This window comes from Massilia sp., from assembly GCF_031995545.1.
Taxonomy (GTDB): Bacteria; Pseudomonadota; Gammaproteobacteria; order Burkholderiales; family Burkholderiaceae_D; genus Telluria.
The window spans coordinates 279608-394950 of record NZ_DAMAGA010000001.1 but is presented as its reverse complement, the minus strand read 5'-3'; the positions used below and the strand labels follow the sequence as shown (position 1 = coordinate 394950).

General features: G+C 66.0%; 95 protein-coding genes and 1 pseudogene (2 of these 96 running past the window's edge). 61 read left to right on the top strand and 35 right to left on the bottom strand.

Annotated features, from left to right (window positions below):
- The 5 genes from prpB to RTQ83_RS01775 form a co-directional block, all read left to right on the top strand.
- Window positions 1–844, top strand: partial view of a methylisocitrate lyase gene (gene prpB / locus RTQ83_RS01795; RefSeq protein ID WP_312510848.1) — the 3' portion only. Its footprint begins 47 nt before the window's first position; the window shows 844 of its 891 coding nt (coding positions 48–891); the start codon falls outside the window, past its left edge; it ends in the stop codon at window positions 842–844.
- A 12-nt stretch (window positions 845–856) separates the two neighbouring features.
- Entirely contained in the window at window positions 857–2017 is a 1161-nt protein-coding gene (prpC, locus tag RTQ83_RS01790) for a 2-methylcitrate synthase (RefSeq protein WP_312510846.1), read from the top strand.
- Between the two features lie 4 nt (window positions 2018–2021).
- Window positions 2022–4640: a Fe/S-dependent 2-methylisocitrate dehydratase AcnD gene (acnD, locus tag RTQ83_RS01785; RefSeq protein ID WP_312510845.1), complete on the top strand. Its 2619-nt coding sequence runs from the start codon at window positions 2022–2024 to the stop codon at window positions 4638–4640.
- A 20-nt stretch (window positions 4641–4660) separates the two neighbouring features.
- A complete protein-coding gene (prpF, locus tag RTQ83_RS01780; protein ID WP_312510844.1) occupies window positions 4661–5863 on the top strand; it encodes a 2-methylaconitate cis-trans isomerase PrpF in 1203 nt (400 codons plus the stop codon).
- Window positions 5864–5993: 130 nt separating this feature from the next.
- Window positions 5994–8258, top strand: a complete 2265-nt coding sequence (locus tag RTQ83_RS01775; protein ID WP_312510843.1) for an EAL domain-containing protein — start codon at window positions 5994–5996, stop codon at window positions 8256–8258.
- A gap of 53 nt (window positions 8259–8311) precedes the next feature.
- Here the strand turns inward: RTQ83_RS01775 and xth are convergent, their stop codons facing one another.
- A complete protein-coding gene (gene xth / locus RTQ83_RS01770; protein ID WP_312510842.1) occupies window positions 8312–9079 on the bottom strand; it encodes an exodeoxyribonuclease III in 768 nt (255 codons plus the stop codon).
- Window positions 9080–9601: 522 nt separating this feature from the next.
- Here xth and RTQ83_RS01765 point away from each other — a divergent pair.
- The 3 genes and pseudogenes from RTQ83_RS01765 to RTQ83_RS01755 all read left to right on the top strand — a co-directional run bounded on the left by RTQ83_RS01765 (window position 9602) and on the right by RTQ83_RS01755 (window position 10772).
- Window positions 9602–9949: a hypothetical protein gene (locus tag RTQ83_RS01765; RefSeq protein ID WP_312510841.1), complete on the top strand. Its 348-nt coding sequence runs from the start codon at window positions 9602–9604 to the stop codon at window positions 9947–9949.
- Window positions 9950–9963: 14 nt separating this feature from the next.
- Window positions 9964–10146, top strand: a pseudogene (locus RTQ83_RS01760) (DUF1653 domain-containing protein); the annotation flags it as partial.
- 155 nt (window positions 10147–10301) lie between these two features.
- Complete coding sequence (locus RTQ83_RS01755) at window positions 10302–10772, top strand: hypothetical protein (protein ID WP_312510840.1); 471 nt, start codon at window positions 10302–10304, stop codon at window positions 10770–10772.
- A gap of 124 nt (window positions 10773–10896) precedes the next feature.
- Here RTQ83_RS01755 and RTQ83_RS01750 read toward each other — a convergent pair whose 3' ends face one another.
- Window positions 10897–12399 (bottom strand): leucyl aminopeptidase, encoded by a 1503-nt coding sequence (locus RTQ83_RS01750; RefSeq protein WP_312510839.1) that lies wholly within the window; start codon window positions 12397–12399, stop codon window positions 10897–10899.
- Between the two features lie 63 nt (window positions 12400–12462).
- Here RTQ83_RS01750 and lptF point away from each other — a divergent pair, with 63 nt between their 5' ends.
- The 4 genes from lptF (at window position 12463) to RTQ83_RS01730 (ending at window position 17562) form a co-directional block, all read left to right on the top strand.
- Window positions 12463–13620: an LPS export ABC transporter permease LptF gene (gene lptF, locus RTQ83_RS01745; RefSeq protein WP_312510838.1), complete on the top strand. Its 1158-nt coding sequence runs from the start codon at window positions 12463–12465 to the stop codon at window positions 13618–13620.
- Window positions 13617–14801, top strand: a complete 1185-nt coding sequence (lptG, locus tag RTQ83_RS01740; protein ID WP_312510837.1) for an LPS export ABC transporter permease LptG — start codon at window positions 13617–13619, stop codon at window positions 14799–14801. Before lptF ends, lptG begins: the two co-directional genes overlap by 4 nt.
- Window positions 14801–15169: a CbiX/SirB N-terminal domain-containing protein gene (locus tag RTQ83_RS01735; protein ID WP_312510836.1), complete on the top strand. Its 369-nt coding sequence runs from the start codon at window positions 14801–14803 to the stop codon at window positions 15167–15169. Before lptG ends, RTQ83_RS01735 begins: the two co-directional genes overlap by 1 nt.
- A 188-nt stretch (window positions 15170–15357) precedes the next feature.
- On the top strand, window positions 15358–17562 hold the full coding sequence (locus RTQ83_RS01730; protein WP_312510835.1) for a DUF4214 domain-containing protein: 2205 nt from the start codon (window positions 15358–15360) through the stop codon (window positions 17560–17562).
- Between the two features lie 55 nt (window positions 17563–17617).
- On the opposite strand, the gene RTQ83_RS01725 is transcribed toward RTQ83_RS01730, so the two are convergent.
- Entirely contained in the window at window positions 17618–18748 is a 1131-nt protein-coding gene (locus tag RTQ83_RS01725; protein WP_312510834.1) for a porin, read from the bottom strand.
- 203 nt (window positions 18749–18951) lie between these two features.
- Here RTQ83_RS01725 and RTQ83_RS01720 point away from each other — a divergent pair, with 203 nt between their 5' ends.
- Window positions 18952–20775, top strand: coding sequence for an amidohydrolase (locus tag RTQ83_RS01720; RefSeq protein WP_312510832.1), 1824 nt, complete (start codon window positions 18952–18954; stop codon window positions 20773–20775).
- On the opposite strand, the gene RTQ83_RS01715 is transcribed toward RTQ83_RS01720, so the two are convergent.
- Window positions 20772–21698 (bottom strand): AraC family transcriptional regulator, encoded by a 927-nt coding sequence (locus RTQ83_RS01715; RefSeq protein ID WP_312510831.1) that lies wholly within the window; start codon window positions 21696–21698, stop codon window positions 20772–20774. The genes RTQ83_RS01720 and RTQ83_RS01715 overlap by 4 nt on opposite strands.
- A gap of 137 nt (window positions 21699–21835) precedes the next feature.
- On the opposite strand from RTQ83_RS01715, the gene RTQ83_RS01710 reads away from it, so the two are divergent.
- A complete protein-coding gene (locus RTQ83_RS01710; protein WP_312510830.1) occupies window positions 21836–24889 on the top strand; it encodes a triple tyrosine motif-containing protein in 3054 nt (1017 codons plus the stop codon).
- Here RTQ83_RS01710 and cobA read toward each other — a convergent pair.
- The 6 genes from cobA to RTQ83_RS01680 are packed head-to-tail and all read right to left on the bottom strand — an operon-like array spanning window position 24880 to window position 30885.
- Window positions 24880–25596, bottom strand: a complete 717-nt coding sequence (gene cobA, locus RTQ83_RS01705; protein ID WP_312510829.1) for a uroporphyrinogen-III C-methyltransferase — start codon at window positions 25594–25596, stop codon at window positions 24880–24882. The two genes, RTQ83_RS01710 and cobA, sit on opposite strands and share 10 nt — an antisense overlap.
- Window positions 25597–25605: 9 nt before the next feature.
- Window positions 25606–26958, bottom strand: a complete 1353-nt coding sequence (locus RTQ83_RS01700; protein WP_312510828.1) for a sulfate adenylyltransferase subunit 1 — start codon at window positions 26956–26958, stop codon at window positions 25606–25608.
- Window positions 26958–27893 carry a sulfate adenylyltransferase subunit CysD gene (gene cysD, locus RTQ83_RS01695; RefSeq protein WP_312510827.1) on the bottom strand — a complete coding sequence of 312 codons (936 nt, stop codon included), beginning with the start codon at window positions 27891–27893 and terminating at the stop codon, window positions 26958–26960. The genes RTQ83_RS01700 and cysD overlap by 1 nt, the downstream gene beginning before the upstream one ends.
- 24 nt (window positions 27894–27917) lie before the next feature.
- Entirely contained in the window at window positions 27918–28634 is a 717-nt protein-coding gene (locus RTQ83_RS01690; protein ID WP_312510826.1) for a phosphoadenylyl-sulfate reductase, read from the bottom strand.
- A 12-nt stretch (window positions 28635–28646) separates the two neighbouring features.
- Window positions 28647–29204 carry a DUF934 domain-containing protein gene (locus RTQ83_RS01685; protein WP_312510824.1) on the bottom strand — a complete coding sequence of 186 codons (558 nt, stop codon included), beginning with the start codon at window positions 29202–29204 and terminating at the stop codon, window positions 28647–28649.
- Window positions 29197–30885, bottom strand: coding sequence for a nitrite/sulfite reductase (locus RTQ83_RS01680; RefSeq protein WP_312510823.1), 1689 nt, complete (start codon window positions 30883–30885; stop codon window positions 29197–29199). Before RTQ83_RS01680 ends, RTQ83_RS01685 begins: the two co-directional genes overlap by 8 nt.
- A 168-nt stretch (window positions 30886–31053) precedes the next feature.
- Between RTQ83_RS01680 and RTQ83_RS01675 the strand changes: the two genes are divergently transcribed.
- The 4 genes from RTQ83_RS01675 (at window position 31054) to RTQ83_RS01660 (ending at window position 33754) form a co-directional block, all read left to right on the top strand.
- Entirely contained in the window at window positions 31054–31992 is a 939-nt protein-coding gene (locus RTQ83_RS01675) for a CysB family HTH-type transcriptional regulator (RefSeq protein WP_312510822.1), read from the top strand.
- The gene (locus RTQ83_RS01670; protein WP_312510820.1) at window positions 31992–32690 is read left to right on the top strand and encodes a methyltransferase domain-containing protein; all 699 of its coding nucleotides are present in this window, start codon (window positions 31992–31994) and stop codon (window positions 32688–32690) included. Before RTQ83_RS01675 ends, RTQ83_RS01670 begins: the two co-directional genes overlap by 1 nt.
- 136 nt (window positions 32691–32826) lie before the next feature.
- Window positions 32827–33351: a hypothetical protein gene (locus RTQ83_RS01665; protein WP_312510818.1), complete on the top strand. Its 525-nt coding sequence runs from the start codon at window positions 32827–32829 to the stop codon at window positions 33349–33351.
- A gap of 46 nt (window positions 33352–33397) precedes the next feature.
- On the top strand, window positions 33398–33754 hold the full coding sequence (locus RTQ83_RS01660; protein WP_312510816.1) for a translation initiation factor Sui1: 357 nt from the start codon (window positions 33398–33400) through the stop codon (window positions 33752–33754).
- Window positions 33755–33760: 6 nt separating this feature from the next.
- Here RTQ83_RS01660 and RTQ83_RS01655 read toward each other — a convergent pair whose 3' ends face one another.
- Window positions 33761–34195 carry a lysozyme inhibitor LprI family protein gene (locus RTQ83_RS01655; RefSeq protein ID WP_312510814.1) on the bottom strand — a complete coding sequence of 145 codons (435 nt, stop codon included), beginning with the start codon at window positions 34193–34195 and terminating at the stop codon, window positions 33761–33763.
- Window positions 34196–34325: 130 nt separating this feature from the next.
- On the opposite strand from RTQ83_RS01655, the gene RTQ83_RS01650 reads away from it, so the two are divergent.
- From RTQ83_RS01650 to RTQ83_RS01600, 11 genes are all read left to right on the top strand, one after another.
- Entirely contained in the window at window positions 34326–34757 is a 432-nt protein-coding gene (locus RTQ83_RS01650) for a GNAT family N-acetyltransferase (RefSeq protein ID WP_312510812.1), read from the top strand.
- 99 nt (window positions 34758–34856) lie between these two features.
- The gene (locus RTQ83_RS01645) at window positions 34857–35081 is read left to right on the top strand and encodes a sulfurtransferase TusA family protein (protein ID WP_312510811.1); all 225 of its coding nucleotides are present in this window, start codon (window positions 34857–34859) and stop codon (window positions 35079–35081) included.
- 21 nt (window positions 35082–35102) lie between these two features.
- Entirely contained in the window at window positions 35103–35465 is a 363-nt protein-coding gene (locus tag RTQ83_RS01640; RefSeq protein ID WP_312510810.1) for a DsrE family protein, read from the top strand.
- 38 nt (window positions 35466–35503) lie between these two features.
- On the top strand, window positions 35504–36391 hold the full coding sequence (locus RTQ83_RS01635; RefSeq protein WP_312510809.1) for a phosphate/phosphite/phosphonate ABC transporter substrate-binding protein: 888 nt from the start codon (window positions 35504–35506) through the stop codon (window positions 36389–36391).
- Window positions 36391–37146: a phosphonate ABC transporter, permease protein PhnE gene (gene phnE, locus RTQ83_RS01630; RefSeq protein ID WP_312510807.1), complete on the top strand. Its 756-nt coding sequence runs from the start codon at window positions 36391–36393 to the stop codon at window positions 37144–37146. The genes RTQ83_RS01635 and phnE overlap by 1 nt, the downstream gene beginning before the upstream one ends.
- Complete coding sequence (gene phnC / locus RTQ83_RS01625; RefSeq protein ID WP_312510806.1) at window positions 37143–37892, top strand: phosphonate ABC transporter ATP-binding protein; 750 nt, start codon at window positions 37143–37145, stop codon at window positions 37890–37892. Before phnE ends, phnC begins: the two co-directional genes overlap by 4 nt.
- A gap of 3 nt (window positions 37893–37895) precedes the next feature.
- Entirely contained in the window at window positions 37896–39422 is a 1527-nt protein-coding gene (locus RTQ83_RS01620; protein ID WP_312510805.1) for a 5-methyltetrahydropteroyltriglutamate--homocysteine methyltransferase, read from the top strand.
- Entirely contained in the window at window positions 39422–39760 is a 339-nt protein-coding gene (locus RTQ83_RS01615; RefSeq protein WP_312510804.1) for a DsrE family protein, read from the top strand. Before RTQ83_RS01620 ends, RTQ83_RS01615 begins: the two co-directional genes overlap by 1 nt.
- Before the next feature lie 114 nt (window positions 39761–39874).
- Entirely contained in the window at window positions 39875–41038 is a 1164-nt protein-coding gene (locus RTQ83_RS01610) for a GGDEF domain-containing protein (protein ID WP_312510803.1), read from the top strand.
- Between the two features lie 1225 nt (window positions 41039–42263).
- Window positions 42264–43355 (top strand): serine hydrolase domain-containing protein, encoded by a 1092-nt coding sequence (locus tag RTQ83_RS01605; protein WP_312510802.1) that lies wholly within the window; start codon window positions 42264–42266, stop codon window positions 43353–43355.
- A 41-nt stretch (window positions 43356–43396) separates the two neighbouring features.
- The gene (locus RTQ83_RS01600) at window positions 43397–43894 is read left to right on the top strand and encodes a nuclear transport factor 2 family protein (RefSeq protein WP_312510801.1); all 498 of its coding nucleotides are present in this window, start codon (window positions 43397–43399) and stop codon (window positions 43892–43894) included.
- A 563-nt stretch (window positions 43895–44457) separates the two neighbouring features.
- On the opposite strand, the gene RTQ83_RS01595 is transcribed toward RTQ83_RS01600, so the two are convergent.
- A complete protein-coding gene (locus tag RTQ83_RS01595) occupies window positions 44458–45420 on the bottom strand; it encodes a tripartite tricarboxylate transporter substrate-binding protein (RefSeq protein WP_312510799.1) in 963 nt (320 codons plus the stop codon).
- Between the two features lie 35 nt (window positions 45421–45455).
- On the bottom strand, window positions 45456–46520 hold the full coding sequence (locus tag RTQ83_RS01590; RefSeq protein ID WP_312510798.1) for a porin: 1065 nt from the start codon (window positions 46518–46520) through the stop codon (window positions 45456–45458).
- Window positions 46521–46655: 135 nt separating this feature from the next.
- Between RTQ83_RS01590 and RTQ83_RS01585 the strand changes: the two genes are divergently transcribed.
- The 4 genes from RTQ83_RS01585 (at window position 46656) to RTQ83_RS01570 (ending at window position 50859) form a co-directional block, all read left to right on the top strand.
- Window positions 46656–47345, top strand: a complete 690-nt coding sequence (locus tag RTQ83_RS01585; protein WP_312510797.1) for a response regulator — start codon at window positions 46656–46658, stop codon at window positions 47343–47345.
- Between the two features lie 63 nt (window positions 47346–47408).
- A complete protein-coding gene (locus RTQ83_RS01580) occupies window positions 47409–48833 on the top strand; it encodes a sensor histidine kinase N-terminal domain-containing protein (protein WP_312510875.1) in 1425 nt (474 codons plus the stop codon).
- Between the two features lie 160 nt (window positions 48834–48993).
- On the top strand, window positions 48994–50430 hold the full coding sequence (locus RTQ83_RS01575) for a CitMHS family transporter (protein WP_312510874.1): 1437 nt from the start codon (window positions 48994–48996) through the stop codon (window positions 50428–50430).
- A 93-nt stretch (window positions 50431–50523) separates the two neighbouring features.
- Window positions 50524–50859, top strand: coding sequence for a hypothetical protein (locus tag RTQ83_RS01570; protein WP_312510796.1), 336 nt, complete (start codon window positions 50524–50526; stop codon window positions 50857–50859).
- A 38-nt stretch (window positions 50860–50897) separates the two neighbouring features.
- Here the strand turns inward: RTQ83_RS01570 and RTQ83_RS01565 are convergent, their stop codons facing one another.
- Both RTQ83_RS01565 and RTQ83_RS01560 read right to left on the bottom strand, forming a co-directional pair.
- Window positions 50898–52097: an ATP-binding protein gene (locus tag RTQ83_RS01565; RefSeq protein ID WP_312510795.1), complete on the bottom strand. Its 1200-nt coding sequence runs from the start codon at window positions 52095–52097 to the stop codon at window positions 50898–50900.
- A complete protein-coding gene (locus RTQ83_RS01560; protein ID WP_312510794.1) occupies window positions 52087–53439 on the bottom strand; it encodes a sigma-54 dependent transcriptional regulator in 1353 nt (450 codons plus the stop codon). The genes RTQ83_RS01565 and RTQ83_RS01560 overlap by 11 nt, the downstream gene beginning before the upstream one ends.
- Before the next feature lie 200 nt (window positions 53440–53639).
- On the opposite strand from RTQ83_RS01560, the gene RTQ83_RS01555 reads away from it, so the two are divergent.
- Genes RTQ83_RS01555 through RTQ83_RS01540 form a run of 4 tightly spaced genes read left to right on the top strand, consistent with a single transcriptional unit; the run spans window position 53640 to window position 60623 of the window.
- Window positions 53640–54938: an HlyD family efflux transporter periplasmic adaptor subunit gene (locus RTQ83_RS01555; RefSeq protein WP_312510793.1), complete on the top strand. Its 1299-nt coding sequence runs from the start codon at window positions 53640–53642 to the stop codon at window positions 54936–54938.
- A gap of 54 nt (window positions 54939–54992) precedes the next feature.
- Window positions 54993–55673, top strand: coding sequence for an ABC transporter ATP-binding protein (locus RTQ83_RS01550; protein WP_312510791.1), 681 nt, complete (start codon window positions 54993–54995; stop codon window positions 55671–55673).
- Complete coding sequence (locus RTQ83_RS01545) at window positions 55670–58117, top strand: ABC transporter permease (RefSeq protein ID WP_312510790.1); 2448 nt, start codon at window positions 55670–55672, stop codon at window positions 58115–58117. The genes RTQ83_RS01550 and RTQ83_RS01545 overlap by 4 nt, the downstream gene beginning before the upstream one ends.
- A 19-nt stretch (window positions 58118–58136) precedes the next feature.
- Entirely contained in the window at window positions 58137–60623 is a 2487-nt protein-coding gene (locus RTQ83_RS01540) for an ABC transporter permease (protein WP_312510789.1), read from the top strand.
- Window positions 60624–60640: 17 nt separating this feature from the next.
- On the opposite strand, the gene RTQ83_RS01535 is transcribed toward RTQ83_RS01540, so the two are convergent.
- Together RTQ83_RS01535 and RTQ83_RS01530 are read right to left on the bottom strand one after the other, a co-directional pair.
- A complete protein-coding gene (locus RTQ83_RS01535) occupies window positions 60641–61345 on the bottom strand; it encodes an anti-sigma factor domain-containing protein (RefSeq protein ID WP_312510788.1) in 705 nt (234 codons plus the stop codon).
- Window positions 61342–61929: a sigma-70 family RNA polymerase sigma factor gene (locus RTQ83_RS01530; protein WP_312510787.1), complete on the bottom strand. Its 588-nt coding sequence runs from the start codon at window positions 61927–61929 to the stop codon at window positions 61342–61344. The genes RTQ83_RS01535 and RTQ83_RS01530 overlap by 4 nt, the downstream gene beginning before the upstream one ends.
- A gap of 259 nt (window positions 61930–62188) precedes the next feature.
- Here RTQ83_RS01530 and RTQ83_RS01525 point away from each other — a divergent pair, with 259 nt between their 5' ends.
- Window positions 62189–63166, top strand: a complete 978-nt coding sequence (locus RTQ83_RS01525; RefSeq protein WP_312510786.1) for a ferritin-like domain-containing protein — start codon at window positions 62189–62191, stop codon at window positions 63164–63166.
- A gap of 102 nt (window positions 63167–63268) precedes the next feature.
- Here RTQ83_RS01525 and RTQ83_RS01520 read toward each other — a convergent pair whose 3' ends face one another.
- Complete coding sequence (locus tag RTQ83_RS01520; protein WP_312510785.1) at window positions 63269–64288, bottom strand: porin; 1020 nt, start codon at window positions 64286–64288, stop codon at window positions 63269–63271.
- 247 nt (window positions 64289–64535) lie between these two features.
- On the opposite strand from RTQ83_RS01520, the gene RTQ83_RS01515 reads away from it, so the two are divergent.
- From RTQ83_RS01515 to arsH, 5 genes are read left to right on the top strand one after another with little or no spacing between them, the layout of a single operon-like run.
- Entirely contained in the window at window positions 64536–64862 is a 327-nt protein-coding gene (locus tag RTQ83_RS01515; protein WP_312510784.1) for a helix-turn-helix transcriptional regulator, read from the top strand.
- Window positions 64863–64894: 32 nt separating this feature from the next.
- A complete protein-coding gene (locus tag RTQ83_RS01510) occupies window positions 64895–65401 on the top strand; it encodes an arsinothricin resistance N-acetyltransferase ArsN1 family B (RefSeq protein WP_312510783.1) in 507 nt (168 codons plus the stop codon).
- Window positions 65398–65880: an arsenate reductase ArsC gene (locus RTQ83_RS01505; RefSeq protein ID WP_312510782.1), complete on the top strand. Its 483-nt coding sequence runs from the start codon at window positions 65398–65400 to the stop codon at window positions 65878–65880. Before RTQ83_RS01510 ends, RTQ83_RS01505 begins: the two co-directional genes overlap by 4 nt.
- Window positions 65881–65908: 28 nt before the next feature.
- Window positions 65909–67189 carry an arsenic transporter gene (locus RTQ83_RS01500; RefSeq protein ID WP_312510780.1) on the top strand — a complete coding sequence of 427 codons (1281 nt, stop codon included), beginning with the start codon at window positions 65909–65911 and terminating at the stop codon, window positions 67187–67189.
- Window positions 67190–67220: 31 nt separating this feature from the next.
- Window positions 67221–67937, top strand: coding sequence for an arsenical resistance protein ArsH (arsH, locus tag RTQ83_RS01495; protein WP_312510778.1), 717 nt, complete (start codon window positions 67221–67223; stop codon window positions 67935–67937).
- Between the two features lie 22 nt (window positions 67938–67959).
- Here the strand turns inward: arsH and RTQ83_RS01490 are convergent, their stop codons facing one another.
- From RTQ83_RS01490 to RTQ83_RS01480, 3 genes are all read right to left on the bottom strand, one after another.
- Complete coding sequence (locus tag RTQ83_RS01490) at window positions 67960–69162, bottom strand: ATP-binding protein (RefSeq protein WP_312510777.1); 1203 nt, start codon at window positions 69160–69162, stop codon at window positions 67960–67962.
- 112 nt (window positions 69163–69274) lie between these two features.
- The gene (locus RTQ83_RS01485; protein ID WP_312510776.1) at window positions 69275–70069 is read right to left on the bottom strand and encodes a LytTR family DNA-binding domain-containing protein; all 795 of its coding nucleotides are present in this window, start codon (window positions 70067–70069) and stop codon (window positions 69275–69277) included.
- A gap of 81 nt (window positions 70070–70150) precedes the next feature.
- Window positions 70151–71461 carry a histidine kinase gene (locus RTQ83_RS01480; RefSeq protein ID WP_312510775.1) on the bottom strand — a complete coding sequence of 437 codons (1311 nt, stop codon included), beginning with the start codon at window positions 71459–71461 and terminating at the stop codon, window positions 70151–70153.
- 313 nt (window positions 71462–71774) lie between these two features.
- On the opposite strand from RTQ83_RS01480, the gene RTQ83_RS01475 reads away from it, so the two are divergent.
- Complete coding sequence (locus RTQ83_RS01475; protein WP_312510774.1) at window positions 71775–72725, top strand: exopolyphosphatase; 951 nt, start codon at window positions 71775–71777, stop codon at window positions 72723–72725.
- Window positions 72726–72740: 15 nt separating this feature from the next.
- Here the strand turns inward: RTQ83_RS01475 and RTQ83_RS01470 are convergent, their stop codons facing one another.
- From RTQ83_RS01470 to RTQ83_RS01460, 3 genes are all read right to left on the bottom strand, one after another.
- Window positions 72741–75104, bottom strand: a complete 2364-nt coding sequence (locus RTQ83_RS01470) for a putative bifunctional diguanylate cyclase/phosphodiesterase (RefSeq protein WP_312510773.1) — start codon at window positions 75102–75104, stop codon at window positions 72741–72743.
- A gap of 125 nt (window positions 75105–75229) precedes the next feature.
- The gene (gene fdhD / locus RTQ83_RS01465; RefSeq protein WP_312510772.1) at window positions 75230–76087 is read right to left on the bottom strand and encodes a formate dehydrogenase accessory sulfurtransferase FdhD; all 858 of its coding nucleotides are present in this window, start codon (window positions 76085–76087) and stop codon (window positions 75230–75232) included.
- Window positions 76088–76092: 5 nt separating this feature from the next.
- Window positions 76093–78426: an FdhF/YdeP family oxidoreductase gene (locus RTQ83_RS01460; RefSeq protein ID WP_312510771.1), complete on the bottom strand. Its 2334-nt coding sequence runs from the start codon at window positions 78424–78426 to the stop codon at window positions 76093–76095.
- A 251-nt stretch (window positions 78427–78677) separates the two neighbouring features.
- Here RTQ83_RS01460 and RTQ83_RS01455 point away from each other — a divergent pair, with 251 nt between their 5' ends.
- Together RTQ83_RS01455 and RTQ83_RS01450 are read left to right on the top strand one after the other, a co-directional pair.
- Window positions 78678–80234, top strand: coding sequence for a catalase (locus RTQ83_RS01455; RefSeq protein ID WP_409456066.1), 1557 nt, complete (start codon window positions 78678–78680; stop codon window positions 80232–80234).
- A gap of 106 nt (window positions 80235–80340) precedes the next feature.
- On the top strand, window positions 80341–81357 hold the full coding sequence (locus tag RTQ83_RS01450; protein WP_312510769.1) for an alpha/beta fold hydrolase: 1017 nt from the start codon (window positions 80341–80343) through the stop codon (window positions 81355–81357).
- Window positions 81358–81430: 73 nt separating this feature from the next.
- Here the strand turns inward: RTQ83_RS01450 and RTQ83_RS01445 are convergent, their stop codons facing one another.
- The gene (locus RTQ83_RS01445) at window positions 81431–82699 is read right to left on the bottom strand and encodes a nitronate monooxygenase (protein WP_312510768.1); all 1269 of its coding nucleotides are present in this window, start codon (window positions 82697–82699) and stop codon (window positions 81431–81433) included.
- Window positions 82700–82855: 156 nt separating this feature from the next.
- Window positions 82856–83341, bottom strand: coding sequence for a YajQ family cyclic di-GMP-binding protein (locus RTQ83_RS01440; protein WP_312510767.1), 486 nt, complete (start codon window positions 83339–83341; stop codon window positions 82856–82858).
- A 143-nt stretch (window positions 83342–83484) separates the two neighbouring features.
- Here RTQ83_RS01440 and murB point away from each other — a divergent pair, with 143 nt between their 5' ends.
- From murB to blaOXA (RTQ83_RS01410), 6 genes are all read left to right on the top strand, one after another.
- A complete protein-coding gene (gene murB, locus RTQ83_RS01435) occupies window positions 83485–84513 on the top strand; it encodes a UDP-N-acetylmuramate dehydrogenase (protein ID WP_312510766.1) in 1029 nt (342 codons plus the stop codon).
- Window positions 84514–84529: 16 nt separating this feature from the next.
- Window positions 84530–85237, top strand: coding sequence for an SDR family oxidoreductase (locus RTQ83_RS01430; RefSeq protein ID WP_312510764.1), 708 nt, complete (start codon window positions 84530–84532; stop codon window positions 85235–85237).
- 89 nt (window positions 85238–85326) lie between these two features.
- A complete protein-coding gene (locus RTQ83_RS01425; protein ID WP_312510763.1) occupies window positions 85327–85710 on the top strand; it encodes a BlaI/MecI/CopY family transcriptional regulator in 384 nt (127 codons plus the stop codon).
- Window positions 85707–87440, top strand: a complete 1734-nt coding sequence (gene blaOXA / locus RTQ83_RS01420; protein WP_312510762.1) for a class D beta-lactamase — start codon at window positions 85707–85709, stop codon at window positions 87438–87440. Before RTQ83_RS01425 ends, blaOXA (RTQ83_RS01420) begins: the two co-directional genes overlap by 4 nt.
- 31 nt (window positions 87441–87471) lie before the next feature.
- The gene (gene bla / locus RTQ83_RS01415; RefSeq protein ID WP_312510761.1) at window positions 87472–88332 is read left to right on the top strand and encodes a subclass B3 metallo-beta-lactamase; all 861 of its coding nucleotides are present in this window, start codon (window positions 87472–87474) and stop codon (window positions 88330–88332) included.
- A 26-nt stretch (window positions 88333–88358) separates the two neighbouring features.
- Window positions 88359–89138 (top strand): class D beta-lactamase, encoded by a 780-nt coding sequence (gene blaOXA, locus RTQ83_RS01410; protein WP_312510759.1) that lies wholly within the window; start codon window positions 88359–88361, stop codon window positions 89136–89138.
- A 105-nt stretch (window positions 89139–89243) separates the two neighbouring features.
- Here blaOXA (RTQ83_RS01410) and RTQ83_RS01405 read toward each other — a convergent pair whose 3' ends face one another.
- From RTQ83_RS01405 to RTQ83_RS01385, 5 genes are all read right to left on the bottom strand, one after another.
- Window positions 89244–90476, bottom strand: coding sequence for an argininosuccinate synthase (locus tag RTQ83_RS01405; RefSeq protein ID WP_312510757.1), 1233 nt, complete (start codon window positions 90474–90476; stop codon window positions 89244–89246).
- A gap of 141 nt (window positions 90477–90617) precedes the next feature.
- Complete coding sequence (gene argF / locus RTQ83_RS01400) at window positions 90618–91544, bottom strand: ornithine carbamoyltransferase (protein ID WP_312510756.1); 927 nt, start codon at window positions 91542–91544, stop codon at window positions 90618–90620.
- A gap of 85 nt (window positions 91545–91629) precedes the next feature.
- Complete coding sequence (gene rsgA, locus RTQ83_RS01395) at window positions 91630–92547, bottom strand: ribosome small subunit-dependent GTPase A (RefSeq protein ID WP_312510755.1); 918 nt, start codon at window positions 92545–92547, stop codon at window positions 91630–91632.
- Window positions 92544–92876, bottom strand: a complete 333-nt coding sequence (locus tag RTQ83_RS01390; protein WP_312510754.1) for a 4a-hydroxytetrahydrobiopterin dehydratase — start codon at window positions 92874–92876, stop codon at window positions 92544–92546. The genes rsgA and RTQ83_RS01390 overlap by 4 nt, the downstream gene beginning before the upstream one ends.
- Window positions 92873–94135: a M48 family metallopeptidase gene (locus RTQ83_RS01385; RefSeq protein ID WP_312510753.1), complete on the bottom strand. Its 1263-nt coding sequence runs from the start codon at window positions 94133–94135 to the stop codon at window positions 92873–92875. The genes RTQ83_RS01390 and RTQ83_RS01385 overlap by 4 nt, the downstream gene beginning before the upstream one ends.
- A 59-nt stretch (window positions 94136–94194) precedes the next feature.
- Here RTQ83_RS01385 and orn point away from each other — a divergent pair, with 59 nt between their 5' ends.
- The 3 genes from orn to RTQ83_RS01370 all read left to right on the top strand — a co-directional run bounded on the left by orn (window position 94195) and on the right by RTQ83_RS01370 (window position 98628).
- Window positions 94195–94773 carry an oligoribonuclease gene (orn, locus tag RTQ83_RS01380; RefSeq protein ID WP_312510752.1) on the top strand — a complete coding sequence of 193 codons (579 nt, stop codon included), beginning with the start codon at window positions 94195–94197 and terminating at the stop codon, window positions 94771–94773.
- Window positions 94774–94886: 113 nt separating this feature from the next.
- Window positions 94887–97376 carry an ATP-binding protein gene (locus RTQ83_RS01375; RefSeq protein ID WP_312510751.1) on the top strand — a complete coding sequence of 830 codons (2490 nt, stop codon included), beginning with the start codon at window positions 94887–94889 and terminating at the stop codon, window positions 97374–97376.
- Window positions 97377–97554: 178 nt separating this feature from the next.
- Window positions 97555–98628 (top strand): HPP family protein, encoded by a 1074-nt coding sequence (locus RTQ83_RS01370; RefSeq protein ID WP_312510750.1) that lies wholly within the window; start codon window positions 97555–97557, stop codon window positions 98626–98628.
- Between the two features lie 86 nt (window positions 98629–98714).
- On the opposite strand, the gene RTQ83_RS01365 is transcribed toward RTQ83_RS01370, so the two are convergent.
- Together RTQ83_RS01365 and RTQ83_RS01360 are read right to left on the bottom strand one after the other, a co-directional pair.
- Window positions 98715–99407: a UPF0149 family protein gene (locus tag RTQ83_RS01365; protein ID WP_312510749.1), complete on the bottom strand. Its 693-nt coding sequence runs from the start codon at window positions 99405–99407 to the stop codon at window positions 98715–98717.
- Window positions 99408–99553: 146 nt separating this feature from the next.
- Window positions 99554–100594: an alpha/beta hydrolase gene (locus tag RTQ83_RS01360; RefSeq protein WP_312510748.1), complete on the bottom strand. Its 1041-nt coding sequence runs from the start codon at window positions 100592–100594 to the stop codon at window positions 99554–99556.
- A gap of 157 nt (window positions 100595–100751) precedes the next feature.
- Between RTQ83_RS01360 and RTQ83_RS01355 the strand changes: the two genes are divergently transcribed.
- Together RTQ83_RS01355 and RTQ83_RS01350 are read left to right on the top strand one after the other, a co-directional pair.
- Window positions 100752–101750, top strand: a complete 999-nt coding sequence (locus RTQ83_RS01355; protein WP_312510747.1) for a serine/threonine protein kinase — start codon at window positions 100752–100754, stop codon at window positions 101748–101750.
- 138 nt (window positions 101751–101888) lie between these two features.
- Window positions 101889–104294 (top strand): hypothetical protein, encoded by a 2406-nt coding sequence (locus tag RTQ83_RS01350; RefSeq protein ID WP_312510746.1) that lies wholly within the window; start codon window positions 101889–101891, stop codon window positions 104292–104294.
- A gap of 15 nt (window positions 104295–104309) precedes the next feature.
- Here the strand turns inward: RTQ83_RS01350 and RTQ83_RS01345 are convergent, their stop codons facing one another.
- Both RTQ83_RS01345 and RTQ83_RS01340 read right to left on the bottom strand, forming a co-directional pair.
- Window positions 104310–104723 (bottom strand): hypothetical protein, encoded by a 414-nt coding sequence (locus RTQ83_RS01345; RefSeq protein WP_312510745.1) that lies wholly within the window; start codon window positions 104721–104723, stop codon window positions 104310–104312.
- 139 nt (window positions 104724–104862) lie between these two features.
- Window positions 104863–105924, bottom strand: coding sequence for a DUF475 domain-containing protein (locus tag RTQ83_RS01340; RefSeq protein WP_312510744.1), 1062 nt, complete (start codon window positions 105922–105924; stop codon window positions 104863–104865).
- 148 nt (window positions 105925–106072) lie between these two features.
- Here RTQ83_RS01340 and RTQ83_RS01335 point away from each other — a divergent pair, with 148 nt between their 5' ends.
- The 4 genes from RTQ83_RS01335 to RTQ83_RS01320 all read left to right on the top strand — a co-directional run.
- The gene (locus tag RTQ83_RS01335) at window positions 106073–106495 is read left to right on the top strand and encodes a divergent PAP2 family protein (protein WP_312510742.1); all 423 of its coding nucleotides are present in this window, start codon (window positions 106073–106075) and stop codon (window positions 106493–106495) included.
- 311 nt (window positions 106496–106806) lie between these two features.
- Window positions 106807–107973, top strand: coding sequence for an efflux RND transporter periplasmic adaptor subunit (locus RTQ83_RS01330; protein ID WP_312510741.1), 1167 nt, complete (start codon window positions 106807–106809; stop codon window positions 107971–107973).
- A gap of 63 nt (window positions 107974–108036) precedes the next feature.
- Window positions 108037–111243: an efflux RND transporter permease subunit gene (locus tag RTQ83_RS01325; RefSeq protein ID WP_312510739.1), complete on the top strand. Its 3207-nt coding sequence runs from the start codon at window positions 108037–108039 to the stop codon at window positions 111241–111243.
- Window positions 111244–111524: 281 nt separating this feature from the next.
- Window positions 111525–115343 carry the 5' portion of an ATP-binding protein gene (locus tag RTQ83_RS01320; protein WP_312510737.1) on the top strand. The gene runs 387 nt beyond the window's last position, so 3819 of the gene's 4206 nt are visible here — the first part of the coding sequence; its start codon is at window positions 111525–111527; its stop codon lies beyond the right edge, outside the window.

Genomic DNA, 115343 nt, shown 5'->3' with positions numbered 1-115343 from the left:
AGAATCCCCGTTGCAGGTGGTCGGCGCGATCAACGCCAACCACGCGCTGCTGGCCAAGCGCGCCGGCTTCAAGGCGATCTACCTGTCCGGCGGCGGCGTGGCGGCCGGCTCGCTGGGCCTGCCCGACCTGGGCATCTCGAACCTGGACGACGTGCTGACCGACGTGCGCCGCATCACCGACGTGTGCGAGCTGCCGCTACTGGTCGACATCGACACCGGCTTCGGCGCCTCTGCCTTCAACGTGGCGCGCACCGTGCGCTCGCTGGGCAAGGCCGGCGCCGCCGCCTGCCACCTCGAAGACCAGGTCGGCGCCAAGCGCTGCGGCCACCGTCCGGGCAAGGAAATCGTCAGCAAGGGCGAAATGATCGACCGCGTCAAGGCTGCCGCCGACGCCCGTATCGACGACGATTTCGTGATCATGGCGCGTACCGACGCGCTGGCCGTGGAGGGACTCGACGCCGCCATCGAGCGTGCGGTCGCCTGCGTCGAAGCCGGCGCCGACATGATCTTCCCGGAAGCGATGACCAGCCTGGACATGTATAAACAGTTTGCCGACGCGGTCAAGGTGCCGGTGCTGGCCAACATCACCGAATTCGGTTCCACCCCCCTGTTCACGGTCGACGAGCTGGCAAGCGCCAACGTCGGCCTGGTGCTGTATCCGCTGTCGGCATTTCGCGCCATGAACAAGGCGGCCGAGAACGTGTACAACGCGATCCGCCGCGACGGCACCCAGCAGAACGTGCTCGATACCATGCAGACGCGCGCCGAACTGTACGATCGCATCGACTACCACAGCTACGAGCAGAAGCTCGACGCGCTGTTCGCACAAAACAAAGCCAAGTAAGAGGAGACATCCATGAGCACCCAGAATAACGACACGCCAACCTTCAAGCCGAAGAAATCGGTCGCCCTGTCCGGCGTCGCCGCCGGCAACACCGCGCTGTGCTCGGTGGGCAAGTCGGGCAACGACCTGCACTACCGCGGCTACGACATCCTGGACGTGGCCAACGCCTGCGAATTCGAAGAGATCGCCTACCTGCTGGTGCATGGCAAGCTGCCGACCGAGCCTGAGCTGCGCGGCTACAAGGCCAAGCTGCGTTCGCTGCGCGGCCTGCCGCAGGCGGTCAAGAGCGCGCTGGAAGCGCTGCCGGCCGGCGCCCACCCGATGGACGTGATGCGCACCGGCGTCTCGACGCTCGGCTGCGTGCTGCCCGAAAAGGACGACCACAACGTCGCCGGCGCACGCGACATCGCCGACCGCCTGATGGCCTCGTTCGGCTCGATGCTGCTGTACTGGTACCACTTCAGCCATAACGGCAAACGCATCGACGTCGAGACCGACGACGATTCGATCGGCGGCCACTTCCTGCACCTGCTGCACGGCTTCAAGCCGCGCGACGAGTGGGTGAGGGCGATGCACACCTCGCTGATCCTGTACGCCGAGCACGAGTTCAATGCCTCGACCTTCACGGCGCGCGTGATCGCCGGCACAGGTTCCGACATCCATTCGGCCATCACCGGCGCCATCGGCGCGCTGCGCGGTCCGAAGCACGGCGGCGCGAATGAGGTGGCGCTGGATATCCAGAAGCGCTACGAAAATCCGGACGAAGCCGAAGCGGACATCCGCAACCGCGTGGCCAACAAGGAAGTCGTGATCGGCTTCGGGCATCCGGTGTACACCATCAGCGACCCGCGCAATGTGGTGATCAAGGAAGTGGCGCGTTCGCTGTCGGCGGAAGTGGGCTCGATGAAGATGTTCGACATCGCCGAGCGGCTGGAATCGGTGATGTGGGAAGTGAAGAAGATGTTCCCGAACCTGGACTGGTTCTCGGCGGTGTCGTATCACATGATGGGCGTGCCGACCGCGATGTTCACGCCGCTGTTCGTGATCTCGCGTACTTCCGGCTGGGCGGCCCATGTCATCGAGCAGCGCATCGACAACAAGATCATCCGGCCGAGCGCGAATTATGTGGGGCCGGAGGATCTGGACTTCGTGCCGATCGGAGAGCGGAAATAGCATCATGAACAGCAATCACCGCAAACCCTTGCCCGGCACCAGCCTGGATTATTTCGACACGCGCTTCGCCGTCGATACCATTCAACCCGGCGCGTGGGACACCTTACCTTACACTTCGCGCGTGCTGGCTGAAAACCTGGTCCGCCGCTGCGACCCGGCCACGATGACCGACGCCCTGAAGCAAATCATCGAACGCAAGCGCGACCTCGACTTCCCCTGGTTCCCCGCGCGCGTAGTCTGCCACGACATCCTCGGCCAGACCGCGCTGGTCGACCTGGCTGGCCTGCGCGACGCCATCGCGGCCCAGGGCGGCGACCCGGCGCTGGTCAATCCGGTGGTGCCGACCCAACTGGTGGTCGACCACTCGCTGGCGGTCGAATGCGGCGGCTTCGATCCCGACGCCTTCACCAAGAACCGCGCCATCGAAGACCGCCGCAACGAAGACCGGTTCCACTTCATCGACTGGACCAAGAAGGCGTTCCGCAACGTCGACGTGATCCCGCCCGGGAACGGCATCCTGCACCAGATTAACCTCGAGCGCATGTCGCCCGTGATCCAGGTCGAGAATGGGGTGGCCTATCCGGACACCCTGGTTGGCACCGACTCGCACACCCCGATGGTCGACGCGCTGGGCGTGATCGCGATCGGCGTCGGCGGGCTGGAAGCCGAAAGCGTGATGCTGGGCCGCGCCTCCTGGATGCGCCTGCCCGACATCATCGGCGTCGAACTCACCGGCAAACCGCAGCCCGGCATCACCGCCACCGACATCGTGCTGGCGCTGACCGAATTCCTGCGCGCATCGAAGGTCGTGTCGAGCTACCTGGAGTTCTACGGCGAAGGCGCCGCCAGTCTCACGCTGGGCGACCGCGCCACGATCTCGAACATGGCGCCCGAATTCGGCGCCACCGCCGCCATGTTCTACATCGACGAGCAGACCATCAAGTATCTGCGCCTGACCGGCCGCGAGGACGAGACCGTGCACCTGGTCGAGACCTATGCGAAAGAAGCCGGCCTGTGGGCCGACAGCCTGGCGAATGCCGAGTACGAACGCACGCTGTCGTTCGACTTATCCAGCGTGGTGCGCAACATCGCCGGCCCGTCGAACCCGCACAAGCGTGTGCCGACTTCGGAACTGGCCGCGCGCGGCATTGCCTACTCGGCCGAAAACCGGGTGGAAAACGAGCCGGGCCTGATGCCGGACGGAGCGGTGATCATCGCCGCCATCACCAGCTGCACCAACACGAATAATCCCCGCAATATGGTCGCCGCCGGCCTGCTGGCGCGTAACGCCAACCGCCTCGGCCTGGCCCGCAAGCCGTGGGTGAAAAGCTCGCTGGCGCCGGGCTCGAAGGCCGTCGCCCTGTACCTGGACGAAGCCGGCCTGACGCCGGAACTGGAGCAACTCGGCTTCGGCGTGGTCGCTTTCGCCTGCACCACCTGCAACGGCATGAGCGGCGCGCTCGACCCAAGCATCCAGCAAGAGATCGTCGAACGCGACCTGTACGCGACCGCCGTCCTGTCGGGCAACCGCAATTTCGACGGCCGCATCCACCCCTACGCCAAGCAGGCCTTCCTGGCTTCGCCGGCGCTGGTCGTGGCGTATGCGATCGCCGGCACCATCCGGTTCGACATCGAGAAGGACGTGCTGGGCGTGGGCGCCGACGGCAGGGAGATCCGCCTGGCCGACCTGTGGCCATCGGACGAAGAGATCGACGCCGTGGTGGCGGCCAGCGTCAAGCCGGAGCAGTTCCGCAAGGTGTACACGCCGATGTTCGCACGTGTGGTGGACGATGGCGCGTCGGTCAGCCCGCTGTACGACTGGCGTCCACAGAGCACCTACATCCGCCGCCCGCCGTACTGGGAAGGCGCGCTGGCCGGCGAGCGTACCCTGGCCAACATGCGTCCGCTGGCGGTCCTGGGCGACAACATCACCACCGACCACCTGTCGCCGTCGAACGCGATCCTGCTCGACTCGGCCGCTGGCGAATATTTGGCCAAGATGGGCCTGCCGGAAGAAGACTTCAACTCCTACGCCACTCACCGCGGCGACCACCTGACCGCGCAGCGCGCCACCTTCGCCAATCCGACCTTGAAGAACGAGATGGTGCGCGACGCGGCCGGCAACGTCATCGCCGGTTCGCTGGCGCGCATCGAGCCGTCGGGCCAGGTCACGCGTATGTGGGAAGCGATCGAGCACTACATGGAACGTAAACAGCCGCTGATCGTCATCGCCGGCGCCGACTACGGCCAGGGTTCCTCGCGTGACTGGGCGGCCAAGGGCGTGCGCCTGGCGGGTGTGGAAGCGATCGTGGCCGAAGGCTTCGAGCGCATCCACCGCACCAACCTGGTCGGCATGGGCGTGCTGCCGCTCGAGTTCAAGCCGGGTGTGAACCGCCTGAGCCTGGGCATCGACGGCAGCGAGACCTTCGACGTGCTCGGCGCGCGTACCCCGCGCGCCGAGCTGACGCTGGTGATCCGGCGCCGCAGCGGCGAGACGCTCGAGGTGCCGGTGACCTGCCGCCTGGACACCGCCGAAGAAGTCGCGATCTATGAGGCGGGCGGCGTGCTGCAGCGCTTCGCGCAGGACTTCCTCGAATCGTCGGCATCCAGGGCCGCGGCGTGACAGCAAGGGATACCACCACCATGCCCCAACCACCCCAAATCAGGATCCCCGCCACCTACATGCGCGGCGGCACCAGCAAAGGCGTCTTCTTCCGCCTCGACGACCTGCCCGAATCCGCGCGCGTCCCTGGCCCCGCGCGCGACGCGCTGCTGCTGCGTGTAATCGGCTCCCCCGACCCCTACGGCAAGCAGATCGACGGCATGGGCGGCGCCACATCGAGCACCAGCAAGGCCGTGATCGTCGCGCCCAGCACGCGCCCCGATCACGACGTCGACTACCTGTTCGGCCAGGTCTCGATCGACAAGCCGTTCGTCGACTGGAGCGGTAACTGCGGGAATCTAGCGTCGGCGGTCGGCCCGTTCGCGATCGCCTCCGGCCTGATCGACGCGGCGAAGGTGCCGCAGGACGGCGTGGCCGTGGTACGCATTTGGCAGGCCAATATCGGCAAGACCATCGTCGCTCACGTACCGATGACGAATGGCGAGGTGCAGGAAACCGGAGACTTCGAACTCGACGGCGTGACTTTCGCGGCAGCCGAGGTGCAGCTCGAATTCATGGACCCGGCGGCCGAGGAAGAAGGCGAGGGCGGCGGCGCCATGTTCCCGACCGGGAACCTGGTCGACGAACTGGAAGTGCCGGGCGTGGGCACGCTGCGCGCCACCATGATCAATGCCGGCATCCCGACCATCTTCGTGGAGGCCGGCGCCATCGGCTACGACGGCACCGAGCTGCAGGACGCGGTCAACGGCGACCCGCGCGCGCTGGCCATGTTCGAGACCATCCGCGCCCATGGTGCCTTGCGCATGGGCCTGATTGACAGCGTGCAGGATGCGGCCAAGCGCCAGCACACGCCGAAGGTGGCGTTCGTCGCCAAGGCCGCCAATTACGTCACCTCGAGCGGGCGCCAGGTCGCCGCCGGCGAGATCGACCTGCTGGTGCGCGCGCTGTCGATGGGCAAGCTGCACCATGCGATGATGGGCACCGCGGCAGTGGCGATCGGCACCGCGGCGGCGATCCCCGGCACCCTGGTCAACCTGGCAGCTGGTAGTGGAAGCGATGCAAAGCGTGATGCAGTGCGCTTCGGCCACCCGTCCGGCACCTTGCGCGTCGGCGCCGAGGCACGCGAGGAAGGCGGTGTCTGGGTCGTCAACAAGGCGGTGATGAGCCGCAGCGCGCGCGTGCTGATGGAAGGCTGGGTGCGGGTGCCGGGCGACGCTTTCTAGCGTTATCGGGTGCGGCCGCCACACCTTGTCGGGTTTCTGCCGGGTTTCAACCGTGCCAGGCTGGAGCGGTTGCGGTTTTTCGGGTTATGATTGCCGTCCAGAAACTTCTACTCACCAGCAGCGGGCACCGATGGACGACCTCACCCAAGCAAGGCCTGCGCGCGCGGCGGACAGCCCCGTGCGCGCACCCGCCGACGGCGCGTCCGCTCCATCGCGCACGGCGCTCGAGCAGCGCGCGATCTTCCAGAACGCCCCGGTCGGGATCGTGGTCACCCAGCCCGACCAGATCAATACCTTCAACCCGCGCCTGGGCGAGATGTTCGGCTACGCCCAGGAAGAACTGGACAGCCTGACGCCGATGCAGGTGTTTTCCTCGCTCGAAGCCTACCAGCAGCTGATCGCCGAGGCGATGCCGGTGCTGCTCGGCGGCGGCCTGTTTGAAAAAGAAGAGCAGCAGTTCCGGCGCCGCGACGGCAGCACCTTCTGGGCGCGCCTGCGCGGCTGCGCGGTGGAACCGGGCAACCGCGCCGCCGGCACCATCTGGATCGTCGAGGACGTGACCGATGCGCGCCGCGCAACCGATGAAATGCAGGCGATCATGACCAACGCCACGATCGGCATCATGTTCACCCGCGAGCGCACGATCCGGCGCGCCAACCCGGCGTTCTGCGCCATGTTCGGCTATGGGCTGGATGCTGCGCTGGGTGCCTCGACCCGCATCCTGTATCCGGACCAGCAAGCGTACGACGACCTGGGCGCCGAGGCTTATCCGCAGCTGGCGCACGGCCTGCCGTTTCGCACCGAGACCACGCTCGTGCGCAAGGACGGCGCGCGCGCCTGGGTTCAGATGATCGGCTACCAGGTCAATCCGCAGGACCCTGGCAAGGGCACCATCTGGATGCTGGAAGACCGTACCCGCGAACAGGCCGACCAGCGTTCGCTGCTGGAAGCGGCCGACGCGATCCGGCGCGCGCGCGACGAACTCGAAGTGCGGGTCGCCGAGCGCACCGCGGAACTGGCCGGCGCCAACGCGCTGCTGCAGGAGGAGATCAACGAGCGGCGCCAGGCCGAGGCGCGCGTGCACCACATGGCCTACCACGACAGCCTGACCGGGCTGCCCAACCGCGCGCTGCTGTCCGAGCGGCTGGACGCGGCGATGCGCGCCGCCAGGCAGGGCAATGGTGGCAGCGGCTGCAAGCTGGCGCTGATGTTCCTCGACCTGGACCGCTTCAAGAACATCAACGATTCGCTCGGCCACATGGTGGGCGACCGCCTGCTGCGCGACGTCGCCACGCGCCTGGTGGCGGCGGTCGGGCCCACCGACACCGTGGCGCGCCTGGGTGGCGACGAATTCGTGGTACTGCTGCCCGAAGTGAACGGCAGCGCCGAATGCCGCCGCGTGGGCGAGCGCATCATCGACGCGCTGGCGTCTCCGTGCCAGATCGAGGGCCACAGCCTGCACATCTCGCCCTCGATCGGGATCTGCGTGTATCCGGACGACGGCCTCGATGTGGAGACCCTGATGCGCCACGCCGACGCCGCCATGTATCAGGCCAAGGCGGCCGGCCGCAACAACTACCAGTTCTTCACCGAGCGCATGAACCAGGCCGCGGCGCGCCACTTCGAACTCGAGACCAGCCTGCGCGGCGCGCTGGCGCGCGACGAATTCGAGCTGCACTACCAGCCGATCATGTGCACCGTCACGCGTCGCCCGCGCGCGCTGGAAGTGCTGCTGCGCTGGCGGCGCGGCAAGGACAACGAGGGTGGCGGCGAACTGGTGGGGCCGGACGAATTCATCCCGATCCTGGAAGAAAACGGCACCATCGTGGCGGTCGGCGAGTGGGTGATCCGCAGCGCCTGCGCCCAGAACGTGGCGTGGCAGAGCGAGGGGCTGGACGTGGTACCGCTGGCGATCAACCTGTCGGCGCGCCAGTTCATGCACCAGGGCCTGGTCGATTCGATCCGCGCCAGCATCGAGGACAGCGGCATCGATCCGGCGCTGGTGGAATTCGAGATCACCGAGACTGCGCTGATGCAGCACGGCGGCCAGACGCTCGACATTCTCCGCCAGATCAAGGCGATGGGGATGTGCCTGTCGATCGACGACTTCGGCACCGGCTATTCGAGCCTGGCTTACCTGAAGCGCTTCCCGGTCAGGAAGATCAAGATCGACCGCGCCTTCGTGCGTGAGCTCGAAGGCAGCGCCGAGGACCGCGCCATCGTGGCGGCGGTGATGGCGCTGGCCAACAGCCTGCAACTGTCGGTGGTGGCCGAGGGTGTCGAGACTGAGGGGCAGTATGCCTTGCTGCGGTCGTTCGGCTGCCAGTTCGCGCAGGGGTATCTGTTTGCGCGGCCGTTGCCGGCAGCGCAGGTGGGGCGTTTGCTGGCGGGGTAGGGAGCGTTGGTGGCTCTGCCGCCAACGCGTTCAAACAGTGCGTGCGTCGCCGCTCAATCCTCGAGGATCGCCACCACCGGCGCATGATCCGACGGCTGCTCCCACTTGCGCGTATCGCGGTCGATGACGCAGGCGGTGCAACGCTTCGCTAGCGCGCTGGAGAGCAGAATGTGATCGATGCGCAGCCCCCGGTTGCGGCGGAACGCCATCTGCCGGTAATCCCACCAGCTGTACTGCTTCTCTGGCTGCTCGAACAGGCGGAACGCATCGGCCAGCCCCAGCCCCATCAGCGACTGCAGCGCCGCGCGTTCAGGTACCGAGCAGTGAATGCGGCCTTCCCATTCTGCCGGATCGTGCACGTCGCGGTCTTCCGGCGCGATGTTGTAGTCGCCCAGGATCGCGAACTGCGGATGCGCCGCCATCTCGGCCGCCACCCAGGTCTGCAGCGCCTCCAGCCAGCCCAGCTTGTAGCCATACTTGTCGGAACCGACTTCCTGTCCGTTCGGCACGTAGGCGCAGATGAAGCGCACGCCGCCAATGGTCGCCGCCAGCAGGCGCTGCTGCTCGTCGGCATAGTGCGGATTGTTCTTCACCACATCCTCGATCGGCAGCTTCGAAAGGATAGCGACGCCGTTATAGGTCTTCTGGCCCGAGAACGCGACCTGGTAGCCGGCCGCGTTCAGCTCGGCCACCGGGAACTTGTCGTCGGTGAGCTTGGTTTCCTGGATGCAGAGCACGTCGACAGGATTGGCTTCGAGCCACTGCAGCAGGTGGGAGAGGCGGACTTTGAGGGAATTCACATTCCAGCTTGCGATTTTCATGGTGTTCTTCTACGTTGACGGACGAGTGATGCTAGTAGCGGCCTGCGCGTAAAGCGATATATTGCTAATTGCCAACTCGACAGTATAGGGGGTAGCAGGTGTTTCGTGGTTCAGTTGACGCCGGTTGGAGCGCTTGGCGGCACGCCGTCAGTGCAGCCCGAGCAAGCGGAAGCAGCATGGAGTATTGTGTTCCTCTGGTAATATTTCGAATGGGTTGGTAGAATCGCAACGATTGGCAATCGATTTTGTTAGCAGACTGCCAAAAAACTTTGCTCTGGATCGCTATCGGGACTATAACGTGAGTTAGGCGGTCGCCTTCTTTACCTTGTGGTAGATTTGTTGCTTACTGGTAATAATAAAATTGCGTAGGTGCAACTTTCGATGTACCATGTGCGTGTCGTGAGGGAAGAGCCCGATACGCACACAGTTGTCGAGGCCAGTCGACGTGCGGTAGTGGTACTATTGTGAAATATTCGGTTTCACGAGTTAATAATCCGAACGCAAGATTTGAAAAGGACAGAAATGCGCAGTGCATTCGAAGCATGGGCCCAGCGTGAAGGCCACATCGTTCGCCGTCGCGAAGACAAGCCCGAGGAATACCTCGTTTTTGAAACCCAACGCCGCTGGGTAATCTGGCAGGCCGCGTTGGCGCATGGCGCGAAAGCGGCGGCCGATGCGCCGTCCAAGTTCGCCAAGGACGCCGACCAGAAACCGGCCATCGCGCCGGACGAAGCAGCCGTGCGCAACCGCGTGCTGAACGAAGTGCTGGACGCATTCAGCGAACTGGACGAGACCGCCGGCATGGAAGGCGTGCTGAAGGTCATCCAGGGCCTGAAGAAAAAGCAGAAGGCCGAGGCCGAAAAGGTCTGAGCCACGCCGGCCGTATGCATTACCGCCACTACAAGGGCGGCATCTACGAGCTGGTCTGCGAGGCAGTGCTGGAGGCGGACCACACCCCGGTGATGGTCTATCGCGGCCGCGACGGCGCCGTGTGGGTACGCCCCCGCGCCGCCTTTTTCGAGACCGTCGACATCGATGGCACGGCAGTGGCGCGCTTTGCGCCGGTCGCCGCGCCGGCGGACTGGCCGTTCGCGGCGCCGGCTGCCACGCAGCCGGCTTCCCAGTCGACCTCGCAGCTTACGTAATTCGCGTACTTCACGCGGACGCCTTCAGCAATCGCCCGATGCTGCCGTTAAAGGAGCATCAGCATTCAGGTGTCCTCATGCCGTTTCTCTTTCGCTCATACGTCGCCGCCGCAGCCGTTTCCCTGTCCACCTTGCTGGGCGGGTGCGCGACCATTTCCGATTCTCCCGTCCAGCAGCTCGAACTGCATGCCGTGCTCGACCATCGCGAGATCGGCGGGGTGGGGTGCATTCTCAGCAACGACAGCGGCCGCTGGTACGTAATCGCGCCGGGTCGCGTGACCGTTACCCGCAGCGCGCAGCCACTGTCGGTCAGTTGCAAGAAAGAGGGTACGGCGGTTGCCGCCGAACTGGTGCAGGCGCGGCTCGATACCGCCAACCTGATCGGCAATGTGGTGATCAGCGCCGGGCTCGGCTATTTCGTCGACCGCCAGTCCGGCGCGGGCTACGGCTATCCGGCGGTGCTGACGGTGTTGATGCAGCCGGGGCAGAAGGCGCAGGACGGGCAGGCGCCGTCAGGCGAAAATGCGGTGGCGACGCGGATGTTCTGAACGCCGCCGGCGTTGCAGTCGGTCCCATATCGCCATCCGAAAGAAAAGCCACCAGCGCGCGAGCGGTGATGGCTTTTTTGTACTGATAAATCGACCGGGCAGCAAATGCCGCCCGATCAATCAATCACACACGGTTCATCAGGAACGTCGTCAGCAGCGGCACCGGACGGCCGGTCGCGCCCTTGTTCGCGCCCGATTTCCAGGCAGTGCCGGCGATGTCCAGGTGGGCCCAGGTGTACTTGCGGGTGAAGTTCTCCAGGAAGCAGGCCGCGGTGATCGAGGCCGCGCCCGGGGTGCCGATGTTGGCCAGGTCGGCGAAGTTCGACTTCAGCTGGTCGTTGTAGATCTCGCCCAGCGGGAAGCGCCATGCCACGTCGCCGGCTTGCTTGCCGGCCTGCAGCAGCTCGTCGGCCAGCGCGTCGTGCGCGGCGTCGTCGCGGGTGAACAGGCCGCTGGTGTGGTGGCCCAGGGCCACAATGCAGGCGCCGGTCAGGGTCGCGATGTCGACCACCGCCGCCGGCTTGAAGCGCTCGGCGTAGCTCAGGGCGTCGCACAGGATCAGGCGGCCTTCGGCATCGGTATTCAGGATCTCGATGGTGGTGCCGTTCATCGCGGTGACGATGTCGCCCGGCTTCGAGGCGCGGCCCGACGGCATGTTTTCGCAGGCGGCCACGATGCCGATCACGTTCAGCTTCAGACCCATCTCGCCGATGGCGCGGAAGGTGCCCAGCACCGAACCGGCGCCGCACATATCGTATTTCATCTCGTCCATGCCAGGACCGGGCTTCAGCGAAATGCCGCCGGTGTCGAAGGTGATGCCCTTACCGACCAGCACCACCGGCGCGTCTTTCGACTTGCCGCCGTTGTGCTTGAGGACGATGAACTTCGGCGCTTCGTCGCTGCCCTTGGCCACCGACAGGAAGCTGCCCATCTTCAGCGCTTCGAGCTGCTTACGTTCGAGCACTTCGATGTCGAAGCCGTAGTCGTCGGCCAGCTTGCGCGCGGTATTGGCCAGGAAAGTCGGGGTGCAGACGTTCGGCGACAGGTTGCCCAGTTCGCGCGTCAGGTTCATGCCATTGGCGATCGCCGCGGCCTGGGCCAGGGCGTTCTTGCCGATGTTGCCGACCGAACCGCTAGGGGCGGCGACCACGATCTTGCGCACGCCGGTGAGGGCCGGATCTTTCTTGCTCTTCTGGCCGTCGGTACGGAATTCGGCTTCGCTGGCGCCCAGCACCAGTGCGCGCAGCGCCCAGTTTGCGTCGCGCTCTTTCACGCTCTCGAGCGGGAATGCGATAATGGCGTCGTTCGAACCGAGGGTGGCGAACACCTTCAGCGTGGCGCTGACGGCGCTGCTGAAGCTTTTCTCGGTGACGGTGTCGTCAGCGCCCATGCCGACCAGCAGTACGCGCGCCGCGGTGATGCCGGCCACGCCGCGCAGCAGCAGGGTCGAACCGGGCTTGCCGCTGATGTCGCCCGACTTGATCGCCGCGCTGATCGCACCGTTTGCGTCCAGCGCTTGTGCAGCAGCCGACAGTTTCTTGTTCTCGAACACCGCCACTGCCAGGCAGCCGGTTTTCGCAGCGGCCAGGGTGTTTTTTGTGTCGAATGCTTTTATGCTAAAGTCCATTTGGTTCTCCGTTTCGTTTTTCGCGGCGGACTGCCTAATCTGCAATTATAACGACTCTATTGAATGATTTTCCGACGTTCCCTGCAACGTGAACTGGCGAGCGCCGCGGGCGCTACTTTCACGGTGCTGTTTTCCATCCTCGTCACCTGGACCCTGATCGCCATCCTGGGCCGGGCCGCGGGCGGCAAGGTGGCATCCGGCGACGTGCTGGCGCTGATCGTATTCCGCAGCGCCGAGCTCCTGCCCATCATCCTGATCCTCACCAGCTTCATCGCCGTGGTGGCCACCGTCACGCGCAGCTACCGCGATTCCGAAATGGTGGTGTGGTTCGCCTCGGGCCAGTCGCTGGTGGCGTGGATCCGTCCGGTCTTGATGCTCGGCCTGCCGATGGTGGCGCTGGTGGCGACACTGTCGCTGGTGGTCACGCCATGGGCCAAGATGAAGAGCGCCGAATTCGTCGAACGTTTCCAGAAACGCGAAGACCTGCAGCGCGTGGCGCCGGGCCAGTTCCGCGAATCGAGCTCGAACGACCGCGTGTTCTTCGTCGAACGCAGCACCGAGGGCGCGACCGTGGTGCAGAACGTGTTCGTCAACAGCGCCGACGGCAACAAGCATTCGGTGGTGGTGGCCAAGCAGGGCGTGATCGAATCGGACGGCAAGGGCGGCCAGTTCCTGGTCCTGAGCAACGGCCGCCGCTACGAGGGCGTGCCGGGCCAGGCCGACTTCCAGACCATGGAGTTCGAGCGCTACAGCATGCGCGTCGCGACCCAGGTGCCGGTGCTGGGCGCCGACGTGCCGGTCGCCGCGCTCTCGACGCCGGTGCTGCTGGCGGCGCCGAACCGGTTCTCGGAAGCCGAACTGCTGCAGCGGATCGCCGCGCCGATCACCTGCCTGGTGTTGATGCTCCTGGCCATCCCGCTCGGCTTCGTCAATCCGCGTGCCGGCTCCTCGGCCAACATGATCCTGGCATTGCTGATCTTCTTCACCTATAACAACCTGGTGCGCCTGTCCGAGGCCAGCGTCAAGCAGGGCAAGATCAGCTTCGCGATGGGCTGGTGGCCGTTGCACCTGGCCGCGATCCTGGTCGTCGTCGGCCTGTTCGCCTGGCGCCTGAACGTGAACCATCGCTATCACCCGCTGGTCATGTTCAATGCCTTCAAGCGCCGCCGCCTGTTGAACAAGGCGCCGCTCGCCGCACGCGAGGAGGCCAAGGCAGAATGAAGATCCTCGATCGCTACTTCACCATCAACATCTGCCAGGCAGTGGCTTTTGTATTGGTCGCCTTCCTGGCGCTGGTCGCCTTCATGGACCTGACCAGCATCCTGCCGTCGGTGGGTAAGAACGACTTCGGCATCCAGCACGCTTTCCTGTACGTGCTGCTGCTGGTGCCCGGCAACGTGTACCAGGTGATGCCGGTGGCGGCCCTGATCGGCACCATCTACACGATGGCGCAGTTCGCAGCCAGCTCCGAGTTCACCATCATGCGCGCCTCGTCGATGTCGACCCGGCAGGCGGCCTGGATACTGTTCAAGATCGGCGCGCTGTTCGTCATCGTCGCCTTCATCTTCGGCGAGCTGATTACACCGCGCACGGCGCCGGTAGCCGAGCGCATGCGCGTGACGGCCAAGGGCAGCTCGGTGTCGACCGAATTCAGGTCCGGCATGTGGACCAAGGACAGCGTGCACGAAAACGGCGTGCAGGGCCGCATCACCGGCTCGCGCTTCTTCAATGTGCGCCGCATCGCGGCCGACGGCCAGCTGGAAGACGTGCGCCTCTACGAGTTCGACAACAATATGCGCATTCGCTCGCTGGTGACGGCGGCGCGCGGCAGCTACGGCGGCAACAACACCTGGCGCCTGTCGGATGTCAGCGAAACCCTGTTCACCAACAGCCGCGAACTGCCGGCGCCCGGTTCCGCGGTACCGGCCGGCCAGACCATCCAGAGCACCTACGGACAAGAGACGGCGGCGGTCAGCACACGCAAGCTCGCCACCTACGAACTGGCTTCCGAGATCACGCCGCGCATCCTGTCGGTGTCGCGCTCGGACCCGGAACGCATGTCGGCGGTGGAGCTGGCGGTGTACACGCGCCACCTGGCCGAAAACCGCCAGGAGACCGAACGCTTCAAGGTCGCGTTCTGGAAGAAGCTGATCGATCCGCTGTCGATCTTCGTGCTGATGGCGCTGGCGCTGCCGTTCGCCTACCTGCATACCCGCAGCGGCGGCGTCAGCCTGAAGATCTTCATCGGCATCATGATCGGCGTGAGCTTCCTGTTGATTAACTCGCTGTTCTCGCACCTGGGCGTGCTGACGATCTTGCCGGCCTTCCTGACCGCGGTGGCGCCGAGCATGCTGTTCCTGCTGATGGCGCTCGCTGCGCTGTGGTGGGTGGAGAGGCGCTGATGAAACGTGGACTGATTCTGTTTGCGCACGGCGCGCGCGCCGCTAGTTGGGCCGCGCCGTTCGAGCGTCTGCGCGAGCAGACGGCGGCGCGCCTGCCGGATGCCGAAGTGGCGCTGGCCTTCCTCGAACTGATGACGCCCGGACTGCCGGAAGTCGCGGCCGCGATGGTCGCGCGCGGCATCGGCGAGATCACCGTCGTCCCGGTGTTCCTGGGGCAGGGCGGCCACCTGCTGCGCGACCTGCCGGCGCTGGCCGACGAATTGCGCGCGGCGCACCCGGGCTTGCGCCTGGATGTGGTCGGCGCCATCGGCGAAGACGCGGGCGTGCAGCGCGCCATGGCCGACTACTGCGTCGCCTCCCTGGCATAGGCTATTTGCCATTCCAGCATCGCGTGCAAACGATCATTTGCTGATCGTGATTTTGTATTAATTTAACACTCGTTCCGTATCATTTTGCCGCATAAAATTCACCTCATGCTTCAAGCATGAGGTGAGCTCGTGCATGATTGATCCTGACCCTCTTGCGCCACTGGCGCGATTTTCCCAGGACTCATCCCATGTACACCGAACCTGATCTGGCCCCGGTCGGCATCGTCGACGACCGCGACACCCTGTTCTCGACCCTGCGCAGCGGCGACCTCGCCGCCACCCTCAGTCCCATCGACAGCGGCCTTGCCACCGGCGGGCGCTGGGTGATCGACGCCCAGTCGCGTCCGGGCCTGTTCAAGATCGACTACGATCCCGCGGTCGACACCAGCGCGCGCCTGCTGATCGCGGACGCCTCCAGGCTGCAGACCGACATGCCGGTAACGGTCACGGTGCATTACTACGACCACTTCCAGCTCGACGCCAACGGCAAGCCACTGGCGGGACGCGGCATCGCCGAGACCCTGGTGTACACGGTGGAGGCGGGGGCCACCAAAGAGCTGGATCGCTTCGGCAGCGAGTTCGCGCTCGGCGCGGCCGGCCACGCCGCCAGTCCGACCGCCAGTCCGGCGATGGCGACGCTGAAGGACGGCGGCTTCGTCACCGTGTGGCAGTCGTCCGGTACCGACGGCGGCCAGCTGTGGGGTCAGGTGCGCGACGCCGCAGGCAACGCGCGCGGCGCCGCCTTCGCCGTCACGTCCGGCCAGGACGCCGCAGCCGAAGGCGAACCCACGGTCGCCGCGCTGCACGACGGCCGCTTCGTGGTCGCCTACACCGTACGCAGCGGCGACGCCGCCCACATCGCCTATCGCATCGTCGGTCTCGATGGCAGCGCCGGCGCCCAGCAATTCGCCGATGCCGGCGTGGCCGGCGACAGCGCCACGCCCGACATCGCGGTGCTGGCCGACGGCTCGTTCGCGCTGGCCTGGCGCGCCGACGGCCAGGTGCAGGTGCGCCAGTTCGGTCCCGATGGCGCGCCGTTGGGCACCAAGCAAACCTTCGGCGCCCTCGGCAGCGCCTACGACCCGAGCATCGTCGCCCATGGCGCGGGCTTCGTCGTGGCCTGGGGCGAGATCGGCGACGGCAACGTCTATACCGCGCAACCGGGGCAGGCGGCGACCATGGTCAGCGGCGACGGCTACGCCGCCAGCATCACCACCACCGCGCCGCTGGCGCACGTCGCCGCGCTGGCCGATGGCGGCTACGTGGTGGCCTGGGACAGCTACCTGAATTCGCCGTATGGCTTCGCCCAGAGCGACATCTTCTTCCAGCGCTACGACGCCGCCGGCCACGCGCTGGGCGCCATGACCCAGGCCAACGTCGACGGCGGCGCCGGGCGCTACGACGCCACCGTGGCGGCGCTGGACGATGGCGGCTTCGTGATCGGCTGGCAGTCGCAGGCCGGCGACTTCGACGGCAACGGCATCTTCGCGCGCCGCTTCGATGCGGCGGGCGAGGCGCTCGATGTGCGCGAGTTCGCGGTCAACGAATATCGCCAGGGCGACCAGGCCAGTCCGGTACTGACGGCGCTGGCCGGGGGCGGCTTCGCGTTATCCTGGCTCGATATCCAGGCCGATGGATCGGTGCAGGTCGAAGCCAGAGTGCTGGCCGGCGATACGCATTTGAGCACGACACCCATGCCGGATAATCCGTCGTCCCCTCCCGATGATGCGCCGCGGCCCGGCGCCGGTTCGGGTGTGATTGGCGGTGGGGGCGGTTTCGTTGCGCCAGCGCTGTCGGGGAGCGCCGGTACCGATGTCTTCACCGCCGGCCCCGGTAGCCAGGTGATCGATGGACGGGGCGGCATGGACAAGGTGGTCTACAGCGGCGCCAGGGACGGCTTCCTCGTGAATCCCGTCGGGTGCGGCTTCACGGTAACCGACCTGGCGGCAAATGGTGGCGTCGATACGCTGCTCGGTGTCGAGCGTCTCGCTTTCGACGATGGCGCGGTGGCGCTTGACATCCATGGTGTCGCGGGCCAGGCCTATCGCCTGTACCAGGCGGCCTTCGACCGTGCGCCGGACTTGAGCGGGCTGGGTTTCTGGATCAATGCGCTTGATCACGGAGTAGGCCTGGAGCACGTCGCAGCCAGGTTCGTCGACAGCCCCGAGTTCATCGGGCGCCACGGCCATACCACTGACGCCCAGTTTCTCGATCTGCTGTACCAGCATGCCTTGCATCGCGACCCGGACGCACAGGGCTTCCAGTTCTGGCTGCATGCGCTGGAGCGGGAACATGTCCCGCGCGAACACGTGCTGGCGGAGTTCAGCGAGAGCCCGGAAAATCAGGCGCAGGTGATTGGCCTGATTCAGCACGGGATCGATTTTATCGGCTAGAGCAATCGGCGCCGCGGCGCTTGCGGGAAGGTACCTTCCATCTGCAGAAGCAGTGTCAGAAGGCGTGGCGGATGCCAAGCGAGGTGCCGCGCAGCCGTGCGCCCGTCAGCGAATCTCCATCCATGCCCGCACCCGCGCCGAGGCCGTTGATGGCGAAATCGACGTTTGCACGGGCGTCGTTGTGGATGCGCGTGTGGAAGGCGAACAGCGAGGTGCGCTTCGACAGCGCCACGTCGTAGCCGACCGTGGCATGCACCGCCCCGGTGTCGGGACCGGCGGTCGCGAAGCCGAACCTGGTCCCGGCGTCGCCCTTGCCGTCGAATGCCTTGGCCACGCCCAGTCGCAGTGCATGCGCGCCCATCTGGTGGCTGGCGGACAGGTACCAGGCATCGCGCCGCAGCGCGCCGCCGGGTGACCGGTACTGCAGCCGTTCGCCGATCACCGCCACGCGCGTGGCGCCGAAGCGGTAGGCCAGCGCCAGCCGGGTGCCGCGGTCGGTGCCGCCCGGCCCCTGATAGTCGCGGTGGCGCTCGTGCGCCACGGCCGCGAACAGCGCACCGTTTTCGTAGAGCAGCGCGCCCGAGTCGAGCGCCGGCCGCGCGCCGTTGGCCGGGCGCTCTTCGTTGAAGCCATGCGCCAGGCGCAGCGACACGCCGCGCCACGCCGGCGTCCAGTAATGCAGGCTGTTGCGCTGGCGGCGGTCGAACGAGGCAGTGTCGGTGAGGTTGTCGGCGTTCGAGGCCGAGCCGTTGCCCATGATGCTCATGTAGCCGGCGGTGGTCGGATAGAACGGGTCCAGGCTGGACGTGGCCGAGTTGTACGGCGTGGTCCAGTTGCCGGCAAAGAGCGTGCCCCACGGTCCTTCGAGACCGATGCGGGTGTCGCGCGCGGCGATGGCGCCGGCCCCGGTGTCGGCCGACAGCGTGCCTTCGACCTGGTACAGCACGCGCGTCCCGGCGCCGAGCGCTTCGCCGCCGCGCACGCCCAGCACCGAGCGGTAGTTGGACAGGCGCGTGACGTCGTGGCGGCCCGCACCGCTTTGCTCAATCGCTTCCAGGCCCAGGTTCAGGCGCGCATAGATCTGCAGCGCGTCGGTCTGGGCCAGGGCGCCGGCAGGGAGGCAGGCAGGGAGGAGCGCCAGCAGTCTGGCGAGGCGTGGGGTCATGGTGTAGGGGCGTTCGGACATCGGCGCATTATCGCCGCCGCTGCATCGCAAAACCCCACCCTAAAGTGTGGGTGAGCCTGTCCATTCGGGTGTTCGGGCTGGCTTTGGCGCGTGCGACCATCGATGTTTTCGATGAAAGCCGGTGAAATTATTCGTTTTTCATTTCGCCGGCAGCGCAGCATCATGTGCGCATCGAATTGCTTTCAAACGACAGGGATCCCACGATGAATACCACCGCGCTACCGCTTCGCTCCACCATCCTCGCCGCACTGCTTGCCGGCGCCATCTTCGGCGGGACCGCGCAGGCGCAGGCCAACGCCAAGGTGGTCGCCAAGGCGGACGCCAAGGCGGAACTGATCCTCACCAACGGCAAGATCGCCACCATGGCGCGCGAAGGCGAATTCGTGCAGGCGCTCGCGGTCAAGGATGGCAAGGTGCTGGCCACCGGCAGCAACGCCGCGGTGCTCAAGCTCAAGAGCGCGGATACGCGCGTGATCGACGCCGGCGGGCGCACCGTGATCCCGGGCCTGAACGACTCGCACGTGCACGTGATCCGCCAGGGCCTGAACTACAATATGGAGCTGCGCTGGGACGGCGTCACCTCGCTCAAGCGCGCGCTCGAGATGCTCAGGGAGCAGGCCGCGCGCACCCCGGAAGGCGAATGGGTGAAGGTGGTCGGCGGCTGGAACGAGCACCAGTTCGAGGAAAAGCGCCTGCCCACGCTGGCCGAGATCAACGCCGCGGTGCCCGACCGTCCGGTGTTCATCCTCTACCTGTACGGCCTCGGTTTCCTGAACCAGAAGGGCATCGACACCCTCGGCTACGACAAGAACACCAAGTTCAAGGACGGCGTGGTGGAACTCGACGCCGCCGGCCGCCCCACCGGCAAGCTGATTGCCAAGCCGAACGCGCTGATCCTGTATTCGACGCTGGCCAAAACCAATACACTGAAGCGCGACGACCAGCTCAACTCGACGCTGCACTTCTACCGTGAACTGAACCGCCTGGGCGTGACCAGCGCGATCGATGCCGGCGGCGGCTTCCAGAACTATCCGGACGACTACGGCGTGACGCTCGAACTGGCGCGCGCCGGCAAGCTCACGGTGCGCACCTCGTACTACCTGTTCGCCCAGCGCGCCGGCAAGGAACTGGAAGACTTCACGCGCTGGATGACGCTCACCCATCCGGACAAGAACGACCACATGTTTTACCCCAACGGCTTTTCGGCCGAAGGAGGCGGCGAGAACCTGGTCGCCAGCGCCGCCGACTTCGAGAACTTCCTCGAGCCGCGCCCTGACCTGCCGGCATCGATGGAGAGCGAACTGGAACCGGTGGTGGAACTGCTGGTCAAGAACCGCTGGCCGTTCCGGCTGCACGCCACCTACGGCGAGAGCATCGACCGCGACCTGGCGGTGATCGAGAAGGTCAACGCCAAGACGCCGCTGAACGGCCTGCGCTTCATCGTCGACCACGCCGAGACCATCACCGACGCCCAGCTGGCGCGCATCAGTAAGCTCGGCGGCGGCGTCGCGGTGCAGGACCGGATGCACTTCCAGGGTGAGGCCTACTGGAAGCGCTACGGCGAGCAGGTACGCCAGATGCCGCCGATCCGGCGCATGCTCGAGATGAAGCTGCCGGTCGGCCTGGGTACCGACGGCACCCGCGTGTCGAGCTACAACCCGTGGCCGTCGCTGTACTGGGCCGTCACCGGCAAGACCGCCGGCGGCATGAAGACCTGGCGCGACCAGGATGTGTTGAGCCGCCATGCCGCGCTCAAGCTGATGACCACCGGCTCGGCCTGGATGAGCGGCGAAGAAAAGGTGAAGGGTACGATCCAGCCGGGCCAGTACGCCGACTTCATCGTCCTGCCGCAGGATTACTTCACCGTCGATGCCGAGCGCATCAAGCGCCTGGAAAGCCTGCTCACCGTCGTCAACGGCAAGGTGGTGTACGGCGCCGGGCCGTATGCGCCGCTGGCGCCGCAGCTGCCGCCGGTGTCGCCCGGCTGGAGCCCGGTTGCCACCTACGGCGGCTACCAGAACCGCTAGCGCACGGCCGACCCGGGGGCGCCCCCTTGCGCGCGGCGCCATGCGGCCGGGCCCAGGCCCTGGGCACGCCGGAACTCGCGCGCCAGGTGGCTCTGGTCGGCGAAGCCGCAGGCCGGTGCGATGTCGGCCAGCGTGCGGCGGGTATGCAGCATCAGTTCGCGCGCCCGCGCCAGGCGGCGCGCGACCAGCCAGCGGTGCGGCGTCATTCCGGTGCTGGCCTTGAAGGCGCGTCCGAAGCGGCTCAGCGACAGGTTGCACAGTGCGGCCAGTTCCTGCAGCCCGAGCGCGTCGCCGAGGTGCGCCTCGATGTAGTCCTTGACGCGCGCTTCCTGCCACGCAGCCAGGCCGCCATGAGCAGCGGCGCTTGTCGCCGGCTCCCGCCGCCCGTCGTAGCTGGCGCGCAGGTGCCGGTGCAGCGACAGCAGCATCGATTCCAGGAACAGCGGCGTGGCCGGCCCGACCGGATCCACCGCCATGCGCGCGATCTGCGCCAGGTGCGCCAGCACCGGATCCTCGGCGCCGTTCAGGACCGGCAGTTCGCCCAGGCGCGCCGCGTCGTCGGCATCGGACAACGCATCCAGCGCCGCGCGCGGCAGGTAGAACTGGACGCATTCGTAGCTGGACGCCAGGTTGGCGCTGGGGCGGGTGCGCAGGTCGAGCATGGTCAGCGCGCCGGGCGCGTACGGCTTGACGTCGACGCTGCGTCCGTCCAGCCATAGTCCGTGTTCGGCCAGCGGGCGCAGTTGCACCGCCAGCAGCAGGGCTGCTTCGGGCGGAATGGCGTCGGTCATGCCGGTACCTGGGCCGTCGCAGCGCAGGTGGGTGATGGCGATACGGCTGTCCAGCACCGCGCCTTGCACTGCCAGCGGCGTGTTGCAGCCATTGAAATACTCACCCATCGTGCTGCCGTATGCCTTGCCCATTGGTTCTCCTGGTGGTGCCCGCTCTGGTGCCGCCGTTTTCCTGCCGGTTGCGCCGGTTTCATTCAAGCCACATTGGCAACGTTCATTATAATGAACGGTTCGATGGCAACAAACAAGCTGGCTTCCGGCCCACCTGCATGATGATGAACCGCGGCTGCGCACTGGTGCTCACGCTCTTCCTGCTGTTCTATGGCAGCCCGGCGCGCGCGCTCGATCCGAATACGCCGGCCGGCGCCTACCGCCACGACATGTTCGACGCGCGCGCCGGGGCGCCGCCGAGCGCGATGGCGATCGCACAGACCGCCGATGGCTGGCTGTGGTTCGGCGCCCCGTCCGGACTGTATCGCCACGATGGCGTCCGGTTCGAGGTCTTCCACGGTGCCGGCGACGAGCGCCTGCTGGGCCGCTACGTGACGATGCTGGCGCCGCGCGAGAATGGCGAATTGTGGATCGGCTACCTGTATGGCGGCTTGAGCGTGCTGCACCACGGCCATCTGCGCCATGTGGCCGTGATGCCGGCCCAGCCGCTCGGCCAGACCTATGCGATGGCCTTCGACGGCGACGACGCCTGGGCCGCGACCAGCACCGGCTTCTGGCGCTACCGCGCCGGCGCCTGGACCCGGGGCGATGCGCGCATGGGTCTCCCTGGGCGCAAGGCGCGCTACGTCCACCGCGACACCTACGGACGCCTGTGGGCCAGCGACGAGCGCCAACTGTATCTGTTCGACCGCGCCGCCGCGCGCTTCGCGCCGGTGCTGGACGTCGCGCACTCGTCGAACATCAAGGAAAGCCTCGACGGCCGGGTCTGGATCGCGGACGACGACCGGGTGCGCCTGTTGCCCGAACCCGAGGGCGGATGGCGCGCGCGTGCGGCGCCGGCGATGCGCGCGAATACCTACCAGAGCCTGTTCGACCGCGACGGTAATTATTGGTCCACCGATTGTCCTTTCGGCCTGTGCGTGCGCAGACCGGGACAGGTGTCGGCTAGCTTTACCATGCAGGGCGCCGAACACCTCCCCGTAGCCGGTGGCAAGGCGGGGGTCACGATCACGTCCCTGTTCGAAGACCGCGAGGGCAATCTGTGGGCCGCTTCCACGCTCGGCGTCGGGCGCCTGCGTGACAGCCGCATGACGCCGCTGGCGATGCCGGCGGGCGCGGACTGGCCGACGCTGGCGCTCGACGGCGACGACAATGCCTGGATCGCGAGCGACAATATGGGCGCCACCAGCGGCAGCCTGTGGCGCCTGGATGGCAACGATCTGGTGTCCCAGGCGCAGCACAGCCGGATGGTGGTCGCCGCACGCGACGGCGCGGTACTGGCCGCGGGCGAGCACACGATCGAACGCCGGCGCGGGTCGCGCGTACTGGAGCGCCTGCCGCTGCCGGCGCCGGCGCCGGGCCAGGATGCGCGCGCGATCGTGCTGCTGCTGGCCGAGGACCGCGAGGGCATCTGGGCCCACCTGGCCGGGCGCGGCTTGTTCCGCCATCGCGCGGGCGCATGGGAGCCGCCCGCGCGCCACCCGTCGCTGGCGCTGGCCGTGTACGCGTTCGTCGACGCCGCCGGGCGCACCTGGTTCGGTACCCGCGACGGCCGCGTGGTGCTGGCCGATGGCGATGCCTACCGCAGCTGGGGTAAAGCCGAAGGCGTCGATGTCGGCGCAATCACCTTCATCGACGCCAGCCGCGAGCTGCTGGTCGCGGGCGACGGCGGCATGGCCGTGTGGCAGGCCGGGCGCTTCCGCGCGCTGCATGCCGACGGCGTCGACCTGGCCAACGTCTCGGGCATCGTGGTGTCCGCCGACGGCGACCGCTGGCTCAATACCGTGAACGCAGTGCTGCACGTGCGCGCCGCCGACTGGCAGCGCAGCATGGACGATCCGGCGCAGCCCCTGCGTGGCGAAGTATGGGACGAGCTGCAAGGCCACCCCGGCATCAGCGACGGCGTGTCGCCGGCGCCAACGTTGCGCCAGGCGGGCGACGGCACCATCTGGGTGGTCGGCGTCAACGGCATCTCGCGCCTGGACCGGGCACGGGTGCGGCGCAACGAGGTGGCGCCGCTGGCCGAAGTGAGCGCGCTGCTGGCCAACGGCCGGCGCTATCCCGGCGGCGACGCCGGCCTGCTGGCGCCGGGCACAGAGCGGCTGCAATTCGAATTCACCGCGCCCAGCTTGAGCATGCCCGAGCGCGTGCGCTTCCAGTACCGCCTGGAGGGGAGCGACCGTGACTGGCAGGATGCCGGTACGCGGCGCTCGGCCTGGTACACCAACCTGGGGCCGGGCGAGTACCGCTTCGAGGTGCGCGCGGTCAACGAGGATGGCGTCATTGGCCCGGTGGTGTCGAGCCCGGCCTTCAGCATCGGCCCGCATTTCACGCAAACGGGGTGGTTCCTGTTCGCCTGCACCGGCCTGGCCGGGGCTGCGATCTACTGTCTGTACCTGCTGCGCCTGGCGCAGGTGAAGCGGCGCTGGAAGACGCGCATGCACGAGCGCATGGCCGAGCGCGAACGCATCGCGCGCACGCTGCACGACACCTTCCTGCAAACCGTCCAGGCGATGATGCTGCACCTGGACGTGCTGGCCGCGCGCCTGCGGCCCGGATCGGGCGAGCGCCAGCAGCTCGAACGCCTGCTGGACGGCGCCCAGAAGGCGGTGGAAGAGGGCCGCAGCCAGATGCTGGAATTGCGCGGCGACGCGCCGCCGGCGCCGCTGGCGGCTGCCTTGCGCGGCTGGGCCGAAATGCTGCGTACCGGCGACGAAGCGCACGTGCTGCTGAGCGAACAGGGCGCGCCGCATGATCTGGCGCCGCAGGTGCGGGCCGAAGTCGAGTCGATCGGCTGCGAAGCGATCGCCAATGCGCTGCGCCACGCACGCGCCAGCTGCATCGACGTGCAGCTCGACTGGACCGGCAAGGGGCCGCTGCTGCGCGTGTGCGACGACGGCGTCGGCATGCCGGCGGGGCTGATCGCGGCCGGCCGCGCAGGGCACTGGGGCTTGCCCGGCATGCGCGAGCGTGCGGCGAATATCGGCGCGACGCTGGTCGTGCGCAATCGCGCAGCGGGAGGTCTGGAAGTGGTGCTGACGCTGGCAGGGAACGACGTGCAGGCGCCGCTCAAGGGCGGCGCGCAGGCGGGTGGGGTACGCGTGGAAGCACGCGCGGAAGCGGCGGTTGCCGCGCAGACGATCTACAGCTGATGCTCGCGCTTGGCCAGCGCCTCGCCCATCATCACCAGCACCGGGCCATGGCCCGGCTCCAGGCCGCGCGCCAGGTCGGTCAGGGTCAGGCGCAGGATGCGTTCATCCGGACGGCTGCAGTTCTCGACCACCACCACCGGCAGGTCGGCACGGCGGCCTTCGGCCAGCAGGCGTTCGGCGGTGGCGGCGGCTTCGCGGCCGCCCATGTACTGGACCAGGGTGTCGGTCTCAGGAAGGGCTGGATGATCCGGCTCGTCGGGGGCGGTACTGGAAGTGAAGAAGGCGACGCTGCGCGCCACGCCGCGCTTGGTCAGCGGCTGGCGCGTTGCCGCAGCGGCGGCGACGGCGGTGGTGATACCGGGGACGACTTCGACGTCGATACCTTCGGCTTCGAGCGCGCGCAACTCTTCGTCGGCGCGACCGAACAGCATCGGGTCGCCGCCTTTCAGGCGCACCACCAGCGCGTACTTGTGTGCGCACTCGACCAGCTGCTGGTTGATCAGGGTCTGGGCCGTGGAGCGCTGGCCGGAACGCTTGCCGACCGAGATCTTGTCGGCGCGCGCACACAGTTCCAGCATCTCGGGCGTGACCAGGGCGTCGTACAGTACCACGTCGGCTTGCGCCAGCAGGCGCGCGCCGCGCACCGTGATCAGGTCAGCCGCGCCGGGACCGGCTCCTACCAGAAATACCTTGCCCAACGCCGCCATGCTCGACCCTTAACCAGTTGATGAATTTTGCTCGATGCGGATCATACCCGCTGCGACGGTCTGGTGGGTAACTTCATCGATCAAAATGAAGGCGCCGGTGGCGCGGATATCGGCGTAGGCATCGGCCGCCAGCGGCTGCTGCACGGTCAGCTGCACGCGCGCGATGTCGTTGAGTTTCAGGCCCGCAGCCGCATCGGCGGCGTGGCGTTCCTGGGTGTTGACGTCGAGGATGGTGTCGACCCTGGTCACCTTGGCCGCGGTCTGGCGCGTACCGTGCTTGATCCAGTACTTGCGGCGCAGGTCGAGCGCTTCGTCCGACATCCAGCACACGTCGGCGGTCACCTGCTTGAGCGCCGTCGCCGGCTGTTCCGCTCCAGCGAGCATGTCGCCGCGCGAGACATCCACGTATTCGTTCAGCACCAGCGTCACCGACTGGCCGGCCACGGCCGACTGCAGCGAACCGTCGAAGGTAACGATCTCTTTGACGGTCGCGCTCTGGTTCGACGGCTGCACCACCAGCTTGTCGCCGACCGCCACGCGGCCCGACTCGATGCGCCCCATGTAGCCGCGGAAGTCGTTGGCCGCATGGCCGTTGTGGCGCGCCACCAGCTGCACCGGGAAGCGGAACGGCGCGGCGTGCGCTTCGTCGTACACCGACAGCGATTCGAGCAGCTCGATCAGGGTCGGGCCCTGGTACCACGGCATCTTGCTTGATGCCGTGACCACGTTGTCGCCGGCCAGCGCCGACAGCGGAATCGCGGTGATGTCTTTTAATCCAAGCGACGCGGCGAATTCGCCATACGCCTTGACGATGCGTTCATAGACGCTGCGGTCGTAGTCGACCAGGTCCATCTTGTTGACGGCCACCACCACGTGCTCGATCTGCAGCAGCTTGGCGATGGTCGAGTGGCGCTTCGTTTGCGTAAGCAGATCGACGCCGCCGTCTTCGCGCAATTTGACCTTTGACACGTCGACCAGGATGATCACGGCGTCGGCAGTCGAGGCGCCGGTGACCATATTGCGGGTGTACTGCTCGTGGCCCGGAGTGTCGGCGATGATGAACTTGCGCTTCGGCGTCGCGAAGTAGCGGTAGGCGACGTCGATGGTGATGCCCTGTTCGCGCTCGGCTTCCAGGCCGTCGGTCAGCAGCGACAGGTCGATGGTGTCGCCCACGGTGCGCTTGTGCTTGGCGCGCGAGACGGCGGCCAGTTGGTCGGCGAAGATGCCTTTGCTGTCGAATAGCAGGCGGCCGATCAGGGTGCTCTTGCCGTCGTCGACCGAGCCGGCGGTGATGAAGCGCAGCAGCGACCGGTCGCCGGTCGAGCTCAGTTTTTGGTCGAAGTTGTCGGTGCGGGCGTTCATCAGAAGTATCCTGCTTTCTTGCGTTTTTCCATCGAGGCTTCGGAGGTCTGGTCGTCCATCCGGGTGGCGCCGCGTTCGGTGATGTCGGTGATCGCGGTTTCGGCGATGATGTTGTCGACGGTGGACGCGCTTGAGGCCACCGGGCAGGTGCACGAGATATCGCCCACGGTGCGGAAGCGCACCACGCGCTTTTCGACGGTCTCGCCTTCGCGCGCCGGGGTCAGGGGCGTCAGCGGCACCAGCAGGCCGTTACGCGGAATCACCTCGCGCTCGTGCGCAAAGTAGATCGACGGCAGCGCCAGTTTTTCGCGCGCGATGTACTGCCACACATCAAGTTCGGTCCAGTTCGAGATCGGGAACACGCGCATGTTCTCGCCCGGATGCACGCGGGTGTTATACAGGTCCCACAGTTCCGGACGCTGGGCTTTCGGATCCCACTGGCCGAACTCGTCGCGGAAGGAGAAGATGCGCTCCTTGGCGCGCGCCTTTTCCTCGTCGCGGCGGGCGCCACCGATGCAGGCGTCGAAGCCGTGTTCGGCGATGGTTTCCAGCAGCGTCACGGCTTGCGCGGCGTTGCGCGAGTCGGTCTTCGGGTTGCGCAGGCGCACCGTGCCGCGCTTGATCGAGTCTTCGACGCTGCCGACGATCAGGCGCTCGCCCAGCTCGGCGGCACGCGCGTCGCGGAAGGCGATCACTTCATCGAAATTGTGGCCGGTGTCGATGTGCACCAGCGGGAACGGGAATTTGCCGGGGCGGAAAGCCTTTTCGGCCAGGCGCAGCAGCACGACGGAATCCTTACCGCCCGAGAACAGCAGGGCCGGATTGGTGCATTCGGCCGCCACTTCGCGCAGGATGTGGATCGCTTCGGATTCCAGCGCGTCCAGGTGGGCCGCGTTGACGTCGCTCAGGGTGATATTGTCGGTTACGGTTGTCATGTCTGTGCCTGTGCTAGTCGTGGCTCACGCTGCCACTGATTTGATACGGATAAGTTTGCCGTCCACCACGTGCAGACCGCATTCCTTCGATTCCGGGTTTTCCCACCACCAGCGGCCGGCGCGCACGTCCTCGCCCGGCTGGATCGCGCGGGTGCAGGGTTCACAGCCGATCGACGGGTAGCCGCGGTCGTGCAGGACGTTGTACGGCACATCGTTCTGACGCAGGTAGTCCCAGATGTCGGTTTCGCTCCAGTCGGCCAGCGGATTGAACTTCTGCATGCCGTGGCCGACATCGTCTTCCTGCACGGCCAGTTCGGTACGCGTGGTCGACTGCGAACGGCGCTGGCCGGTGATCCAGGCCTGCTTGCCGGCCAGGGCGCGGCCGAGCGGCTCGACCTTGCGGATGCGGCAGCATTCCTTGCGCATGTCGACGCTGTCGTAGAAGGCGTTCAGGCCGTTCTGCGTGACGTAGGCGTCGACCGCTTCCGGCTGAGGCTTGTACAGGGCGATGTCGTAGTCGTAGGTTTCCTTGACGCGGTCGATCATCGACAGCGTCTCGGCATGCAGACGGCCGGTCTCGAGCGAGAAGATGCCGATCGGCAGTTGATCCTTGAGAATCAAGTCGGTCAGCACCATGTCTTCGGCGGCCAGGCTCGAAGCGAACACGGCCGGCGAGAAATCGCGCGCAATACGGGCCAGGATCGTGCGGGTTTCTTCCACGCGACGGTGCAGGTCGCTCATGTTGACAAACTCCTAGATGCCGGCGCCGATGTCGCGGTGTTCGGCAGGGACGTCGCGCGGAGCGCGGCGGAACAGTGGCAGCGGATTGTCGACCGACGCCTGGTAGGTTTCCGAGAACACCGACAAGCCTTTCAGCGCATCGTGGATGCTGCGGTCCTGGCGGGTGGCGTAGGCATCGAAGCCGCAGCGCGCCATCTGGAACAGCTGGTCGCGCAGCACGTCGCCGATCGCGCGCAGCTCGCCGGTCCAGCCCAGACGCTTGCGCAGGTTGAAGGCGGTCGAGTAGCCGCGGCCATCGGTGAATTTCGGGAAATCGACGGCGATTACTGCAAAGCGCTGCAGGTCGTCCTTGAGCGCTTCGGCGCGTTCGTCGGGCGCCAGCCAGACACCGAGGACAGGGCGCTCGGCCAGCGCGTCGCGCTGGGCCTGCCACACGGTCAGCGGGACGATGATCTTGCCGGACGGGACTTCCACGGTGTCAGACGTTTGGCCTTCGTCGAGACGCAGCACGCTCCAGTCGTCGCTGACGACTTCGCGTCCTTTGATAATCTGTGGGTGTGAATCAAGCATAGTGGTCCTCTCCGGTCAGTTCGCCCGCCGCGATCGGAGTGGCATACACATGTTCCTTGAACGGCGCGATGCCGAGGCGCTGCACGGTGTCGACGAAGCGTTCGCCTTCGACACGACATTGCACATAGGTTTCCAGCAGGCGGCCGACGACTTCCGGCATCTGGGTCGCCGAGAACGACGGTCCGATGATCTTGCCGATCGCGGACTCGTTGCCCTGGGCACCGCCGATCGACACCTGGTACCACTCGCTGCCATCCTTGTCCACGCCCAGCACGCCGATGTTGCCGACGTGGTGGTGGCCGCAGGCATTGATGCAGCCCGAGATGTTCAGTTCGATGTCGCCGATATCGTGCTGGAAGTCGAGGTCGTCGAAACGCTCGGCAATGCTTGCGGCGATCGGGATCGATTTCGCGTTCGCCAGCGAGCAGTAGTCGCCGCCCGGGCAGGCGATGATGTCGGTCAGCAGGCCGATGTTCGGCGTCGCCATGCCTTTCGACTTGGCCAGCTGCCACACTTCGAACAGCTGCGCTTGCTCGACATCGGCCAGCACCAGGTTCTGCTCGTGCGTCACGCGCACTTCGCCGAAGCTGAAGCGGTCGGCCAGCTCGGCCACGAAATCCATCTGCTCGGCGGTGGCGTCGCCCGGCGGCACGCCGGTTTTCTTCAGCGACAGCACGACCGCAGCGTAGCCCGGCACCTTGTGCGGCTTGACGTTGCGATTGAGCCAGTTAGCGAACGCGCGGTTGTCGGGTTGCGCGGCCAGTACGTCCGAATCGCTCAGCTCACGATATGCATGCGGCTGGAAACACTTGGCAACGCGGTCGAATTCTTCCTGGGTCAGGGTTTCCGGACCATCCTTCAGGTCGGCCCATTCGGCCTCGACCTGGCGCGTGAATTCTTCCACGCCCAGTGCTTTCAGCAGGATCTTGATGCGCGCCTTGTACTTGTTGTCGCGGCGACCGTTCTGGTTATACACGCGCATCACGGCTTCGGTATAGGTCAGCAGGTGCTGCCATGGCAGGAACTCGCGGATCACGCTGCCCAGGATCGGGGTGCGGCCCATGCCGCCGCCGGCCATGAACTTGAAGCCGACTTCGCCGGCCTCGTTGCGGACAACGGTCAGGCCGATATCGTGCACCGCAATCGCGGCGCGGTCTTCCAGGGCGCCATTGATCGCCACCTTGAACTTGCGCGGCAGGGCGGCGAACTCGGGGTGGAAAGTGCTCCACTGGCGCAGGATTTCGGCGAACGGGCGCGGATCGATGATCTCGTCCGCCGCCACGCCGGCGTATTCGTCGGTGGTGATGTTGCGGATGCAGTTGCCCGAGGTCTGGATCGCGTGCATCTCGACCGAGGCCAGGTGTTCCAGGATATCCGGGGTCTGCTCCAGTTCGATCCAGTTGTACTGGATGTTCTGGCGCGTGGTGAAGTGGCCGTAGCCGCGGTCGTACTTGCGCGCGATATGGGCGAACATGCGCATCTGGGCGCTCGACAGCAGGCCGTAGGGCACCGCAACGCGCAGCATGTAGGCGTGGCGCTGCATATACAGGCCGTTCTGCAGGCGCAGCGGCAGGAATTCTTCTTCCAGCAGCTCACCGCTCAGGCGGCGTGCGACCTGATCGCGGTATTGTGCGATCCGTTCGCGCACGATGAGATGGTCGTAGTGGTCGTAGCGGTACATGGCCTCAGTCCGTCGGGCAGATGTTGTCCGCCCATTAAATAATGTTCCGATGATACGGAGCGGGGCTTATATTCCAAACTACGGATAATTTATTTGCTTATATACGTAACCCGAATAAGCATCTTAAAATGTCGTTCGCTGACAAACCTGCAAGAAAAATTACATAGAATGAATCTTCACCAGCTGCGCTTCGTGCGCGAGGCCGTGCGCCAGAACTACAACCTGACCGACGCGGCCAAGGCGCTGTTCACCTCCCAGCCGGGGGTGTCGAAGGCGATCATCGAGCTCGAGGAAGAGCTCGGCGTGGACATCTTCACCCGCCACGGCAAGCGCATCCGCGGCCTGACCGAGCCGGGGCGGCTGGTGCTGCAGTCGGTGGAACTGATCATGCAGGAGATCGACAGCCTGAAGCGTATCGGCAAGGAATACGCGGCCCACGACAGCGGCAGCTTCACCATCGCCACCACCCACACCCAGGCGCGCTACATGCTGCCGAAGGTGGTGCAGGCCTTCATGCAGAAGTACCCGAAGGTGCGCCTGTCGCTGCTGCAGGGCAACCCGAAGCAGATCGCCGACATGGTCAAGAACGACCAGGCCGACCTGGCGATCGCCACCGAGTCGATCGCGGCGGTGGACAACCTGATCACACTGCCTGCTTACCAGTGGGAGCACGTGGTGGTGGCCCCGCCCGAACACCCGCTGTTCAAATCGCGCGCGGTCTCACTGGAAGAGATCGCCACCTACCCGGTGATCACGTATGATGCCGCCTTCGCCGGCCGCAGCAAGATCGACCACGCCTTCGGCCTGCGCCACCTGAAACCGGACGTGCTGCTGGAAGCGATCGACGCCGACGTGATCAAGACCTACGTCGAGCTGGGCATGGGCATCGGCATCATCGCCGGCATGGCCTTCGACCCCGAGCGCGACCGCAACCTGCGCGCGCTGCCGGTCGGCCACCTGTTCGGCATGAATACCTCGCGCGTGGCGATCAAGCAGGGCGCCTACCTGCGCAGCTATATCTATACCTTCATCGAACTGCTGGCCCCGACCCTGAACCGCAAGATGGTCGAGTCGGCGATGCGCGGTGGAGAAAACTACGAACTCTGATGGACAAGGATTTTAAGATGGACAAGAACATCGCCGCTAACCCGGTGGTCGCCTATTTCGACAGCGTGGCCGAGTTCTACGACAACGAAAGCGCCGACTATTCGGAAGAACAGCTGGAAGACCTGGACGAAGCGCACGAGCAGATCTCGACGCTGCTGGCCGGCCACCGCATCCTTGAACTGGGCTGCGGCACCGGCGGCTGGACTGAAGTGCTGGCCGAAACCGCCGAATCGATCGTCGCTGTCGACGCCAGCGCGGCCATGCTGGAGCAGGCGCGCACGCAAGGCGAAGCGCCCGCCAACGTCACTTACCTCCAGGCCGACGCGCTCGATCTGCCGGCCGACCTGGGCAACGGCGACGCCAAATTCACGGCCGTGTTCATGGCCGGCCTGTGGTCGCACCTGACGCGCGACCAGCAGGACGTGCTGCTGGCAGGGCTGAAAAAGCGGGTCGGCAAGGACGTGTTGCTGGTGCTGTTCGACGACGAGTACGTGGAAGGCGAGAGCGCCACCATCGCCCGCACTGACCTGCAGGGCAATACCTACGAAATCCTGCAGGACGCCGACGGCAACCGCCACGAACTGCCCAAGGGCTACCCGACCGACAGCGCGCTGCGCAAGAAGCTGGGCAACGCCGGACGCGAGATCAAGATCGCGCGCTGGGAGTTTTATCGGGTGCTGACCTGCCGGCTGAAGTAACAGCTTCCTATTTCCGACAGAGTCCATGACGCACCGTATCCTGATCGTTCTGCTTTCCTGTTCGCTGTTGGCGTCGTGGGGCGCGCAAGCGAGTCAGCAAGTGGTCAGTCCTGGTTGCGCATACGACCGGGAGCGCTTGCTTTCTCTGAATGAGGAGCAGTTCGACCAGGACATGGATGGCGGCTGGCGCATGATCGCTGCCAGGAGGGGCTGCGACCTGGCTGCCGCCGATCTGATTCGCGACTGGCGCCAGAAGCACGCGCGCAGCGCCGGGCTACTGATCTGGCATGAGGGCCAGCTACGCGCCAACGCCGGCCAGACCCAGGAAGCGATTGCCCTGATGGCGCAGACGCGCAGGGCGCCGGGCGTGCCGGATGGCGGCGGCTGGAATGTCTACGTCGATGCCACGCTCGCCTTTCTGCGCAAGGATCGGCCGGCACTGGAAGAAGCGCGCTCGCAGCTGGCCGCGATCCAGCCGCCGGGCGGCAAGGATGCGCCGATCACCGTGGTGGACGGTTATTTCGACGTCGACCTGGGCAACGGCAAGACGCACAAGATGCGCTGGCCGCCGAATATCGACGTGGTCGAGGGCCTGATCCGGTGTTTCGACAGGCCGTACGTCGAGGCGTATGGCGGCGACTGTCAGGCGCGCCCACATTAATTTGCTATCTGGTGCGTTTCAAGCACCGACTATTTTCGAGCACGACATGAAGCATAGTTCGAGCAGCGGCCTGGTGTACTCCACCGAAACCGGCCGCATGTGCCCCGATTGCCGGCAGCCGGTCGCGCAATGCAGCTGCAAGGCCAAGGCTGCGCCGGTCGGCGACGGCGTGGTGCGCGTGTCGCGCCAGACCAAGGGGCGGGGCGGCAAATGCGTCACGCTGGTGAAGGGACTGGCGCTGGATACCGCCGCACTGTCTGCACTGGGCAAGCAGCTGCGCAGCGCCTGCGGCTCGGGCGGCACCGTCAAGGATGGCGTGATCGAAGTGCAGGGCGACCACTGCGACCTGATCATGGAGACGCTGACCAAACTCGGTCATCAGCCGAAGCGCGCAGGCGGCTGAAAGCGATCAGAGTTTGCTGTTCTGGCAGCCGGCGCTGGTGCATTCACGTACCCGGTTCTGCAGGAACTGGGCGCGTTCGATCGTCGTATCGGTTGCGCACTCCAGATCGACAAAGAAGCGGTCGGTTTCGAGCTTGGAACACGATTTATTGCGCTCCTGTATCCACGCCAGCTGTCCTTTTTTCAGCGCCTGTTTTCCGTTGCCATCGAGCTTGGCCGATAGTGCCTTGTAATTGGCGTTCAATTCCTTGTCCGCCTCCTGGTACACCTTGTTCAGGCAATACAAACCGTCAAAATCGTTCTTCGGTTTGTCGCAGGCGGAATTGGCGAAGGCAGCGCCGGACATGGAAAGGAGTGCGGCCAGCAGTAGACGTTTCATGGTTTCCTTGAATAGGTCGATCCGGCGCCGCCACCGGCGCAACGGGTGAAAAGACGACCGCAAGTTAGCATGGTTGGAAAACTAAGGCAAACCGCGGACGGATCGAGCGGCTATACTCGTGCGCATTTTAATTCCAGGTGATACGCCCCCTATGCAGATTGCATTCGAACAGCCGGATCAACCCGATGTGCACATGCTGACAGGCGAACTGGATGCCTATCTGTATTCGCTGTACCCGGCCGACAGCGTGTACGCGCTGGATATCGCCTCCTTGCTGCATCCCGACGTGCTGTTTGCGGTGGCGCGCGATGCCGCCGGCGCGCCGCTCGGCTGCGGCGCCGTCGTCATCAAGCCGGCGTACGGCGAAATCAAGCGGGTGTACGTGCGCCCGCAGGCACGCGGCCAGGGACTGGCGCGGCGGTTGATGGAAAGCCTGGAAGCGGGCGCCGTGCAACGCGGCTGCTGCGCCATCATGCTCGAGACCGGACCTGCGCAGCCGGAAGCACTGGCGCTGTACAAGCGCATGGGTTACGGCACGTGCGGCCCGTTCGGCGACTATCCGGACGATCCGCATTCGGTCTTCATGACCAAGCCTGCCGATCAGATGGATACTCAGGTTGGGTAACGGCGCAAACCGGCCGGCGTCACCAGGGCGTCATCCAGGTTGCTTATCGTCGCATCTTCTCGTAGACTCCCGGTCGACATAATTGAACAGAAACATTGCATGCCTGACTACGATATCGAATGGAACGCCGGCGACCTCGCGTGTGGCGACCTGGTGCTGGAACTGCGCCGCCGCGTGCGCGCCGAACCGGGCAAGGTCTTTCGCGTGATCGCGCTTGACCCCGGCGCGCCGTCCGATATCCCCGCCTGGTGCACGATGACCGGACACGCGCTGCTGGCGATCGACGCCGACGCACGTTCTTACTTCATCCGCGCCAAAGACTGACCCCCAACCAAGGAGCACACCATGGCCAACAAATTCCTGATCAACCTGACCAGCAGCCTCGATAACACCGACAAGGCCACCGTCGCCTTCGTCGTCGCCAACGCCGCCGTGGCGTCGGACAAGGAAACCGTCGTGTTCCTGTCGATCGAAGGCGTGCGCCTGTCGCAGCAGGGCTTCGCGGACTCGATCCACGAAGAAGGCTTCGCACCGCTGAAGGAACTGATGGACAACTTCGCGGCTGCCGGCGGCAAGATGTACGTCTGCTCGCCATGCTTCAAGAAGCGCAAGCTGGACGAAGAAAAGCTGGTGGCCGGCGCGGTCGTCGTCGGCGGCGCCAAGCTGGTCGAGTTCATGAGCGACGGCTGCCCAAGCGTCAGCTACTAATTCCGATCTTCTTCCGTCACTACCAGAAAGTCATCCCCATGAGCTCCACCCGCCGTACCCTTCTTGCCGCCGGCCTCGCCGCCGCCGGTACCGTCGCACTGGGCGCCGCCGCGCCGGCCCTGGCCCAGACGCGCCGCAAGCTGCGCTTCGGCGTCGGTCCGCTGCTGCCGACCGCCGAAGACACCAAGAAGGCCTACATGCCGTTCTTCGCCCACCTGGCGAAAGAACTGAACGCCGACTTCGAACTGTTCGCCACCACCGACTGGGCCGGCATGGCCGTCGCCATGGGCGCGGGCCAGCTCGACCTGGCGTGGATGGGACCATGGGGCTACATCATCGCCAACAACGGCACCGGCTGCACGGCGCTGGCCACCGTCAAGTATGACGAGAAGCCGTTCTACCACGCCATCGTCATCGGTAAACCCGACCTGAAGGTCGCCAAGTTCCCGGACGATACCAAGGGCCTCAAGATGTCGTTCGCCGACGTCGGCTCGACCTCGGGCTGGCTGATCCCGACCTGGTACGCGAAAGAAGTCTGGAAGATCGATCCCAAGTCGTTCTGGAAGTACACCGAAGGCGCCACCCACGCCGCCAACGAAATGGCGGTGCAGGCGGGCCAGGCCGACATGGCCACCGATTTCGACCGCAACCGCAACGCAATGATCGAATCAGGCCGCGTCAAGCCGGGCTCGAACAAGATCCTGTGGACTTCGGACCCGCTGCCGAACGACGCCATCGTGGTCCCGAAAGGCACCGCGCCGGCCGTCGTCGCCCAGATCCAGAAGGTGCTGACCGCGATCACCGTGGAACAGGCCAAGACCCTGCTGCCGGCGCACTACACCGGCTTCGTCAAGGCCGATCACGCGGCCTACGCGTCGATCGAGAAGGCCGGCATCGCGGTCGGAAAAATCAAACCGAAGGCTTGATGCGTTCCTTCAAACGCTGGAGCGCCGCCATCGCGGTGCTGGCGTTCTACGTGGTCTGCTGGCGCGTGGCCCAGGTCGACCCGCTGCGCCTGGCCGAGGGTTTACCGAAGCTGGGCCACTGGATCGCCTCGGCCTGGCCGCCGGCGCTGCACGAGCTGCCGCTGTTCGGCGAGCGCATCGCCGAGACGGTGGCGATGGCGGCGATCGGCACCACCGCCGCGATGCTGCTGGCGCTGCCGATGGCGGTGCTCGCGAGCCGCAACATCACGCCCTGGCCGCGCCTGTACTATCCGGCGCGCTGGATATTGAACACCCTGCGCGGCATCGACTCCTTCATCTTCGCGCTGCTGTTCGTCGCCGCCGTCGGCCTGGGGCCATTCGCCGGCGTGATCGGCATCGCGCTGCACACCTGGGGCAGCGCCGCCAAGCTGCTGGCCGACCACATCGAGAACATGCCGATGGGGCCACTCGACGCCGTGCGCAGCACCGGCGCCGGGCGCAGCACCGCGATCACGTATGCCGTGCTGCCCGAGATCCTGCCGGTGCTGCTCTCGAGCGGCTTGTACTGGTGGGAGTTCAACGTGCGCGCCTCCACGGTGCTCGGCGTGGTCGGCGCCGGCGGCATCGGCCTGGAACTCAAGAACAGCATGGACTTGCTCGACTTCCCGCGCCTGTTCACCATCATCGTGCTGATCCTGATTGTCGTCACGGTGCTCGACGCGGTCAGCAGCTGGCTGAGAAAGCGCTTGGTATGAGTGGCTTGTTTGTCGCCCACAAAGTAGGGCAGCGCTATGGCGAACGGGTGGCGCTGGAGGATGTCGGCTTCACGCTCGAACGCGGCCAGATGCTGGCCTTGCTCGGCCCCAGCGGCGCCGGCAAGACCACGCTGTTTCGCTGCCTGGCGGGCCTGCAAAGTCCGGACAGCGGCCGCATCGCGCTTGACGGCGTCGACGTGGCCTCGCTGCGCGGACGCGAACGGCGCCGCATCGGCCTCGTGTTCCAGCAATTTAACCTGGTGCCGCGCCTGTCCGCGCTCGACAACGTGCTGGCCGGACGGCTCGGCCACGCGCCGGCGTGGCGCGGCTGGCTGCGCCGGTTCGACGCGCACGATGTCGCGCTGGCCAATGACTGCCTGGCGCGGGTCGGCCTGGCCGGCCATGCGCACCAGCGCGCCGACACGCTTTCCGGCGGCCAGCAGCAGCGCGTGGCGATCGCGCGCGCCCTGGCCCAGCAGCCGCACCTGATCATCGCCGACGAACCGGTGGCCAGCCTCGATCCTGGTTCCGGCGCCGGCATCCTCGAACTGCTGAAATCGATCTGCCACGCCGACGGCCTGGCCGTGGTCTGCAGCCTGCACCAGCCGGAGTACGCGCGCCGTTACGCCGACCGCGTGCTGGGCCTGCGCGCCGGCCGCGTGGTGGTCGATGTCGAGGCAGCGAGCTTCGGACGCACTGACATCGATACGCTGTACGATGGCGTCATCCACGATACCCAATTCTGAACCATGACCTTCCCACACCCTCACCAGCCGGACGTCGGCTTCGACGGCGGCGACCTCGATTGCGGCAACGGTTTGCTGCTCCTGATCCGCAAGCACATCGACCCACTGCCGCGCGGCGGCCTGCTCGAAATCCGCTCCACCGAAATTTCGGTGGATGAAGACTTGCCGGCCTGGTGCCGCATGACGGGCAACGAGCTGGTGTCGTTCCTGCGCGAAGGCAAGCAGCGCAGCTTCCTGGTCGCCAAGGGCAAGCTGGCCGAGCGCAGCGCGGTCGCCATTGCCGCACCTAGTGTCAGCGCCGGGTTCGAGCCGGTAGTCGTGAAGCCGATGACTGAGTTCCCGCCGGTGGCGCCGGCACCAGGCATCAAGCCCTTGTCGGTAATGGGCATCGGCTCGTGGCCGCGCCCGCGCTGGATGCTGCAGGCGGTGCACGAGCACATGGAAGGGCGCCTGGACGACGCCTCATTCCACGCTACCGCCGACGACGCCGTGCGCCTGGCCGTGCAGGCGCAACTGCGCGCCGGTGCCGACGTGATCTCGGACGGCGAACAGCGCCGCGACAGCTACTCCAGCTTCGTCGCCTCGCGCCTGGACAACTGCCAGCTGATCCCGCTGACCGATCTGCTGCCGCTGGTGGACGACCCGGAAGAATTCGAGCGCGAACTGCGCGCCCTGGACGTGCCGGCCGGCGACGTGCGCCATCCGGCCGTGTTCGGGCCGCTGGGCCGCTCGCGCGGCATCGCCGTGCACGAAGTCGACTTCGCACGCGCGCTGACGCAGCAGCCGGTGAAGGTGGCGCTGCCCGGCCCCTATCTGCTGACGCGCACGATGTGGATGGAGTGCATCTCGGACCGCGCCTACGACAACCGCGACGACCTGGCACGCGACATCGTGCGCGTGCTGCGCGAGGAAATCGCCTGTCTGCTGGCGGCCGGCACGGCGCTGGTGCAGCTCGATGAGCCGGTGCTGTCCGAAGTCGTGTTCAGTGGTCCGGCCTCGCAGCGCAGCTTCATGTGCGGCGCGCTGGGCGAGAAGGCCGATACCCCGACCGAGCTGGCCTTCGCGCGCGATTTGATCAACGCCGTGGTCGCCGGCTTCCCGCGCGAGCGCCTGGCCGTGCACATGTGCCGCGGTAACTGGACACCCGACGAAACCAAGGCTCTGGCCGGCGACTACCGGCCGCTGGTCGACACGCTCGGCCAACTGCGCGTGGGCACGCTGTTCCTGGAACTGGCGACGCCGCGCGCCGGCGAGATGGAAGTGCTCAAGGCGCTGCCCGACGACGTACGCATCGGCATCGGCGCCTGCAACCAGAAGCATGCGCACGTGGAGAGCGTCGAGCACGTGGTGCACCACGCCGAACACGCGGTTCAGTTGTTCGGTGCCGAGCGCCTGCTGCTGACGCCCGACTGCGGCTTCGCTACCTTCGCCGACAATCCGCTGACGTCGGCCGCGATTGCCGAAGCCAAGCTGGCCACGCTGGCCGGTGCTGCGCGCATCCTGCGCGAGCGTCACGGGATCGCGGTGTAATGGCGCGCCTGATCGTCGTCGTCAATGACGTGAGCGAGAAGGGCGCTGCAGCGCCGCTGCGGTACGCTGCCACGGCGGCCGCGCTGGATGCGGAGGTCGAGCTGCATTGTGTCGGCACCAGCGTTGCATGGCTGCGCAAAGGTGCTGCCGGGCCGGCCTTGCTGGCGCAGTTGCTCGATGCGGTCGAGGCAGGTGTCGGCATCTATGCCTGTCCGCAGGCGCTGGCCAGCCACGGCATCTCGGCCGATGCGCTGGCGCCGCAAGTCGCAGGCATCCGCGGCGCGGCCGCCATGCTGGCCGCCGGCTTTGCGCCGGATGCGCGGTTCATGAACTTCTGAGCCTGGCGCATTCGGCAACCGTTTGCAATGGCCTCATGCATCGCTGCTAAGAATCTTTACAGCACATCAATAAGTCGCTAAAGTCGGGCTCGTTTCCGTCCGATGTCTTCTTCCATGTCCAAGCTGCAGTCTCTCGGCGCCATCACGCGCTGGTATGGTGAATTTGCGTCGGCCAGTATCGAATCGGCTTTCTTGCGCGACCAGGGTGGCGTCATCCAGCATGATTCGTCCCGTTCGCTCGCATTCTGCGGCGTTTTTTTCCTGGCGTTCGCGCTTGCCGATGCGGCCCATCTCGGCTTTAGCGCCCCTACGTTGACGCTGTTCGCAGCGCGCCTGGCTATCGCCGCAGTGGCGTTGGCGGGCATCGTTCTGATACGCCGCAGCGTTCAACCGGCGCATACCGCTTACCGTGCAGCCACCGTATTCACCACCCTGGCGATGCTGACCTTCCTGATGGTCGCGTATTTTCGGGGCGATGTGCTGCTTCACGGAATGTCGATGGCCATCATGCTGATCATCGTTTACCTGTTCATCCCGAACCGCCTGGTCAATGCCACCATTGTTGCAATCAGCGCCAGCGTGGCCTTCCTGATGCTCGTGCACACCGCCGGCATGGTCACCCCGCGCCAGTTGTCGACGATGGCAATGTTGCTGGTGCTGGCGAATCTGTTCGGCGCCATTGCTGCGCGCCGTGATGCCTGCTCGTCGCGCCGGCAGTACTGGACTCAGCAAATCCTGATCGAACAGTCCGTACGGGATCCTCTTACGGGCGCTTTTAACCGGCGCCACCTGAACGCCGGCTTGCTCACACAACAGATCGAGCGCACCCGGCGCCAAAGTGCATCGCTATGCATCGTCATGTGCGACCTGGACGGCTTCAAGGCCGTCAACGATATCCATGGCCACCAAGCCGGGGACAAGCTCATCCAGGATTTCGCCCAGCTGCTGCTGTCGATGACCCGTGACGGCATCGATACCGTGGTGCGCTACGGTGGCGAAGAATTCCTGCTGATCCTGCCGGATAGCGGCCTGGCCGAGGGCCATGCTTTTGCCGAGTGCATTCGGACCCGCCTGGCCGAAGCGAGCAGTTTGCATGGCGATGTGCGGATCAAGGCCACGGCAAGCTTCGGCGTGGTCAGCGCGTGCCTTTCGCCGGACTTGCCTGGCGTTGCTAGCCATAGCCTGATCGCTCGTGCCGACGAACTTTTGTACGAGGCCAAACGCAATGGCCGTAATCGGGTCTGCGTGGCTGAATGGGACGCCGCCGATCTGCCCTGAGCCGGGGAAAAGCACAGCCGTCAGCAATCGGTCCGATGTGGGCGTTCGATCAGCGGTCAGAGTCGGGTGTTGGCCAGGACTACGAGCGAGCGGTGTTCTCAGGCAGGTTGACGAGCATGATTCCGCTACTGTCCCAGCAGGCGATGTCGAATACGGCGCCGTCGAGTCAAGGGGCGGGTTCGTTCCGTAGCAATAATCGGCGTTGCCAATCACGTACGGTGCGCAAGAGGGTATTGAGAAACCCTCTGAGCCCGGGCGTTCGCGCCAGCATGGCAGGTTGCCAGGCCGGAAAATTCGTGGACAGTCACGATCGACCGGATTTGACCCATTGCAGACGTTGAGTCTACGAAGACTCCTGACACCTGAGCTAATCTGGGTGCGGAATCGGTGTCGGCTTGAGCGAATTATTGACGTCACTCCCACACCTTACGTGATGTGGAGAGAAGGACTCAATCCTTACAAACGCTGGCTTTCCCGCAAATTCATCTGGCTCAGGATCAACGGCTACTTGGTACTCAACAAAAGTGTCAAAAGGGCAGTTAGCACATTCCCTCACAGCCAGAATACGCATACGAGTGCCTTGCATGAGCTGGGTGAAGAACGTCATCTCCGGCCCAGTGAACCCAGGATTCCAAATAGTTATGTAATCGGTTTTCTGCCTTTGCTCAAGCTTCTTTGAGACCCCATGCGCACGTAGGGGCACCAGCAATTCGCAGGTGTCACCTATAAGGTCACGGTACTCAGCTCTGCTGGAGATGTCCTTATACGTCATTTCCATCTCGCAACCAAGGAGCGAGACGGTCGTGACAAGTGCCGCGAACAACTGGTTTGGTTTCATATGAGCCTTGGCGTTTCATGCGCGGCAGCTTTCAAGCGAAATATTGCAATCCGTCGAACTCGCTACCGTCCGAATGTCCGTATTTGGCCGATCTCGGCTCTTGCGCCCAGCATAGCAGGTCGCAGGGCCGAAAGTCCGTACTCTGTCACGAAGGGCAGGAACCGACCCGAAGCGGACGTTCTTATCCTACATGGCCCCGCACGTCGATTCGATATCTTGCAATTCGCTGAGGCAGACAGGCCTTTTGGTCATCCGGCCGGACCTGTGGCCTGCCGAGCTGTCACGCTACCATTCGTCCTACAAAAACGACCGTTGGTCGCAATGGAGTAGTCCGTGTCCTTCGCAACGCATATCCTCAGGTCTTGAATATATTTAATAGGGTTTTGTATGCGATCGACCTCTCGTTTCATTCTCTATTACAGCACCGGGCTTGCGCTAGCGACGATGCTGCTCACCTCCCAAACAGCATTTTCCCAAAACACATCGTTTGGATTGCACATTACCACTGTAATGGCTGAAGCGAAAATACCCAGCGTCGCGATAGCCAGTATCAAAGGTGGACGCATCGTGCAGATATCTGCGTTTGGCGAGCAGTCGCCCGGCATTGCCGCCACTGAAAGCTCGACCTATAACATTGCCTCGCTGACCAAGCCACTGACTGCCGAAGTGGTATTGCGACTTGCGTCGAAAAAAATGCTCGGTCTGGATGAGCCGATGTTTTACCACTGGACTGATCCTGACGTGAGTTCCGATGTCCGGAGTCAGGCTTTGACGGCACGTTTTGCTCTTTCTCATCAAGCTGGTCTTCCTAACTGGCGCGACAGCAAGACAGGGATGAAATTCATTTTCGATCCGGGAACACAGTGGGGTTACTCGGGTGAAGGGTACCAATATGTTTTGCGTTTTTCCGAGAAAAAAACGGGCAAAAGTTTCGATATCCTAGCGCGCTCACAGCTCTTCGAGCCCGGCGGCATGACGCACACTACTTTTACGGACCAGCCTTGGCTACGAGAGCGGATTGCCTTGCCTAGCGATGCATTAGGAAAATACATGAAACCGCATATAGCCGAGCGACCCAATGCTGCGGATCTGGTATATGCGACTGCGGCCGACTATGCGAGTTTCATGATCGAGGTCATACAGGATAAGGGTTTGAGTTCAGAAGTCGCAAGTGAGCGGCGGCGTATACAAGTCGACTTGCGAAATCTTCGCTGCGCAGGAGACAAAGCTGCGACCTGTCCCGAGCGTATCGGTTTTGGCCTTGGCTGGGAAATCCTCGATTTCGCCGGCGATATAATTTTCATGCACACGGGCAAGGATGATGGAGTATTTACTTTTGCTTACCTTAGCAAATCCACACAAGATGGCGTGGTGATCCTGACCAACGGAGATAGCGGACATGAAGCCGTCCTTCCAGTGCTTGAAAAGCTGGGGGCAAACCCACGCTTTCTAGCTTATCTGCAGGCGCAGGTTCATTAGCCATGCTCACTCGAGATAGTTCAGCGCAACCAGGAAAACATATGAAAAAACGACTTGCCGTCAGGTACAGTAAAATAATTGCGGCATCGCTTTTTTTGCTTTGTAGTGGCGTTTTTGCGGCTGAAAACAAAACGTTTGTCACACCCTTGTTTGACACCATCGCCGCCCTCGATGCGGACGTATTCGACGCATTCAATAAGTGTAGCGACCCTGCTCAGCTGCAGAAACACACGGGCTATTTTGTTCCCGATGTCGAGTTCTATCACGACAACGGTGGTGTGACCTGGAGCAGAGACAGCATGATCGCCAATACTAAAAAAAATGCCTGTGGAAAATTTTCGCGAGAGATCATGCCAGGTACGCTGCAAGTCTTTCCCATAAAGGACTACGGCGCGATCGCGCAAGGCTCCCATCGGTTCTGCCGGTTTGACACGAAAACGTGCGATGGCATCGCAGAGTTTGTCATGATCTGGAAAAATACGGACGGCGCATGGAAGATTACACGGGTGCTCAGCTATGGCCACAGAGCTGCCAAATAAGTGTCGGATAATATCGATAAGGCCCGCCAACAATTTGATATGCTAGCTGTCCATCGGTGAAAGCTCAGGTACATTGTGAGGTTGCGACACGCCCGTATCGACCCGTATCGACCCGTAGCGAACCTTTCAACGCGCGCAAGAGTTGGCTCGAGACGTTTCCCCGAACGTATTCAAGACCCAGTGGTTGCGTGACTTCGAAATTGTCCTCACCAGTCAGAGGGCCGCTGTAGCGTTCAAGATAGGGGTGCTGGAAGTTACCGGGAGCGCTTTCTGGAGCAACCATACCCAACACGAATCCTTCTGGATCACGCATGATCGAAGTGAATCGGCGGTCCGGATTTCTTACCTTACCTCCAACCAGCTGTAGACAACTTTTTATCAACCAGCGCACAGATCGTGGTTCAGTTATGCATGCTTCGTTGGGTAAAGGCGATGTAAATTGCTCTGTTGACTCCAAAGTTTATCCACTCGCTTAGGACCGCTCCTGGCCGACAGCGGACGGACTGAATAGCCCGGTTTGCAACGTCATTGCTCGACAAACCTTTGTAGTTTCTTCAGCCTTCCTAAGGCTCGCGTAACAGCTTGAACTGCTCCGCTTGGCGATGGTAGCCATCTATCGACTGCTTAATGTAGCGGGTCAGCGCATCGCCAGTCAGCGAAAACGGATACAGGCCAGCCCGCTCGCGCAGTTCCGCAAACTCCGGCCGCGACTCCATCTGGACAAAAGCCGCCACCCAGCGCCGGTAATCGGCTTCGCGCACATCGGGCGCCATCCACACGCCGCGAATCACCGGCCACACCACATCGTAGCCTTGCTCGCGCGCGGTCGGCACCCCGGCCAGGCGGCCCGGCAGGCGCTGTTCGGACAGCACTGCCAAGATCCTGATCTTGCCGTCGCCCGCATTGAGCAGCGCTTCGGACGTGTCGCCCGACACCGCCTGCACATGGCCCGCTCCCATCGCGATGAACTGTTCGCCGCCGCCTTCGAGCGCGACGAAGCGCATGGCGCGCGGGTCGATCCCGGTCAGGCGCGCCAGCAGCGCCATCTTGATCCAGTCCTGGCTGCCCACGGTGCCCGACATGCCGATCAGGACCTGCTTCGGATCGCGCTTGAGCGCCTTGAGCAGGTCGCCCAGCGTGCGCCAGGGCGAATCGGCGCGCACCGCGATCATGCCGTAGTCGGCGCCGAAGGCGGCCACCCAGCGCACGTCGTCGGCGTCGGCCTTGCCGAATTTGCCCAGCGCCAGGTTGAGCACCGAGCCGCCGGAAAACGTCACCAGCGTGTTGGCGTCGGAGCGCCGCTGCGCCGCCATCGTGTGCCAGGCCACCGCGCCGACGCCGCCCGGCAGGTAACTGAGCTTGAGTTCAGTATCGGCGTGCAGCGCCTGCTGCGCCAGCTTGCAGGTCAGGTCCATCGCGCCGCCCGGCTTGGACGGAATCAGGCACTCGGCCTGCGGCGGCATAGCGAAGGCGGTCCGCAGGCAAGCCAGTGCCAGCAATGAATGGAGAAATCGCGCGAGCTTCATACCTTGCATCATAGCCCTATGCCATAGCGCCATGCTCAGAAGCGGTGCTGGATACCGGCCGTGACGCCGCGCTGGGTCGAGCCATAGCCCTCGTCGTCGCGCGACAGGCTGATGGTCTGGCCATCTCCTGCCCGGGCACGCGCCGCCGACAGGTAAAGCACCGTGCGCGGCGACAGCGCATACATGGCGCGCAGTACCAGCAGCGTCGGATTCGCATCCGGCACCGCCGTCCGGTTGCGTGTATCGATGTGGTAGACCGCGCCGGTCAGCGTCACCGCGTCGATCGTGCGGATGATGCCGCCCCAGTAGGTGTTGGCGCGCAGTCCCGCCGCGCCGCGGTTGTCGTAGGCGCGCATGCCGGCGATGTGGCGCCAGTCGCCGCCCTGGTAGCTGGCCGCCAGGTGCCATGCTTTCGTGTCGTCGCGCGCGGCGCCCAGTAAAGGCGCGCTGCCGTTGACGCGCTCCCAGGTCGCCATCAGGCCCACCGGGCCGCCGAACCAGGAGCCGCCGAGCGCGATCTTGCGGCCATCGCGGTTGCTGGTGGATTGCTCGCCCAGCCCGACCGAGGCGCCGTAGGTGAAGCCGCCGGTCTTGGCGGTGTACTTGACCAGGTTGTCGAACTGGGTCGTCATGCCATATTTCGACGGCCCGGTGGCGCTGCCGCCGGTGGCCCAGGAATAGTTGGGGGCGAAGCCGAGCGGGTCGAACTTGATCACCGTTTCATAGGTCGTGGTGAACGAGCGGCCGATCACGATGCGGCCGAGCGCGCCGTCGAGGCCGACGTAGGCCTGGCGCTTGAACACCGCACCATCGCTGGCGCCGACGTCCATCAGCAGGCCGCCTTCCAGGTTCCACACCGCTTTCAGGCCGCCGCCCAGGTCTTCGCTGCCGCGGATGCCCCAGCGCGAGGTGTTCTTGCCGCCCGAGATGACCTTGAACAGGCTGCCGCCGGCGCGGCCGTTGGCGTCCACCCTGGCGTTGTCGACCACTTCGACGCCGGCGTCGATCAGGCCGTAGATCTGCGTAGTGCTCTGCGCGTAAGAGGCGCGAACGGGGATAAGCGCTGCCAGGACGGCGAGCGCAAGGGCTGGGTGCTTCATATTGTCTCCGGTGCTGTTATGTATTGCTTGTTTTGGCCGACTATATGGCTGGCTTCCTTTCAATTCGCTTTCAATGGCAGTCCTGGCGCATCAAGCCGCTATCCGGTTGCCGGTGTTTGCGCTTACACTGGCGCGATGAGAATCCTGCTAGTCGAAGACCACCTCGAACTGTCGCACTGGGTATCCAAGGCCCTGCGCGACGCCCATCTGACGGTCGAATGCGCGACCAATGGCGCCGATGCCGATACCTTGCTGCACACCCAGGACTACGCGCTGGTGATCCTGGACCTGACCCTGCCGCGTATGGACGGCCTGGAAGTGCTGCGCCGCCTGCGCGCGCGCGGCGGCAACCGTGGCGGCACGCCGGTACTGATCCTCACCGCGCGCGGCGGCCTGGAAGAGCGGGTGCAGGGTCTGAACCTGGGCGCCGACGATTACCTGCCCAAGCCGTTCGAACTCACCGAACTCGAAGCGCGTGTGAAAGCGCTGCTGCGCCGCCGCAGCGGCAACGAGGCGCTGGTGCAGCGCTGCGGCCAACTGGCGTTCGACACCGTGGCGCGCATGTTTTCGTATTGCGGCGAGCCGCTGGCCCTGACTCCGCGCGAACACGCGGTGCTGGAAGCGCTGATCGCCAAGCCGGGCCGCGCGCTGTCGAAGGAAAAGCTGTTCCACGAAGTGTTCGCGCTGGGCGACGACGCCGGCGTCGATGCGATCGAGCTGTACATCCACCGCATCCGCAAGAAGCTCGAACGTCATCCGCAGGGCGGGGCGGCGATCGTCACGCTGCGCGGGATCGGCTACCTGCTGCAGGAACGCGAAGCGTAAGCAGCGGCGATGGCCCCGCGCGTCCGCATCGACAGCCCAAGCATCGACCGCCTGCGCGCCGCCATGGCGCGCGCCGGCCAGCCCGGCAGCCTGCGCCAGCAGCTGCTGCGCTGGCTGATCCTGCCGCTGGTGGCACTGGTCGCCCTGAATGCCGTGTCGCTGTACCGCGACGCGCTGGAGGCGGCCGACGTGGCCTACGACCGCTCGCTGCTGTCGTCCACGCGCGCGCTGGCCGAGCGGGTCACGGTCAAGGATGGCAAGGTAGTGGCCAACGTGCCCTACGTGGCGCTCGACAGCTTCGAGACCGATACGCTGGGCCGCATCTACTACAAGGTCACTGGACTGCAGGGCGAGACCGTTTCCGGCTACGACGACTTGCCGCCGGTGCCCAAGAACGTGCCGCGCAGCGACCTGTATCCGGCGCTGGTACGCTTCTATCACGCCAGCTACAACGGCGAACCGGTGCGCATCGCGGCGTTGCTGCAGCCGGTGTACGACGATTCGATGCGCGGCATCGCCCTGATCCAGGTCGGCGAAACGCTCGACGCGCGCCAGGCCTTGTCGCGGCGAATCCTGCTCGCGACCCTGCTGCGCCAGACGCTGATGGTGCTGGCGGTGGCGGCGCTGGTATGGTTTGCCGTGCGCCTGGTACTGCGTCCCTTGATGCGTCTGAAGACGGCGTTCGAGACGCGGCCATTGTCCGACCTGTCCGACCTCGATCCGGCGCTGGTGCACAGGGAAGTGCGTCCGCTGGTGACGGCGATGAACGGCACCATGGCGCGCATGCAGGACCTGATCGCCAGCCAGCGCCGCTTCATCGCCGACGCCTCGCACCAGCTGCGCACCCCGCTGGCGGTGCTCAAAACCCAGGCCGAGCTGGCACTGCGCGAGAACGATCCGGCCGCGATGCGCGCCATCGTCGGCTCGATCGCCGGCACCACCGACAACGCCATCCACCTGGCCAACCGCCTGTTGACGCTGGCGCGCATCGAGCATGGCGGCGGCAGCGCGGCGATGGCGCCGGTTTCAATGGCGGCGTTGGCCGGACAGGTCGGGCTGGAGCTGGCCATGCCGGCGGTGCAGAAGGGGATTGACCTGGCGCTGGAAGGCGGCGAAAACGACGACGCCACCGTCATCGGCAACGAACTGCTGCTGCACGAACTGGTGTCGAACCTGGTGGACAACGCGATCCGCTACACGCCGCCCGGCGGCAGCGTGATGCTGCGGGTCGGCGCGGATGCGGACGGCGTGCTGCTCGCAGTGAGCGACAGCGGCCCCGGCATCGCCCCAAGCGAATACGACAAGGTGTTCATGCCGTTCTACCGCGCCCAGGCCACGCTGGAAGCCAATCCCGGCGGCACCGGCCTGGGACTGGCGATCGTGCGCGACATCGCCGTCATGCACGGCGCCACGCTAACCCTCGGTCAGGGCGAGGATGGGGGCGGGCTTCAAGTTGGCGTCCGGTTTGCAAGGCGCGCTGAAAGCTGATTGAAAGCTAAGCGGGCATATAGTCGATCCAAACAAGGCGGCCACCACGCCGCCACACTTTGGAGACACTCATGCACCATTCCGCCTTCGCGCGCGCCGTCGCGCCTGCGCCATTCTTCTGCCGTCCGGCCATCGCCATCCACACCGGGGGAGCTTGATGATGCTGACCGTGCTCGCCTACTCGATGATCGTCGTGTTCATGTTCCTGATCATGACCAAGCGCCTGCCGGCGCTGCTGGCGCTGATCGTGGTGCCGATCGCCTTTGGCCTGATCGGCGGCTTCGGCGCCGACCTCGGGCCGATGATGCTGGACGGGATCCGCGCCCTGGCCCCAACCGGCGTGATGCTGATGTTCGCCATCCTGTACTTCGGCGTGATGATCGACGCCGGCCTGTTCGACCCGGTGGTGCGCCTGATCCTGCGACTGGTGCAGGGCGACCCGATGAAGATCGTGGTCGGCACCGCGGCGCTGGCGATGATGATCTCGCTCGACGGCGACGGCGCCACCACCTACATGATCACGGTGTCGGCCATGCTGCCGCTGTACCAGCGGCTCGGCATGAACCGCCTGACGATGGCCTGCGTGATCATGCTGGCGGGCGGCGTGTTCAACATCCTGCCATGGGGCGGCCCGACCGCACGCGCCGCCACCGCGCTGGGCGTGGATGTGAGCGAGGTGTTCGTGCCGATGATCCCGGCGATGATCGTCACCGCGCTGTGGGTGCTGTTCGTGGCCTATATGCTCGGGATGCGCGAGCGCAAGCGCCTCGGCTTCGTCGCCTTGCCGGGCGAAGCGCCCTTCGCCAAGGCCGCGCAGGCCAGCGTGCTGACGCCGGGCCTGGGCGAGCTGGCGCCGGTGCATGCGATGGCGGGTAACGCTGCTGCGGCCGATGGCATCGCCAGCGGCAGCGGCGGCGTGCCGAAAACTGCCGCCGAGCCGGAGATCAGCGTCTCGTCGCCTGACACCGTGCGGCCCAAGCTGGTGTGGATCAATGCGGTGCTGACCGCGCTGCTGCTGGTGATGCTGGTGCTGGGCGCGCTGCCGCTGCCGGTGCTGTTCATGATTTTCTTCGCGCTGGCCATGATGATCAACTATCCGGGCCTGGAGCAGCAGAAGGCGCGCATCGAATCGCATGCGCCGAACGTGCTGCCGGTGGTGTCGCTGATCTTTGCGGCCGGCATCTTCGTCGGCATCCTGCAGGGCACCAAGATGGTCGACGCCATCGCCCTGAGCGTGATCGCAGCGGTGCCGGACTGGATGGGGCCTTACCTGGCCGTGGTCACGGGCTTCCTCAGCATTCCATTCACCTTCTTCATCTCGAACGACGCGTTTTATTACGGCATCGTGCCGATCCTGGCCAAGGCCGGCGAAGTGTACGGCATCACCGCCGCCGAGATCGGCCGCGCCTCGATCATCGGCCAGCCGGTGCACCTGCTCAGCCCACTGGTGGCATCGACCTATCTGCTGGTCGGCATGGCCAAGGTCGAATTCGGCGACCACCAGCGCTATACGCTGATCTGGTCGATCAGCGCCTCGCTGGTGATGCTGCTGGCGGGCCTGCTGTTCGGCGTGATTCCGCTGTTCAAGGGCGCCTGAAGTTCGATTCTTCCGAATCGGGTCTTGTAATCGTGGCATCGGGTGCCATCATGAAGACATGCATATATGACCAACCTTGATTCGGAGGAAGCCATGAAGAAAGTCATCGCCCTGTTCAGTGGACTACTTATTGCCGGCGGCGCAGCCGCCCAGGCCGACCGTACCGCCACTACCGCCGCGCAACCGACCAACAGCGTCGAGCGCCAGGCCCCGGTCGGCAACGACCGCGACAAGCGCGAAAACCCGCATCGTGAAGGTCCGGAAAGCGCGAACATCGTGGATCCCGACTTCCAAGGCAGCAGCAAGCAGGAGACCACCGCCTCCGGCATGGGCCAGCCGAAGAAGGAAGACACGCGTACTTCGCCTGCGGACAAGACCAAGCCGCAGGTGCAGGACGCGCAGGACGTGGAAGACAAGACCAAGAAGTAAGCCGATGGGAATGACCGGCATCGTGCCGGTCATGCGTCCTAGAAGCTGACCACGAAGCGCGCGCCGCCGCCCACCGGGCGTACATGACGCACGGTCCCGCCATTGCCGTGTACCAGCTGGCGCACCAGCGCCAGGCCGATGCCGCGGCCGCCTTTCTTGGTGGTGAAGAAGGGCGTGAAGATGTGCGGCAGCAGGTCTTCGGGCACGCCAGGGCCGTTGTCGCCGATGTCGATGCGTAAGCGCGCGCCGCGCGCCAGGCGCGCTTCCACATGCGCCTGCGCGCGCGGTACGCCGGCAGTGGCTTCGAAGGCGTTTTTCAGCAGGTTGATCAGGGCTTGCTCCAGCTGGCCCGGATCGGCCATCAATACCAGCGATGCCGGCTCGCAGCTGAAACACAGCTCGCTGCCGCGCGCGCGCCACATCGGGCCGAGCAGGGTGGATAACCGCTCGAACAGCTGCGCCAGTTCGATCCGTTCCGGCCGCGCCTCGGGCAACGCCGACAGGCTGCGGTAGCTGCCGACGAAATCGGCCAGGCTGGTGGCGCGGCGCGAGATCGCATCCAGCGCCACGCGCAGGTCGGCGGCGGCTTCGCCTTCCAGCTGCAATTCTTCCAGCAATCCCTGTGCGGTGGCCGACAGCGACGCCACCGGCGTCAGCGAATTCATGATCTCGTGGGTCAGCACCTGGACCAGTACGCGCCAGGCGTTGAGCGTTTCGGATTCCAGCTCGGTTTCGACCGGGAGCAGGGCGACGATGCGCTGCGCCTTGCCGTGCAGGGTCAACATCGACACCGCGACCATGGCGCGCTCCGCGCCGCGCTCGGAATCGAACGAGATCAGCGAGCGGCCGGCCGGCTGCGCGGTCAGCTTGGCGAACAGCGCGGTCGGGTCGACCACCCGGCCCGGCGCCACCAGGCGGCGCGCATTGACGTTGAGCGGCGACACGTCGCCCGCTTCACCGGCGCCGTCGATGTGAAACAGCGCCACCGGCGCATGTTCGAGCCGTGCTTCGTGCGCCACGGCGTCGGTCTGCGCCTGCGGCATCGGCGCCGGAGCCTCGGTACTGGGGCTGGGCGCGGTCATGCGGCCCAGCACGCGCCACAGCAATCCGGCCAACGCCAGCATTGCCGCGCCGGCGATCACGAGCAGGCGCGGCGAATCCTGCACCACGACCGCGCCGGCCGCCAGCGCCATCAGGGCCAGCACGATCACGAGCGCATATAAACGCTTAGAGACCATGCTTTTCCAGCTTGCGGTACAAGGCGGCGCGGCTCAGACCCAGGCGGCGTGCCGCCTCGCTGATATTGCCCTTGGCGCCGTCCATGGCGGCGGCAATGGCGGCGCGTTCCAGGTCGCCCAGCGTGCGCTCGTCGGCTTGCGTGGGCGGCGGCGATGCTGGCGCCGACAGCGGCGTCGGATCGACCAGGCCGAAATCGGCGAGCTCGTAATGCGTCGCGCCGGCCAGGATCACCGCACGCTCGCAGGCATGGCGCAGCGCGCGCACATTGCCCGGCCAGTGCCATGCGCTCAGGGATGCCAACTCGGCTAACGCGCGCGCTGGGCGGTTGTACTGACGCTCGTAGTGGCCGAGATAGTGACGCAGCAAGCCAGGAATGTCTTCCTTGCGCTCACGCAGCGGCGGCACGCGGATCACGATCGTGTTCAGGCGAAACAGCAGGTCGGGACGGAACACGGCCGGGTCGAACAGCTGCGCTTCATCGAGGTTGGTGGCGCTGACGATGCGCACGTCGATTTCCTGCGGGCGGTCGGCACCGAGCGGCGTCACCGCGCGCCGCTCCAGTGCGGCCAAGAGCTTGGCCTGCGCCGCCAATGGCGTATTGCCGATTTCGTCGAGGAACAGCGTGCCGCCGCGCGCGGCCTGGAAGCGGCCGTCGCGATCAAGCTTGGCATCGGTGAACGAACCCTTGCGGTGGCCGAACAACTCGCTTTCGAAGGTCGCTTCGGGCAGCGCGCCCATATCCACCGCCAGGAAGCTGGCTCTGGCGCGGGTCGAGGCCAGGTGGATGGCGTGCGCCACCAGTTCCTTGCCGACGCCGTTCTCGCCCAGCACCATCACATTGGCCTCGGTCGGACCGACGCTGGACACCATCGCGCGCACAGCGGCCATGGCGCGCGAATCGCCCATCAGTGCCGAGGTGGCGGACGTCGATTGCGGCGCCGGCGGTGAAGAGGTGCGCCTTGCCAGCGCGCCGTCGACCGCCGCCAGCAGGCGCGCGTTGTCCCACGGCTTGGTGATGAAGTCGCTTGCGCCGCGCTTGAGCGCTTCCACCGCCAGCGGCACGTCGGCATAGGCGGTAAGGGCGATCACGGCCGGGGGACGCGGTTGACTCAGTAGCAGGTCGAGCGCGGCCATGCCTTCGGCGCCATCGGTGCGGCCGGGCGTGAAGTTCAGGTCGAGCAGCACCACGTCCACGTTCGCCTGCGCCAGCTGCGCGTCAAGCAGCGCCGGGTCGTGCAGCACCTTGATGTCGGCATGGCGGCGGCGCAGCAGCATGCGCGCCGCGAACGCCACGTCGGCGTCGTCGTCGAGGATCAAGATGCGGGCAGTCGATGGTTGCATGGTGCTCGGCAGTGCGGTGAACCGGGGCATTCTAGCAGCGAAGCCTGGCGCCGCGGACAGCGTTTTTCGACCTGTCCGGTAGCGCACACCCGACCTGTCCGGAAGCGGACACTTTCTACCCGCATCGGATGAAAAAGCGGCCAAACCCGCATGGCACGGCGCTTGCAATAAAGGGCTTGTCGACATCCGCGAGCCACGCCATGCAACTACACAGCCAGAAACCAGCGCAAGCGCAGCCTGCCTCCGGCAGCGCCATGGACACCATCGTGCCGCGCAAACGTGGCAAGGCGATCCTGACCGGCTGCGCCATCGCCGCGCTGGTGATTGCCGCCATCGCCGCGGCCTGGAGCCAGGTGCCCCGCGGCCTGCAGGTCAAGCGCGCCGACCTCGATATCGCGGCGGTCGAACGCGGCGTGTTTCGCGATGAGATCGTGCTGCGCGCCAGCGCCGAAGCGCGCGACTCGGTGATCCTCGATTCGGTGGAGTCGGGCCGCATCGAAGAAGTCTATGCGCGCGACGGCGAAGCGGTGAGCAAGGGCCAGCTGCTGTTTCGCATTTCGAACCCGCAGCGCAACCTGGAACTGCTGGCGCGCCAGGCCGAACAGGCGCAGCAGATCTACAACCTCTCGAATTTGCGCCTGGCCCAGGAGAGCGACCGCAGCGCGCGCCAGCGGCGCCTGGACGAACTGGATTTCGCCCTGAGCCAGGCGAAGAAGAAACTGGCGCGCAACGAGCAACTGGCCGCGCGCGGCTTCATCTCCAGCGTGGCATTGGAAGAAGTGCGCGACGCGGTCGACAAGGAAGCGCGCGCGGTGGCGCTGGAGCAGGAACGCGCCAGTGCCGAAGGCGCCGTTCGCGGCAAAGCGCTGGACCAGCTGGAGGGTGCGATCGGCACCCTCGACGGCGGCCTGCAGCTGGTGCAGGCGACGGTGGAAGCGCTGGTGGTGCGCGCGCCGGTGGCCGGGCGCCTGACCGACTTCCGGTTGCAGGTGGGCGAGTCGATCGTCACCGGCAAAAACGTCGGCCGCATCGACGATCCGAGCCACTTCAAGCTCGCCGCGCGTATCGACGAGTTTTATCTGAACCGGATCGCGGTCAGCCGCGGCGGCGCGGTGTCGCACGAGGGCCGCAGCTATGCGGTCGAAGTGGCGCGCGTCTACCCGCAGATCAGGGAAGGGCGCTTCGCCGCCGAGCTGCTGTTCACCAAAGAGCAGCCGGCCAACCTGCGCCCGGGCCAGAGCCTGGACACGCAACTCACGCTGGGCCAGCCGGCGCCGGCGCTGCTGCTGCCGGCCGGCGCCTTCCTCGGCGACAGCGGAGGCGCCTGGGCCTATGTGCTGACGGCCGACGGCAAGGAAGCGCAGCGGCGCCCGATCCGGGTCGGCCGGCGCAGCAACGGCCAGGTCGAAGTGGTGGACGGCCTGCAGGCCGGAGAACGGGTGGTGGTGTCGAGTTACGCGCCCTTCGGTCAGTCGGCGGTGCTCGCTATCTCGCAATGAAACGGTTGAAACTATTTACGCAGTAAACTCGCAATCTCTCGAAAGGAATTCTCGATGCTCAAACTGTCAGGCGTTAGCAAGATCCACCAGGCCGGCGAAGTCCAGACCCGCGCCCTCGACCAGATCGATCTGGAGATCGAAGCCGGCGAATACGTCGCCATCACCGGCCCGTCGGGCTGCGGCAAGTCGACGCTGCTCAGCCTTCTCGGCCTGCTCGACGTGCCGAGCCAGGGCCAGTACCTGTTCGACGGCCAGGACGTCTCCGGCTGGAGCGAAGCGCGCCTGAACCGGCTGCGGCGCGGGCGCATCGGTTTCATCTTCCAGAGCTTCAACCTGATCGACGAACTGAACGTGTTCGAGAACGTCGAGCTGGCGCTGGAATACACCGGCCTGAAGGGCCGCGAGCGGCGCGAGCGGGTGCAGGCCATGCTCGAGCGCCTGGGCGTGGCGCACCGCGCCAGACACAAGCCATCGCAACTCTCCGGGGGCCAGCAGCAGCGGGTGGCGATCGCGCGCGCGCTGGTGGCCGGCCCCGCGTTACTGCTGGCCGACGAACCGACCGGTAACCTGGACACGGCGCACGGCGACGAGGTGATGCGCATGCTGCGCACGATAAACGCCGAAGGCACCACGGTGGTGATGGTCACCCACTCCCCAAGCCACGCGGCCCAGGCCTCGCGCACGCTCGACCTGCTCGACGGACGCATCATGGTCGACGCGGAGAAGGCGGCGTGAGCGCCATCGCTGCCGGCGCCAGATGGATCCGGGCACGTGACTTCATCGTCGGCTGGCGCCTGCTGCTGCGCGAGCCGGCTTATTCCGCCGTGACGGTGCTGGGACTGACGGTGGCATGCGCCGCCTGCTACCTGCTGCTCGGTTTTGTCGCCTGGTGCATGCAGTACAACAGCCACGTGCCGCACGCCGAGCGGGTATATGTGGTCAAGCAGCGCGTGAACCATTTCCCGCGGCCTGACTGGAACACGCGCGCCATGCTGTTCCTGCGCGACACGGCGCTGGACAGCAAGATGGCCGAGCATGCCAGCATCGCCGATCCGCTCGGCAAGCCGAACGGCAAGCCGCTACGCGTCGGCGACGATCTGCATGAAGTCGAGATGTTCGCAGTCGACCGCGCTTTCGCCGATATCTTCGCGATTGTGCCGCTGGCCGGCGACCTCGGTGCGGCCTTGAGCCGGCCGGACGGGCTGGCGCTGACGCAGCAGACGGCGCTGCGCCTGTTCGGCGAGCGCCCTGCGCTGAACGCCACCGTGCGCCTGGGCGACGAGGTGCTGCAGGTGCTGGCGATCCTGCCCGACGTACCGTCGAATGCCACCCAGCGCTGGGATGCGCTGACCGGGCCGCTGAGCCGCGCGCGGCCGCCGGCTGCACGCGTACTGCGTCCCACCGACGAGCAGCGCGGCAGCGTCTTCGTCAAGCTCCATCCCGGCCAGGACCCGGCGGCGCTGGAGCGCCTGATGCAGCAGGCCCTGGACGATTCGCCGCTCGAACGCCGCATGCGCGGCGGCGCGCTGACGCGCACGATCGGCCGGCCCGGCACCGAGGCCGCGCTGGTGGCGCTGCCGGATGCGTATTTCGACCCTGACCTGGGGAGCGGGCGCGAGGCCGCGCGCTACGGCCAGAAGGGGCCGGTGCTGGCGCTGGGCGCGGTCGCGCTCCTGATCCTGGCGCTGGCCATGACCAACTGGATCAACCTGGTCACGGTGCGCACGCTGGGACGCCAGCGCGAGATCGGCATGCGCAAGGTATTGGGTGCCGGCGCTGCGCGCGTGGCCGGCCAGTTCGTGGCCGAGTCGGTGCTGGTGGCGCTGGTGGCCACCGTTGGCGGCATCGTGCTGGCGTGGCTGTTGCTGCCGCCGTTCGCCGCACTGGTGGACCGTCCGTTGCATGGCCTGTTCACGCCGGCGCGGCTGGCGGCCGGGCTGGTGTGCGGTTTGCTGGTCGGCGTGGCGGCCGGCCTGTACCCGGCGTGGACCGCGCTGCAGGTGCGTCCGGCCGTGGTGCTGGCGGGACGCGACAGCGCCAGCGAAACGGCCGGCAACCTGTGGCTGCGGCGCGGCCTGACGGTGCTGCAGTTCGGCGTGGCGATGGCGCTCACCGCCGTCACGGTGGCCGTCGGCTGGCAGACCTGGTACGCCACCAATGCCGATCCGGGGTTCGACCCGTCGCAGCTGGCGTTGATCCGGGTGCCGGAGTCCGAGGACGAACAGGTGCGCGGCCTGGTGCGCGCGCTCGAGCGCCTGCCGCAGATCGAAGGCGTGACGGTGCAGTCCGAAGCAGTGGGCCGCGACGACATCCGGATCATCGGCGGCTTCGAGACCCGCAACGGCGAAGACTTCCGAGTCGAACTCAAGGACGTTTCGCCCGGCTTCTTCAACCTGTACGGCATGCAGCCGCTGGCAGGGCGCCTGTTCGATCCGAAGCGCGACGCGCCGGGACGCGGCCTGGTGGTGCTCAACATGGCCGCGGTGCAGGCGCTGGGCTACCGCAGCGCGCACGATGCGATCGGACAGATGCCGTTCGCGCCGGAGCAGCGCTCACCCGACACCGTGATCGTCGGCGTGGCCCCCGACCTGCGCTACCAGTCGCTGCGCGAGCGTCCCGGTCCGATGATCTATCGGGTGACCGACGTCGCCACCGTGATCGCGGTGCGCTCGGCACTCGACCAGCAGGCCCTGGGGCGGCTGCTGGCGCCGGTGTGGCGCCGCTACTACCCGGACGGGATCATGCAGATGCAGAGCGCATCCAGCGTCTTCGCCCAGAACTACACGAGCGACCTGCGCATGGCGCAGATGCTGGGCGCGGCCGCGCTGGTGGCGCTGGCCTTGTCGGCGTTCGGCATCTACGTCCTGTCGGCCTACACCGTGCAGCGCGGCCGGCGCGAGATCGTGATCCGCAAGCTGTATGGCGCCGGCCACCGCGCCATCGCGCTGCGCCTCGGCCGCGAGTTCGGCTGGAGCCTCGCCATCGCAGCGCTGGTCGGCCTGCCGCTGGCGGCCCTGGCGATCCGCCGGTACCTGAGCGGCTTCACCGAGCATGCGCCGTTCGGCGGCTGGCCGCTGGCGATCGGGCTGGCACTGGCGCTGGCCGCGGCGCTGCTGGCGACCGCACGCCATACCTTGCTGGCGCTGCGCATGAGTCCCGTGCAGGCGCTGCGCGCCTGACGATTATCTGGAGCAGATCGTGCAATCCATCGAAAAACAATCTCCTTCGCTTACCCTGGCCGGCGCCGGCGCCGGCGCCGCACCGCGTGGCGGCACCCGCTGGTTCAGGGCGCGCGACTTCCTGGTCGGCTGGCGCCTGCTGCTGCGCGAGCCGGGCTACTCCGCCGTCACGGTACTCGGCTTGGCGCTGGCATGCGCCGCCTGCTACCTGCTGTTCGGCTTCGTCGCCTGGTGCATGAGCTACAACAGCCACGTGCCGCAGGCCGAGCGCGTGTACATGGTCAAGGAGCGCATGCACCATTTCCCGCGCCCGGCATGGACCCCCGGTTCGATGCTCCTGGTGCGCAACGCCGCGCTGGACAGCGGCCTGGCCGAACTGGCCAGCATCGCCCAGCAAAGTGGACGTCCGCTGCGGGTTGGCGACCAGTTGCATGAACTGAGCCTGGTTGCCGTCGATCCGGCCTTCGTCGAGATGTTCGGGGTGGTGGCGCTGCAGGGCGACCTGGGCGCGGCCCTGGCGCGGCCGGACGGGGTGGCGCTGACCGAGGGCGCCGCGCTGCGCCTGTTCGGGCGGCGCGACGTGCTGGGCGCGACGCTGCGCGCCGGCGACGAGGTGCTGCAGGTGCTGGCGCTGCTGCCGGACGTGCCTGCCAATGCGACCCAGCGCTGGGACGCGTTGACCGGTCCGCTCAGCCTGGCCCGGACGCCGGATGCGCGGCTGGCCCGCCCCGACGACCGGCAGCGCGGCGGCGTGCTGGTCAGGCTGCGTCCCGGCCAGGATCCGGCGGCCCTGACGCGGGCGATGCAGGCCGCGGTCGACGCTTCGCCGATGGAGCAGATGATGCGCTCGGTGTCGGTCGCGGGCAGGAACGGGCCGGGCACCGAGGTGAAACTCGTTGCGCTGCCGGACGCCTACTTCGATCCCGACCTGGCCGGCGGACCCAATACCCGTCACTTCGGCAACAAGGGCAGCACCCTGGCGCTGGCCGGCGTCGCGCTGCTGATCCTGGCCCTGGCCATGACCAACTGGATCAATCTCTCCAGCGTGCGCGCGCTGCGGCGTCAACGCGAGATCGGCATGCGCAAGGTGCTCGGCGCCGGCGCCATGCGCGTCGCCGGCCAGTTCGTGGCCGAGTCGGTGCTGGTGGCCGTCATCGCCACCGGCGCCGGCATGCTGCTGGCCTGGCTGATGCTGCCGACCTTTGCCAGCCTGGTCGACCGTCCGCTGGAGCATTTCTTCACGCCGGGCAGGCTGGCGCTGGGGCTCCTGTGCGGCGTGGCCGCCGGCGTGGTGGCCGGCCTGTACCCGGCCTGGACCGCGCTGCGGGTGCACCCGGCCACGGTGCTGGCCGGGCGCGACAGCGGCAGCGAGACGGTCGCCAATCTGTGGTTGCGCCGCTTGCTGACGGTGCTGCAGTTCGCGGTGGCGATGGGCTTGAGTGCGGTCACGGTGGCAGTGGGATGGCAGACCTGGTACGCCAGCCATGCCGATCCGGGCTTCGATCCCGCCAACCTGGCGCTGCTGCGGCTACCGCCTTCAAACGATGAGCAGGTGCGTGGATTGTCGCAGGCGGTCGAGCGCCTGTCGCAGGTAAGCGGCGTGGCAGTGGTGTCCGAAGCGGTGGGACGCGACCAATCCAGGATGATCGCCGGCTTCGATACCCGCAAGGGCGACAGCTTCCGGGTCGAGGTCAAGCAGGTGTCGCCCAGCTTCTTCGATCTGTATGGCGTGCGTCCGCTGGCCGGCCGGCTGTTCGATGCCAGGCAAGACCAGCCCCGGCGCGGGCTGGCGGTGCTGAACATGGAAGCGGTGCGCGCCCTGGGCTATCGCAGCGCGCGCGAGGCGGTCGGCCAGATGCCGTTCGTCACCGAGGAGGGCCACCCCGACGTCGTCATCGTCGGCGTGGCGCCCGACCTGCGCCACCAGTCGCTGCGCGAACGGCCGGCGCCGATCATCTATCAGGTGACCGAACTCGGATCGGTGATCACGCTGCGCTCGCAGCTCGACCAGCAGCAATTGCACACTCTGCTCGAACCTGCTTGGCGCCGCTATTATCCGGATGCGGTGATGCAGCTGCAAAGCGCGTCGAGCGTATTCGCCGAAAACTACAGTACCGACCTGCGCATGGCGCAGATGCTGGGCGCGGCCAGCACCGTGGCGCTGGCCTTGTCGGCGTTCGGCATCTACGTGCTGTCGGCTTACACCGTGCAGCGCGGGCGGCGCGGGATCGTGATCCGCAAGCTGTACGGCGCCGGCAACCGCGCCATTGCCGCGCGCCTGGGCCGCGAATTCGGCCTGAGCATCGGCGTGGCCGCGCTGATCGGCCTGCCGCTGGCTGCGCTGGCGAACCGGCATTACCTGGCGGACTTCGTCGAACACGCGCCGTTCGGCCAGTGGCCGCTGGTCGCGGGCCTGGCGGTAGCAGCACTGGCGGCTTTGCTGGCCGTGGCGCGCCATACCGGGCTGGCGATGCGAATGAGTCCGGTGCAGGCGCTGCACGACTGAGGCCGCCGCTGTCATGGCTATTGCAGCCTTACCCAGCTGCCCTTGTAGAGGATCGGGCCGCTCGGCCCGTCCGGCTTGGGCGAGCCGCCGCGTGGCTCGAGCGATACCGCCAGCATGGCGACATCGTCGCCGAGCGCATCGCGGGTCAGCGCCAGCGCCTGCGCATCGCCCCCGGCCAGCACCGCGAGCGAGCGTGGATTGCCCTGTTTCGGCACGGCCCACAGTTGTAGCGAACGGTCGGCGCCCACTGGCGCCGCATCCACCAGCCGCACCTCGAGCCGGCCGCGCTGGCTGTCGGCGGTCAACACCAGGGCGGTGCGGGCCTTGTCGTCGGTAAGGGTGGCGAGGTGATCGACACGCGGCGTGTCCACCAGCGCCGAGCGCAGCATCAGCGCCAGCAGCAGCGTCGCCGCCAGCGCGCCGACACCGAGCGTGCGCCACAACAGCAGCGATTCGCTGCGCCAGAACTGCCAGGCAGCATGCCTGCGGCCGATGCCCAGGCGGCGCTCGAGCGCGCGCCAGACTTGCGGGCGTGGCTGGCGATCAGGCACGAATTCGGCCATCGGTACCAGCCGTGTCTGCCACTCGCCTACCAGCATGCGTAGCACGGCGTCATCGTGCAGCAGCGTCTCGAAGCGGCGCCGTGCGCCTCCCTTGAGCGTGCCCAGCACGTATTCGGCGGCCAGCTTGTCGCACAGTGCGGGATTGCCACGGATGTTCATGCGCGATCCCCTTTGGACAGGCAGGTCTTGAGACGCTCGAGGCTGCGCCGGATCCAGGTTTTTACGGTGCCGATCGGCACCGCCAACTGCTGCGCCACTTCGCTGTGCGACAGGTCATGAAAGAAGGCCAGCCCGACCGCCTGCCGGTGCAGGCCCTCCAGCGTTGCCATGCACACGGTCAGCGCCCGCGCGTCGCGGCTGACGAGCAGGGCGTCGATCGGGGTGGCGTGCGGATCTTCCATTGCCTGCATGATCTCGGGGTCGAAAATGGGGCCGTCCAGGTCGGCATCGCGCACTTGACTGCGCAAGCGGTCGAGCGCCTTGTTGCGCACGATGGTCGTCATCCAGGTCATGGGTGCGGCCAGCTGGCGCTGGTAGCCCGGCGCGCCGTGCCAGACCGCAAAAAATCCGTCCTGCAAGGCTTCCTCGGCCAGTTCGCGCTTTCCCAATATACGCAGCACATAGCCAAACAGTTTCGGAGAAGTAGCGTCGTACAGGCTGCGAAAGGCGCCGGCGTCGCCCTTGGCCACGCCATGCAGCCAACGGCTGAGTTGTTCGGGATCGATGGCAAGCGTGTCTGGCACTGCGGACTTTCGTAAGTGGTGCATTCAAGAATTTGGCGTATTGACAATATCATGCCATGCGCGGATCGCGTGCACGACTGAACAGCCATGGTTGCCACCCTTGCGCCGTAACCTTGTATCGATCGCCCGGAAAAAGTTGAAACCGAACGCAGCCTGCGTGCGTACAAGTTTGTACACGCCGCATCGCCAGCGTCGATCGGACCCCGGTCGAGCGCGCGTTCCTCAGTTTCCAGACCGTTGTTTTCACAGGAGAATCACCATGACAGACACGAATGTGACGTTGGCGCTACTCGAATCACGCAAGGAAAAACTCGAAAAACGGCGCTCGTTTTTCAAGAACGTGGGAGGCATGAGCGTCGGCCTGGTAGGCGGCACCTTCCTGAGCGCCTGCGGCAGCTCGGTCAAGGATGCGGTGGCCCAGGCGGCGCAGCCGACCGACGTCGATATCCTCAATTTCGCCCTCAATCTGGAATACCTGGAGGCGCAGTTCTATTCGTATGCGGTATTCGGCGTCGGCCTGGCCGCCAACCTGGTCGGCGGCACCGGCACGCAAGGGGCGGTAACCGGCGGGCGCCAGGTCGCATTCAAGGACCCGCTGGTGGCCCAGTACGCGAAAGAGATCGCGCGCGACGAAATTGCCCACGTCGGCTTTTTGCGCGCCGCGCTGGGCACCGCGGCGGTGGCGCAGCCGGCGATCGATATCGGCGGCAGCGATCCGAATGGCGCCTTTTCAAACGCCGCGCGCGCAGCGGGGCTGGTGGGACCAGGGGTCGCGTTCGACCCATATGCCAGCGATGAAAACTTCCTGCTCGGCGCGTTCATTTTCGAAGACGTCGGAGTAACGGCGTACAAGGGCGCGTCGCCGCTGATCCAGAACAAGACCTTCCTGGAGGCTGCAGCCGGCATCCTGGCAGCCGAGGCATATCATGCCGGTCTGGTGCGCACCGTGCTGTACACGAAAGGGCTGACCGCGCCGACACTGCGCACCGCAGCCACGGCGATTTCGAATGCGCGCGACAGTCTCGATGGTTCGAGCGACGTCGATCAGGGCATCGTCGACCCAGCGGACAGCACGGTGTCGAACATCGTTCCGCTCGACAAGGACGGCATCGCCTTCAGCCGCACGCCGGGCGACGTGCTCAACATCGTCTACCTGAGCAAGGAATCGGTGACCATGGGCGGCTTCTTCCCGCGCGGCGCGAATGGCGTGTTGAACATGAGTTCGGCCTATTCCTGACGCCTGAAACGCACAATGCCGGCGCAGGCCGGCATCGGAAGCCCCCCGTTGCCGGGAGCAGTGCCGCGCGTGGCCGTAGCCGCGCGCGGTGGTGTCGCTCGCTTAGAACGAGTGACGCAGGCCGACGGTGAACACCGATGGATCGGCGCCCAGGGCGGTTGCAGGCGGGGTCACGTTGGTCGACGACGAATTGATGCCGAAGGCGCCGCGGCCGTTGTTGCGCAGCTGGGCGTAGGTCGTGTAGATGTTGGTGCGCTTCGACAGCGAGTAGGTGTAGGCGACCGACACGGTGTTGCCTTTGGCGTCGTTCAGGTCGAACTTCTGCTGCTGGAAGTTCAGGAAGAACTTGTTGGCGCCCATGGCGTACGATGCGCCGATGTTGGCGTTGGTGTACTCAGGCTGCAGTTCCGGCTCGGCTTTCAGCCAGTTACCCTTGATTTCGAACGCGCCGAAAGTGAAGCCGGCGCCGAACGCCATTTCCTTGTCGTCGCCCGAATTCAGACGCTCGGTCTGGTGGTAGCCGGCGCCCAGGTACAGGCCGCCGTTCTTGTATTCCAGCGATGCGCCCAGCAGGTCGCCCGACGGTGCGCTGTCGACGTTGTTTTCGCCGGTGGCGTAGGCAGCGTTGACGGTGAAGCCCGACAGCGAGTTCGATTTGTAGTTGACCGAGTTCGACAGGCGACGGGTCATGCGGTTGGTGCCGAATGCCGACAGGTTGCTGCCGAACATGCCCTGGCCCAGGATGTCCGAAGCGGCGCCGACTGCGGCGATCGGGCTGTACTCGCGGCCCAGGGTCAGGGTACCGAATTCGCCTTGCAGGCCGACCACGGCGCGGCGGCCCCACATGGTCGAGTCGGCAGCGCCGGTGTCGAGCGACACGCCGCTTTCGATGTTGAACAGTGCTTTCAGGCCGTTGCCCAGATCTTCGGTGCCGCGGAAGCCGAGGCGGCTGCTCGACTGGTTGCCCGAGTTGACGACGGTGCGGCGGTCGGTGCCCGGCGCATCGGTGTCCTCGATCGCGATTGCAGCATCCATCACGCCATAGATCTGGACGTTGGTTTGCGCATGGGCGAACAGCGGGAGGGAAGACAGCAGTGCGGCGGCCAGGCATTTATACTTCATGAAGATCTCCAGTTTGGTTTCGACAAGATGTTGAGTTAGCAAGTCAACTCAGATCGAGGCGAATGTTACTCAGCCAATATGTCTCTTTGATGACAGGCTGATCATGTTGTATTTCCGCAATACTGGCTTTTGAAACCGCTTGACGCAGCATGGTCACCCCTGTTTTCATTCACTATAATTCAATAGTTATTGAATTATGAGGGACTGGTTGCCGCGCTGGCGACATGTTGAAGGGGGAAGGTTAATCATGGATATTTCACAGGCTGCTGCCGCGCTGACGGCGCTGTCGCATGAATCGCGCCTGGCAGCGTTTCGCCTGCTGGTGCAAGCTGGGCCGGAAGGGCTGGCGGCAAGCAGGATTTCGGATGCGCTGGCCCTGAATCCGTCCTCGCTCTCGTTTCACCTGAAGGAATTGACGCATGCCGGGCTGGTCAAGGCGCGTCACGAAGGCCGCTTTGTCATCTACGAGGCGCGCTACGACAACATGAACGCGCTGATGGGCTTCCTGACCGAAAACTGCTGCGCCGGAATTCCCTGCGCTCCGGCCGGCAAGGGCGTCTGCAATCCTGCCTGAACACCAATCGACCTATCCGACCGAGGACCACCGTGCAGATCGACATCCGTCCAGCCAGCGCCGCCGACGCCGCGCGCATCGCCGCCATTTATAACCGCTATGTCGCGCAGACCACCATCAGCTTCGAGGAACAGCCGGTGTCCGAGGCCGAGATGGCCGGCAGGATCCGCGATGTCGCCGACGCCGGCCTGCCCTGGCTGGTCGCCTTGCACCAGGGCGAACTGGCCGGCTATGCTTACGCCACCAAATGGCGCGCGCGTCCGGCTTACCGGTTTTCGGTGGAGAGCACCGTCTACCTGGACGACAGCGCGTGCGGACGCGGCTGGGGCGCGCTGCTGTACCGACAGCTGATCGGCCAGCTTCGCGCCGGCGGGATCCGCACCGTCATCGCCGGCATCGCCCAGCCGAACGCGCGCAGCGTCGGCCTGCACGAGCGGCTCGGGTTCCGCAAGGTCGCGCATTTCTCGGACGTCGGCTACAAGTTCGGCGGCTGGGTCGACGTCGGCTATTGGCAGCTGAGCCTGGCGGAGGACGCGTGAAGCACGTCCTGTTCCTGTGCACCGGCAACTCGTGCCGGTCGCTGATCGCCGAGGCGCTCTTCAACCATCTCGCGCCTGCCGGCTGGCGTGCGCTGAGCGCGGGCAGCCAGCCAGCAGGCAAACTCAACGAGCGGGCACTGGCGCTGCTGGCGCGCGAGGGCATCGCGACCGGCGGTTATACCAGCAAATCCTGGGACGCCTTGCCGGTCACGCCGGACATCGTGGTCACGGTGTGCGCCGGCGCCGCCGGCGAAACCTGCCCGGCCTACCTGGGCCCGGTGCTGCGCACGCACTGGGGCGTGGACGATCCGAGCCATGTCCAGGGAAGCCAGGCCGAAATTGCGGCCGCCTTCGATGACGCCTACGCCATCCTGCGCGCGCGCATCGAGGCGTTTTTCGCCTTGCCGCTGGCGGGGCTGGAAAGCGACCGCGCGGGATTCAAGGCCGCGCTCGACCGGATCGGGCAGGCCGGTTCGTGATTGCCGCCATCATCTGACAGGAAATTCCGTGCTTACCGCCATCCTCATTTTTCTGGGAACGCTGATCCTCGTTATCTGGCAGCCACGCGGGCTCGGCATCGGCTGGAGCGCCGCCGCCGGCGCCGCCGTGGCGCTGCTGGCCGGGGCGATCGGGGTCGAGGACATCCCGGTCGTGTGGCAGATCGTCTGGAACGCCACCGGCGCCTTCGTCGCGATCATCGTCATCAGCCTGCTGCTCGACCGCGCCGGCGCGTTCGAATGGGCGGCGCTGCACGTCGCGCACTGGGGCGGGGGAAGCGGGCGGCGCCTGTTCGTGCTGCTGATCCTGCTGGGTGCCGTGGTGGCCGCCGTGTTCGCCAACGACGGCGCCGCCCTGATCCTGACGCCGATCGTGGTCGCGATGCTGGCGGCGCTGCGCTTTCCGCCGCGCGCCGTGCTGGCCTATGTGATGGCGGCCGGCTTCATCGCCGACACCGCCAGCCTGCCGCTGGTGGTGTCCAATCTGGTCAACATCGTGTCGGCCGACTATTTTCGCATCGGCTTCGCGCGCTACGCGGCGGTCATGGCGCCGGTGAACCTGGTGGCGGTGATGGCGACGCTGGCCGCCCTCGGCTGGCAATTCGGCCGCGACATCCCGGCACGCTACGATCTGGCGCAGCTCAAGCGCCCGCAGGACGCGATCCGCGACCGCGCGACTTTCCTCGCCGGCTGGTGGGTGCTGGCGCTGCTGCTGGCGGGTTTCTTTGGCCTGGAACGCATCGGACTGCCCATCAGCGCGGTCGCGGCCGTGGGCGCCGCCGTGCTGCTGGCGGTGGCGGCGCGCGGCCACGCGATTCCGACACGAGAAGTGCTGCGCGGCGCGCCGTGGCAGGTGGTGGTGTTCTCGCTCGGCATGTACCTGGTGGTGTACGGCCTGCGCAATGCCGGCCTCACGGCCTGGCTGACGGCGCTACTGGAGCGTTGCGCCGGGTACGGTGTGTGGGGCGCGGCCCTGGGGACCGGCTTCATCGCCGCACTGCTGTCCTCGGTCATGAACAATATGCCGGCAGTGCTGGTCGGCGCCTTGTCGATCGACGCCACCAGCAGCACCGGCGCCGTGCGCGAAGCGATGGTGTATGCCAACGTGATCGGCAGCGACCTGGGCCCCAAGATCACGCCGATCGGCAGCCTGGCCACGCTGCTGTGGCTGCACGTCCTGTCGGCCAAGGGGATCCGCATTTCCTGGGGCGACTACTTCCGTGTCGGCATCGTGCTGACGCTGCCGATCCTGCTGGTGACGCTGTGCGCGCTGGCGCTGCGCCTTTCCTGAAATACCGAACACTGACCGAGAGAACCGTCGCATGGACCCGATCCCGAACCTTCCGAACATCGACCCGGCGCGCTGGGAGTTACCCGATCCCGCCCGTCTGGGCGCGGACGCCGGGCCGGATCATCCGCCGCGCATCCTGATGCTGTACGGCTCGCTGCGCGAACGCTCGTACAGCCGTTTCCTGACCCAGGAGGCGGCGCGCATCCTGGAAGCGCTCGGCGCCGAAGTCAGGATCTTCGATCCGGCCGGCTTGCCGGTCGTGGACAGCGTGCCGGACAGCCATCCGAAGGTGGCCGAGCTGCGCGCACTGTGCCTGTGGTCGGAGGGGCAGGTGTGGTGCAGCCCCGAGCGCCATGGCGCGCCGACCGCGGTGATGAAGAACCAGATCGACTGGATTCCGCTCGAGCAGGGCGCGATCCGGCCGAGCCAGGGGCGCACGCTGGCGCTGATGCAGGTCTGCGGCGGCTCGCAATCGTTCAATGTGGTCAACAGCCTGCGTCTGCTGGGACGCTGGATGCGCATGTTCACGATCCCGAACCAGTCCTCGGTGCCGATGGCGTACCAGGAATTTGACGAGGCCGGCCGCATGCGCCGCTCGGCCTACTACGAGCGGGTGGTGGACGTGATGGAAGAGCTGGTGAAGTTTACGTTGCTGCTGCGTGGGCGCAGCGATTACCTGACCGACCGTTACAGCGAGCGCAGCGAACGCGTGCGGCGCGGCATCGACCGCCAGCTCGGCAAGATCTAGCGCCGCAATCCAGCGCCGCAATTCATGCTTGGTGCCCGGCCATCGGCAGCACGATATCGATGCGGGTGCCGGGCGGCTCGTCGCTGCCGATCGTGATCTCGCCGCGCATGGCCCAGACCCGCTCGCGCATCCCGACAAGGCCGAGCGACTCGGCCTTGTCCATGTCTTCGGCGCGAATGCCGCGGCCGTCGTCGCGGATCGTGAGCAGCAGATCGCCATTGAGGCGGTGCAGATGCAGTACGACGCTGATGGCGCCGGCGTGGCGCGCGATATTGGTCAGCGCTTCCTGCACGATGCGAAACACCGCGGTGCTGGCGGCGTCGTCCAGCCGCAGCTCGGCTTCGTCGGCGAGCAGGGTGCAGGCGATGCCGTGGCGCGCGACGAATTCGTCGCGCAGGCCTTGCAGTGCGAAGTAGAGGCCGCCTTCATCGAGCGCTCGCGGACGAAGGTTGGTGGCGATGCGGCGCAGCGAGGCGATGGCCGTCAGCAAATTGTTTTCCATGCCGGCGATCAGGCGCACACTGGCATCGGGCAGGTGATCGATCCGGACCAGCAGGGTCATGTCCATGCGTAGCGAAGCCAGCAGCTGGCCGAGATCGTCATGCAGCTCGCGCGCGATGTGGGTGCGTTCTTCTTCACGAATGCTCTGCAGGGCTGAGGAAAGCTGGCGCAGCTGGTCGTGCGAGCGGCTCAGCTTTTGCTGCACCAGGTGGCGCTCGGAGACGTCGCGCAGGATCACGGTATAGACACTGCGATCGTCGTGTCCGATGCTGGATATCGAGCCCTCGATCGGGAATAGCTGGCCGTTGGCACGGATTCCGGTCACGGCATAGTCGGTGGCACGGCGCCCGGCACGTCCGCCGCCGGTCGGAAAATAGTGGAGCGGGGTAAGTGCGGCATTGCTTGCGCCGGCGCTGCGGGTTTGGGCGGGCGGCTGGATGAAGCGCGCAAGCATGCTGCCCTTCATGACACCGACGCGGGTGCCGAACATCTGGGCGGCCGCCGGGTTGGCCAGCAGGATGCGGGTATGTTGGTCGACCGACAGGATGGCGTCGCTGGCGCTGTCGACGATGCGGCGGCTGTCGAGGATGCGCGTCCCGCTCGAGTGCGAACGGGCAGGGTGCAACGTCGCCGCCATCCGACTGGCGCACACACCGCCCAGGAAGCCGGCCAGCAGCATCGCCCGGTTCGCGCCGGCGCGGCGGTAACTGCGCTGATGTGTCATGTGGAATGGCGAGAGAGGCCCGCAGGGCGCGGGCCGGGTGCTCTACCATAGCTGTGGGATAGTACGCCCGTTTTGACGGGTCACAAAATCGCCCGCGCCGATGCAGGAGCGATTACATCTGCTTGAACAGATGCAGGAAGCTGCGGCTCACCTCGAGCTTTTCCGGCCGTCCCTTGACCAGCACCAGGTGGCGCCCGCGAATATCGCGCGTCACGCCTTCGATCGCATTCACGTTGACCAGCGTTGCGCGGTGGATCTGCCAGAACAGCGATGGATCGAGCTCCTCGGCCAGGTCGCGCACCGGTTTGCGGATCAGCGCCTCGAAGCCGGCCGTCTGGACGCAGGTATATTTCTCGTCCGAGCGGAAGAACAGGATGTCCTCGACCGGGATCATGCGCAGGTCTTGCCCGATGCTGGCCTGGATCCACTGCAGGTGCTTGGGCTTGGGCGCGGCGATCTTTTCGGCCAGCTGCGACAGCATCGCCGTGACGCTGTCGTTCACGCTGGCGGCGCCGTTGCCGCCGCCGTTCGAGCTGCTGTCGAGCCGCTCCTTGAGGCGGTCGATCGTGATCTTCAGGCGTTCCGGCTCGGTCGGCTTGAGGACGTAGTCGATCGCGCCGCGCTCGAATGCTTCCACCGCGTACTGGTCGTAGGCGGTGACGAACACGATCTGGCTGCGCTCGCCGATCTCGCGCGCCGCTTCCATGCCGGTCTTGCCCGGCATGCGGATGTCGAGGAAGGTCAGGTCGGGTTTCAGTTCGCCGACCAGCTGCACCGCCTCTTCGCCGTTCTTGGCTTCGCCCACGATCTGCAGCTCGGGCCACACCTCTGCCAGGCGCATGCGCAACTGGTCGCGCATCAGTCGTTCGTCGTCGGCAATGATGGCGGTCGGGGCAGCAGTGGTCATGTCGGTCTCTTCAGGGAAATTGTTTTTGAATGCGTGTTATTGAAATCGTATGATCGAGCGATTATTCCGTGATTCCGGTGTTCAGGCAAGCCGGTCGTTACGGTCGGGTTTCGACAACTGGTAGGGTACTTCGATGGTCGCGATCACGCCGCTCGGGCTGTTGGCGCCGATGTGCAGCCGGCCGGCATCGCCGTGCAGCATGCGCAGGCGGTCGCGGATCGTCTGCAGCCCGAGACCGGTGCCGTCGCTCGGCATCACGCCGAATCCCACGCCGTCGTCGGTGACGGTCACGCGCAGCTGGCTGTCGGCCACCTCGGCCACGATCTTCAGGGTGCCGCCCTCGGACTTGCACTCGAGCCCGTGCTTGATGGCGTTCTCGACCATCGACTGCAGCATCATCGGCGGGAAGGCCGCGCTGCGCAGGCCGTCGGGGATCTGCAGGTCCACCGTCAGGCGTTCTTCCATGCGCATCTTGAGCAGGTCGAGGTAGGCGCGCACCATGTCCACTTCGCGCCCGAGGCCGGTGACCACGGCGTTGTCGCGCATCTGCGGCAGCACCGCGCGCAGGTACTGGATCAGGCTGCGCTGCATGGCCGAGGCGCGCGGCGGATCGACCCGGATCAGGTGTTCGACCGAGGCCAGGGTGTTGAACAGGAAGTGCGGCTCGACCTGGGCCTGCATCATCTGCATTTTCGTCTCGGACAGCTGGCGCTGCATCGCTTCGCGCTCGGCGGCGTCGTTGGCGACCTTGGCTTCGGCATCGGCGCGTTTCTTGCCGCCGACCAGGGCCTTGGTGCCGAACAGGGCGAGCAGCAGCAGCAGCACGAAGTTCATGAACCAGGTCGAGGCCTGCTTGTGGTAGCGCGACACTTTCTGTTCTGCGGCGTCCTCGACCGCCGCTTCGATCGCGTCCGACAGCTCTTCGCCGATCTGCGGCGGCAGTTCGATGTGGACCGAGTCGCCGTTGGGATTGACGTTGACGGTGCCGGTGCCCCCGCCGCCGCGGCTGGGCACGGGCGGCGCCGGCGGAGCCGGTGGCGCCGGCGCATCGGTGCCATCTGTTCCATCCGGCACTTCGGGCACGGCCGGCTCGGTCGCGGCGGCGGCGCGCGCCCGGTTGCGCGGATTGAAGTGGATGCCGCTCTCGTCGATCAGGATGCTGGCGTCGCTGCGGCGGCCGGCTTCGCGCTCGGCGCGCGCGATCTCTTCCTCGGCCGGGCGGTTGAACAGTTCCTGCTGCAGGATGCCGGCGGCGGCCAGGGTCAGGCAGGCAAACAGCAGGAATTTCCACCACGACAGCTGGGTCACCCAGGTGGCGATCGCGTCGAAGCAGCGGTATAGCCAGGACAGGGTGTTGGATAAATGCTGCTGGGTCGTGCTGCGTGCTTGCATGGCGGTATCGTTTTCTCGGCGTTTTTCTTGGACCGCATCGCGGCCGGCACATCCTCCCGGTTTATTGTCGCTCTTTGACGGGTGTTGGGATGTTGCAACTCTCAGCATCACTGTAACGCGCCCGGCGCGCCACGGCCAGCCCCCGTGCGACAGCCTGCAGAATCGCGGGAATGGACGGCATGCGGCGCCAACACGCGGGTGATGACGTTTCGCCACAAACGCTGTTATTTAGAAATATTGCAATGTATGATGATCTTTCCGCTTGGCCGGAACCTGCCGGCCGCGTCCCCACCGTCGATGAAAGGGTGTGCCGATGTCCGCGATTGCCAACCAGCTTCATCAGAAATTCCGCCTCGTCACCCGCAGCGATTTCGACGGCCTGGTCTGCGCCGTGCTGCTGCGCCACCTCGACCTGATCGACGACATCCTGTTCGTCCACCCCAAGGACATGCAAGACGGGAAGATCGCGATCACCAGCCGCGACATCACCACCAACCTGCCGTACGTCAGCGGCGCCCACCTGGTGTTCGACCACCATTTGTCGGAAACGCTGCGCAATCTGGAGCGGCGCGAGTACCACATCATCCATCCGCAGGCGCCGTCGGCGGCGCGGGTTGTGTACGACCACTACGGCGGCGCGCGCACCTTCCCGGCGGCCTGGGACGAGATGATGGCGGCGGTCGACAAGGGCGACGCCGCGCGCTTTTCGCGCGACGAAGTGCTGGCGCCGGAGGGCTGGAACCTGCTCAACTTCCTGATGGATGCACGTACCGGGCTGGGCCGCTTCCACGACTTCCGCATCTCCAATTACCAGCTCATGATGGAGCTGATCGGCTATTGCGCCAGCCACCGCATCGACCAGATCATGGCGCTGCCGGACGTGCAGGAGCGTACCGCGCTGTACCTGCAGCACAGCGAGCTGTGCAAGGAACAGATCCGGCGCTGCGCCCGGGTCGAACGCAACCTGGTGGTGCTCGACCTGCGCGGCGAAGAGGTGATCTATGCCGGCAACCGCTTCATCATCTATGCGCTGTTCCCCGAAACAAATATCTCGATCCACGTGCTGTGGGGCGTCAAGCAGCAGAACACGGTGTTTGCCACCGGCAAGTCGATCCTGAACCGCAGCTCGCAGACGAATATCGGCGCGCTGATGCTGGAGTATGGCGGCGGCGGGCACGAGAATGCCGGCACGTGCCAGGTGTCGAACGACATGGCGGAAGAGGTGCTGGGCGCACTGGTGCAGCGCATCACCAGCGAAGGGTAAGCGGCGCGACGCGCCCTACAGGATGTGCTGGCGCTGCGCAAGCATATGCCGCGCCGCATCCGACGACAGCGGTTCGCTGAACCACTGCCCCTGCAGCTGGTCGCAGCCATGCGCGCGCAGGAACTCCACCTGCGCCTCGGTTTCCACCGCTTCGCCGATCACCGCGATATCGAGGTTGTGCCCGATATCGATCAGGGTCTTGGCCAGCAGGCTGCCGCGCCCGTGATCGGCGATCCCGTGCACCGCCGCCTTGGACAGCTTGATCTGGCGCACCGACAGCTGCTGCAGGAACGACAGGTCCGAGATGCCGCGCCCGAATTCGTCCACCGACAGCATGGCGCCGACGTCGCGCAGCTGGGCCGACAGGTCGCGCCCGAGCGCCGGGTTGCGGATCAGGTCGGCTTCGGGAATTTCGATCTCCAGGCTGCCCGGCGGCAGGCCGAAATCGGACATGCGCTGGGCGATGCCGGGGATGAAGCCGGCCTGGCTGTATTCGCGGTGCGACACGTTGACCGCCACCGGCAGCCCGGTGTAGCCGGTCTGGCGCAGCTGGCGCACGAAGTCGCAGGCCTGGTCCAGCACCCAGTTGCCGATCTCGACGATCATGCCGCTTTCCTCGGCCTCGCCCAGGAACGCGCCCGGCAGCATCACACCGTGCTCCGGATGGCGCCAGCGTATCAGGGCTTCGAAGCCGCGCACCTTGCCGCTGCGCGCATCCATGCGCGGCTGGAACAGCAGGAACAGTTCATCGTCCTCGATCGCGCTGCGCATGCAGCCGGCCAGGGCGGCGCGCGCTTCGCTGGCCGAGCGCATCTCGCTGGAAAAGAAATGCACGCCGCCGCCATTGCCCTTGGCGCGGTACATCGCCATGTCGGCCGCGCGCAGCAGGTCGGAGGCCTGGGCGCCGTCGTGCGGATAGACCGAGACCCCCAGGCTGGCGCCGAGCGGGATCTCGTTGCCGTTGAACGCCACCGGCGCCGCCAGCGCGCGCCACACCCGCTCCACCATGCGCAGCGTGAAGCGCAGCGACGGCTGGTCGACCAGCACCAGCACGAACTCGTCGCCGGAGAGGCGCGCCACCGTGTCGCTGTCGCGCACCGTGGCCTGCAGGCGCCGCGCCACCACTTTCAGCACGGCGTCGCCGGCGTCGTGGCCGAAGGTGTCGTTGATGCTCTTGAAGCCGTCGAGGTCGATCAGCGCGGCCGCCACCATGGTCTGGTGGCGGTGCGCCAGGTGCACCGCGTGTTCCAGCCGGTCCCACAGCAGGTTGCGGTTGGCCAGTCCGGTCAGGCTGTCGTGGTTGACTTCGTGCTCGAGGTGGTCGTTGCGCTGCTTGGACGCGGTGACGTCGACCAGGATGCCGATGAAGTGGGTCACCTTGCCGTTGTCGTCGTGCACCGGCGTGATGTGCAGGTCGTTCCAGAACAGCTCGCCGTTCTTGCGCAGGTTGCGCAGCACCGCGTGCACCGAACGCTGTTCCCTGAGCGCCTGGCCGACACGGCGTCGCTCGTCGGCGTCCAGGCCGGGCGCGGCCATGAAGCGCGGATCGCGGCCCAGCACTTCGGCGGCGTCATAGCCGGCGATGCGCTCGAATGCCGGATTGACGTATTCGATCGCATGCTCGGGGCCGCCGTCGCGGCAGATGACCACGCCGTTGCTGGCCGCGTGCAGCGCGCGCTGGTACAGGTTCAGCTGGCGTTCGTGCGCGCGCCGCTTGGAGATGTCGAGCCCCATGCCGAACAGATATTGGCCGCCGTTGCAGTCGATGCGCGCGCCGCACAGCAGCATCGGCGTTTCGCGTCCGCTGCGTGCGACATAATCGATTTCCATCTGAATATTGGGATGGCCTTCATACACTTGCCGCATGTGCTCGCCAAAGCGCTGGCGGTCGTGCGGCTCGAGCATCTCGAACGCGTTGCTGGCGGCGACTTCGTCGGGCATCATTTCGACCACGCGCTCGAGGTTGTGGTTCCACAGCAGGAAGCGGCCTTCGCGGTCGAGCGCATAGAAGGTGCCCGGGAACAGGTCGACCACGTCGGCGAGGGTGGTACGTCCCACCCGTTCGCTCTCGGACAGCGGCGCCGGCACCAGGTTGAGCACGTGGCCGCGCGGTGCGCCGGCGCCGTCGCGCTGCGCCGTCAGCCGGACCTGTCCGGATTGCGCCGGTTGCAGCGCCAGCTGCGCCAGCTGCGCCAGGCCACCGCCGGCGGCGGCCAGGTCGGTCCAGGGCGGCGCGGCGAACAGGCGCCCGAGCGGCTGCCCGACGACGCTGTCGCCCTCGCAGCCGAACAGCGCGGCGCAGGCCGGGTTCCAGCTGGCGACTTGTCCATCGTCGTCCACCAGGAAGGTCACTTGCTCGAAACTGTCGCACGTCGCCATATCGACCACCTTTCACGCGATATGGATCGCGTCCAGGCAAGCTTACACCTGTTCCAATTCAGGGCGTCAAGGATTATGCGATATGCGTGCGGCAAGCTTGGCGCCAGGAACGCCCGGGCGCCGCTTCAGTCCGCAGGCAGCAGGCGCTGCGGATGGCTGTAGACCACGTGCCGCTCGCCGCGCACGAAACCGGCCAGCGTCACGCCGGCGCGCTCGGCGCTGCGCACCGCCATCGCGGTTGGGGCCGAGACCGCCGCAAGGATCGCGATGCCGGCGCGCGCCGCCTTCTGCACCATCTCGAAGCTGGCGCGGCTGGTGACGACCACGAAGCCGGCGTCGCCGCCGATGCCGTCGCGCGCCAGCGCACCGATCAGCTTGTCGAGCGCGTTGTGGCGGCCGACATCTTCGCGCACGCAGGCGATGCTGCCGTCCCAGCCGGCCCAGCCGGCGGCGTGCGCGGCGCCGGTGGCGCGGTGCAGTTGCTGATGCGCCGACAGGGCGGTCATGGCGCGGTGCAGCGCGGCGGGCTCCAGGCGGCCGTCGACATCGTGGGCGCCGCCGTCGCGCGGATCGAGCAGGCTCGCTTCGCGCTCGAACCAGGCCAGGCTGTCCACTCCGCACAGGCCGCAGCCGGTCTTGCCGGTGCGGGCGCGCCGCGTTTCCTTGAAGCGCACCATGGCGCCGGCCGCGATCTGCATCGACAGCGTAATGCCGTGTGCGCTTTCCTCGACCTCGATGTCGTGGATGTCGCGCGCATTGCGCACGATGCGTTCGGCCAGCGAAAAGCCGACCGCGAAGTCTTCCAGGTCTTGCGGCGAGGCCAGCATCACGGCGTGGCTGATGCCGTTGTAGACCATCGCCACCGGCACTTCCTCGGCCAGGACTTCGTCGCCAGGCTCGAGCACGCCATCGTGCCAGCAGGCGGCCGGCACGCTTGCAGACGCGGCCGGTTCGGGGTGCGGGAAGGGGTGTGGTGCGTTCATGCGCCCTAGTTTAGCGTAGCCGTCGTTTCGCCGACCACTGCGCCCGATCGTCCCGTGCGCTCCAGTTTGACGTCGATCGACTTGGCCGCCGGCACCTTGCTTTCCTTGGCGTGGTGCCACAGCGGAATCAAAGGATTGCACTCGGGGTAGTAGCCGGCGACGCAGCCCTGCGGCACGTCGTACGGCACGACCGCGAGGCCGTCGACACGGCGCTCGACGCCATCGTCGGTGGCGGTGCGCAGCGTGACCACGTCGCCCTGCGCCAGGCCGTAGCGCTCGATGTCGATTGGTGCCATGAACAGCACCATGCGGCTGCCGCTGACGCCGCGGAAGCGGTCGTCGTAGCTGTAGATGGTGGTGTTGAACTGGCCGTCGCTCCTGATCGTGAACAGGCGCAGCACGTCGGTGCCGCCGTCCATGTCCGGGTTGCCTTCGAGTTCTTCGGGCGTGGTGAACTCGGCCTTGCCGCTTTCGGTGTTCCACACCCGCTCGGCGGCGCCGAGCGGCTTGCGGAAGCCGCCTGGCGTCCACATCCGTTCGTTGAATTCGTGGAAGATCGACGGGAAAGTTTCTTCGATCGAATCGCGGATGGTGGCGTAGTCGGCCACCCAGCCGTCCCAGTCGACGCGCGGGTTCGGATCGAGCACGGCCTTGGCGATGCCGGCCACGATCGCCGGTTCCGACAACAGATTCGGTGCGGCCGGCTCGGTCATCCCGCGCGAGCCGTGCATGCACGAGGTGCTGTCCTCGACCGTGACGGCCTGCTCGCCCGAGCGCTGGCGGTCGACTTCGATGCGGCCCAGGCAGGGCAGCAGGTAGGCGGCCTTGCCGTGGATGACGTGGTTGCGGTTGAGTTTGGTGGCGACTTGGACCGACAGCGGCAGCTCGCGCCAGGCCGCTTCCATCAGCACCGTTTCCGGTACCGCGCGCAGGAAGTTGCCGCCCAGGCCGATAAAGGCCTGCAGCTCGCGCTTGATGATGGCTTCGCAGGCGTCGACCGTGGTCAAGCCTTCCTCGCGCGGCGGCTCGAAGCCGTACTGTTCCTTGAGCTTATCCAGCGGCGCGAGCTTCGGCTTTTCGGTGATGCCGACCGTACGCTGGCCCTGCACATTGGAGTGGCCGCGCACCGGGCAGATGCCGGCGCCGGGCTTGCCGATATTGCCGCGCAGGAGCAGCAGATTGACCAGCATCGTCACGTTCTGCACGCCGTTGCGGTGCTGGGTCAGGCCCATGCCGTACACGCCCATGGCGGCGCCGGCCTTGGCGTACACATCGGCCGCCGCTTCGATGTCGGCGCGTGGAAGACCCGACAGGTGTTCGATGCGGCCCCAGTCGGCGCGTCGCACGGCCGCTTCGAATTCGTCGAAGCCACGGGTGTGCTCCATGATGAAGGCAGTGTCGATCACGCGCTGCTCGCCTTTTGCGCGCGCGGCGTCGTCGAGGGCGAACACGGCCTTGCACATGCCCATGATGGCGGCGGTGTCGCCGCCCGGCTTGACCTGGTGGTACTGGGTGCTGATCGGGGTTTCGTGGCCGGTGAGCATCTCGAGCGGCGATTGCGGATTGGTGAAGCTCACCAGGCCGCGCTCGCGCAGCGGATTGAAGGTGATGATCGGCACGTCGCGTTCGCGCACTTCCTGCAGCTGATGCAGCATGCGTGGGCTGTTCACGCCCACGTTCTGGCCGAAGAACAGGATGCAGTCGGTGTGCTTGAAGTCGTTCAGGTGCACGGTGCCGACGCCGACGCCGAGGGTCTTCTGCAGGCCGACCGAGGTGCTTTCGTGGCACATGTTCGAGCTGTCCGGCAGGTTGTTGTTGCCGTACATGCGCGCCAGCAGCTGGTACATGTACGAGGTTTCGAGCGAAGCGCGGCCCGACGCGTAGAACACCACCTTGTCGCGCTGGCAGGCGCGCAGGTGGGCGCCGATTTCGGCGAAGGCGGTGTCCCATTCGACCGGGCGGTACTTGTCGCTGGCGGCGTCGTAGCGCAGCGGCACGGTCAGGCGGCCCTGGTCTTCCAGTTCATGGTCGCCCCAGGCTTCCAGTTCGGTCAGCGTGTGGCGCTCGAAGAAGTCGGCGCCGATGGTCTTGCTGGTGGTTTCCCAGGCGGTGGCCTTGGCGCCGCTGGAACAGAATTCGAATGGGTGCGGATCGGCCGGCTTGGCCCAGGCGCAGCTGACGCAGGCGTAGCCGTCGGGCTTGTTCTGCTTGAGCAGCAGGCGGGTGTCCTTCAGCGTCACGCGCTGGCCGGTGAGGGCGGTGGTAACGTCGCTGACAGAGCCCCAGCCGCCGGCGGGCATGGTGGCGGGTTCGACGTGGACCTTGGTTTCTTTGCTCATTTGACACTCCCTGCTGGTGGAAGGTCTACCGTAACGTCGTGGTGGTGCAAGGCTCGGTGCGTCCCCGCACATAGATTAGCGATCGAGGACGGAATACGGGTCATTCACGGTCTCGGCGACTGCTGCGGGGAATTAATCTGAATGCAACAATAACGAAATGGCTATCATTTGGATAGGGATAATTAATTTCTTAAATAGCACGCTCGTCCGTATTATTCCTATCTCTTTCTGAAACACGATAGGTTTTACATATGAGCTTTGCTATTTCGTCGGGACGCATCGTCCTGTGCGCCCTGACCCTGTCGGCCGGCGCCATGGCCCTGGCCCAGGGCGCTTATGCGCAAACTACGGCCCCGATCCTCACCAAGGATAACGGCGCTACGGTGGGTGACAACCAGAACAGCCAGACCGCCGGCCCCGGCGGCCCGACCCTGCTGCAGGACGTGCACCTGGTGCAGAAGCTGCAGCGTTTCGACCGCGAACGCATCCCGGAGCGCGTGGTGCACGCGACCGGCACCGGCGCCCACGGCAGCTTCGTCGCCACCGACGATTTGTCCGATTTGACCAGGGCCAAGCTGTTCAAGCGCGATACCGTGACCCCGGTGTTCGTGCGCTTCTCGACCGTGATCCCGAGCCGTTCCGGCGCCGAGACCACGCGCGACCCGCGCGGCTTCGCCACCAAGTTCTATACCCAGGAAGGCAACTGGGACCTGGTCGGCAACAACCTGCCGATCTTCTTCATCCGCGACGCGATCAAGTTCCCGGACATGATCCACGCGCTGAAGCCGGACCCGGTGACCAATGTGCAGGAGCCGGAGCGCGTGTTCGACTTCTTCTCGCACATCCCGGAAGCGACCGCGATGCTGACCCGCGTGTATTCGAACTACGGCACTCCCGCAAGCTACCGCCAGATGGACGGCAGCAGCGTGCACGCGCTGAAACTGATTAACGCCAAGGGCGAGTATGTGTACGCCAAATTCGCGTGGAAGTCGAAGCAGGGCGAGCGCAACCTGCGTCCGCAAGAAGTTGCTGCGGTGCAGGCCAGGAGCACCGCGCACGCCACGGTCGACCTGTATGAGTCGATCAAGGCCGGCAGGTTCCCGATGTGGGACCTGACCGTGCAGGTGCTCAAACCGCAAGACCTGGACAAGTTCGACTTCGATCCGCTCGACGCGACCAAGATCTGGCCGGGCATCCCGGAGCGCAAGGTCGGCACCATGACCTTGAACCGCGTGCCGGACAACTTCTTCGAAGCGACCGAACAAGTCGCGATGGCGCCGGGTAACCTGGTGCCGGGCATCGAGCCGTCGGAAGACCGCATGCTGCAGGGCCGTCTGTTCTCGTACATCGACACCCAGCACCACCGCCTGGGCGCCAACTTCCAGTCGCTGCCGATCAACCGGCCGCTGGTCCCGGTGAAGAACCACCAGCAAGATGGCCAGGGCAATATCGACGGCCGCAAGGGTTCGGTGAACTACCAGCCGAGCCGCCTGGCACCCCTTAGCGAAGACCCGAACGCACGTTCCAGCAACCTGCCTTTGAGCGGCACCACCCAGCAGCAGCGCATCGCCAAGACGCTGAACTTCCGCCAGGCCGGCGAGTTCTACCGCTCGCTGAACGCGCAAGACCGCGACGACCTGATCGTCAACCTGTCGGGCGACCTCAAGCGCGTGCAGAACGTCGAGACCCGCGAGACCATGCTGTCGCACTTCTGGAAGGCCGATGCCGACTACGGCAAGCGCCTGGTCAAGGCGGTCGGTGGCGACGCCAAGCGCATCGAGATGCTGGCTGCGGCGTTGAAGGAGTAAGGGCAGGGCGGGCATGGTTGAATCAGATGCCCGCTTACCCGCAGGGCATTGCCCAGCGGTTGGCGAACTGGCAAGATGCAGGACTTCATCGTTGAAAGGAGTCTGCGTGAGCCGGTTCGCCAATCGCTGTATTTCAAGTGTCTTCCTTGGCCTGATGCTGGCCGCTTCCGTTCCCCTGACAGCGCATGCGGCGCCCGCCGAACAGCGCGAAACGTTCGACTTCAAGACCTGGAGCATCCAGCGCGTCACCTTGCCGCGCGCCGGCGCGCCGGCCGTCAGCTACTACCTGTCGCCGCCGAAGAAGCGCTCGCCGCTGGTGCTGTTCGTGCAGGGATCTGGCTGCACCGCGCCGTTCTCCGGACTCGGCACGGCGAACCGCAGCGCCTCGATCTTCCCGTATGTCGGCCTGGCCATGAGCGGGCGCTTTGCGGTAATGGCGGTCGACAAGCCGTATCAGCTGACCGAGCGCCAGGACACGCCGCCGAACGGCGCCCTCGAGTGCAGCGCCGACTTCAACAAACACTATTCCTACGACAGCTGGCTGGCCACGCTGCGCCAGGCCTTGCAGCATGCGCTGGCGCGGCCCGACGTCGATCCGCGCCGGGTGCTGGTGGTCGGCATGTCGGAAGGCGGCGTGCTGGCGTCCGGACTGGCGCGCGCCATGCCCGAGGTCGGCGCGGTAGCGCTGGTGGGATCGTCGGGGACGACCCAGCTGTACGACATGATCGCGAGTACCTACCAGAGCAGCGGCAGCGATGCCGACAAGCTCAAGGAACTGCAGTCGATCGAGGCCACGGTGCAGCAGATCATGGCCGAGCCGGACAGCGTCAGCAAGTTCGCCTGGGGCCACACCTACCGTCGCTGGAGCAGTTTCCTGTCACAGTCGCCGGCGGACAACCTGCTGCAATCGAAGGCGCGCGTGTATATCGCCAGCGGGATGCAGGACAAGAGTGTGCCGATCCTGTCGAGCGAGGCGATGTACGCGCAGCTGCGCATGCGAGGACGGGATGTGACGATGGTGCGGGTGCCGGGAGGAAGCCACGACCTGCTGACGGAGGCGGGTGGGCGCGAGCAGGTGCAGCAGGAGTACGACGCCATCATCCGCTGGTTCGAAGGGCGCTGACCGGCCAACGCACAGAGGTCATGAAAAAAGCCACGGCTCAGGCCGTGGCTTTCGGGACGACAGGGCTGGCCGCTTACGCCGCCACGATGTCCTGTTTCGGCGGCAACGCGATCTCGTTGTTGACGCTGAACTGGTAATCCTTGAACACGTGTTCCGCGCTCAGGATCTGGTAATTGCCATCCGCCAGCCGATGCGTGGTGTCCTTCAGACGATAGGTGTAGTGGCCGCAGGTCCAGCAATTGAAATTGCGCATGTGCGTGCACAGGCAGGTCTTGTCCATCACCGACACCTTCTTGACATCCGGATTGGCCTGCACCTCGCGGTTGTACGAGTTGATGTAGGCGCAGTTGCCGGTGGCGTCCAGCAGGTAGCCGTACGACTCGCAGCCCGGACGAATCCCCGAGCCGATCGCCGGCGTATTCTTGAGCATGCGCATCGGATAGCCGGTCGGCGACACGCCGTTGACTTCGATGTCCTCTTCGCTGGCGCGGAAGTATTCCTGCTTGACGTTGTCCGGCAGGCCGCACTCGTGGGTCACGGTAAAGCGGGTCGCCACCTGCACGCCGCCGGCGCCTTTTTCCAGGAAGCTCGCTGCGTCCGAACCGGTGAACACGCCGCCGGCCGCGATCACCGGAATGCCCAGCTCTTCGGCCTTCATGAACGCGTGGATCTCGTCCATGATGGTGTGCAGGTCGTACTTCTGCCAGTCATCGATGCCGAAGCCCAGGTGGCCGCCGGCCAGCGGGCCTTCGACGATCACGAAGTCGGGCAGGCGGTCCAGGCGCGAGACCTTTTTCAGGAACAGCTGCAGCGCGCGCACCGACGACACGATAATGCCCAGGTGGGCGTGGCGGAAGCGCGGGTGGTCCTTGATCAGTTCGAACGAACCCAGGTGCAGGCCGGCCGACAGCGTGATGCCGTCGATGCCCGCGTCCAGCGCCGCCGACAGGCGCGTGCGCAGGGTTTCTTTCGGCGCGTTCATGGTCAGCTTTTCCATGCAGTTGACGTACACCAGACCGTCGCCTTTTTTCGCTTCCATGGTCGAGCCGACGTGGCGCCGGGTCGCTTCGGCCAGCTGGTCCAGGTCGAACTGGACCACCGCCTTGTTCATGTTGTTGATGTTGAACTTGTACATCTTCGTCTTGTCTTTGACGAAGGTGGTGTCGAACTTGCGGTCGGACACGTCTTGCGACATCGCATCGGAGATATGGCCGATCCCGCCCAGCCGGGCTGCTTCCAGCGCCAGTTCCGAGGTCGAAATGTCCACACCCATTCCGCCGATCATGATGGGCACATATTCCTTGTTGCCCATGCGCAGGCGGAAATCATCAACACGTTTCATTGCTATCCTTAGACTACCAAAGCTGCGTGGAGGTTGCGGCAGCGGGCACGCTGCGCATTTTACTCCAAGCGCGTCAAGCTTCCCCGGATGATTGTATGCCAGGGAAGCGCTGTTGTCTGGCCGGTACGGCCGGGCCAGGGCGACTCGGTTACGGGCTTAGTCGCGGAAGTTGTTGAAGGCCAGGGGCAGCTCCTGCACGTCCTTGCGCAGCATCGCCATCGCGGTCTGCAGGTCGTCGCGCTTGGCGCCGGTGACGCGCACGGCTTCGCCCTGGATGCTGGCCTGCACCTTCATCTTGCTTTCCTTGATCAGCTTGGTGATCTTCTTGGCGTCCTCGGTCTCGATGCCGTTGCGCACCTTGATCACCTGCTTGACCTTGTCGCCGCCGATCTTCTCGACCTTGCCTTCATCGAGGAAGCGCACATCGACCTTACGCTTCGACATCTTGTTGACGAGCACATCGCGCACCTGGCCGAGCTGGAAGTCGGAGTCGGCGAACAGGGTCAGTTCTTTGTCCTTCTGTTCGACATTGGCCGAGCTGCCCTTGAAGTCGAAGCGGGTGGTGATTTCCTTGTTCGACTGTTCGACCGCGTTCTTTACTTCGACCATGTCTGCTTCGCAGACCACATCAAACGATGGCATGGAGTTTCCTTTTTCGATATTGCAATTAGTTGAATCCCTCTATTTTAGCGAACAAGCGCCCAAACCGCGACCAATTTGCCCGACTGGAAAGGTCAGGAAAGGCTTGCCACTATAATGAGGCGACATTTTTGAACCGTTCAGCCATGCATCCAGACCTGCCCATCGTCCTCGACCAGTCCCTCGAATCCCTGAACACGTTCGGCATCCCGGCCCGCGCCCGCCATTACCTGCAGGTGCGCGGCGCCGGCGACCTGGCCGCGGTGCGCGCCGACCCGGCATTGTCCAGCCTGCCACGCCTGGTGCTGGGTGGCGGCAGCAACCTGCTGTTCACGCGCGACGTCGACGGCATCGTGCTGCACATGGCCAATACCGGGCGCGAAGTGCTGGGCCGGCAGGACGGCAAGATCCTGGTGCGCGCCGGCGCCGGCGAAAACTGGCACGCGTTCGTGCAATACACGCTGGAGCAGGGCCTGGGCGGGCTGGAGAACCTGTCCCTGATCCCAGGCACCGTCGGCGCCGCGCCAATCCAGAACGTGGGGGCGTATGGCATCGAAACCAAGGATGTGTTTCACAGCCTGACGGCGTTCGACTTCGCCAGCGGCGAGTTGCTCACGCTGGATGCCGCCGCCTGCCGCTTCGGCTACCGCGACAGCATCTTCAAGCACGCCGAGGGACGCGAACTGGTGGTGCTGGACGTGACCTTCGCGCTGCCGGCCGACTGGCAGCCGAACCTGCGCTACGCCGAACTGGCCAATGCCGCGCGCGACGCCGGCCTGGCGTCGCCGACCCCGGCCCAGGTCGGGCGCCTGGTCGAAGACATCCGCCGCCGCAAGCTGCCCGATCCGAAAGAGATCGGCAACGCCGGCAGTTTCTTCAAGAACCCGGTGGTGAGCGCTGACGAGTGCGCGCGCCTGCTGGAGCATTACCCGAACCTGGTGCACCACAAGCAGCCCGACGGCAGCGAAAAGCTGGCCGCCGGCTGGCTGATCGACCAGTGCGGCTGGAAGGGGCAGAGCCTGGGCCAGGCCGGCGTCTATCCGAAGCAGGCGCTGGTGCTGGTCAACCTGGGCGGTGCCACCGGCCTGGACGTGGTGCGGCTGGCCGAGGCGATCCAGTCCGACGTGGCGGCACGCTACGGCGTGGCGCTGGAGCCCGAACCGGTATTCATTTGATTCGAGGAGCAGCATCATGATGAAGGCAATCGTCACCGGCCACACCCGTGGCCTGGGCGCCGCGATCGCGGCCGAACTGTCCCGGCGCGGCGTGGCCGTGCTGGGACTGGCGCGCAGCCGCGCCAATGTGCAAGGCATCGGGCAGGCCGAACTCGACATGTCCGATCCGGACGCATTGCAGGCCTGGCTGGCGGGGGATACGCTGCGCGATTTTCTCGGCGACGCCACGCAGGCGCTGCTGGTCAACAATGCCGGCGTGGTGACGCCGGTCGGTCCGCTGGCGGCGCAAGACCCGGCGGCCGTACTGCGCGCGGTACCGCTCAACGTCGCGGCGCCGCTGGCGCTGGCGGCGGCCTTCGTGCAGGCGGCGCCACAAGCCGAGCGCCGCATCCTGCACGTCTCGAGCGGGGCGGGGCGCAGCGCCTATCCCGGCTGGAGCGTGTACTGCGCGACCAAGGCGGCGCTCGACCTGCATGCGCGCGCTCTCCAGCTTGATGGCGACGCGCAGGTGAAGGCATGCAGCCTGGCACCGGGCGTGATCGATACCGACATGCAGGCGACCATCCGCGCCACTCCGGACGCCGACTTCCCGCTGCGTCAACGCTTCGCCGACATGAAGGAGACTGGCACGCTGGTCGCGCCCGCGGATTGCGCGCGGGCGCTGGTCGACTATCTGCTGGCGGCGCGCTTCGGCGTCGAGCCGGTGGACGATCTGCGTAACTGATCGCCAGGCGACGTCCACGATTATTCGTTGACAGTTGTGCGACATATGTCGCATCATTGCGTCCATAGTCACATCAACGTGGAGTCGTCATGGCCGTCCCTTCCATTTCCGAACTGAGTCTGCTCAAGGCGCTGTGGCGCCGGCAGCCGCTGAGCGCGCGCGAAATCCACGACGAGGTGGTCGAGGAACTCGGCTGGTCGTATTCGTCCACGCGCAAGACGCTCGAACGCATGCTCGAAAAAGGCATGGTGCGCCAGGAGCTTCGGCACGGCGTGCAGGTGTATGAGGCGGTGTCGGAAAAAGTCGGCACGCTGGCCGCCTTCGCCCATGACTTCGGACGGCGCGTGATGGAGATCGACGCGCCGCTGCCGGTCGCCATGTTCACCGGCAGCAAACTGGTCGACGATGCCGAACTGGCGCGGCTCGAGCAGATGCTCAAGGACTGGCCAGATGAAGAGGGCGGCGCGGCATGAACGCCGACCTGCTGGCCGTCCGCTTCCTGTTCGCCAGCGCCGGCTGTCTCGCGGCCGGATTGGGCGTGTGGGGCATGACGCTGCTGCTGCGCCGTTACCTGCCGGCGCTGGCCGCGCAGCGCTCGATCTGGCTGCTGGCGCAGCTGGCGATCGCGATCACGTTCGTCGTGCTGATGCTGCCGCAGGCGCAGCGCCTGCAGGTGACGCCGGTGTTCGAGGTCGATGCGGCCGATGTGCTGCAGGCGCGCAGCATCGCGGCGGCGAACGAAACGCCCGGCCAGGCCGTGAAGACGGGCGACAGCGGGCGCTCGTGGCTGGCCACGGTGGCGTGGATCTGGCTGGCGGCGTACGTGGCGGGGCTGATGATTGCCTTGCTGCGGCTCTGGCAGGGCCAGCGCAGCGTCACGCACCTGGCGCGGCTTGCGACTCCGATAGCACGCCGGCAGCCCGGGCCGCGCATCCTCGAAATCGACGCGCCGGTGTCGCCGATGCTGCTTGGCCTGCTGCGCCCGCGCCTGTTGTTGCCGCGCTCCCTGAATGATTTCGATCCGCTGCAGCAGCAGCTGATCGTCGAACACGAGCTGACGCACTGGCGCCGCCATGACCTGTGGTGGCTGGTCGCCGCGTCGCTGCTGTCGGAGCTGTTCTGGTTCAACCCTGCGCTGCGCATGCTGCGCGCCCGCCTGGCCTGGGCCCAGGAACTCGGCTGCGACCGCGACGTGCTGCGCGGCCGGCCGGCAGCGCAGCGCAAGGCGTATGCGGCGGCGCTGGTGGCGCAGTTGCGGCTGGGCCGCGCCGGCATGGGACAGGCGCTGGCGTTCGGCGGTGTCGGCGCCGATACGGTGGCGGCGCGGCTGGCCCTGATCCGCACGCCGGCAGGGCGCGCGGGCTGGACTCGCTGCCTAGGGCTGGCCGGGCTGGGAGCGGCGTTCGCGGCCAACCTCATGCTGCAGCCGGCACTGGCCTGGCATGACGCCGCCGCTTCCCGCCGTGCGCTCGACTGCACCGTGATGATCGATGCCGCCAGCGGCGAACACCTGGTCGAGCAGGGCGACTGCGCCACGCGCGTGACGCCGGCCTCCACCTTCAACATCGTGGTCAGCCTGATGGGCTACGACAGCGGCGTCCTGCGCGACGCGCATGCGCCGGTGCTGCCGTTCAAGCCCGGCTACGCCGACTGGATCGAGTCCTGGCGCACCACCACCGATCCCACGGGCTGGATCCGCAACTCGACGGTGTGGTACGCGCAGCAGGTGGCGGCGCGCATCGGCGCCGGCGGCGTGCGCGATTACGTGGCGCGCTTCGATTACGGCAACCGCGATCTGAGCGGCGACGCCGACGCGCCCGATGGCGAGATGAGTTCATGGTTCAACGGTTCGCTGCGGATTTCGCCGCTGGAGCAGGCCGCCTTCCTGCGCAAGGTGGTCCGGCGCGAACTGGGTTTGACGCCGCATGCGTATGACACGTCGGCGCAGCTGCTGCGGTTACCGGCGCTCTCCAACGGCTGGCAGGTGTACGGCAAGACCGGCACCGCCCAGGGCGCACTGCCAGACGGCAGCGAAGACGCCACGCGTGCCTATGGCTGGTTCGTGGGCTGGGCCAGCAAGGATGGCCGCACGGTCGTCTTCGCGCGCATGGTGCTGCAGCCGCGCGACCCCGAACGCGCCGCTGGGCCGGCGTTGAAGCAGGCCTTCCTGCGCGCACTGCCGGCCACGCTCGACAGGCTCTGATTTTCTACAACCACCTGAAACAGGAGACATCATGAAGCACATTCGCCTCGCACTTGCGTTGGCGGGCCTGGTCGCGGCCATGCCGTCCATCGGCTCTGACTGGGACGCACCGCAGGAACCGTTCGCCTTGTTCGGCAACAGCTATTACGTCGGTCCGCACGGCGTGGCCTCGGTGCTGATCACGTCGAAGGAGGGCCACATCCTGATCGACGGCGGCAGCGACAAGTCGCCCAAGCAGATCGTCGCGCACATCCGCCAGCTCGGCTTCAAGCCCGAAGACATCCGGTTCATCCTGGTGTCGCACGAGCACATCGACCATGCGGGCGGCGTCGCCGAATTGCAGCAGCTGTCGAACGCCGAGGTGCTGACCGGTGCCGCCGCGGTGCCGGTGTTGCGCAGCGGCGAAGCGGGGCGCAACGATCCTCAGTACGGCAGCCTGCCGAAGATGGCGCCGGTGGCGCGGGTGCGCGCCGTGCGCGATGGCGAGGTAGTCAAACTCGGACCGCTGGCGGTGACGATGCATGCCACGCCGGGCCATACCCAGGGCGGCGCTAGCTGGACCTGGCAATCGAGTGAGGGCGGGCGCACGGCGAACATGGTGTATGCAGACAGCTTGAATGCCAACGGCAACAAAACGTTCCGGTACAGCGGCGACCCTGCGTATCCGACCGCGCTTGCCGACCTCGAACGCTCGATCGGGACAGTGGCGGCGTTGCCGTGCGACGTGCTGGTGTCGGCGCATCCGGAGGTGAGCAACTTGTGGATGCGCTACGCGCGCCGTGTGCAGCTGGGTACTGCGGCGTTCATCGACACCAATGCCTGCCGTACGTATGCCGATAATGCGCGCACCCGGCTGCAGCAGCGGCTGGACGAAGAGCGTGCGAAGCCATGACCACCATCGACCGAGGAGGAGTATCCATGATCAAGCAATGTCTGGCCGCGCTGCTGCTGGCAAGTCCGCTGTTGGCGCAGGCGGCCGAATGGAAGGAAAGCGCGCAAGTGGCGCGCCTGTTCAAGCAGGAAGGTGTGGTGGGCACCTTCGTCGTCTACGACGTGGCCGCCGACACCTATACCGTGCACGATCGCAAGCGCGCCAACACGCGCTTCATTCCGGCGTCGACCTTCAAGATCCCGAATTCCCTGATCGCGCTGGCGCATGGCGCCGTGGCCAGCGTCGACGAGGTGGTGCCATACGGCGGCAAGCCGGTGGCGCGGCCGGAGTGGGCGCGCGACATGGGGCTGCGCGAGGCGATCCGGATCTCGAACGTGCCTGTGTACCAGGAAGTGGCACGGCGGGTCGGTCTGGACCGGATGCGCTCGGAGCTGGTCAGGATGAAGTACGGGAACATGCAGGTCGGGACGGTTGTGGACCGGTTCTGGCTGGACGGGCCATTGAAGATCAGCGCGGTGGAGCAGACCGAATTCCTGACCAAGCTGGCGCAGGGCACGCTGCCTTATACGAACACGGCGATGGCGGCGGTGCGCGAGATCAGCCGCCAGGACGGCGCCGCCGAGCTGTATGCCAAGACCGGCTGGGGCGGCAGGCCGGGCGAAGCGGATATCGGCTGGTGGGTGGGGTGGCTCAAAAAGGACGGCAAGCTGTATGCGTTTGCGCTGAATATGGATTTGCCGGATGGGGCGCAGGACAAGCGGGTGTCGCTTGCCAAGGCGGCATTACGGGAACTGGGCTTGCTCTGATCGAGCGATCGTATCGGCCGAGCGCCGTCGAGACAAAAAAAAAGCCGCCCAAAGGCGGCTCTCCTGACCATCTGAACCGGCCCGCGAGGGCCCGCTCAGATCAGCTTACTGACCGCGTTTCGCGCGGGCTTTAGCAGCAATGCGCATGCGCAGTGCGTTAAGCTTGATGAAGCCGCCCGCATCCGCCTGGTTGTAGGCTCCGCCGTCTTCGTCGAAGGTCGCGATGTTCATGTCGAACAGCGAATCGGTCTTCGAATCGCGCGACACCACGATCACATTGCCCTTGTACAGCTTGACGCGCACCCAGCCGTTCACGCCGGCCTGGGTATGGTCGATCAGGGTCTGCAGCGCGACGCGCTCCGGTGCCCACCAGTAGCCGTTATAGATCAACGAGGCGTAACGCGGCATCAGGTCGTCCTTCAGGTGCGCCACTTCGCGGTCCAGCGTGATCGATTCGATCGCACGGTGGGCGCGCAGCATGATGGTGCCGCCCGGGGTTTCGTAGCAACCGCGCGACTTCATGCCGACGTAGCGGTTTTCCACCAGGTCCAGCCGGCCGATGCCGTGCTTGCCGCCCAGGCGATTCAGTTCGGTCAGGACCGCGGCCGGCGACAGGCGCACGCCGTTCAGGCCGACGATGTCGCCTTTTTCGAATTCGATGTCGAGGTACTCGGCTTCGTTCGGTGCCTGCTCCGGCGACACGGTCCAGCGCCACATCGATTCCTCGGCTTCGGCGCTCGGGTTTTCCAGGTGACGGCCCTCAAAACTAATGTGCAGCAGGTTGGCGTCCATCGAGTACGGCGCGCCACCGTTCTTGTGCTTCATGTCGATCTCGATGCCGGCATCTTCCGCGTACTTCAGCAGCTTCTCGCGCGACAGCAGGTCCCATTCGCGCCATGGGGCGATGATCTTGACGTCCGGCTTCAGGGCGTAGGCGCCCAGCTCGAAGCGCACCTGGTCGTTGCCCTTGCCGGTGGCGCCGTGCGACACCGCGTCGGCGCCGGTTTCGTTGGCGATCTCGATCAGGCGCTTGGCGATCAGCGGACGCGCGATCGAGGTGCCCAGCAGGTATTCGCCTTCATACACGGTGTTAGCGCGGAACATCGGGAACACGAAGTCGCGCACGAACTCCTCGCGCACATCGTCGATGTAGATGTTTTCCGGCTTGATGCCGAATTTGATGGCCTTGGCGCGGGCCGGTTCCAGTTCTTCGCCCTGGCCGAGGTCGGCGGTGAAGGTGACGATTTCGCAGCCGTAGTGATCCTGCAGCCATTTCAGGATGACGGAGGTGTCGAGGCCGCCGGAATAGGCGAGTACTACTTTTTTGATGTCGCTCATGGGAGTTCCAGTGATGGAGGAGAGGGGATGATGGTCAGCCGGCCCGCGCACCGTTTAACGATATAAACGATATGACGGGCCGACGATCAAACTCAGGGTTGGTGGGTTAAAACGTTAGCGTGATACGAAATCTCAGTTACTTCAGTTACCTTCGACGCGGCCGAGCAGCAGGTACTCGATCAGCGCCTTCTGCACGTGCAGGCGGTTCTCGGCCTCGTCCCAGACGACCGATTGCGGGCCGTCGATGACCTCGGCCGCGACTTCCTCGCCGCGGTGCGCCGGCAGGCAGTGCATGAACAATGCGTCGTCGGATGCGCGCGCCATCTTGGCGCCGTCGACGATGAAGCCGTCGAAGGCTTTCAGGCGTTCTGCGTTTTCCTTCTCGAAGCCCATGCTGGTCCAGACGTCGGTCGTGACCAGGTGCGCGCCTTCGCAGGCATCAAGCGGGTTGTCAAACAGGGTGTAGCGGCTGGTCGACACCAGCGAAGGATCGAGCTCGTAGCCCTTCGGCGTCGACACGTTCAGGTGGAAGCCGAACACCTCGGCCGCCTGCAGCCACGAGTACAGCATGTTGTTGGCGTCGCCGATCCAGGCCACGGTCTTGCCGCTGATCGAACCGCGGTGCTCGTAGTAGGTGAACACGTCCGCCAGCACTTGGCACGGGTGGTGCTCGTTGGTCAGGCCGTTAATCACCGGCACGCGCGAATTGGCGGCGAAGCGCTCGATGATATCCTGGCCGAAGGTGCGCACCATGATGATGTCGCACATGCGGCTCATCACCTGGCCGGCGTCTTCCACCGGCTCGCCACGGCCCAGCTGGCTGTCGCGGGTGTTCAGGTAGATCGCGGCGCCGCCCAGCTGGTGCATGCCGGCCTCAAAACTCAGGCGGGTACGGGTCGAGCTTTTCTCGAACACCATCACCAGGGTGCGGTCGACCAGCGGGTGATAGACCTCGTAGGCCTTGAACTTGCGCTTGATGATCGCCGCGCGCTGGATCACGTGCTCGAACTCGTCGAGCGTGAAGTCGGAGAATTGCAGGAAGTGCTTGATCGGAGTGGTGCCTGGCATAATCGGTTTCTGCTTTCGGTTATCCCTCGGATTATAAGGGCTTTCTCTTTCCGTTAGGGAAACTTAGGGAAAGTAAGCGCATCGTTCAATACAGCGTCTGGGCCGACTCGTGCAGCAGCTGGCCATACAGCTCGTGGCGCATGCGCGCGATCTTGCCTTCAGCGACGGCGTCGAGCACGGCGCACTGCGGTTCGGCCAGGTGGCGGCAGTTGTAGTACTTGCAGCCGCCCAGATAAGGCTTGAACTCGACGAAGGCGCGTTCCAGCATGCCTTCGGTCAGATGGTACAGGCCGAATTCCTGGAAGCCGGGCGAGTCGATGATGGATGCGCGACTGTCCTCATCCTCGTCGAGCCAGTACAGGCGCGTGAAAGTCGTGGTGTGCTTGCCGGTATCGAGCGCCGCCGAGATCTCGCGCACGGCGATGTCGGCGTCCGGCACCAGGAGGTTGATCAGGGAAGACTTGCCCATGCCCGACTGGCCGATGAAGATCGACGACTGTCCCGCCAGCAATGGCTTCAACAGCGCGACCGTGTCATCCGGATGCGCGCGCGCCGACACTTCGTGCACCGGGTAGCCCAGCGCCCCATACACGGCGGCGCGTTCGCGCGCGCGCGGCAGCAGCTCCTGGACGTCGGTCTTGTTCAGGATGATGTGGGCCTCGATGCCGGCCGCTTCGCACGCCACCAGCGCGCGCGAGACCAGGTCGTCGGCGAAGCCTGGTTCGGTGGCGACGACGATGAACAGGCGCGAGATGTTTGCCGCCAGCAGCTTCGATTTATATTGGTCCGAGCGGTACAGCAGGGTGGTGCGCTCGGCGATGCGCTCGATCACGGCCTGGTCGTTCGAGGTCTTCTTGACGTGCACCACGTCGCCCACGGCGACATTGGTCTTCTTGCCGCGCGTGACGCACTGGATCTTCTCGCCGCCGATGTCGGCCAGGTAGTGGCGGCCGTGGGCCGCGATGATGGTGCCGGTCAGTTCGTCTTTTTTCGGGTCGCTCATGCGCTGGCCTGTCCTGGGTAAAGCGCATTCACTTTCGCGGCGCAGATAAAGTCGTTTTCGGTCAGCGCGCCGCCGGCCGAGTGGGTGCTCCAGATGACGCGGCAGGTCGAATAGTCGATCGTCATCTCGGGATGGTGGTTCTGGGTCTCCGCGATATCGGCCACCGCGTTGGCGAAGGCGATGGTGGCGCGGTAGTTGGGCAGCTTGAATTCGCGGAACAGCACGCCGTCGATCGCGGTCCAGCCGGGAACGTCGAGCAGCAGGGCGTCGATCGCCCATGGGTCGAGGCCCTTGGCGCCGGCGATGCAGGTGCGTTTTTCGAGTCTCATGCGGCCGCCATGGTCAGGTGTTTCACGCGCACCGAGGCTGGCGGGTGCGAATCGTAGAAGGCCGAGTGCAGCGGGTCCGGCGTCAGGGTCGAGGCGTTGTCCTCGTACATCTTGACCAGCGCCGACACCAGGTCGCGGTAGTCGGTATGCTTGGCCGCAAAAGCGTCGGCCTCGAATTCGTGCTTGCGCGAGGTGATCGACGTCAACGGCGCGAACACGAAGGTGAATACCGGCAGCACCAGCACGAACAGGATCAGCGCCATGCCGTCGTTGGACGCGTTCATGAACGGCAGCACGCCCAGGCCGGTGTAGAACCAGGCCTGGCCTTTCAGGAAGCCGAGCAGCGCCAGGAAGGCCAGCGACATCGCGAACATCACGCTCACGCGCTTGACGATGTGGCGCAGCTTGAAGTGACCCAGTTCGTGCGCCAGCACCGCTTCGATCTCCTGCGGCTCAAGGCGCGAGAGCAGGGTGTCGAAGAACACGATGCGTTTGGCGCGGCCGAAGCCCGAGAAGTAGGCGTTGCCGTGTGCGCTGCGCTTGCTGCCGTCCATCACGAACAGGCCGCGCGAAGCGAAGCCGACGCGCGTCATCAGGCCTTCGATGCGCTGTTTGAGCGTGGCGTCTTCGAGCGGCGTGAACTTGTTGAACAGCGGCGCGATCAGGCTCGGATACAGCGCCAGCATCAGCAATTGGAAGCCGCTCCAGACGAACCAGGTGTACAGCCACCACAGGTCGCCGCTTTTTTCCATCAGCGTGAGCACCACCCACAGCAGCGGCAGGCCGATCACGGCGCCGACCAGCGCGCCCTTGAGCTGGTCTGACAGCCACAGGCCGGGCGTCATCTTGTTGAAGCCGAAGCGCTGCTCGAGCGCGAACTGGCGGTACCAGTCGAACGGCAGGTCGAGCAAACCCGAGATCACGGCGAACGCCACCACCAGCGCCATCTGGTGCGGCAGGCCCGGTCCGACGAACTGCACCAGCGTCAGGGACAGCCACTGCAGGCCGCCGAGCAGCGTGAAGCCGACCAGCACCACGGCGCCCCACAGCATCGAGGCCAGGCCGAAGCGGGTCTTGGCGACGGTATAATCGGCCGCCTTCTGGTGCGCCGCCAGCGGCACCTTTGGCGCAAACTCGGCCGGCACGCTGGCGCGGTGGCGCCCGATGTGGCGGATATGGCGCGTGGCCAGCCAGAAGCGCAGACCGAGCGTCAGCAGCAGAAACACGACGAACAAAACCGAAAACGCGAGTGAAGACATGCGGTGCCTGTGAGAAAATGCAGGATTACAATTTGGCGAAACAAGGCTAAGAGAGAATTATGTCACAAGCTACACAAACTACTGCTGCAGCGCAGCGTCCGAACGAATTCAACCTGGTCTGGCTGGACATGGAGATGACCGGCCTGGACCCGGACAACGACCGCATCATCGAGGTGGCGGTGGTGGTTACCGATCCAGACCTGAACGTGATCGCCGAAGGCCCGGTGTTCGCCATCCACCAGTCGGACGAGACGCTGGACAAGATGGACAACTGGAACAAGGGCACTCACGGCAAGTCGGGCCTGATCGACCGCGTACGAGCTTCAAGCGTTAGCGAAGCCCAGGCCGAGCAGGAGCTGATCGCTTTCCTGAAACAGTACGTCCCGGCCAACAAGTCGCCGATGTGCGGCAACTCGATCTGCCAGGACCGCCGCTTCATGGCGCGCGGCATGCCCAAGCTGGAAGCCTTCTTCCACTACCGTAACCTGGATGTGTCGACGCTGAAGGAACTGTGCAAGCGCTGGAAGCCGGAACTGGCGAGCGGCTTCAAGAAAGCGCAGAAGCACACCGCGCTGGCCGACATCATCGAGTCGATCGAAGAACTCAAGTATTACCGCGAGCACTTCATCCGCCTGTAACGCTGGGACTGCCTAACCGGCAGAACCGGTAAAAAAAGCCGATATGGACAAGCAGGTGTGCGACAATCGGTGGCATGGCCCCTCTTCAGCACACTGGATTCGCAGGCGACAGCATGATGGCCGCGCAGATGCGCAGCCACGACTGGCGCCGCTCCCCCCTCGGCGACCCCCAGGGCTGGCCGCCGTCGCTGCGCACGGCGGTCGACATGATGCTGCATTCCTCCTTCCCCATGTTCATCGCGTGGGGACCGCAGCTGGGCTTTCTCTATAACGACGCCTACATCCCGATCCTCGGCGAGCATTACCCGGCCGCGCTCGGACGTCCGTTTTCCGAGGTCTGGTCCGAAGTCTGGCCGGAGTTGCGGCCCATGGTCGAACGTACCCTGGGCGGCAAGGCGGTGTATTTCGAAGACCTTGAACTGACGATCGCGCGCCACGGCTTTCCCGAGCAGGCCTGGTTCACTTTTTCGTATGCGCCGCTGCACGACGCCGACGGCGCCAGCGCCGGCCTGTTCTGCACCTGCATGGAAACCAGTTCGCGCGTGCTGGCCGAGCGCCGCGCCGCCTTCGAGCTGAAGGTGTCGGATGCGCTGAGCCCGATCGAAGCGCCGGATGACGTGATCCGCACCTCGAGCGCGCTGCTGGGCGCGGAGCTGGGCGCGGCGCGGGTGCTGTACGCCGAGATCGATCCGCTCAGCGGCCGGCTGGCCTGGCCGCGCCTGTGGACGCGCGGCAGCGACGACGCCGCGCATCCCGGTACCCACCACGCGCGCTTTCCCCTGAACGACTTCAGTCCCGCCATCGTGGCCGAGCTGCGCAGCGGCGCGGTGGTGCGCATCCACGACGCCGCCAACGACCCGCGCGCGGCCGATCTGCGCGCCGCCTGGGTCGACGAGCGCATCGGCGCGCTGCTGGTGGTGCCGCTGGTGAAGTCCGGGCGCCTGATCGCCTGCCTCGGCGTGGACAGCCCGACCCCGCGCTCGTGGACCGCGCACGACATCGCACTGGCGCGCGACGTGGCCGAGCGCACCTGGTCGGCCGCCGAAACCGCGCGCGCCCAGGCCCTGCTGCGCGACGAGCGCGACCGCGGGCGCGACATCTTCGACAACATCTCGGAAGGCTTCGCGCTGTTCGACCGCAACTGGGTGATCCAGCGCATGAACACCGAAGGCCAGCGCATCTGCGGCGTGGCGCGCGAGGAGATCCTGGGGCGCAACCACTGGGACGCATTCCCCGAGTCGATCGACACCGCGGCCGGGCGCATGTACCGCAAGGTGATGCAGGAGCGCCAGGCCGGCAGCGCCGAATACTGCCGCGTGTTCGCGGACGGGCGCCGGGTCTGGTCCGACATCCGCGCCTACGCCACCCAGGACGGCGGCGTGGCGGCCTTCTTCCGCGACATCACCGACCGCAAGCTTGCCGAGGAAAAGCTGATGGATGCCGACCGCCGCAAGGACGAATTCCTGGCGATGCTGGCGCACGAGCTGCGCAACCCGCTGGCGCCGATCAGCGCCGCCGCCGAACTGCTGCGCGTCGGCGCGCTCGACGAAACGCGGGTGCGCCAGAGCAGCGGCATCATCGGGCGCCAGGTGCGCCACATGACGCGCCTGGTGGACGATTTGCTGGACGTATCGCGCGTGACGCGCGGCCTGATCACGCTTGGGCAGGCGAGCGTGTCGGCCAGGACCGTGGTCGAGGATGCGGTGGAACAGGTGCGGCCGTCGATCGAGGAACGCGCCCAGCGCCTGACGCTGCGCCTGCCGCCGCCGGGGGCCAGCGTGCGCGGCGACAAGGCGCGCCTGGTGCAGGTGGTGGCCAACGTGCTGGGCAACGCCGCCAAGTACACTCCGGCCGGCCGCGGCATCGACCTGCGCGCCGAAGTGGTGGGCACGCGCCTGATGCTGAGCGTACGCGACGAGGGCATCGGCATGGAACGCGAGCTCACCAAGCGCGTGTTCGACCTGTTCGCCCAGGCCGAGCGCTCGTCCGACCGCGCCCAGGGCGGGCTCGGGCTGGGGCTGGCGCTGGTCAAGCACCTGGTCGAGCTGCACGGCGGCACGGTCGCCTGTTCCAGTCCCGGACCGGGCAAGGGCAGCACCTTCGTGATCACGCTGCCGCTGCTGGACGAGCCGGTTACGGCCGAGCCGCACGGCGGCGCCCCGGCGTTGGCCGCGTCCGCGCGCCCGGCTGCGCGCCTGCGCGTGCTGGTGGTGGACGATAACGTCGACGCCGCCGAAACGCTCGGCCTGCTGCTGGCCAGCGAAGGGCACGAAGTGGTGGTCGAACACGACTCGCTGCGTGCGCTCGAACGTGCCCGCAGCATCCGCCCCGACGTGTGCCTGCTCGACATCGGCCTGCCCGAGATCGACGGCCGCGAACTGGCGCGCCGCCTGCGCGCCGAGCCGCTCACCGCGCACGCGACCCTGATCGCGATCACCGGTTACGGGCAGCAGCAGGACCGCGAGGCGGCGCTGGCGGCGGGGTTTGCGCATCACCTGGTCAAGCCGGTCGATTTCGAGCGTTTGCTGGAACTGCTCGACGACGTGCGGCGGGCGGCGGCCGGTGCGCACGGCAGGTCTGGCCAGCCGGTGACGGCAGGGTAGTACGCGATACCGTACCGATATCGCAACAGTGCACATCAGGTGTGCATAAGCTGCACCGAAATCGACCTCGCTCGCACCTCGACCGTGCAGATGTGTTGTAATGGCATTCTTTGCGCTCGACATTGGTGCAATGCCACCCATTCTTCATACTCTGCTAAGGCGGCCGCATCCGGTCGCCTTGCCCCTGTCCAGCCAGGCCCGGGCTGCTTTTGGCGCCCTGGTCGGCCTGATGCTGTCCGGGGTGCTCAGCCAGGTCGTACTGTCCTGGACCGCGCCCGACGCCCACATCGCCTGGCTGGTGGCCCCGATGGCTGCGTCCGCCGTGCTGCTGTTCTGCGTCCCCGCCAGTCCGCTGGCGCAGCCGTGGCCGGTCATCGGCGGCAACGTGGTGTCGGCCCTGACCGGCGCCGTCTGTGCCCAGCTGGTTCCCGATCCGATGTTCGCCGCGCCGCTGGCCGGCGGGTTGGCGATCGCCATGATGTTCCTGCTGCGCTGCCTGCACCCGCCGGGCGGGGCGGCGGCGATGACGGCGGTGCTGGGCGGGCCGGCCGTGCACGAACTGGGGCTGGGCTTCGCGATCGCGCCGGTGGGCCTGAATTCGGTGCTGCTGGTGCTGGCCGCGCTGGCCTACAACCGCCTGACCGGGGCGCGCCATCCGCACAAGCCGGTGCCCGCTGCGGCGCCGCTGGACAATGTGGTCGACGATGAAGACATCGACGCCGCGCTGGCCGAATTCGGCGAGGCGCTGGACGTGTCGCGCGCCGACCTGGCGGCCATCGTGCACGACGCCGAGCACCACGCCGCCGAACGGCGCGCACTGCGCATGCATGCCGGCGACGTCGCGGTGGCGCCGCTGGCGCGGCTGACGCCCGACATGCCGCTGGCGGCGGCGCGCGCCCAGCTGCTCAAGCACCGGATCGCGTCGCTGCCGGTGGTGGACGGGGAAGGTCGCCTGCTTGGCGTGCTGACCCAGGCCAGCCTGCTGCAGGCGGCGGCCGAGCAGGAGGCGCGCACGCTGGGAACGCGTACGCTGCATGCGCTGGCACGGCGCAAGGGGCCGGTGCAGGTGGCCGATCTGATGACGACGGGGATTGCGGTGGACGCAGGGCAACCGGCGTCCGTGGTGGCGACGCTGGCCGCGCGCCATGGATTGGCGCGGGTGCCGGTGGTGGACGGGTCGGGCAAGCTGGCCGGCATGGCCGGGCCGGTGGAAGTACTGGTGGCGCTGCACGCGGTGGAGCGCGGCGCATGAAACATCCACGCCGGCAACCCCAGGTGATGCATCGGTGGCGCCATCCTACCGATTAAACGTCGGCGGCAGTCTGCCGCCCGCTTGCTTTACGCCGCGTCGGCCCCGCAGCACTTCTTGTACTTCTTGCCGCTGCCGCAAGGGCAGTCGTCGTTACGCCCGACCTTCGGCTCTTCGCGCTTGACCGTCTCGACCGCGCCCTTGCGCAGCGGCAGCCAGTAGCGGTAGATGGCCGGCACGTTGGCTTCGATTTCCAGCGCCAGCGCGTGCACCTTGACCGGGTCGTCGACTTCCTTCAGCTCTTCTTCCTCGATCTCATCGGCACCGAGCAGGTAGATCGGGCGGATCAGTTCCGCGACTTCCGAATCCCAGATCCGTTCCCAGGCCTCGGCGCGCAGTTCGACGCCTTCCCAGAAACCCCAGCACCAGGCTTCCGGGTCGATCAGGGTCTTGCCTTCGTATTCGTGCTCGCAGTAGAGCGGCTCGAATTCCTTGGGCGAGACTTCGAAGGTGATCAGCACTTCGTTCATGAAGCGCATGATCAGGTTGATGATCTTTTCTTCTTCTTTCTTGTTCTTCCACTTCGGCGCGGCGGCTTCGTCCTCGCCCCAGACCAGCGGCAGCCACTCGGCCGGCATGATGGTTTCCGGGCCGATCGCGATCGCGGTCAGGTAGCCGTGCAGGGTGTCCATCGTCATCGCGTCGTCGGAGCAACGGTCGGAGAGCAGGAACTGGTCGAGGTCGTCGAATTCTTTTTCGGAAAGGGGCTGTTCGAGATGCATGGGAATCTGTAAAGGTGGGCTTGTTGCGTTGAAGGCGCTCAGTGTAACGCCTGCGCCGCCGGCGAGCACGAAAAAGATCGTGCAAAAAAAAGACGCCGGACTTGCCGGCGTCTTCACGCTGCCATCAACCTGTTGTCAACTTTGAATCAACGCTTGGCGTTGAATGCCTTGGTCAGCTCGCCGGTCGCGAAATCGTTCGCTTCCTTGGCCTTCGGCACCACCGCGCCCATGCCGAAGAATTCGTGGGTCACGCCCGTGTAGTGCTTGTAGTTGACCGCCACGCCTTCCTTCTTCAGGCGGTCGGCGTAGGCCTTGCCCTCGGTCATCAGCGGGTCGATCTCGGCCGTGATCACGGTCGCCGGCGGCAGGCCTTTCAGCGAAGTCGCCTTCATCGGCAGCGCGTACGGGTTCTTCGGATCGGCGCCGTAGTGCTTGAAGAACCATTCCATCATCGGCTTGTTGAGCGGCTTGGCGTTGGCGTTCTTCTTGTACGACTCGTTGTTCATGTCGTCGTTGACCACCGGGTAGACCAGCAGCTGGTGCACCGGCATCTGGATCTTCTGGTCGCGCGCCATCATCGACACCACGGTCGCCAGGTTGCCGCCGGCCGACTCGCCGGCCACCGCCACGCGCATCGGGTCGCCGTTGATTTCCTTGGCGTGCGCGATCGCCCACTGGTAGGCGGCCAGTGCATCCTCGGTCTGGGTCGGGAACTTGTGCTCCGGGGCGCGGCGGTAGTCGGCCGAGACCACGACCGCTTTCGCGCCTTTGGCCAGTGCGCGCACCGACGATTCATACACCTTGGTGTCGGCGATCACGAAGCCGCCGCCGTGGTAGTAGACCACGATCGGGAACGGGCCCTTGCCTTCAGGGGTGAAGACGTGGACCGGGAAGCTGCCGCCTTTGCCCTGGACGTTCATGGTCTTCATGGTCACGCCCGGTTCCGGTGCGGTGCTCTTGCCCATATCCGCCATCAGCGTCTTGACCGCGTCGGCAGGCGTCGGCTGCTTGCGCGCTTCTTCCGGCGACAGGGTCTCGATCGGCTTTGGTTTCAAGGATGCCATCGCGTCCAGCACTTTCTGCATGTTCGGCTCGGCCTTCGGCGGCTGCGCGTTCTGGGCGATGGCGACGCCGCACAGCAGGCCGGCGGCAACCGCGGCGACGGTCAGGGTCAACGACTTCTTCATGTTCTTCCTTTCGGTGTTTCGTACCGCACGCGACTGCGTCGGGTTACGTTTATGACATCAGACCTCGTTAGCGGCCCGCGCTCGGTGCGTGAGCGAACCCAGCCTTACGAAAATCGGGTCATTCGCGGTTTCGCGTGCGCCACCGTACAATGCGCGCATGGACATCGACGACGACACCCCGCAGCACCCGTTTGCCCGGCTCGACCCCGCCACCGTGCTCGACGCGCTCGACAGTGTCGGCCTGCACGCGGATGGGCGCCTGCTGGCGCTGAACAGCTATGAAAACCGGGTCTACCGGGCCGGCCTGGACGAGGGCGCGCCGGTGGTGGTCAAGTTTTACCGGCCCGAGCGCTGGAGCGATGCCGCCATCCTCGAAGAGCACGGCTTCGTGGCCGAACTGGTGGAACAGGAAGTGCCGGCGGTGCCGGCCATGACGATCGACGGCCGCACGCTGCACCGGCATGCCGGCTTCAGCTTCGCCGTGTTCCCCAGCCGCGGCGGCCGCGCTCCCGAGCTCGACCGGCCCGAGGTGCTGGAATGGATCGGGCGCTTCATCGGCCGCATCCACGCGGTCGGCGCAGCCAGGCCGTACCAGCATCGGCCGGCACTCGACCCGCACACCTTCGGCCGCGTACCGTTCGACTACCTGCGCAGCAACGGCTTCGTCCCTCCCGAGCTGTTGCCGGCCTGGACTAGCGTGGTCGAGCAGGCGCTCGATGGCGTGCAGCGCTGCTACGAGCGCGCCGGCGAATTGCCCCTGCTGCGCCTGCACGGCGACTGCCACGGCAGCAACGTGCTGTGGACGCCCGACGGGCCGCACTTCGTCGACTTCGACGACAGCCGCATGGGGCCGGCGGTGCAGGACCTGTGGATGCTGCTGTCGGGCGAGCGCCAGGACATGGTGCGCCAAATGGGCGACGTGCTGGCCGGCTACGAGGATTTCTGCGAGTTCCACCCGCGCCAGCTGTACCTGGTCGAGGCGCTGCGCACGCTGCGCCTGATCCATTATGCGGCGTGGCTGGCGATGCGCTGGGACGATCCGGCGTTCCCGGCCGCTTTCCCCTGGTTCAATACCCAGCGCTACTGGCAGGATCGCATTCTCGAGCTACGTGAACAGGTCGCGCTCATGGATGAGCCTCCGCTGTGGCCGGTATGACACATCAGTAAATACGCAGCGCAAACCGATGAGCTGACAGGGATGCCGCCCGCTGTTCGGCGTGGCACGTCTTGCAATTTTGCCGGATAATCGACACGACACATCCCATCCTCGGGATCGCCGCTAACGAGAGCTTTCATGGAACCGAACCAAGCCAAGCCAGACGATGCCGACTTCATGATCGACCTGTCGCAGATGGACGCGCCGCCGCCGGATGCGCCCGCAGACGCGAGCGCGCGCGAGGCGGCACAGGCACAGGCCGCCGGTCCCGCTCCAGCGGAGGCTGCGGCGCCGGCCGAGCGCAAGCCGCTCGAAATGCGCGAGATCCAGGAAGCGATCGCGCGCGTCGAAGCCGAGGCCAAGGCCAACGTCGCCGCCGAAAGCCGCGCCCACGCCGAAGCCCAGGCGCGCGCACTGGCCGAAGAACGCGCCGCGCTGGATGCCGCCGCCGCTGCGGCCGCGCTGGCTAATTCCCAGGCATCCGAAGAAGCGATCGCCGCCAACCGCGACCGCCTGGACTCGCTGCGCGCGGCGGCCCAGGCCTCGAGCGAGCGTCTGGAAGCGATCCGCCAGGAAACCGCCGAGCTGCGCGCCCGCGTCAAGACCGAGACCGAGGTGCGCCTGGCGGCCGAGGCGCGCGTGCGCAGCGAGGAAGAAGCGCGCCGCCGCGCCACGGTGCAGATCGAGGCCGAAGCGGAACTGGCCGCCAAGGCCGCGCGTGCCGCCGACGAGCTGGTGCTGCAGACCGAGCAGGCACGCCTGCAGGCGGCCGAGCGGATGGCGGCGGTGGCCGCGGCCAAGGAAGAAGTGCTGCACAACGCCAGCGCCGACGCCCGCATCGCGATCCTTGCGCGCGAGCGCGAACGCGCCGAAAAGGCCGCGCGCCAGACCGCCGAGAAGCTGGCCCAGGCCGAAGCCGAAGCGCTGGAACTGACGCTGCAGCGCGAACGCGCCGACCAGGTGGCGCTGAGCTCCGCATTCCAGCGCGCGGCGGCCGAAGCGCGCGCGCTGGAAGAAGCGCGCGCCTTTGCCCACATCGAACAGGAGCGCGAAGCGATCGCGCTGGCCCAGGCCGAATCCGAGCGGGTGGCCGCGCAATCGCTGCGCATGCGCCTGCAGACCGAGAAGGAATTGCGTGACGCCGCCACCCACCGCGAGCGCATGGAGCAGATGGCCGCCAGCAGCGCCGACGCACGGCGCGAAGCCGAACTGCGCATCCTGGCCGCCACCGAAGCGCGCATCGAAGCCGACCGCCGCCTGCTGGACGTGTCGGAAGATCGCGCGCGCGCCGAGGAAGAAGCCGGCATGCAGAGCCAGGCGCGGCTCGAGGCCGAGGCCGAGGCGGCGCTCGCCGCCCGCGAACGCAAGGCGGCCGACGAAGCGGCGCAGGAAGCGGCGCGGCGCGAGCAGGAAGAACATATCCGCGAACAGGCGCTGGCGCGCGAGCGCGCCGAGCAGGCCCGGATCGCGGCCGACGCCCTGGCGGCGCAGAACGATGCCGAAGCGGCGGCGCTGGCGTTTGAGACCGAACGCGCCGAGTTGCAGCGCCAGGCAGCCGAGCTGGCCGAGCGCAACCGGCAGGAGGCCGAAGCGCTGGCCCGGGCCGAGCGCGAACGGCTGGAGGCGGAGGCCGCGGCATTGGCGACGCTGGAACAAAAGCAGGCGGCCGAGCGCTCCCTGACGCTGGCCGCGCAGGCACGCGCCGAAGCCGAGGAAGCGGCAGCAGCGGCGCTACGCCAGCAGGCCGAAGCCGAACAACGTCTGGAAGCCGCGCAGCGCGCAGCCTGGGAAGCACAGCAGGCCCAGGCCGACGCCGCGATCGAAGAAGCGGCGCAAGCCGAAGCGGCCGCCGAGGCCCAGCAGGCCCAGACCCGGCGCGCGGCCGAACTGGCCGAAGCCCAGGCCGAGCGGGTCTCGGTCGAGCGCCAGCAGGTGCAGCTGACCGAGCAGGCCATCGCCGCCGAGCGCGAAGCGACCCAGGCCGCGCGCGAATCGCTGGCCCTGGTCGAGCGCAAGCTGGCCGCCCAGCGCCAGCAGGCCGCGGCCGACGCCCGCGCCAACGAAGCGGCGGCGGCGCGCCTGGCATCCGAACAGGCGGCCGCCCAGGCGGCGCAGGCGCGCGCCGAAGCCGAGGAAGAACAGGCGCAGCTGGCGCGCGAGCGCGAACTGGTGGAACAGGCCGCGATGCAGGCCGCGATCGACAAGCGTGAAGCCCAGCGCGTGCTGCTCGAACACGCCCAGGCCCACGCCGAGATGCAGCGCAAGTCGGCCTACGCCACCCAGCAGATGGCCGACGCGCGCAAGCACCTGGTGAACCTGGAAAGCAAGCGCCAGGACGAACAGGCGGCGGAACTGGCGGCCACCGAACGCGCGATCGGCGAACGGCGCCAGGAGGCGGGTCAGCGCTCGGTCTCGGCCGACCTGACGCGCGAAGTGCTGGGCCGCTTCAAGCAGTCGCAGGCGAGGGCGGCCGAATCGTCGGCCGCGCAGGCCGCGGCCCGGCTGGCCGAAGTCGTGGCGAACCAGCGCAAGCTGGATCAATAAACCGTTTCGCCAACCCTACCGGGCTGGCGCATCGCTTGGCGACACCGGATTCACCGGCCCCATCACCACGCCCTTCACGAAATACTCGGTATCCCCGAAGCACGAGGTCGGCACACCCTTGTGCTGCTCGTACGACACCTGCACCCGGCGCCCGATATTGGTATTGAGCTGCTTGGCCACCTCATCGTCACGTACGGTGAAGGCGAAGCGTTCCGGAATCGCCCCCGGCATGCTCGACAGCAGGATCTCACCTTCCCAGGTCTTGCACAGCCAGCCCTTCTTCGAGAACGATTGCAGGTAACCGGCGCGGTCGCCTTCGGAATACGACCAGTTCAGCGTGAACCAGGTGTACAGGCTGCCCAGGACGGCAACGATGACGATGACGGCGAGCAGGAGGGCGGTGACGCGCTTGGGCGAAGTGGTCGGCATGGTAGGGCGATGGTTCCTAATGAATGATCGAAATGGCAGCGCTGTAGCGGTGCGCGCCCATTCTGCCATGCCCGGCCCGGATCGCAAACCGCCGCGTCGGATATCCCGATCCGCTCCGGTGCGGCGGCCCGCGTCCCCTTTACGTCATCGTCTTGACGCCGCCCGCCGCTTCCTCGGCCTCCATGCGCCGCCGGTAGCGCACCGACGACCACAGCGATACCAGGATGAAGGCCAGCCCCGACAGTCCAGTGAACCACTCCGGGATGTGATAGTGCACGCCGAGGAACATGATCAGCGCCAGGATCCCGATCGCGTAGTGCGCCCCATGCTCGAGATAGACGAACTGCTGCAGCGTGCCCTTGTAGACCAGGAACACCGTCATCGAGCGCACGAACATGGCGCCGATCGCCAGGCCCAGCATGATGATGACCACGTCGTTGGTGATCGCGAACGCGCCGATCACGCCGTCGAAAGAGAACGAGGCGTCCAGCACTTCCAGGTACAGGAAACCGCCGATGCTGCCCTGCGAGATCATGGCCCCGACCGACGGGTCTTCTTCCTTCTCTTCCAGCAGGCCGCTGAGCCACTGGACGCCGATATACACCAGCACCCCGACCACGCCGGCCAGCAGCACCGCCAGTTTACGTTCCGGCGGCATCAGGCTCATCGAGGCCAGCACGCCGAGCAGGGTGATCAATACCGCCAGGCCGCCGGTGCCGTACTGGCCCATCTTTTCCTCGATCCAGCCCAGCCAGTGCAGTTCCTTCTCTTCGTCAAACAAAAAGTTGAGGAACACCAGCGCCAGGAAGGCGCCGCCGAAAGCCGCCACTTCGGCGTGGTGCTCGGTCAGGTGGCGCGAATATTCGTTCGGATTCTCGATCGCCATGTGCCAGACGTCCACCAGACCGAGGCCGGTAGCCACCGCGACGATCACCAGCGGGAACAGCAGGCGCATGCCGAACACCGCCACCAGGATGCCGACGGTGAGGAACAGCTTGCGCCAGAATTCGTTCCAGTGCTTCAGCACCGAGGCGTTGACGACCGCATTGTCGAAAGAAAGCGACACTTCCAGCACGCCGAGGATGGCGGTGATCCACAGCGCCTGCAGCAGGCCGGCCATGCCGCGATGCTCGTAGCCCCACCAGCCGGCCAGGGCCATCAGGACGACGGTGACGATGAACGACCAGCGGAAATGCTGCATGTCTTCTCCTTGTCTGTCAGTACGGGTTGGAGGAATATTACCGGTTCTTGAAAGCTTGGGGCCGTTCGGAAAGTCGCCCGGCGAAGCTTGCTTCTGAGATAATTCTGGCCAGCATTTTTCACTCCGCATTTTTCATTCTTATAATCTCATGGACCTTATTTATCTCGTGACACCGGTGTTGACCTGGATGGTGGTCGGCCCGATCAAATTCCTCATTTCCAGCATCCGCCTGCGGCGCTGGGCCTTCGACCTGGTCGGCAACGGCGGCTTCCCCAGCAACCACAGCGCCGTGGTGACCAGCATGGCGACCCTGATCGCCCTGCGCGAGGGCATGGACCATCCAGCCTTCGGGGTCGCGGTGACGCTGGCCTTCATCGTCATGATCGACGCCAACAGCCTGCGCCAGCACGTCGGCCGCCACGCGGTGGCGCTGAACCGCCTGCACGATGGCAAGACCGAGTACGTAGTACTGCGCGAGCGCATGGGCCACACCAAGATCGAGATCGCCGGCGGGGTATTGACCGGCATCGGCATGGGCTTCCTGATCAACGCCGTGCTCGGCGGATTCTGACCATCGTATGGCGCGTATGTACGTTACTCATGTGTACGCGCCGCCAGCCACAGAGCGTCCGGCGGACGTCCAACCGTCCGCCGGACCCGGGCATTCCATCCGGGCTGCAACGCAGCTCATCGCCAAAATCCGCAGTTCATCCATCGAATCCCGCAGACCACAGTTTCCTCGATTGACGCCGATGGGCCCCTCCTGAATACTGCCTGCTGACCGTATCTGTTCGCGTTCTAAGAATCGCTCGCAAGAAGCATACGCACTACAAAATTTTTCATACTTACAAAGACACGAAGTCCATTCTCCGGAGATCCACAATGCTGCGCAAAACCCTTCTCGTCCTCGCCATCGCCGCCAGCCTCGCCGCCTGCGGCAAGGATTCCGCCAAGGGGCCCGAACAGGCCAAGGACAACAAGCCGACGCAGCTGTCGGTGGCGCCGGAAGACGTGCTGACCGTGAGCAGCGGTGCGATCGCCTCCGGCCCGGTGATCACCGGCTCGATCCAGCCCGAGCGCCGCGCCGACTTGCGCGCCGAAGTCTCGGCCATCGTGCTGCAGGTGCTCAAGGAGAACGGCGAACCGGTCCGGCGCGGCGACGTGCTGGTGCGCCTCGATGAAACCTCGATCCGCGACACCCTGACCTCGGCCGAGGATGCGCAGCGCGCCGCCGGCCTGGCGCTGGACCAGGCCAACCGCCAGGTCGAGCGCCTGAAGACCCTGAGCGCGTCCGGCATGACCTCGATGAAGGCGCTGGACGACGCCGAGATGGCGCGCAACAACGCGCTGAGCGAACTGTCGGCCTCCAAGAGCCGCGTCGCCACCGCGCGCCAGCAGCTGGCCCGCACCACGGTGCGCGCGCCGTTCGACGGCATCGTCTCCGAGCGCAAGGTTTCGAACGGCGACACCGCCACCATCGGCAAGGAACTGGTGAAGGTGATCGATCCGTCCAGCATGCGCTTCGAAGGCGCGGTGTCGGCCGATTCGGTCAGCACCGTCAAGATCGGCCAGCCGGTGAAATTCCGCGTCAACGGCTACGGCGACCAGCTGTTCGCCGGCACGGTGCGCCGCATCGACCCGGCCGCGAATCCGGTCACGCGCCAGGTCGAGGTGCTGGTGGCCTTCGCCGACAACGCCCAGCCACGTGTGGCCGGCCTGTACGCCGAAGGGCGGGTCGATGCCGCCAGCAGCGACGCCCTGATGCTGCCTGAGAGCGCGCTGGTGCGCCAGGGCGACAGCAACTACACCTGGCGCATCAAGGACAAGACCCTGGCGCGCGTGAACCTGGTGATCGGCGCGCGCGACCCGCGTACCGGCAACTTCGAGGTCAAGCAGGGCCTGGCGGCCGGCGACATCGTGCTGCGCGCCCCGACTTCGAACCTGAAGGACGGGCAGAAGGTCGACATGGCCACCGCGCGTGTGGCCAGCGCAGCTCCGGCGGCGGCAGCGGCGCCGGCCCAGGGGCAGGGCAAGGGACAAAGCAACTGAACAAGCAGCTGAATAAGCAGCTGAAGCAATACGCCGAAACAGAACTATAACCAGGAAAACAAGATGTTTCTGTCCAATTTTAGTGTCAAGAAACCGATCGCCACGATCGTGATCATCGTGGCGATGATGGCCATGGGCCTGCTGGCCCTGTCCAAGCTGAAGGTCAACCAGAACCCGGACGTCGACCTGCCGCTGATCGTGGTCGACATCCCGTATCCGGGCGCCTCGCCCGAGACCGCCGAGCGCGAAGTCACCAACCGCATCGAAAAGCAGTTGCAGGCGATCCAGGGCGTGGACGAGCTCACCTCGAATTCATACGAAGGCGGGGTCAGCATTCTGCTGTGGTTCGACTTCGACCGCGACCTGATCGAAGCCTCGGACGACGTGCGCAACGCGATTTCCGCAGTGCGCTACAAGCTGCCGCTCGAGATGCGCGAGCCGGTGCTGCGCCGGGTCGATCCGGCGGCCGACCCGATCATGCAACTGGCCCTGTCCTCGACCAGCCAGACCCACGCCGACATCTCGCGTTATGCCGAAGACGTGCTGGCCGACCGCTTCCGCGGCATCGAAGGCGTCTCGATCGTGAACGTCGGCGGCGCCCTGCGCCGTGAACTGTCGGTGCTGCTGCGCTCGGAGAAGCTGCGCGAATTCAATGTCTCGGTGACCGAGGTCACCAACGCCCTGCGCAGCGGCAACACCAACGCCCCGGTCGGCAAGCTGCGCGACGAACTGGACGAGAAGGGCATCCGCCTGATCGGCCGCATCGAGCGTCCCGAAGACTTTTCGCAGATCGTGGTCAAGCGTAACGGCGACCAGATCGTGCGCCTGAGCCAGGTGGCCGAGATCGAGGACGGCTTCGCCGACATCAACTCGCTCTCGATCCGCAGCGGCAAGCCGAACGTCGGCCTGTACATCTCGCGCTCGCGCGACGCCTCCACCGTAGCGCTGGCCAAGAAGGTGCACGCGGTGGTCGAGGAAGTCAACAAGGAACTGCCCGAAGGCACCAAGCTGGAAGTCACGCGCGACGGCGGCCGCGAAGCGCAGCTGAGCCTGAACAACGTGATCGAATCGCTGGTGCTGGGCGCGGTGCTGACCGTATTCGTGGTGTACGCCTTCCTCAACTCCTGGCGCTCGACCCTGATCACCGCGCTGGCGCTGCCGACCTCGGTGCTGGCGGCCTTCATCGCGGTCTGGCTGTGCGGCTTCACCCTGAATTTCATGACCCTGCTCGGCCTGTCGCTGGCGATCGGCGTCCTGATCGACGATGCGATCGTGGTGCGCGAGAACATCGTGCGTCACATGGAAATGGGTTCCGACCGCCGCACCGCGGCCCTGGAAGGCACGGCCGAGATCGGCCTGGCGGTGGCCGCCACCACCTTCTCGATCATGGCGGTGTTCGTGCCGGTGGCCTTCATGCCGGGCCTGGCCGGCGAATGGTTCCGTCCGTTCGCCCTGACCGTGACCTGCTCGGTGATCGTCTCGCTGCTGATCTCGTTCACGCTCGACCCGATGCTGTCGGCCTACTGGGGCGACCCGCCGGGCCACCACAATGCGCCGAAGAAGGGCCTGGGCCGCGTGCTCGACCGCTTCAATCACTGGTTCGACCACCAGGCCGACCGCTACGGCCACGTGATCGCCTGGGCGCTGCACCACCGCCGCTGGATGAGCGTGATCGCGTTCGCCAGCTTCGTCGCCGCGATCGCGCTGCAGGCCAACTTCGGCGGCACCAGCTTCCAGCCGAAGATGGACTCGGGCAACGTCCAGGTCGAGGTGCGCACCCCGGCGTCGTCGAGCATCGAGTATGCCCGGCGCAAGGTGGAAGCCGCGGCCGAACTGGCGCGCAAGATTCCCGAGACCAAGGACACCAACAGCAGGATCGACCTCAACGGCGGCCGCGTCACGGTCGACATCGGCCGCCGCAGCGAGCGCAACCGCACCGCCGCCGAGATCGCGATCGAGCTGCGCCAGAAGCTGGCTCCCCTGGTCGGCGCCGAATACACCGTCATCGACGACCTGAACGGCGGCGGCAAGCCGGTCCAGATCGAGTTCACCGGTCCCGATTCGCGCAAACTGATGGAACTGACCACCGCCTACATGGCCAAGCTGCGTGAAGTGCCGGGTGCGGTCGACGTCTCGCTGTCGGAGCAGGATCCAAAGAACGAGCTGCAGATTGTGCTCGACCGCGGCCTGGCCAACGCCATGGGCATCTCGGTCAACGATGCCGCCCAGTCGCTGCGCGTGGCCTTCGCCGGCATCGAGGTCGGCGACTGGGTCGACCCGACCAGCGAAACCCGCGACGTGGCGGTGCGCCTGCATCCGGACGACCGCGTGAATACCGAAAGCATCGAGCGCCTGCCGATCTCGGTGGCCGGCACCGGCATGATGGTGCCGCTCGAGCAGATCGCCACCATCACCATGGGCAAGGGCCCGTCCGGCATCCGCCACAAGGATGGCGAGCGCCTGATCACGGTCTCGGCCAACGTCCAGGGCCGCGCGGCCGGCGAAGTCACCAAGGATGCGATGGCGCTGGCACGCACCTTCGACTTCCCGCCGGGCTACGGCCTGTCGCTGGGCGGCGCCGGCGAAGACCAGCAGGAACTGATGCAGGCGATGCAGATCGCGCTGCTGTCTGGCATCGCCCTGATGTACCTGATCCTGGTGATGCAGTTCGGCTCGTTCACCGCGCCGCTGGGCGTGATGCTGTCGCTGCCGCTGTCCCTGATCGGCGTGGTGCTGGCCCTGATCCTGACCAAGAACACCCTCAACATGATGAGCATGATCGGCATCATCATGCTGATGGGCCTGGTGGCCAAGAACGCGATCCTGCTGCTGGACGCGGCGCGCGACCTAGAACGCGAAGGCATGGACCGCGAAGAAGCGCTGATGGCCGCCGGCCGCAAGCGCCTGCGCCCGATCCTGATGACCACCTTCGCGCTGATCGCGGGCATGCTGCCGGTGGCGCTGGCCCTGGGCGACGCCGGCCAGTTCTTCCAGCCGCTGGCGATCGCCATCATCGGCGGCACCATCACCTCGACCCTGCTGACGCTGCTGGTGGTGCCGACTTTCTACGACAGCATCGAGATCGCACGCGACCGCATGGCCGCCAAGTTCGGCCGCCGCAATGAACGCTGGGGCTCGCTGGCGGCGTTCGGTCTGACGCTGGTGGAAGCGATCCTGACCCTGACCATGGTGCGCCTGCTGTACCGCGCCATCATGCGTGGGGTGCGGTACGTGAGCGGCCGCGGACGCGGCAAGGCGCAGCCTGTATGAGGCAGACGCGCACGGGTCAGTCTTGCTTGTCAGGCAAGGTTAGCTGATATCAGACAGTACGGCCGGCAGCGATGCCGGCCGTTTTTTCATGCACGCTGCATGTGCGAGATTCCCACGCAAACATTGCATTTCGTCGGGGAAGTGATTCTTTTCGGCACAGTTGAATACTGGAAGTTTTTAAAGCTTTTACAATGGGGGATTGTCCGATGCCGTAGAATGTCCTGCTGAGCTTGGTTAATAGCCTTGCCTGTCGACCGAGACCCACCTGTAAAGCGCCCGCCATGTCCGAATCCGAATTGTCCCTTGCCAGCCTTGATACCGACCTCAACTGGCTGGCGGGCGGCGGAGAGATGGGCGAACTGATCCGCAGCATGGACTGGTCGAAGACGCCGCTGGGTCCGCTGTCCGAATGGCCGCAGAGTCTGCGCACCTCGGTCAGCCTGTGTCTGTCCTCGACCTTCCCGATCCTGGTGTGCTGGGGCCCCGACGACATCCAGATCTACAACGACGCCTATCGTCCAATCTGCGGCGACCTGCACCCGGCCTCGATGGGGGCGCCATTCAAGGTGATCTGGGCCTCGGCCTTGCCGGTGGTGGGCGACGCCTTCGAGCGCGCGCACCAGGGCCAGGGCGCCTACATCAAGGACCAGCAGATGTTCCTCGATCGCAGCGGCTACCTGGAAGAAGCCAACATGACGTTCTCGTTCTCGCCGATCCGCGACGAGTCGGGGGCGGTGGGCGGCGTATTCCACCCGATCACCGAAACCACCGCCGTGGTGCTTGGGGCGCGCCGCACCCAGTCGCTGCGCGACCTGAGCGCCGACCTGGCCGGCACCCGCACGGTCGACGAGATCGGCCGGCAGATCGAGCGCCATCATGCGCGCCTGGCGCCCGACGTTCCGTTCGTGCTGTTCTACCAGCTCGATGCCGACGGCGGCCAGCTGCAGCTGCGCGCGAATGCAGGCCTGCCCGAGGGCTGCGTGCTGGCGCCATCGACGCTGGCCTTCGATGACAATCTTCTTCCGTTCGCGAAGAGCGGCGCCGCGCACGCGGCCGAGCAGGTCGACGACGTCGTCGAGCGCCTGGAAGGCGCCGCCTGCGGTCCCTACGAAGATCCGCCGCGCTCGGCGCTGGTGCTGCCGGTCACGCTGCCGGGCCAGCAGCAGCCGTTCGGCTTCATCGTGGCCGGCGTCAGCGTGCGGCGCGCGCTCGACGCCGAGTACCGCAACTTCTACGAACTGCTGGCGGCGGCCGTGAACACCGCGGTCGGCAACGTGGTCGCCTACGAGCAGGAGCAGAAGCGCGCCGAAGAGTTGGCCGTGATCGACCGCGCCAAGACCGCGTTCTTTTCCAACGTCTCGCACGAATTCCGCACCCCGCTGACGCTGATCCTGGGGCCGCTCGAGGACGCCCTGGCCGACACCAGTGAGCCGCTGGAACCGGTCCAGCGCAAGCGCGTTGACGTCACGCACCGCAACGCGCTGCGCCTCCTGAAACTGGTCAATTCGCTGCTCGACTTCTCGCGCATCGAAGCCGGGCGGGTGCAGGCCAGCTATGTGCCGGTCGACCTGGCACAGGTGACGCTCGACCTGGCCGGCGTGTTCGAGTCGGCCATGGCCAAGGGCGGCCTGGACTACCGGGTCGAGCTCGACGACCTGGGCCAGGCGGTGTACGTCGACCGCGATATGTGGGAAAAGATCGTCTTCAACCTGCTGTCCAACGCCTTCAAGTTCACCCTGCAGGGCAGCGTCACGGTGACGCTGCGCGAACACGGCGGCATGGCGCGGCTGTCGGTGCAGGACAGCGGCACCGGCATCCCGGAGCATGAACTGCCGCGCATGTTCGAGCGCTTCCACCGCATCGAAGGCGCCCCCGGGCGCACCTATGAAGGCACCGGCATCGGCCTGGCCCTGATCCAGGAGCTGGTGCGCCTGCACGGCGGCAGCATCGCCGTGTCCAGCGTGTATGGCGAAGGCACGCGCTTCGACGTCGACCTGCCGTTCGGCAGCGCCCACCTGCCGCAGGAGCGCATCGCGCAGGCGCCGGACGACGGCGCCGCCAGCCAGCGCATGGGCGCCGCCTTTGTGGAGGAAGCGCTGCGCTGGCTGCCCGACGAAGAAACGGTGCGTGCGCCGGCCGCAGCGGCCGACCTGGCGACGACGTCCGATGACGCCGCGGCGCAGCGTCCGCGCATCCTGATTGCCGACGACAACAACGACATGCGCGCCTATCTCAAGTCGCTGCTCGAACCGCACGCCGAGGTGCGCGCCTGCGCCGACGGCGAAGCCGCGTTCGAGGCGCTGCTGAACGACCCGCACGACCTGCTGCTGAGCGACGTGATGATGCCGCGCCTGGACGGCTTCGGCCTGATCGCGCGCATCCGCGCCAGCGAGACGCTGCGCCACCTGCCGGTGATGCTGCTGTCGGCGCGCGCCGGCGAAGAAGCCAAGGTCGAAGGCTTGCAGGCCGGCGCCGACGACTACCTGGTGAAGCCGTTCTCGGCCAACGAACTGCTGGCGCGGGTGCGTACCCAGGTCACGCAAGGGCGCGAGCGGCTGCAGGCGGCGCGCGAAGCGGCCCAGCGCGAAGCCGAAGTGCATGCGCTGATCGATGCCTCGCCGGCGACCCTGTGGACCACCGACAACGACGGGCAGTGCACTTACCTGAGCCAGCGCTGGTACGACTACACCGGCCGCACCCCGGAGCAGGACCTGGGCATGGGTTGGCTGCAGAATGTGCATCCGGAAGACATGGCGCGTTCGGGCGAGATATTCCTGGCGGCGAACGCCGCGCGCCAGCCGTTCTCGCTCGATTACCGGCTGCGCCGCCATGACGGCAGCTACCGCTGGTTCATCGACGCCGGCATGCCGCGCCTGGACGCCAGCGGCGCCCCGGACGGCTACGTCGGCACCGTGATCGACGTCCATGAACGAAAGCTGCTGCAGGAGCGCTTCGAGCGCGTGTCCGAAGCCGGTGACATCGGCGTCTGGTACGCCGACGCGCCGTTCACGGGCTTCCAGCTCAATGCCGAGATGGCGGGCCACTTCGGCCTGGCTGGTGGGCGCGCCACGCCGGTGCAGGCGCCGCTGGCGACCCTGCTCGACGCGGTCGAGCAGGGCGACCGCGTGCGCCTCGAGGACGGCATCGCGCACGCGCTGCGGCACGGCGCGCGGCTCGACATCGAGTTCCGCAGCATCGCCCCGGGCGCGCGCGATGGCCTGGCGCCGCGCTGGCTGCGCGCGATCGGCTGGTGCGGCCTGGACGACAGCGGCCGGCCGGCGCGCTTCGACGGCGTCACGCTCGACATCGACCGCCACAAGCTGGCCGAGCAGGAGCTCAAGCGGCTGGCCAGCGAGCTGACCGAGAAGAACCGGCTGCAAAGCGAATTCCTGTTCACCCTTGCGCACGAGCTGCGCAACCCGCTGGCGCCGATCCGGTCCGGCCTGGAACTGATGCGTATCGGCGCCGCGGCGACCAATGTGCAAGGCATCATGCAGCGCCAGGTCGACCACATGGTGCACCTGGTCGACGACCTGCTCGACATGGCGCGCCTGGCCGAAGGCAAGGTGACGCTGCGCCTGGAGACGGTGATGCTGGACGCGGTGGTGCGCCAGGCGGTGGAGATGTGCGCACCGCAGATCGAAGCCGGGCGCCACGTCTTGACCCTGCGTCTGCCCGAGGCGCCGGTGGCGCTGCAGGCTGACCGCCACCGCCTGGCCCAGATCCTCAGCAACCTGATCAACAACGCCGCCAAGTACACGCCGCAGGGCGGCGCGATCGAGGTCGCGGCCGAGGTCAGGCGCACGGACGGCGGCAGGGAGGAAGTGGCGATCTCGGTATCCGACAATGGCATTGGTATCGCGCCCGACATGCTGCAGACGGTGTTCGACATGTATGCCCAAGTCAAGGATGCGGCCGGCATGGCCCAGGGCGGCCTCGGTGTCGGCCTGAACCTGGTGCAGCGCCTAGTGCAGCTGCACGGCGGCCGGGTGTGCGCCGCCAGCGAAGGGGCCGGGCGTGGCAGCTGCTTCACAGTGTGCCTGCCGTTGCCAGCAGGCGGGGACGCGGCGCCTGAAGCAGTGGTGGCCGCAGAGCAACCG

What these genes read in the sequence shown, in the direction of transcription:
- RTQ83_RS01615 (WP_312510804.1), top strand. Translation starts at nt 39,422, where the DNA reads ATGGCGCGCCTGATCGTCGTCGTCAATGACGTGAGCGAGAAGGGCGCT.
- RTQ83_RS01660 (WP_312510816.1), top strand. Translation starts at nt 33,398, where the DNA reads ATGAAGCATAGTTCGAGCAGCGGCCTGGTGTACTCCACCGAAACCGGC.
- RTQ83_RS01775 (WP_312510843.1), top strand. Translation starts at nt 5,994, where the DNA reads ATGGACGACCTCACCCAAGCAAGGCCTGCGCGCGCGGCGGACAGCCCC.
- RTQ83_RS01390 (WP_312510754.1), bottom strand. Translation starts at nt 92,876, where the DNA reads ATGAGACTCGAAAAACGCACCTGCATCGCCGGCGCCAAGGGCCTCGAC.
- RTQ83_RS01375 (WP_312510751.1), top strand. Translation starts at nt 94,887, where the DNA reads ATGATGGCCGCGCAGATGCGCAGCCACGACTGGCGCCGCTCCCCCCTC.
- RTQ83_RS01445 (WP_312510768.1), bottom strand. Translation starts at nt 82,699, where the DNA reads ATGAAACGTGTTGATGATTTCCGCCTGCGCATGGGCAACAAGGAATAT.
- RTQ83_RS01440 (WP_312510767.1), bottom strand. Translation starts at nt 83,341, where the DNA reads ATGCCATCGTTTGATGTGGTCTGCGAAGCAGACATGGTCGAAGTAAAG.
- RTQ83_RS01570 (WP_312510796.1), top strand. Translation starts at nt 50,524, where the DNA reads ATGAAGAAAGTCATCGCCCTGTTCAGTGGACTACTTATTGCCGGCGGC.
- cysD (WP_312510827.1), bottom strand. Translation starts at nt 27,893, where the DNA reads ATGACAACCGTAACCGACAATATCACCCTGAGCGACGTCAACGCGGCC.
- blaOXA (WP_312510759.1), top strand. Translation starts at nt 88,359, where the DNA reads ATGATCAAGCAATGTCTGGCCGCGCTGCTGCTGGCAAGTCCGCTGTTG.
- RTQ83_RS01605 (WP_312510802.1), top strand. Translation starts at nt 42,264, where the DNA reads ATGCGATCGACCTCTCGTTTCATTCTCTATTACAGCACCGGGCTTGCG.
- RTQ83_RS01355 (WP_312510747.1), top strand. Translation starts at nt 100,752, where the DNA reads ATGGACATCGACGACGACACCCCGCAGCACCCGTTTGCCCGGCTCGAC.
- phnE (WP_312510807.1), top strand. Translation starts at nt 36,391, where the DNA reads ATGCGTTCCTTCAAACGCTGGAGCGCCGCCATCGCGGTGCTGGCGTTC.
- arsH (WP_312510778.1), top strand. Translation starts at nt 67,221, where the DNA reads ATGGACCCGATCCCGAACCTTCCGAACATCGACCCGGCGCGCTGGGAG.
- RTQ83_RS01385 (WP_312510753.1), bottom strand. Translation starts at nt 94,135, where the DNA reads ATGTCTTCACTCGCGTTTTCGGTTTTGTTCGTCGTGTTTCTGCTGCTG.
- RTQ83_RS01535 (WP_312510788.1), bottom strand. Translation starts at nt 61,345, where the DNA reads ATGAACATCCGTGGCAATCCCGCACTGTGCGACAAGCTGGCCGCCGAA.
- RTQ83_RS01490 (WP_312510777.1), bottom strand. Translation starts at nt 69,162, where the DNA reads ATGACACATCAGCGCAGTTACCGCCGCGCCGGCGCGAACCGGGCGATG.
- RTQ83_RS01470 (WP_312510773.1), bottom strand. Translation starts at nt 75,104, where the DNA reads ATGGCGACGTGCGACAGTTTCGAGCAAGTGACCTTCCTGGTGGACGAC.
- RTQ83_RS01350 (WP_312510746.1), top strand. Translation starts at nt 101,889, where the DNA reads ATGGAACCGAACCAAGCCAAGCCAGACGATGCCGACTTCATGATCGAC.
- RTQ83_RS01550 (WP_312510791.1), top strand. Translation starts at nt 54,993, where the DNA reads ATGCTCAAACTGTCAGGCGTTAGCAAGATCCACCAGGCCGGCGAAGTC.
- xth (WP_312510842.1), bottom strand. Translation starts at nt 9,079, where the DNA reads ATGAAAATCGCAAGCTGGAATGTGAATTCCCTCAAAGTCCGCCTCTCC.
- RTQ83_RS01335 (WP_312510742.1), top strand. Translation starts at nt 106,073, where the DNA reads ATGGACCTTATTTATCTCGTGACACCGGTGTTGACCTGGATGGTGGTC.
- RTQ83_RS01710 (WP_312510830.1), top strand. Translation starts at nt 21,836, where the DNA reads ATGATGATGAACCGCGGCTGCGCACTGGTGCTCACGCTCTTCCTGCTG.
- orn (WP_312510752.1), top strand. Translation starts at nt 94,195, where the DNA reads ATGTCACAAGCTACACAAACTACTGCTGCAGCGCAGCGTCCGAACGAA.
- RTQ83_RS01360 (WP_312510748.1), bottom strand. Translation starts at nt 100,594, where the DNA reads ATGAAGAAGTCGTTGACCCTGACCGTCGCCGCGGTTGCCGCCGGCCTG.
- RTQ83_RS01750 (WP_312510839.1), bottom strand. Translation starts at nt 12,399, where the DNA reads ATGGACTTTAGCATAAAAGCATTCGACACAAAAAACACCCTGGCCGCT.
- argF (WP_312510756.1), bottom strand. Translation starts at nt 91,544, where the DNA reads ATGCCAGGCACCACTCCGATCAAGCACTTCCTGCAATTCTCCGACTTC.
- RTQ83_RS01620 (WP_312510805.1), top strand. Translation starts at nt 37,896, where the DNA reads ATGACCTTCCCACACCCTCACCAGCCGGACGTCGGCTTCGACGGCGGC.
- fdhD (WP_312510772.1), bottom strand. Translation starts at nt 76,087, where the DNA reads ATGAACGCACCACACCCCTTCCCGCACCCCGAACCGGCCGCGTCTGCA.
- RTQ83_RS01600 (WP_312510801.1), top strand. Translation starts at nt 43,397, where the DNA reads ATGAAAAAACGACTTGCCGTCAGGTACAGTAAAATAATTGCGGCATCG.
- blaOXA (WP_312510762.1), top strand. Translation starts at nt 85,707, where the DNA reads ATGAACGCCGACCTGCTGGCCGTCCGCTTCCTGTTCGCCAGCGCCGGC.
- RTQ83_RS01725 (WP_312510834.1), bottom strand. Translation starts at nt 18,748, where the DNA reads ATGTCCGAACGCCCCTACACCATGACCCCACGCCTCGCCAGACTGCTG.
- RTQ83_RS01485 (WP_312510776.1), bottom strand. Translation starts at nt 70,069, where the DNA reads ATGACCACTGCTGCCCCGACCGCCATCATTGCCGACGACGAACGACTG.
- lptG (WP_312510837.1), top strand. Translation starts at nt 13,617, where the DNA reads ATGAAGATCCTCGATCGCTACTTCACCATCAACATCTGCCAGGCAGTG.
- RTQ83_RS01690 (WP_312510826.1), bottom strand. Translation starts at nt 28,634, where the DNA reads ATGAGCGACCTGCACCGTCGCGTGGAAGAAACCCGCACGATCCTGGCC.
- RTQ83_RS01640 (WP_312510810.1), top strand. Translation starts at nt 35,103, where the DNA reads ATGGCCAACAAATTCCTGATCAACCTGACCAGCAGCCTCGATAACACC.
- RTQ83_RS01720 (WP_312510832.1), top strand. Translation starts at nt 18,952, where the DNA reads ATGAATACCACCGCGCTACCGCTTCGCTCCACCATCCTCGCCGCACTG.
- acnD (WP_312510845.1), top strand. Translation starts at nt 2,022, where the DNA reads ATGAACAGCAATCACCGCAAACCCTTGCCCGGCACCAGCCTGGATTAT.
- RTQ83_RS01520 (WP_312510785.1), bottom strand. Translation starts at nt 64,288, where the DNA reads ATGAAGTATAAATGCCTGGCCGCCGCACTGCTGTCTTCCCTCCCGCTG.
- RTQ83_RS01645 (WP_312510811.1), top strand. Translation starts at nt 34,857, where the DNA reads ATGCCTGACTACGATATCGAATGGAACGCCGGCGACCTCGCGTGTGGC.
- RTQ83_RS01340 (WP_312510744.1), bottom strand. Translation starts at nt 105,924, where the DNA reads ATGCAGCATTTCCGCTGGTCGTTCATCGTCACCGTCGTCCTGATGGCC.
- RTQ83_RS01515 (WP_312510784.1), top strand. Translation starts at nt 64,536, where the DNA reads ATGGATATTTCACAGGCTGCTGCCGCGCTGACGGCGCTGTCGCATGAA.
- murB (WP_312510766.1), top strand. Translation starts at nt 83,485, where the DNA reads ATGCATCCAGACCTGCCCATCGTCCTCGACCAGTCCCTCGAATCCCTG.
- RTQ83_RS01650 (WP_312510812.1), top strand. Translation starts at nt 34,326, where the DNA reads ATGCTGACAGGCGAACTGGATGCCTATCTGTATTCGCTGTACCCGGCC.
- cobA (WP_312510829.1), bottom strand. Translation starts at nt 25,596, where the DNA reads ATGGCGGCGTTGGGCAAGGTATTTCTGGTAGGAGCCGGTCCCGGCGCG.
- RTQ83_RS01610 (WP_312510803.1), top strand. Translation starts at nt 39,875, where the DNA reads ATGTCCAAGCTGCAGTCTCTCGGCGCCATCACGCGCTGGTATGGTGAA.
- RTQ83_RS01755 (WP_312510840.1), top strand. Translation starts at nt 10,302, where the DNA reads ATGCCGTTTCTCTTTCGCTCATACGTCGCCGCCGCAGCCGTTTCCCTG.
- RTQ83_RS01460 (WP_312510771.1), bottom strand. Translation starts at nt 78,426, where the DNA reads ATGAGCAAAGAAACCAAGGTCCACGTCGAACCCGCCACCATGCCCGCC.
- prpF (WP_312510844.1), top strand. Translation starts at nt 4,661, where the DNA reads ATGCCCCAACCACCCCAAATCAGGATCCCCGCCACCTACATGCGCGGC.
- RTQ83_RS01455 (WP_409456066.1), top strand. Translation starts at nt 78,678, where the DNA reads ATGAGCTTTGCTATTTCGTCGGGACGCATCGTCCTGTGCGCCCTGACC.
- RTQ83_RS01345 (WP_312510745.1), bottom strand. Translation starts at nt 104,723, where the DNA reads ATGCCGACCACTTCGCCCAAGCGCGTCACCGCCCTCCTGCTCGCCGTC.
- RTQ83_RS01575 (WP_312510874.1), top strand. Translation starts at nt 48,994, where the DNA reads ATGCTGACCGTGCTCGCCTACTCGATGATCGTCGTGTTCATGTTCCTG.
- RTQ83_RS01525 (WP_312510786.1), top strand. Translation starts at nt 62,189, where the DNA reads ATGACAGACACGAATGTGACGTTGGCGCTACTCGAATCACGCAAGGAA.
- RTQ83_RS01765 (WP_312510841.1), top strand. Translation starts at nt 9,602, where the DNA reads ATGCGCAGTGCATTCGAAGCATGGGCCCAGCGTGAAGGCCACATCGTT.
- RTQ83_RS01555 (WP_312510793.1), top strand. Translation starts at nt 53,640, where the DNA reads ATGCAACTACACAGCCAGAAACCAGCGCAAGCGCAGCCTGCCTCCGGC.
- RTQ83_RS01675 (WP_312510822.1), top strand. Translation starts at nt 31,054, where the DNA reads ATGAATCTTCACCAGCTGCGCTTCGTGCGCGAGGCCGTGCGCCAGAAC.
- RTQ83_RS01580 (WP_312510875.1), top strand. Translation starts at nt 47,409, where the DNA reads ATGGCGCGCGCCGGCCAGCCCGGCAGCCTGCGCCAGCAGCTGCTGCGC.
- RTQ83_RS01430 (WP_312510764.1), top strand. Translation starts at nt 84,530, where the DNA reads ATGATGAAGGCAATCGTCACCGGCCACACCCGTGGCCTGGGCGCCGCG.
- bla (WP_312510761.1), top strand. Translation starts at nt 87,472, where the DNA reads ATGAAGCACATTCGCCTCGCACTTGCGTTGGCGGGCCTGGTCGCGGCC.
- RTQ83_RS01325 (WP_312510739.1), top strand. Translation starts at nt 108,037, where the DNA reads ATGTTTCTGTCCAATTTTAGTGTCAAGAAACCGATCGCCACGATCGTG.
- RTQ83_RS01475 (WP_312510774.1), top strand. Translation starts at nt 71,775, where the DNA reads ATGTCCGCGATTGCCAACCAGCTTCATCAGAAATTCCGCCTCGTCACC.
- RTQ83_RS01670 (WP_312510820.1), top strand. Translation starts at nt 31,992, where the DNA reads ATGGACAAGGATTTTAAGATGGACAAGAACATCGCCGCTAACCCGGTG.
- RTQ83_RS01685 (WP_312510824.1), bottom strand. Translation starts at nt 29,204, where the DNA reads ATGCTTGATTCACACCCACAGATTATCAAAGGACGCGAAGTCGTCAGC.
- RTQ83_RS01595 (WP_312510799.1), bottom strand. Translation starts at nt 45,420, where the DNA reads ATGAAGCTCGCGCGATTTCTCCATTCATTGCTGGCACTGGCTTGCCTG.
- RTQ83_RS01680 (WP_312510823.1), bottom strand. Translation starts at nt 30,885, where the DNA reads ATGTACCGCTACGACCACTACGACCATCTCATCGTGCGCGAACGGATC.
- RTQ83_RS01735 (WP_312510836.1), top strand. Translation starts at nt 14,801, where the DNA reads ATGAAACGTGGACTGATTCTGTTTGCGCACGGCGCGCGCGCCGCTAGT.
- prpC (WP_312510846.1), top strand. Translation starts at nt 857, where the DNA reads ATGAGCACCCAGAATAACGACACGCCAACCTTCAAGCCGAAGAAATCG.
- rsgA (WP_312510755.1), bottom strand. Translation starts at nt 92,547, where the DNA reads ATGAGCGACCCGAAAAAAGACGAACTGACCGGCACCATCATCGCGGCC.
- RTQ83_RS01700 (WP_312510828.1), bottom strand. Translation starts at nt 26,958, where the DNA reads ATGAACGCCCGCACCGACAACTTCGACCAAAAACTGAGCTCGACCGGC.
- RTQ83_RS01715 (WP_312510831.1), bottom strand. Translation starts at nt 21,698, where the DNA reads ATGGGCAAGGCATACGGCAGCACGATGGGTGAGTATTTCAATGGCTGC.
- RTQ83_RS01635 (WP_312510809.1), top strand. Translation starts at nt 35,504, where the DNA reads ATGAGCTCCACCCGCCGTACCCTTCTTGCCGCCGGCCTCGCCGCCGCC.
- RTQ83_RS01565 (WP_312510795.1), bottom strand. Translation starts at nt 52,097, where the DNA reads ATGGTCTCTAAGCGTTTATATGCGCTCGTGATCGTGCTGGCCCTGATG.
- RTQ83_RS01405 (WP_312510757.1), bottom strand. Translation starts at nt 90,476, where the DNA reads ATGAGCGACATCAAAAAAGTAGTACTCGCCTATTCCGGCGGCCTCGAC.
- RTQ83_RS01730 (WP_312510835.1), top strand. Translation starts at nt 15,358, where the DNA reads ATGTACACCGAACCTGATCTGGCCCCGGTCGGCATCGTCGACGACCGC.
- RTQ83_RS01560 (WP_312510794.1), bottom strand. Translation starts at nt 53,439, where the DNA reads ATGCAACCATCGACTGCCCGCATCTTGATCCTCGACGACGACGCCGAC.
- RTQ83_RS01585 (WP_312510797.1), top strand. Translation starts at nt 46,656, where the DNA reads ATGAGAATCCTGCTAGTCGAAGACCACCTCGAACTGTCGCACTGGGTA.
- RTQ83_RS01590 (WP_312510798.1), bottom strand. Translation starts at nt 46,520, where the DNA reads ATGAAGCACCCAGCCCTTGCGCTCGCCGTCCTGGCAGCGCTTATCCCC.
- RTQ83_RS01425 (WP_312510763.1), top strand. Translation starts at nt 85,327, where the DNA reads ATGGCCGTCCCTTCCATTTCCGAACTGAGTCTGCTCAAGGCGCTGTGG.
- RTQ83_RS01480 (WP_312510775.1), bottom strand. Translation starts at nt 71,461, where the DNA reads ATGCAAGCACGCAGCACGACCCAGCAGCATTTATCCAACACCCTGTCC.
- RTQ83_RS01365 (WP_312510749.1), bottom strand. Translation starts at nt 99,407, where the DNA reads ATGCATCTCGAACAGCCCCTTTCCGAAAAAGAATTCGACGACCTCGAC.
- lptF (WP_312510838.1), top strand. Translation starts at nt 12,463, where the DNA reads ATGATTTTCCGACGTTCCCTGCAACGTGAACTGGCGAGCGCCGCGGGC.
- phnC (WP_312510806.1), top strand. Translation starts at nt 37,143, where the DNA reads ATGAGTGGCTTGTTTGTCGCCCACAAAGTAGGGCAGCGCTATGGCGAA.
- RTQ83_RS01330 (WP_312510741.1), top strand. Translation starts at nt 106,807, where the DNA reads ATGCTGCGCAAAACCCTTCTCGTCCTCGCCATCGCCGCCAGCCTCGCC.